Origin of the sequence: Atopomonas sediminilitoris, assembly GCF_022601735.1 — a bacterium.
Lineage (GTDB): Bacteria > Pseudomonadota > Gammaproteobacteria > Pseudomonadales > Pseudomonadaceae > Atopomonas > Atopomonas sediminilitoris.
Genome location: NZ_JAKUMM010000006.1, coordinates 23,340 through 138,682 on the forward strand (window position 1 = coordinate 23,340; position 115,343 = coordinate 138,682).

The 115,343-nt window shown below is 57.8% G+C and carries 105 protein-coding genes, 3 tRNA genes and 1 pseudogene (1 of these 109 only partly in view); 48 read left to right on the top strand and 61 right to left on the bottom strand.

Translation table 11 applies throughout. The features are described from left to right. From MKI83_RS10155 to MKI83_RS10190, 8 genes are all read left to right on the top strand, one after another. A tRNA-Gln gene (locus tag MKI83_RS10155) sits at window positions 1–74 on the top strand. A 22-nt stretch (window positions 75–96) separates the two neighbouring features. Continuing rightward, window positions 97–171 (top strand) — tRNA-Gln (locus tag MKI83_RS10160). Window positions 172–218: 47 nt separating this feature from the next. Further along, window positions 219–1,160: a ribose-phosphate pyrophosphokinase gene (locus tag MKI83_RS10165; RefSeq protein ID WP_241585424.1), complete on the top strand. Its 942-nt coding sequence runs from the start codon at window positions 219–221 to the stop codon at window positions 1,158–1,160. Window positions 1,161–1,252: 92 nt separating this feature from the next. Further along, window positions 1,253–1,909: a 50S ribosomal protein L25/general stress protein Ctc gene (locus MKI83_RS10170; protein WP_241585426.1), complete on the top strand. Its 657-nt coding sequence runs from the start codon at window positions 1,253–1,255 to the stop codon at window positions 1,907–1,909. Between the two features lie 32 nt (window positions 1,910–1,941). Continuing rightward, window positions 1,942–2,526, top strand: a complete 585-nt coding sequence (gene pth / locus MKI83_RS10175) for an aminoacyl-tRNA hydrolase (protein ID WP_241585428.1) — start codon at window positions 1,942–1,944, stop codon at window positions 2,524–2,526. A 42-nt stretch (window positions 2,527–2,568) separates the two neighbouring features. Continuing rightward, entirely contained in the window at window positions 2,569–3,669 is a 1,101-nt protein-coding gene (gene ychF, locus MKI83_RS10180; protein ID WP_241585431.1) for a redox-regulated ATPase YchF, read from the top strand. 80 nt (window positions 3,670–3,749) lie between these two features. Continuing rightward, window positions 3,750–3,826 (top strand) — tRNA-Met (locus MKI83_RS10185). Between the two features lie 81 nt (window positions 3,827–3,907). Continuing rightward, complete coding sequence (locus tag MKI83_RS10190) at window positions 3,908–4,288, top strand: DUF7079 family protein (RefSeq protein WP_241585433.1); 381 nt, start codon at window positions 3,908–3,910, stop codon at window positions 4,286–4,288. 137 nt (window positions 4,289–4,425) lie between these two features. Here the strand turns inward: MKI83_RS10190 and MKI83_RS10195 are convergent. The 3 genes and pseudogenes from MKI83_RS10195 to MKI83_RS10205 all read right to left on the bottom strand — a co-directional run. Then, window positions 4,426–4,808, bottom strand: a pseudogene (locus MKI83_RS10195) (transposase); the annotation flags it as partial. Window positions 4,809–5,003: 195 nt separating this feature from the next. Further along, window positions 5,004–6,098, bottom strand: coding sequence for a cell division protein ZapE (gene zapE / locus MKI83_RS10200; RefSeq protein WP_241585434.1), 1,095 nt, complete (start codon window positions 6,096–6,098; stop codon window positions 5,004–5,006). A 94-nt stretch (window positions 6,099–6,192) separates the two neighbouring features. After that, window positions 6,193–6,822, bottom strand: coding sequence for an alpha/beta hydrolase (locus MKI83_RS10205; RefSeq protein ID WP_241585436.1), 630 nt, complete (start codon window positions 6,820–6,822; stop codon window positions 6,193–6,195). Between the two features lie 117 nt (window positions 6,823–6,939). Between MKI83_RS10205 and MKI83_RS10210 the strand changes: the two genes are divergently transcribed. Continuing rightward, a complete protein-coding gene (locus MKI83_RS10210; protein ID WP_241585438.1) occupies window positions 6,940–7,371 on the top strand; it encodes a Z-ring associated ZapG family protein in 432 nt (143 codons plus the stop codon). A 59-nt stretch (window positions 7,372–7,430) separates the two neighbouring features. On the opposite strand, the gene MKI83_RS10215 is transcribed toward MKI83_RS10210, so the two are convergent. The 4 genes from MKI83_RS10215 to MKI83_RS10230 all read right to left on the bottom strand — a co-directional run bounded on the left by MKI83_RS10215 (window position 7,431) and on the right by MKI83_RS10230 (window position 11,590). Then, window positions 7,431–8,195, bottom strand: a complete 765-nt coding sequence (locus MKI83_RS10215; protein ID WP_241585440.1) for an amino acid ABC transporter ATP-binding protein — start codon at window positions 8,193–8,195, stop codon at window positions 7,431–7,433. Window positions 8,196–8,206: 11 nt separating this feature from the next. Next, window positions 8,207–9,301 (bottom strand): amino acid ABC transporter permease, encoded by a 1,095-nt coding sequence (locus MKI83_RS10220; protein WP_241585442.1) that lies wholly within the window; start codon window positions 9,299–9,301, stop codon window positions 8,207–8,209. A gap of 9 nt (window positions 9,302–9,310) precedes the next feature. Then, window positions 9,311–10,495 (bottom strand): amino acid ABC transporter permease, encoded by a 1,185-nt coding sequence (locus MKI83_RS10225; protein ID WP_241585444.1) that lies wholly within the window; start codon window positions 10,493–10,495, stop codon window positions 9,311–9,313. 66 nt (window positions 10,496–10,561) lie between these two features. Then, a complete protein-coding gene (locus tag MKI83_RS10230; RefSeq protein ID WP_241585446.1) occupies window positions 10,562–11,590 on the bottom strand; it encodes an amino acid ABC transporter substrate-binding protein in 1,029 nt (342 codons plus the stop codon). A gap of 560 nt (window positions 11,591–12,150) precedes the next feature. On the opposite strand from MKI83_RS10230, the gene MKI83_RS10235 reads away from it, so the two are divergent. The 5 genes from MKI83_RS10235 to MKI83_RS10255 all read left to right on the top strand — a co-directional run bounded on the left by MKI83_RS10235 (window position 12,151) and on the right by MKI83_RS10255 (window position 19,720). Continuing rightward, a complete protein-coding gene (locus MKI83_RS10235; RefSeq protein WP_241585448.1) occupies window positions 12,151–12,819 on the top strand; it encodes an alpha/beta hydrolase in 669 nt (222 codons plus the stop codon). A 118-nt stretch (window positions 12,820–12,937) separates the two neighbouring features. Further along, complete coding sequence (locus MKI83_RS10240) at window positions 12,938–13,879, top strand: GGDEF domain-containing protein (RefSeq protein WP_241585450.1); 942 nt, start codon at window positions 12,938–12,940, stop codon at window positions 13,877–13,879. 123 nt (window positions 13,880–14,002) lie between these two features. Continuing rightward, a complete protein-coding gene (gene rhlB, locus MKI83_RS10245) occupies window positions 14,003–15,418 on the top strand; it encodes an ATP-dependent RNA helicase RhlB (RefSeq protein WP_241585451.1) in 1,416 nt (471 codons plus the stop codon). Window positions 15,419–15,563: 145 nt separating this feature from the next. After that, on the top strand, window positions 15,564–16,655 hold the full coding sequence (locus MKI83_RS10250) for an efflux RND transporter periplasmic adaptor subunit (RefSeq protein WP_241585453.1): 1,092 nt from the start codon (window positions 15,564–15,566) through the stop codon (window positions 16,653–16,655). Then, on the top strand, window positions 16,655–19,720 hold the full coding sequence (locus tag MKI83_RS10255) for an efflux RND transporter permease subunit (protein WP_241585455.1): 3,066 nt from the start codon (window positions 16,655–16,657) through the stop codon (window positions 19,718–19,720). The genes MKI83_RS10250 and MKI83_RS10255 overlap by 1 nt, the downstream gene beginning before the upstream one ends. Window positions 19,721–19,789: 69 nt before the next feature. On the opposite strand, the gene moaD is transcribed toward MKI83_RS10255, so the two are convergent. The 3 genes from moaD to MKI83_RS10270 form a co-directional block, all read right to left on the bottom strand. Next, a complete protein-coding gene (gene moaD, locus MKI83_RS10260) occupies window positions 19,790–20,038 on the bottom strand; it encodes a molybdopterin converting factor subunit 1 (protein ID WP_241585457.1) in 249 nt (82 codons plus the stop codon). Further along, a complete protein-coding gene (gene moaC / locus MKI83_RS10265) occupies window positions 20,032–20,514 on the bottom strand; it encodes a cyclic pyranopterin monophosphate synthase MoaC (protein ID WP_241585459.1) in 483 nt (160 codons plus the stop codon). Before moaC ends, moaD begins: the two co-directional genes overlap by 7 nt. 80 nt (window positions 20,515–20,594) lie before the next feature. Continuing rightward, window positions 20,595–21,983, bottom strand: a complete 1,389-nt coding sequence (locus MKI83_RS10270) for a PhoH family protein (RefSeq protein WP_241585461.1) — start codon at window positions 21,981–21,983, stop codon at window positions 20,595–20,597. Between the two features lie 213 nt (window positions 21,984–22,196). On the opposite strand from MKI83_RS10270, the gene MKI83_RS10275 reads away from it, so the two are divergent. After that, window positions 22,197–22,535, top strand: coding sequence for a zinc ribbon domain-containing protein YjdM (locus MKI83_RS10275; RefSeq protein ID WP_241585463.1), 339 nt, complete (start codon window positions 22,197–22,199; stop codon window positions 22,533–22,535). A gap of 163 nt (window positions 22,536–22,698) precedes the next feature. Beyond that, complete coding sequence (locus MKI83_RS10280) at window positions 22,699–23,574, top strand: prohibitin family protein (protein ID WP_370867381.1); 876 nt, start codon at window positions 22,699–22,701, stop codon at window positions 23,572–23,574. Window positions 23,575–23,638: 64 nt separating this feature from the next. On the opposite strand, the gene MKI83_RS10285 is transcribed toward MKI83_RS10280, so the two are convergent. The 3 genes from MKI83_RS10285 to aptA form a co-directional block, all read right to left on the bottom strand. Then, a complete protein-coding gene (locus MKI83_RS10285; protein ID WP_241585465.1) occupies window positions 23,639–24,133 on the bottom strand; it encodes a GreA/GreB family elongation factor in 495 nt (164 codons plus the stop codon). Window positions 24,134–24,276: 143 nt separating this feature from the next. Beyond that, window positions 24,277–25,776, bottom strand: coding sequence for a CoA-acylating methylmalonate-semialdehyde dehydrogenase (locus tag MKI83_RS10290; protein WP_241585467.1), 1,500 nt, complete (start codon window positions 25,774–25,776; stop codon window positions 24,277–24,279). 24 nt (window positions 25,777–25,800) lie between these two features. Then, window positions 25,801–27,147 carry an omega-aminotransferase AptA gene (aptA, locus tag MKI83_RS10295; protein WP_241586259.1) on the bottom strand — a complete coding sequence of 449 codons (1,347 nt, stop codon included), beginning with the start codon at window positions 27,145–27,147 and terminating at the stop codon, window positions 25,801–25,803. Between the two features lie 112 nt (window positions 27,148–27,259). On the opposite strand from aptA, the gene MKI83_RS10300 reads away from it, so the two are divergent. After that, window positions 27,260–28,192, top strand: a complete 933-nt coding sequence (locus tag MKI83_RS10300) for a LysR family transcriptional regulator (RefSeq protein ID WP_241585468.1) — start codon at window positions 27,260–27,262, stop codon at window positions 28,190–28,192. 117 nt (window positions 28,193–28,309) lie between these two features. Next, a complete protein-coding gene (locus MKI83_RS10305) occupies window positions 28,310–29,686 on the top strand; it encodes an L-serine ammonia-lyase (protein WP_241585469.1) in 1,377 nt (458 codons plus the stop codon). A gap of 17 nt (window positions 29,687–29,703) precedes the next feature. On the opposite strand, the gene MKI83_RS10310 is transcribed toward MKI83_RS10305, so the two are convergent. The 8 genes from MKI83_RS10310 to MKI83_RS10345 form a co-directional block, all read right to left on the bottom strand. Beyond that, window positions 29,704–29,928: a cysteine-rich CWC family protein gene (locus MKI83_RS10310; protein ID WP_241585470.1), complete on the bottom strand. Its 225-nt coding sequence runs from the start codon at window positions 29,926–29,928 to the stop codon at window positions 29,704–29,706. An 11-nt stretch (window positions 29,929–29,939) separates the two neighbouring features. After that, entirely contained in the window at window positions 29,940–30,344 is a 405-nt protein-coding gene (locus MKI83_RS10315; protein ID WP_241585471.1) for a hypothetical protein, read from the bottom strand. Then, the gene (locus MKI83_RS10320) at window positions 30,344–33,490 is read right to left on the bottom strand and encodes an efflux RND transporter permease subunit (RefSeq protein WP_241585472.1); all 3,147 of its coding nucleotides are present in this window, start codon (window positions 33,488–33,490) and stop codon (window positions 30,344–30,346) included. The genes MKI83_RS10315 and MKI83_RS10320 overlap by 1 nt, the downstream gene beginning before the upstream one ends. 2 nt (window positions 33,491–33,492) lie before the next feature. Then, window positions 33,493–34,572: an efflux RND transporter periplasmic adaptor subunit gene (locus MKI83_RS10325; protein WP_241585473.1), complete on the bottom strand. Its 1,080-nt coding sequence runs from the start codon at window positions 34,570–34,572 to the stop codon at window positions 33,493–33,495. Next, entirely contained in the window at window positions 34,566–35,234 is a 669-nt protein-coding gene (locus MKI83_RS10330) for a TetR/AcrR family transcriptional regulator (protein WP_241585474.1), read from the bottom strand. The genes MKI83_RS10325 and MKI83_RS10330 overlap by 7 nt, the downstream gene beginning before the upstream one ends. Window positions 35,235–35,415: 181 nt before the next feature. Then, a complete protein-coding gene (locus tag MKI83_RS16925) occupies window positions 35,416–36,411 on the bottom strand; it encodes a methyl-accepting chemotaxis protein (RefSeq protein WP_272493045.1) in 996 nt (331 codons plus the stop codon). Between the two features lie 95 nt (window positions 36,412–36,506). After that, on the bottom strand, window positions 36,507–37,073 hold the full coding sequence (locus tag MKI83_RS10340) for a response regulator transcription factor (protein WP_241585475.1): 567 nt from the start codon (window positions 37,071–37,073) through the stop codon (window positions 36,507–36,509). Beyond that, complete coding sequence (locus MKI83_RS10345) at window positions 37,066–38,334, bottom strand: ATP-binding protein (protein ID WP_241586261.1); 1,269 nt, start codon at window positions 38,332–38,334, stop codon at window positions 37,066–37,068. The genes MKI83_RS10340 and MKI83_RS10345 overlap by 8 nt, the downstream gene beginning before the upstream one ends. A 307-nt stretch (window positions 38,335–38,641) precedes the next feature. On the opposite strand from MKI83_RS10345, the gene MKI83_RS10350 reads away from it, so the two are divergent. From MKI83_RS10350 to MKI83_RS10375, 6 genes are all read left to right on the top strand, one after another. Beyond that, on the top strand, window positions 38,642–40,237 hold the full coding sequence (locus MKI83_RS10350; RefSeq protein WP_370867382.1) for an ABC transporter substrate-binding protein: 1,596 nt from the start codon (window positions 38,642–38,644) through the stop codon (window positions 40,235–40,237). Window positions 40,238–40,305: 68 nt separating this feature from the next. Then, entirely contained in the window at window positions 40,306–41,316 is a 1,011-nt protein-coding gene (locus MKI83_RS10355) for an ABC transporter permease subunit (RefSeq protein WP_241585477.1), read from the top strand. 9 nt (window positions 41,317–41,325) lie between these two features. Continuing rightward, the gene (locus MKI83_RS10360; protein ID WP_241585479.1) at window positions 41,326–42,228 is read left to right on the top strand and encodes an ABC transporter permease subunit; all 903 of its coding nucleotides are present in this window, start codon (window positions 41,326–41,328) and stop codon (window positions 42,226–42,228) included. A 10-nt stretch (window positions 42,229–42,238) separates the two neighbouring features. After that, a complete protein-coding gene (locus MKI83_RS10365; RefSeq protein WP_241585480.1) occupies window positions 42,239–43,207 on the top strand; it encodes an ABC transporter ATP-binding protein in 969 nt (322 codons plus the stop codon). Then, a complete protein-coding gene (locus MKI83_RS10370; protein ID WP_241585481.1) occupies window positions 43,204–44,175 on the top strand; it encodes a peptide ABC transporter ATP-binding protein in 972 nt (323 codons plus the stop codon). The genes MKI83_RS10365 and MKI83_RS10370 overlap by 4 nt, the downstream gene beginning before the upstream one ends. A gap of 102 nt (window positions 44,176–44,277) precedes the next feature. Then, complete coding sequence (locus MKI83_RS10375; protein ID WP_241585482.1) at window positions 44,278–44,982, top strand: SIMPL domain-containing protein; 705 nt, start codon at window positions 44,278–44,280, stop codon at window positions 44,980–44,982. Window positions 44,983–45,044: 62 nt separating this feature from the next. Here MKI83_RS10375 and ettA read toward each other — a convergent pair whose 3' ends face one another. Then, window positions 45,045–46,709 carry an energy-dependent translational throttle protein EttA gene (gene ettA, locus MKI83_RS10380; RefSeq protein WP_241585483.1) on the bottom strand — a complete coding sequence of 555 codons (1,665 nt, stop codon included), beginning with the start codon at window positions 46,707–46,709 and terminating at the stop codon, window positions 45,045–45,047. A 103-nt stretch (window positions 46,710–46,812) separates the two neighbouring features. Between ettA and MKI83_RS10385 the strand changes: the two genes are divergently transcribed. Together MKI83_RS10385 and MKI83_RS10390 are read left to right on the top strand one after the other, a co-directional pair. After that, window positions 46,813–47,247, top strand: a complete 435-nt coding sequence (locus MKI83_RS10385) for a DUF3429 domain-containing protein (protein ID WP_241585484.1) — start codon at window positions 46,813–46,815, stop codon at window positions 47,245–47,247. A gap of 86 nt (window positions 47,248–47,333) precedes the next feature. Further along, complete coding sequence (locus tag MKI83_RS10390) at window positions 47,334–51,473, top strand: sensor domain-containing protein (RefSeq protein WP_241585485.1); 4,140 nt, start codon at window positions 47,334–47,336, stop codon at window positions 51,471–51,473. Window positions 51,474–51,533: 60 nt separating this feature from the next. Here the strand turns inward: MKI83_RS10390 and MKI83_RS10395 are convergent, their stop codons facing one another. After that, window positions 51,534–52,436: a haloalkane dehalogenase gene (locus MKI83_RS10395; RefSeq protein ID WP_241585487.1), complete on the bottom strand. Its 903-nt coding sequence runs from the start codon at window positions 52,434–52,436 to the stop codon at window positions 51,534–51,536. 137 nt (window positions 52,437–52,573) lie between these two features. Here MKI83_RS10395 and MKI83_RS10400 point away from each other — a divergent pair, with 137 nt between their 5' ends. Together MKI83_RS10400 and MKI83_RS10405 are read left to right on the top strand one after the other, a co-directional pair. Further along, a complete protein-coding gene (locus tag MKI83_RS10400; RefSeq protein WP_241585489.1) occupies window positions 52,574–55,117 on the top strand; it encodes a penicillin acylase family protein in 2,544 nt (847 codons plus the stop codon). A 217-nt stretch (window positions 55,118–55,334) separates the two neighbouring features. After that, window positions 55,335–56,984 carry a sensor domain-containing diguanylate cyclase gene (locus MKI83_RS10405; RefSeq protein ID WP_241585490.1) on the top strand — a complete coding sequence of 550 codons (1,650 nt, stop codon included), beginning with the start codon at window positions 55,335–55,337 and terminating at the stop codon, window positions 56,982–56,984. A 26-nt stretch (window positions 56,985–57,010) separates the two neighbouring features. Here the strand turns inward: MKI83_RS10405 and dcd are convergent, their stop codons facing one another. Together dcd and apbC are read right to left on the bottom strand one after the other, a co-directional pair. Further along, window positions 57,011–57,577 (bottom strand): dCTP deaminase, encoded by a 567-nt coding sequence (gene dcd, locus MKI83_RS10410; RefSeq protein WP_241585492.1) that lies wholly within the window; start codon window positions 57,575–57,577, stop codon window positions 57,011–57,013. An 88-nt stretch (window positions 57,578–57,665) separates the two neighbouring features. Further along, window positions 57,666–58,757 carry an iron-sulfur cluster carrier protein ApbC gene (apbC, locus tag MKI83_RS10415; RefSeq protein ID WP_241585494.1) on the bottom strand — a complete coding sequence of 364 codons (1,092 nt, stop codon included), beginning with the start codon at window positions 58,755–58,757 and terminating at the stop codon, window positions 57,666–57,668. A gap of 144 nt (window positions 58,758–58,901) precedes the next feature. On the opposite strand from apbC, the gene metG reads away from it, so the two are divergent. From metG to MKI83_RS10460, 9 genes are all read left to right on the top strand, one after another. Further along, on the top strand, window positions 58,902–60,950 hold the full coding sequence (metG, locus tag MKI83_RS10420; RefSeq protein ID WP_241585496.1) for a methionine--tRNA ligase: 2,049 nt from the start codon (window positions 58,902–58,904) through the stop codon (window positions 60,948–60,950). 215 nt (window positions 60,951–61,165) lie between these two features. Beyond that, a complete protein-coding gene (gene rsxA, locus MKI83_RS10425; protein WP_241585504.1) occupies window positions 61,166–61,750 on the top strand; it encodes an electron transport complex subunit RsxA in 585 nt (194 codons plus the stop codon). A gap of 10 nt (window positions 61,751–61,760) precedes the next feature. Continuing rightward, the gene (gene rsxB, locus MKI83_RS10430; protein WP_241585506.1) at window positions 61,761–62,342 is read left to right on the top strand and encodes an electron transport complex subunit RsxB; all 582 of its coding nucleotides are present in this window, start codon (window positions 61,761–61,763) and stop codon (window positions 62,340–62,342) included. Next, window positions 62,339–64,918 (top strand): electron transport complex subunit RsxC, encoded by a 2,580-nt coding sequence (gene rsxC, locus MKI83_RS10435; RefSeq protein WP_241585508.1) that lies wholly within the window; start codon window positions 62,339–62,341, stop codon window positions 64,916–64,918. The genes rsxB and rsxC overlap by 4 nt, the downstream gene beginning before the upstream one ends. 14 nt (window positions 64,919–64,932) lie before the next feature. Further along, the gene (locus MKI83_RS10440) at window positions 64,933–66,003 is read left to right on the top strand and encodes an RnfABCDGE type electron transport complex subunit D (RefSeq protein ID WP_241585516.1); all 1,071 of its coding nucleotides are present in this window, start codon (window positions 64,933–64,935) and stop codon (window positions 66,001–66,003) included. Between the two features lies 1 nt (window position 66,004). Beyond that, entirely contained in the window at window positions 66,005–66,643 is a 639-nt protein-coding gene (rsxG, locus tag MKI83_RS10445; protein WP_241585518.1) for an electron transport complex subunit RsxG, read from the top strand. Next, window positions 66,636–67,352, top strand: a complete 717-nt coding sequence (locus MKI83_RS10450; RefSeq protein WP_241585520.1) for an electron transport complex subunit E — start codon at window positions 66,636–66,638, stop codon at window positions 67,350–67,352. The genes rsxG and MKI83_RS10450 overlap by 8 nt, the downstream gene beginning before the upstream one ends. Window positions 67,353–67,397: 45 nt before the next feature. Further along, window positions 67,398–68,033, top strand: a complete 636-nt coding sequence (gene nth, locus MKI83_RS10455) for an endonuclease III (protein WP_241585521.1) — start codon at window positions 67,398–67,400, stop codon at window positions 68,031–68,033. Between the two features lie 106 nt (window positions 68,034–68,139). After that, window positions 68,140–68,319, top strand: coding sequence for a PA3496 family putative envelope integrity protein (locus tag MKI83_RS10460; protein WP_241585524.1), 180 nt, complete (start codon window positions 68,140–68,142; stop codon window positions 68,317–68,319). Between the two features lie 171 nt (window positions 68,320–68,490). On the opposite strand, the gene MKI83_RS10465 is transcribed toward MKI83_RS10460, so the two are convergent. Next, the gene (locus MKI83_RS10465; protein WP_241585525.1) at window positions 68,491–68,862 is read right to left on the bottom strand and encodes a winged helix-turn-helix transcriptional regulator; all 372 of its coding nucleotides are present in this window, start codon (window positions 68,860–68,862) and stop codon (window positions 68,491–68,493) included. 107 nt (window positions 68,863–68,969) lie between these two features. On the opposite strand from MKI83_RS10465, the gene MKI83_RS10470 reads away from it, so the two are divergent. From MKI83_RS10470 to MKI83_RS10490, 5 genes are read left to right on the top strand one after another with little or no spacing between them, the layout of a single operon-like run. Further along, window positions 68,970–69,560, top strand: a complete 591-nt coding sequence (locus tag MKI83_RS10470; protein ID WP_241585527.1) for an NAD(P)H-dependent oxidoreductase — start codon at window positions 68,970–68,972, stop codon at window positions 69,558–69,560. Window positions 69,561–69,570: 10 nt separating this feature from the next. Next, the gene (locus tag MKI83_RS10475) at window positions 69,571–69,960 is read left to right on the top strand and encodes a cupin domain-containing protein (RefSeq protein WP_241585529.1); all 390 of its coding nucleotides are present in this window, start codon (window positions 69,571–69,573) and stop codon (window positions 69,958–69,960) included. Continuing rightward, complete coding sequence (locus MKI83_RS10480; RefSeq protein WP_241585531.1) at window positions 69,957–70,520, top strand: carboxymuconolactone decarboxylase family protein; 564 nt, start codon at window positions 69,957–69,959, stop codon at window positions 70,518–70,520. Before MKI83_RS10475 ends, MKI83_RS10480 begins: the two co-directional genes overlap by 4 nt. A gap of 18 nt (window positions 70,521–70,538) precedes the next feature. Beyond that, window positions 70,539–71,675: a low temperature requirement protein A gene (locus MKI83_RS10485; protein ID WP_241585533.1), complete on the top strand. Its 1,137-nt coding sequence runs from the start codon at window positions 70,539–70,541 to the stop codon at window positions 71,673–71,675. 20 nt (window positions 71,676–71,695) lie between these two features. Continuing rightward, window positions 71,696–72,097: a GFA family protein gene (locus MKI83_RS10490; RefSeq protein WP_241585535.1), complete on the top strand. Its 402-nt coding sequence runs from the start codon at window positions 71,696–71,698 to the stop codon at window positions 72,095–72,097. Window positions 72,098–72,197: 100 nt separating this feature from the next. Here the strand turns inward: MKI83_RS10490 and gloA are convergent, their stop codons facing one another. The 3 genes from gloA to MKI83_RS10505 form a co-directional block, all read right to left on the bottom strand. After that, on the bottom strand, window positions 72,198–72,590 hold the full coding sequence (gloA, locus tag MKI83_RS10495) for a lactoylglutathione lyase (protein ID WP_241585543.1): 393 nt from the start codon (window positions 72,588–72,590) through the stop codon (window positions 72,198–72,200). A gap of 66 nt (window positions 72,591–72,656) precedes the next feature. Then, window positions 72,657–73,874 (bottom strand): argininosuccinate synthase, encoded by a 1,218-nt coding sequence (locus MKI83_RS10500; protein WP_241585545.1) that lies wholly within the window; start codon window positions 73,872–73,874, stop codon window positions 72,657–72,659. Between the two features lie 73 nt (window positions 73,875–73,947). Continuing rightward, window positions 73,948–74,862 carry a flagellar protein MotY gene (locus tag MKI83_RS10505; protein ID WP_241585547.1) on the bottom strand — a complete coding sequence of 305 codons (915 nt, stop codon included), beginning with the start codon at window positions 74,860–74,862 and terminating at the stop codon, window positions 73,948–73,950. A 139-nt stretch (window positions 74,863–75,001) separates the two neighbouring features. Here MKI83_RS10505 and pyrC point away from each other — a divergent pair, with 139 nt between their 5' ends. Both pyrC and rnt read left to right on the top strand, forming a co-directional pair. Continuing rightward, entirely contained in the window at window positions 75,002–76,045 is a 1,044-nt protein-coding gene (gene pyrC / locus MKI83_RS10510) for a dihydroorotase (RefSeq protein ID WP_241585549.1), read from the top strand. Next, entirely contained in the window at window positions 76,042–76,716 is a 675-nt protein-coding gene (gene rnt, locus MKI83_RS10515; RefSeq protein WP_241585551.1) for a ribonuclease T, read from the top strand. Before pyrC ends, rnt begins: the two co-directional genes overlap by 4 nt. 85 nt (window positions 76,717–76,801) lie before the next feature. On the opposite strand, the gene rpoS is transcribed toward rnt, so the two are convergent. The 9 genes from rpoS to MKI83_RS10560 form a co-directional block, all read right to left on the bottom strand. After that, the gene (rpoS, locus tag MKI83_RS10520) at window positions 76,802–77,791 is read right to left on the bottom strand and encodes an RNA polymerase sigma factor RpoS (protein ID WP_241585563.1); all 990 of its coding nucleotides are present in this window, start codon (window positions 77,789–77,791) and stop codon (window positions 76,802–76,804) included. A gap of 86 nt (window positions 77,792–77,877) precedes the next feature. Beyond that, entirely contained in the window at window positions 77,878–78,723 is an 846-nt protein-coding gene (locus MKI83_RS10525) for a peptidoglycan DD-metalloendopeptidase family protein (protein WP_370867384.1), read from the bottom strand. A 94-nt stretch (window positions 78,724–78,817) separates the two neighbouring features. Next, entirely contained in the window at window positions 78,818–79,759 is a 942-nt protein-coding gene (locus MKI83_RS10530; protein WP_241585579.1) for a polyprenyl-phosphate transporter, read from the bottom strand. 19 nt (window positions 79,760–79,778) lie between these two features. Continuing rightward, window positions 79,779–80,444: a protein-L-isoaspartate(D-aspartate) O-methyltransferase gene (locus tag MKI83_RS10535; protein ID WP_272493046.1), complete on the bottom strand. Its 666-nt coding sequence runs from the start codon at window positions 80,442–80,444 to the stop codon at window positions 79,779–79,781. A gap of 8 nt (window positions 80,445–80,452) precedes the next feature. Next, window positions 80,453–81,202: a 5'/3'-nucleotidase SurE gene (gene surE, locus MKI83_RS10540; RefSeq protein WP_241585581.1), complete on the bottom strand. Its 750-nt coding sequence runs from the start codon at window positions 81,200–81,202 to the stop codon at window positions 80,453–80,455. Beyond that, window positions 81,183–82,244 (bottom strand): tRNA pseudouridine(13) synthase TruD, encoded by a 1,062-nt coding sequence (gene truD, locus MKI83_RS10545; RefSeq protein WP_241585583.1) that lies wholly within the window; start codon window positions 82,242–82,244, stop codon window positions 81,183–81,185. Before truD ends, surE begins: the two co-directional genes overlap by 20 nt. After that, on the bottom strand, window positions 82,241–82,717 hold the full coding sequence (gene ispF / locus MKI83_RS10550; RefSeq protein WP_241585591.1) for a 2-C-methyl-D-erythritol 2,4-cyclodiphosphate synthase: 477 nt from the start codon (window positions 82,715–82,717) through the stop codon (window positions 82,241–82,243). Before ispF ends, truD begins: the two co-directional genes overlap by 4 nt. Before the next feature lie 63 nt (window positions 82,718–82,780). After that, entirely contained in the window at window positions 82,781–83,623 is an 843-nt protein-coding gene (gene fghA / locus MKI83_RS10555) for an S-formylglutathione hydrolase (protein ID WP_272493047.1), read from the bottom strand. A gap of 26 nt (window positions 83,624–83,649) precedes the next feature. Then, on the bottom strand, window positions 83,650–84,762 hold the full coding sequence (locus MKI83_RS10560) for an S-(hydroxymethyl)glutathione dehydrogenase/class III alcohol dehydrogenase (protein WP_241585595.1): 1,113 nt from the start codon (window positions 84,760–84,762) through the stop codon (window positions 83,650–83,652). Between the two features lie 132 nt (window positions 84,763–84,894). Between MKI83_RS10560 and MKI83_RS10565 the strand changes: the two genes are divergently transcribed. Then, window positions 84,895–85,791 (top strand): LysR substrate-binding domain-containing protein, encoded by an 897-nt coding sequence (locus MKI83_RS10565; protein ID WP_241585597.1) that lies wholly within the window; start codon window positions 84,895–84,897, stop codon window positions 85,789–85,791. A 4-nt stretch (window positions 85,792–85,795) separates the two neighbouring features. Here MKI83_RS10565 and ispD read toward each other — a convergent pair whose 3' ends face one another. The 23 genes from ispD to rpsB all read right to left on the bottom strand — a co-directional run bounded on the left by ispD (window position 85,796) and on the right by rpsB (window position 111,118). Next, window positions 85,796–86,500, bottom strand: coding sequence for a 2-C-methyl-D-erythritol 4-phosphate cytidylyltransferase (gene ispD / locus MKI83_RS10570; RefSeq protein WP_241585600.1), 705 nt, complete (start codon window positions 86,498–86,500; stop codon window positions 85,796–85,798). Further along, window positions 86,493–86,780, bottom strand: a complete 288-nt coding sequence (ftsB, locus tag MKI83_RS10575) for a cell division protein FtsB (RefSeq protein ID WP_241585602.1) — start codon at window positions 86,778–86,780, stop codon at window positions 86,493–86,495. The genes ispD and ftsB overlap by 8 nt, the downstream gene beginning before the upstream one ends. A gap of 56 nt (window positions 86,781–86,836) precedes the next feature. Further along, a complete protein-coding gene (eno, locus tag MKI83_RS10580) occupies window positions 86,837–88,126 on the bottom strand; it encodes a phosphopyruvate hydratase (protein ID WP_241585605.1) in 1,290 nt (429 codons plus the stop codon). Between the two features lie 74 nt (window positions 88,127–88,200). Then, window positions 88,201–89,046 (bottom strand): 3-deoxy-8-phosphooctulonate synthase, encoded by an 846-nt coding sequence (gene kdsA, locus MKI83_RS10585; RefSeq protein ID WP_241585607.1) that lies wholly within the window; start codon window positions 89,044–89,046, stop codon window positions 88,201–88,203. Window positions 89,047–89,048: 2 nt separating this feature from the next. Next, the gene (gene pyrG / locus MKI83_RS10590) at window positions 89,049–90,674 is read right to left on the bottom strand and encodes a CTP synthase (RefSeq protein WP_241585614.1); all 1,626 of its coding nucleotides are present in this window, start codon (window positions 90,672–90,674) and stop codon (window positions 89,049–89,051) included. Window positions 90,675–90,794: 120 nt separating this feature from the next. Continuing rightward, window positions 90,795–92,096: a tRNA lysidine(34) synthetase TilS gene (gene tilS, locus MKI83_RS10595; protein WP_241585616.1), complete on the bottom strand. Its 1,302-nt coding sequence runs from the start codon at window positions 92,094–92,096 to the stop codon at window positions 90,795–90,797. Beyond that, a complete protein-coding gene (gene accA / locus MKI83_RS10600) occupies window positions 92,096–93,046 on the bottom strand; it encodes an acetyl-CoA carboxylase carboxyl transferase subunit alpha (RefSeq protein WP_241585618.1) in 951 nt (316 codons plus the stop codon). Before accA ends, tilS begins: the two co-directional genes overlap by 1 nt. 105 nt (window positions 93,047–93,151) lie before the next feature. Then, complete coding sequence (gene dnaE / locus MKI83_RS10605; RefSeq protein WP_241585620.1) at window positions 93,152–96,670, bottom strand: DNA polymerase III subunit alpha; 3,519 nt, start codon at window positions 96,668–96,670, stop codon at window positions 93,152–93,154. A gap of 89 nt (window positions 96,671–96,759) precedes the next feature. Continuing rightward, complete coding sequence (gene rnhB / locus MKI83_RS10610; RefSeq protein ID WP_241585622.1) at window positions 96,760–97,368, bottom strand: ribonuclease HII; 609 nt, start codon at window positions 97,366–97,368, stop codon at window positions 96,760–96,762. Next, window positions 97,368–98,513, bottom strand: a complete 1,146-nt coding sequence (gene lpxB, locus MKI83_RS10615) for a lipid-A-disaccharide synthase (protein ID WP_241585624.1) — start codon at window positions 98,511–98,513, stop codon at window positions 97,368–97,370. The genes rnhB and lpxB overlap by 1 nt, the downstream gene beginning before the upstream one ends. A gap of 3 nt (window positions 98,514–98,516) precedes the next feature. Beyond that, window positions 98,517–99,293: an acyl-ACP--UDP-N-acetylglucosamine O-acyltransferase gene (lpxA, locus tag MKI83_RS10620; protein ID WP_241585633.1), complete on the bottom strand. Its 777-nt coding sequence runs from the start codon at window positions 99,291–99,293 to the stop codon at window positions 98,517–98,519. Then, window positions 99,290–99,730, bottom strand: coding sequence for a 3-hydroxyacyl-ACP dehydratase FabZ (fabZ, locus tag MKI83_RS10625; RefSeq protein ID WP_241585635.1), 441 nt, complete (start codon window positions 99,728–99,730; stop codon window positions 99,290–99,292). Before fabZ ends, lpxA begins: the two co-directional genes overlap by 4 nt. A gap of 83 nt (window positions 99,731–99,813) precedes the next feature. Further along, on the bottom strand, window positions 99,814–100,860 hold the full coding sequence (lpxD, locus tag MKI83_RS10630; RefSeq protein WP_241585637.1) for a UDP-3-O-(3-hydroxymyristoyl)glucosamine N-acyltransferase: 1,047 nt from the start codon (window positions 100,858–100,860) through the stop codon (window positions 99,814–99,816). Between the two features lie 4 nt (window positions 100,861–100,864). Beyond that, window positions 100,865–101,371, bottom strand: coding sequence for an OmpH/Skp family outer membrane protein (locus MKI83_RS10635; RefSeq protein ID WP_241585639.1), 507 nt, complete (start codon window positions 101,369–101,371; stop codon window positions 100,865–100,867). Between the two features lie 40 nt (window positions 101,372–101,411). Beyond that, a complete protein-coding gene (gene bamA, locus MKI83_RS10640) occupies window positions 101,412–103,823 on the bottom strand; it encodes an outer membrane protein assembly factor BamA (protein ID WP_241585641.1) in 2,412 nt (803 codons plus the stop codon). 74 nt (window positions 103,824–103,897) lie between these two features. Further along, window positions 103,898–105,250: a sigma E protease regulator RseP gene (gene rseP, locus MKI83_RS10645; RefSeq protein WP_241585643.1), complete on the bottom strand. Its 1,353-nt coding sequence runs from the start codon at window positions 105,248–105,250 to the stop codon at window positions 103,898–103,900. A gap of 13 nt (window positions 105,251–105,263) precedes the next feature. Then, window positions 105,264–106,457: a 1-deoxy-D-xylulose-5-phosphate reductoisomerase gene (gene ispC / locus MKI83_RS10650; protein ID WP_241585645.1), complete on the bottom strand. Its 1,194-nt coding sequence runs from the start codon at window positions 106,455–106,457 to the stop codon at window positions 105,264–105,266. After that, window positions 106,442–107,257 (bottom strand): phosphatidate cytidylyltransferase, encoded by an 816-nt coding sequence (locus MKI83_RS10655; protein ID WP_241585648.1) that lies wholly within the window; start codon window positions 107,255–107,257, stop codon window positions 106,442–106,444. Before MKI83_RS10655 ends, ispC begins: the two co-directional genes overlap by 16 nt. Next, the gene (uppS, locus tag MKI83_RS10660) at window positions 107,251–108,018 is read right to left on the bottom strand and encodes a polyprenyl diphosphate synthase (protein WP_241585650.1); all 768 of its coding nucleotides are present in this window, start codon (window positions 108,016–108,018) and stop codon (window positions 107,251–107,253) included. Before uppS ends, MKI83_RS10655 begins: the two co-directional genes overlap by 7 nt. A 9-nt stretch (window positions 108,019–108,027) precedes the next feature. Further along, window positions 108,028–108,585 (bottom strand): ribosome recycling factor, encoded by a 558-nt coding sequence (gene frr, locus MKI83_RS10665; RefSeq protein ID WP_241585652.1) that lies wholly within the window; start codon window positions 108,583–108,585, stop codon window positions 108,028–108,030. 2 nt (window positions 108,586–108,587) lie between these two features. Beyond that, window positions 108,588–109,316 carry a UMP kinase gene (pyrH, locus tag MKI83_RS10670; protein ID WP_241585654.1) on the bottom strand — a complete coding sequence of 243 codons (729 nt, stop codon included), beginning with the start codon at window positions 109,314–109,316 and terminating at the stop codon, window positions 108,588–108,590. A 79-nt stretch (window positions 109,317–109,395) separates the two neighbouring features. Then, window positions 109,396–110,265 (bottom strand): translation elongation factor Ts, encoded by an 870-nt coding sequence (tsf, locus tag MKI83_RS10675; RefSeq protein ID WP_241585656.1) that lies wholly within the window; start codon window positions 110,263–110,265, stop codon window positions 109,396–109,398. 115 nt (window positions 110,266–110,380) lie between these two features. Beyond that, window positions 110,381–111,118 carry a 30S ribosomal protein S2 gene (rpsB, locus tag MKI83_RS10680; protein ID WP_241585658.1) on the bottom strand — a complete coding sequence of 246 codons (738 nt, stop codon included), beginning with the start codon at window positions 111,116–111,118 and terminating at the stop codon, window positions 110,381–110,383. Window positions 111,119–111,401: 283 nt separating this feature from the next. Between rpsB and map the strand changes: the two genes are divergently transcribed. The 3 genes in view from map to dapC are tightly spaced (at most 11 nt apart) and all read left to right on the top strand, a layout consistent with a single transcriptional unit that may run on beyond the window. Continuing rightward, window positions 111,402–112,172: a type I methionyl aminopeptidase gene (map, locus tag MKI83_RS10685; RefSeq protein WP_241585660.1), complete on the top strand. Its 771-nt coding sequence runs from the start codon at window positions 111,402–111,404 to the stop codon at window positions 112,170–112,172. A 9-nt stretch (window positions 112,173–112,181) separates the two neighbouring features. Then, window positions 112,182–114,884, top strand: a complete 2,703-nt coding sequence (locus MKI83_RS10690; protein ID WP_241585662.1) for a [protein-PII] uridylyltransferase — start codon at window positions 112,182–112,184, stop codon at window positions 114,882–114,884. An 11-nt stretch (window positions 114,885–114,895) separates the two neighbouring features. Beyond that, a protein-coding gene (gene dapC / locus MKI83_RS10695) for a succinyldiaminopimelate transaminase (protein WP_241585671.1) crosses the window boundary here: on the top strand, window positions 114,896–115,343 show its beginning. Its footprint extends 755 nt past the window's final position; the window shows 448 of its 1,203 coding nt (coding positions 1–448); its start codon is at window positions 114,896–114,898; its stop codon lies off the right edge, out of view.

Consider the following 115,343-nt stretch of genomic DNA (forward strand, 5'->3'; position numbering starts at 1 on the left):
GGGGCGTCGCCAAGCGGTAAGGCAGCAGGTTTTGATCCTGCCATGCGTTGGTTCGAATCCAGCCGCCCCTGCCATATCACATAAACCACGAGATACAGGGGCGTCGCCAAGCGGTAAGGCAGCAGGTTTTGATCCTGCCATGCGTTGGTTCGAATCCAGCCGCCCCTGCCATATTCTCCCAGCATCCCCCTGACAGTCAGCCCAACAGGTACTGCAGCGTGTCCAAGATGATGGTCTTCACGGGGAACTCCAACCCCGACCTAGCCCGTAGAATTGTTCGTCAACTGCATATCCCCATGGGTGATATGTCGGTCGGCAAATTTTCCGATGGTGAAATCGCCGTAGAAATCAATGAAAACGTCCGCGGTAAAGACGTGTTCATCGTGCAACCTACGTGCGCGCCCACCAATGACAACCTGATGGAACTGATCGTGATGGCTGACGCCTTCCGTCGTTCGTCAGCCACGCGCATCACCGCGGTCGTGCCTTACTTCGGCTACGCCCGCCAAGATCGTCGTCCGCGCTCCGCCCGCGTACCGATCAGCGCCAAAGTCATTGCTGACATGTTCAATGTGGTTGGCGTTAACCGTGTACTCACGGTTGACCTGCACGCCGACCAGATCCAAGGCTTCTTCGACATCCCCGTGGACAACATTTACGGTTCGCCCACGCTGGTTGATGACATCCAAGCCCAACGCTTTGACAACCTGATGATCGTGTCGCCGGATATCGGCGGCGTCGTTCGCGCCCGCGCCGTAGCCAAGAGCCTTGGCGTAGACCTGGCGATCATCGACAAGCGCCGCCCCAAAGCCAACCAATCAGAAGTCATGCACATCATCGGTGACGTGCAAAATCGCACCTGTATCTTGGTCGATGACATGGTCGATACCGCCGGCACCCTGTGTCATGCGGCTAAGGCGCTGAAAGATTTTGGCGCGAATAAAGTCTGCGCTTACGCCACGCATCCGGTATTATCCGGCCGCGCTATCGAGAACCTGGACAATTCCGCTCTCGATGAGCTGGTGGTGACCAACACCATTCCGCTGTCTGCTGCCGCGCAAAACTGCACACGCATTCGCCAACTGGACATCGCGCCAGTGATTGCCGAAGCCATGCGCCGCATCAGCAACGAAGAATCCATCAGCGCGATGTTCCGATAACAACGCCTGATTAAACCCTGCCTCGGCAGTCCAAGCCGCCCGTCGCACTGGTCGCAAGTGTTACGGGCGCGTTTTACTTTAGGAGTCTTACCATGACTAGCTTTACCCTTAACGCACAAGCGCGTTCTGACATGGGGAAAGGTGCGAGCCGCCGCCTGCGTCGTAACGCCAACCTGGTTCCTGCGATTGTTTACGGCGGCGACAAAGCCCCACAATCCATCAGCCTGGTATTCAAAGACCTGACCAAGCTGCTGGAAAACGACGCAGCGTTCTCGCACGTACTGGAACTGTCAGTTGACGGCACCACCGAGAACGTACTGATCAAAGACCTGCAACGTCACCCAGCCAAGAACAGCGTGACTCACGTTGACTTCATCCGCGTGGTGAAGGGTCAGAAGCTGACTGTTACCGTACCGCTGCACTTCATCAACGAAGAAGAGTGCGTGGGCGTGAAGCAACAAGGCGGCGCGATCTCTCACACTGCCAACGACCTGGAAATCGAAGTACTGCCGCGCAACCTGCCGGAGTTCATCGAAGTCGACATGGCCAAGGTTGAGCTGGGCCAGGTTATCCACCTGTCCGACCTCAAGCTGCCGGAAGGCGTTGAAGCACTAGCACTGACTCACGGCAACGATCTGGCGATCGCTAACGTGCACCAGCCACGTGTTGTGGAAGAAGAAGCTGCCACTGAAGAAGCTCCGACTGAAGCAGAAGCAGAAGCAGAAGAAGATAAGAAAGACGAGGAGTAACAGGCTCGCCTGTTACCGACTAGGCTCCGCGCGTGACCGCTATTCAACTGATCGTTGGCTTGGGCAACCCAGGCGTCGAATACGAACAGACGCGGCATAACGCCGGAGCTTGGTTCGTCGAACGTGTGGCGGCAGCAGAGGGAATATCCCTCACTGCCGACCGCAAGTATTTTGGCCTGACCGGGCGATTCAACCACCAAGGTCAGGATGTTCGCCTACTGATCCCCACCACCTTCATGAACCGCAGCGGCCAATCTGTCGCCGCGCTAGCTGGCTTTTTCCGCATCCCTGTTGAGAGCATCCTTGTCGCCCACGACGAGTTAGACATGCCACCAGGTGTAGCCAAGCTCAAGCAAGGTGGCGGACACGGCGGGCACAACGGCCTGCGCGACATCATCGCGCAGATGGGCAACCAAAACAGCTTCCAACGCCTGCGAATTGGCATTGGCCATCCCGGTGATAGCAAGTTGGTTTCCAACTACGTGCTCGGCCGCGCACCACGCAACGAGCAAGAACGCATTGAGGCCAGCATCGACAACAGCTTGGCCATACTACCCCTACTGCTTAATGGCGACAGCAAAACGGCCATGAGCCGCCTGCACAGCCAAAAAGCTTGATTTCACCCTTGCCAGTTACGCCATCCGGCGGAGGAACACACCATGGGATTTAACTGCGGCATCGTCGGCCTACCCAACGTCGGCAAATCAACCCTGTTCAATGCCCTGACCAAAGCTGGCATCGGCGCAGAAAACTTCCCCTTCTGCACCATCGAGCCCAACAGCGGCATCGTCCCCATGCCCGATGCACGCCTGAATGCACTGGCAGCTATCGTTAAGCCTGAGCGCGTAATCCCCACCAGCATGGAGTTCGTCGACATTGCCGGCTTGGTTGAAGGCGCCAGCAAAGGCGAAGGCTTGGGCAACAAGTTTTTGGCCAACATCCGCGAAACCGACGCCATCGCCCACGTAGTACGCTGTTTCGAAGACGACAACGTCATCCATGTTTCTAACAGCGTAAACCCCAAGCGCGACATCGAAGTGATCGACCTAGAGCTGATCTTCGCCGACCTCGAAAGCTGCGAAAAGCAGCTGCAGCGTGTCACCCGCAACGCCAAAGGCGGCGACAAAGACGCCGTTGCACAAAAAGCGCTGCTAGAAAAACTGATCCCCCATTTTGAAGCTGGCAAACCTGCCCGCAGCCTGCTGAAAACCCTCGCTGACGACGAGCGCGCCCTCGCCCGCAGCTTTCACCTGCTGACCAGCAAACCCGTCATGTACATCGCCAACGTCAGCGAAGACGGCTTCGACAACAACCCACACCTGGACATCGTCACCGCCATCGCCGCCGAAGAAGGCGCCGTGGTCGTCCCGGTGTGCAACAAAATCGAATCCGAAATTGCCGAATTAGATGACGACGAAGAGAAGCAAATGTTTCTTGAGTCCATGGGCATGGAAGAACCGGGCCTAAACCGCGTAATTCGCGCCGGCTACGAACTACTCAACCTACAGACCTACTTCACCGCCGGCGTCAAAGAAGTGCGCGCATGGACCGTGCAAGTCGGCGCCACCGCCCCTAAAGCCGCCGCCGTCATCCACACCGACTTCGAAAAGGGCTTTATCCGCGCCGAAGTGGTCGGCTACAACGACTTCATCCAATACCAAGGCGAGTCAGGCGCTAAAGAAGCCGGCAAGTGGCGCTTAGAAGGCAAGGAATACATCGTCAAAGACGGCGACGTGATGCACTTCCGCTTCAACGTCTAAGCAATTGATCGAAAAAGCATTATTTGTAAAAACAAAGGGTTGACACACCCCACCAAGATACGAATAATGCGCGCCATTGCGGCAACGTAGCTCAGTTGGTTAGAGCACGGCATTCATAATGCTGGGGTCGGTGGTTCAAGTCCACTCGTTGCTACCATATAAAACAAAGGCTTACCTTCGGGTAGGCCTTTGTTCGTTATGGGGAAGTGACTACGAAGTGACTACGTAGGGTCGCAACATGGATGACGCCTTTAGCCCTGACGAACAAATACATATCTGGACTGCGTTCTCAGATGCCTTTGTCGACAATGAAGTGGACTTCCATTACATCGCCAAGCAGGTGAGTCAGTACCCCTTACCCGTTCTGGAGCAGATTTTTTTCACTGAAGTGGCTCCAGCGTGTGCTGGCAATGCTTTTTCAGTCATCCCTTCGATCTGGGCAGCTTTTGACCCAGAAAGCCTAGCCGCTGAAATCCGTCAAAACCGCAACCAAAAGCACACGGTACTTAGCCGCTTCACTAAGCAGATTAAGCTGAAATTTTTACGCAAGTACTTTGCAGAAGAGTGGCTAGAGATTGCCAACGCAATCAAAGCAGAGCGAATCAGAAAGAGTCCGTAGCGTTACGCTCCCCCTTATCAATCAGCGGCTTCTGACTTTGCACCTGCACTGGCGCCAAAGGCTTGGGCGAAGTGCCGGTCATCAACCTCTTGGCGTTTTTGCAGCCCCACCGAGGGCTTGCTAACGAGCCAGCCTTAATAACCGCTACGCGCCACGCCAAACACGCGGCACATAGCAAATACGTTGAATAGTGACCGGTTGCAGCGCAAAAAGGCGCACCTCACTTGTGGTGCTTGGCAAAGTACGCCGCGGCCTTTTTTACGATGGCCAGCGCCTCAGCTTGCTCTGCCAGTTGGCGCTTAAGACGGGCGTTCACTTCAGTCAGCGATAACTCACGCGCACTGCTATTGAGTTGGTGTTGCTGCTTGCTACGCCAGCCATAAAGCTGGGGGCATGCAGGCCTAACTGACTGGCTGTTTTGCTAACACCAATGCGCTCCGCCAGAGCCCGCGCCTCATCTTTGTGGGCCTGAGAGTGGCGGGCATGCGGTTTTTTTCATGTCGCTGGAGTGTCTGGCCATGGCTCACATCGCGGTAGTTTATCGCTTAACGAGACGCCCACTGCAGGTGGATAAGATTAGAGCTTTGGCGAGTCAAAGCGCAGTAGAGCGCAAAGCGCCTCAACGCTGAAAAGACAAGTGCAGCATGAGGACGCCCTCCCCGGCCATTAGTAATGACCGGCGAAGGCGTATCGCAGGATGTCAGCAGGTTCCGTCTTACGGCTTGTGCGGGCGTGCTAAGTACTCGTGCGACTGCATTTCCAACAAGCGGCTCAAGGTGCGCTGAAATTCAAACTCTAAACGCCCACCGGTGTAGAGGTCCTTCAGTGCTACCTCGCCAGAAATAATCAGCTTGACGTTGCGATCGTAAAATTCATCGACCAAGTTGATAAAGCGTCGAGCGATATCATCCGTCGCCACGCTCATTTGCTCCACATTCGACAACAGCACGGCGTGGAACTCTTTAGCCAGCTCGATGTAATCGTTTTGGCTGCGCGGGCCATCGCAGAGCGCGCGGAAGTCAAACCAAGCCACGTCATCTGCCACTTTGCGCGTATTAATGCCGCGATTTTCAATCATAAGCACTTCACCCTCGGTGATGTGCTCGGCATCGGGAATCAAGCTCATAAAACTTGCGTTAAGGCTATCGTCAGCCTCCTGACCAAGCGGCCAGTGGTAAATCTCCGCCTGCTCCAGCGCACGCAAGCGATAGTCGACGCCACTGTCGACATTCACGATTTCGGTATGTTCTTTAAGCAGTGCAATCGCTGGCAAAAACCGTGCACGCTGTAAGCCGTCTTTATACAGGCCGTCCGGCACAATATTGGAGGTCGCCACTAGGCTAACCCCCAGCGCAAACAACTCCTGCATCAAGGTGGCCAAAATCATCGCATCGGCGATATCAGAGACAAAAAACTCGTCAAAGCAAATGACCCGCGATTCACCCGCAAATTGCGCCGCAATGATTTTCAGTGGGTTCTTTTGATCTTTTAACTGTTTGAGTTCGTCATGCACGCGCTTCATAAAGCGATGGAAGTGCGTGCGCGTTTTTTGCTCAAAGGGCAACGCATCGAAGAAGGTATCGACTAAGTACGTTTTACCGCGGCCCACCCCGCCCCAAAAATACAGACCTTTAACCGGCTGTTTGGCTTTGCGCGCAAAAAGCTTATTGAGCAACGAGCTGCGTTGCTGCTCGGCAGCGACTAAGTCGTCGTACAAGCGCTGCAAGTGCTTTACTGCCTGTTCTTGGGCAGCGTCAAAAACGAAATCCGGGCGTTCGAGATCCGCGCGATAGCGCTCGATAGGCGTCATGAGCGAGCTCTGGTGATGACAAGGGGCGGACAATTTACTCGCCTAAGACGGCCTTGGCAAATCAGGCATTACCTACCCATCACCAGCTGGCCAATCAGCTCAATCGCGACAATAACAGGTCTTTTAGTTCGACCAACTTGCCATGAAAAAAGTGACTGCAGGCCGGCACGCGCAACAACTCATGCTCAATCGCTAACCTGGCAGACCAGTCGTAGACCCGTTGCGGCGTCACGACCTCATCGTCTTCGGGTTGAATCACGGTAAAGCGGCTACGACTGGGCAAGCGGCCATCCACGGAAAACCGCTCAACCGGTGGTGCCAGCATGATTAAACGCTCAATGGCGATGCCTGCGGACTCCATCCGCCCCGCCAAACAGGCAGCCACACATGAGCCGAAAGAGAATCCAGCCAAATAGATAGGCAGCGTCGGGTGCTGCTCACGCAGCCACGTCAACGCCGCAGCGGCGTCATCAATCTCGCCTTCGCCACCGGCATGCTCACCGGCACTTTGACCAACACCGCGAAAATTAAAACGCAGGGTAACCAAGGACAAATCACGCGCGGTGCGCTGCACCGTACTGACGACCTTATTCAGCATGCTACCGCCGAATAACGGATGCGGATGGCAAATCAACAGCACGGCGCGTGGGGCTTCGCAGGGTTGATACAGGGCCTGCAATGGACCTACTGCACCATCGATTAACAAGGCTTGTTCGCTTGCCAAGTGGAATTCTCCGTGACTTGATAGGCTAAAACCGGCGTCTAGCTGGCATAGAGCCCGCTATACTGCCATGTAGATCAGGGTTACCGTTAGGCTGTACGACAGATTGAGGAAAACATCGTGGAAGAGACTTTATCCACCTGGTTTATTCCCGGAGCCACCTTGGTGCTGGGCTTGGGCATAGGTTTTGTATTAGGCCGCTTCATCCCCGGCGGTGCTTCAGGCAAGGTTCAACAACGCCTGGAAGACCTGCAGGAACAATTCAGCGATTACCAACATGAGGTGGTCACTCACTTCAACACCACCGCTAGCTTGGTTAAAAAGCTGACCAAGAGTTATCAAGACGTGCAAGATCACCTTAACAGCAGTGCTAACCGCCTTGCGCTAGACGAGATAACCCGCCAGCGTTTGATTGCGGCACTAAAAAGCGAAGCCCCCAAAGGCAAACGCGACACCAGCGTAAGCACTGAGGCACCCAAAGACTACGCCCCCAAAGACCCACAAGCGCCGGGCGCACTGTCAGAGCACAGCACTGCCAAGCAAAACGCTTAGCCAATAACTGCAGACACTAAAAAGCCCCGCAATGCGGGGCTTTTTAGTGCTTTGATCACTCAGTGCAAAATCTGTCCAAGGAACAGTTTAGTGCGCTCATTCTGCGGATTATCAAAGAAGGTGTTGGGTGCAGCCTGCTCAATGACTTCACCGCGATCCATAAAGATCACCCGATCAGCCACTGTGCGGGCAAAGCCCATTTCGTGGGTGACGCACAGCATGGTCATACCGCTTTCAGCCAACTCAATCATGGTATCGAGCACTTCTTTAACCATTTCCGGGTCAAGGGCCGAGGTTGGCTCATCGAACAACATGATTTTTGGCTTCATGCACAGCGCACGGGCAATCGCCACACGCTGCTGCTGACCGCCCGACAACTGCCCCGGATACTTGTGAGCTTGCTCAGGGATGCGGACCCGCTCTAAGAAGTGCATCGCCACTTCTTCGGCTTTGCGCTTAGGCATCTTACGCACCCACATCGGCGCCAGCGTGCAGTTTTGCAGCACCGTCAGATGCGGAAACAAGTTGAAGTGCTGAAACACCATGCCCACTTCACGGCGAATGGCTTCGATCTGCTTAAGGTCAGACGTCAGCTCCACGCCGTCGACAACAATGCGGCCTTGCTGATGCTCTTCCAAACGATTCAAGCAACGAATCGTGGTTGACTTGCCCGAACCCGACGGGCCGCACAACACAATGCGCTCACCCGGTTGGACTTCTAGGTTGATGTCTTTAAGCACATGAAACTGGCCGTACCACTTGTTCACGCCCTGCATGATGATGGCGGGTTCTTGTACTTCTTTTTTATTTGCAGCGTCACTCATAACACCGACTCCTAACGCTTGTGCCCAGTATGCAGCTTGCGCTCAAGGTGCATGCTGTAACGGGACATACCAAAACAGAAAATCCAGAACACCAGAGCCGCAAACACGTAGCCCTCGGTGGCAAAGCCCAACCATTGTGGGTTCACCGTTGCCTGGTGGATGATGGTGAACAGGTCAAACAAGCCGATGATGATCACCAAGCTGGTGTCTTTAAACAGCGCAATAAAGGTGTTCACGATGCCGGGAATCACCAGCTTCAACGCCTGCGGCAAAATCACTAAGCCCATCATGCGCCAATAGCCCAAACCCACTGCAGCGGCTGCTTCATACTGCCCCTTAGGAATGGCTTGCAAACCACCGCGCACCACCTCCGCCATGTAGGCGGACTGGAACAAGATGATGCCGATCAAGGCGCGCAGCAGCTTATCGAAGCTCATGCCCTCAGGCAGGAAGAACGGCAGCATTACCGAAGACATAAACAGCACGGTAATCAGCGGCACACCGCGCCAGAACTCGATAAAGGTGACGCACAACACCTTGATTGCCGGCATATCTGAGCGACGGCCCAGCGCTAGCAAAATGCCTAGCGGCATAGCGCCGGCAATACCCACCACAGCAATCACCAAGGTCAGCATCAAGCCGCCCCACTGGCTGGTTTCGACGATGTCGAGACCAAAGCCACCGTAGAGCAGCCAGAACGCCAGCAGCGGATAAATCACCAAGTAGGCCAAACCGTACAAGGCTTTACGTGGCATCGCTGGGATAAACAGCGGCGCAGCACCGAGGATGGCTGCCCACGCGGTTAAATCCACCCGCCAACGTAACTGCTCCGGATAAAAGCCGTACATAAACTGGGAGATATGCTGCTGCACAAACACCCAACAGGCGCCCTCGGCGGTGCAATCGGTGCGGGTAGTACCGCTCCAGTTTGCATCGAAGATGCTCCATTGCAGGGCCGGCGGCACCATCAGGATCAATAGGTAAATAGCAAACAACGTTAGCAGGCTATTAAACCAATTAGAGAACAAATTATTTCGCAGCCAAGCGATGGGCCCCACCGACAAACTTGGTGGTGGCTGATCGGGCTTGAAGGTATGAGTTTGCATCGTCACTCCTTATCGCTCGACCAAGGCCATGCGCTTGTTATACGAGTTCATCAGCAGAGAAATAGCCAAGCTGATCGCCAAGTAAACACTCATGGTGATGGAAATCGTTTCAATCGCCTGACCGGTTTGGTTAAGCACCGTACCGGCAAACAGCGACACCAAGTCTGGGTAACCAATAGCCGCCGCCAACGATGAGTTCTTCGCCAAGTTCAAGTACTGGCTGGTTAGCGGTGGAATAATCACCCGCAGCGCTTGAGGAATAATCACCAAACGCAACGTGACACCACGGCGCAATCCTAGCGAATCGGCCGCCTCGGTTTGCCCGTGGCTCACCGACATAATGCCGGCACGCACAATCTCAGCAATGAAGGCTGCGGTGTAGATGGATAACGCTAACGTCAGCGCCACCAATTCCGGAATCACCACAAATCCGCCTTGGAAGTTAAAGCCTTTCAGCTCCGGCATCTCCCAAACAAACGGATTGCCAAACAGCAGGCCAACAATCGTCGGCAAACCAAACAGCAAGCCCAGTGTTGTGAGCAGAACGGGGAAACGCCGGCCTGTGGCCTCACGGCGCTGCTTCGCCTTAATACCAATATAAATACTGATAACAGCTGCCACGATGAAAGCGGCCAATGCCGCCCAGAACCCTTCCGTCGGCGTTGGCGACGGCAAGTAGAGGCCGCGAATATTGAGGAACACTGTTTCCCCAACATCCAAACTTTGCCGTGGCCCTGGCACATTTCGCAGCACTGCGAAGTACCAGAAGAAAATCTGCAACAACGGCGGAATGTTGCGGAAGATCTCAATATATAAAGTCGCCAACTTGCTAATCAGCCAGTTGTGCGACAAGCGCGCCACCCCCAGTAAAAAGCCCAAGAGCGTAGCGAAAACAATCCCCAAGACCGACACCAACAAGGTGTTCAGCAAGCCAATGACAAACACACGGGCGTAGCTGTCACTTTCGGTGTAATCGACCAGGGATTGCAAAATTCCGAAACCAGCACTTTGTTGCAAGAAGCCGAAACCCGAGGAGATGCCCCGCGAATTCAAATTGTGCTGAGTGTTATTGAACAAGTACCAACCGGCGGCAATCACCGCAATAACGGCCAGTATCTGAAAGATCCACGCGCGGAACTTTGGGTCAGTTAATAGTGACCCCGTCACACGCGGGCTATTGGCATTAGGTTGCATAACAGCCCTCGAAAACCAGAAAACAAAAACGCCACCGCCGCAAGGGCAACGGTGGCGTGCTTGGTCTTAGCGGACCGGCGGAGCGTATTGCAGGCCGCCTTTGTTCCACAGGTCGTTGAGGCCACGGGCGATCTTCAGATCAGAACCTGCGCCTACGTTACGGTCGAAAGTTTCACCGTAGTTACCGACTTGCTTAACGATCTGCACAGCCCAATCTTGCGGCAGCTTCAGATCTTTACCGAACTCACCCTCAGCGCCCAACAGGCGACGCACGTCAGGGTTAGTTGAGTTTTTCGCGAGGTCTTCAACGTTGGCAGAAGTTACGCCCATTTCTTCAGCGTTAACCATGGCAAACAGCGACCACTTCACGATATTGAACCAATCAGCATCACCTTGACGCACGGCGGGGCCCAGTGGCTCTTTAGAGATCACTTCTGGCAGCACGACATAATCGTCAGGCTTGGCCAGCTTGATGCGCTGTGCATACAGCTGCGATTGGTCAGAGGTCAGCACGTCACAACGGCCGGCTTCCAGCGCCTTGGCGCTTTCGTCAGACTTATCATAAGTGATTGGGGTGTACTTCATGTTGCCAGCGCGGAAGTAGTCCGCCAGGTTCAACTCAGTGGTGGTACCGGCCTGGATACAAACAGCCGCACCATCAAGCTCCTTGGCACTGGTAACGCCCAGCTTCTTATTAACCAAGAAGCCTTGACCGTCGTAGTAGTTCACGCCAGCGAAGTTCAAGCCCATGGCCGCATCACGCGAACTGGTCCACGTGGTGTTGCGCGAAAGCACATCAACTTCACCAGACTGCAGCGCAGTAAAGCGCTCTTTAGCGGTCAAGGGGGTGTACTTCACCTTAGTCGCGTCACCAAACAGGGCAGCGGCTACGGCGCGGCAAACATCAACGTCCAGACCAATGTACTGGCCTTTAGAGTCGGCGTAAGAGAAACCCGGCAGACCATCACTGATGCCGCACTGAACAAAGCCTTTGGCTTTGACCGCATCCAGCGTAGTACCTGCTTGAGCCTGAACGGATACACCCAGGGTTACAGCAGCAGCCAGTGCAGCCAAGGTCGTTTTGGCGAATTTCATTAGTACCTCCAATCCTTATTGTCATTTATGGAGTAAAGATTCCAAAGCGTGCCCTTGTGGGGCGAGCGGCGAAGGTGTGCTCCGCAATGGATATCCTGCATGGGAGTCTAGACTGGGGTAAGCAAACAGCAAGACGCCCAAGTGCGCAGAATCATGAAATATCCTGCTCACATGCTTTCAAGCCCAGTTATTGCCGCGACTCAATGCCACCAAGTCACTCAGACGTAACACCCCCAGTGTTACGCAACAACCACTGCACTTCGCTGAATCAGCAGCCAGTACGCATGTTAAGCATGGCCACCGCTTAGCCTGCATTGATCTAGGCAACTTGCCTGCCAACCGCGCCCAAGCAGTCAAACTAAGGCACTGATCCACAAGCAAAAAAACCTCAAGAGCAGCTAAACTCTTATACGTTACGCCGCAATCGTAATTAGAAAAAAGGGCTAATTTGGTCGTTATTTAGGCCAGCGCGACATTTTGTTACAGATTTAACGTGTTTATTTAAAAGCATGCCCTAGCGCAGGCCAAACTTGACCCACAACATTGTGAAAATAAAATTTATGCAGCCTTTCATAACACCGCCTCTACTCATTGAACCTTCAACCAGCGCTAATGCTTGCTTGATTTGGCTGCACGGCCTTGGCGCAGACCGCTTTGACTTTGAGCCATTACTGCGCAACCTCGTCTTACCCAAGCACATTGCCTTGCGCTGCGTGCTGCCACAGGCCCCAAATCGCCCTGTGACCATGAACGGCGGCTGGGTGATGCCGGCGTGGTACGACATTCTTGCCTTAATGCCAGCGCGCCAAGTTAATCCAACCCATCTGGCGGAATGCAGCGACTATCTCGAGGCGCTGATCGGTGAACAGGAACAAGCCGGCATCGCCAGAGAGCGCATTCTCTTGGCGGGCTTTTCACAGGGCGGCGCGGTGGTGCTGCACACTGCCTTGCGCACGCTCAAGCGACCGGTGACGGGCGTCATCGGCCTTTCAACTTATCTGCCCGATGTTCCGGATGCAGTCTGCCAAGCCCACCTTTGCCAAACACCCGTACTGTACTTTCATGGCCAGCAAGACGACGTAGTGCCTCATGCCTTGGGCCAGCAAGCCTGTCAGACAATGGCCGCAGCAGGCGTCAACGTGCAGGCTTATCAGCACAATGGCGCACATGAAGTACCCACCCCCTGCATCGCCCCTCTACAAGACTGGCTTTCGCAACGGCTGAGCTAAAGCAAACCGCTCGTCGGGCGGTCATTTGCCAGAATCAACTTGCTGAACCAAGCTTTCCTGATGGCTTTTAGCCAACCAACCCTTCTTCAAAAATCTAAAAATCGTGAGCGAGGCCGACATGTCCTGCGCTAATTGGGAAACACTGCTTGCGCAACTGCAGCAGACGGAAGTTTTTCAAGGCCTGTCCATGGGTGCCTTACGCACCCTGAGCGCTCACACCGAAGCGATTACCATCGCCGGTAACACCTCTTTGCTGTCGCCGAGCAAGGCCAATCACTACTTATATATTCTGCTGCAAGGGGAAATGCGCGTTGTGCACGGCCCCAGCGAAAGCGTGCCGATCGCCATCCTCAAGCCCGGCAGTTGCTGTGGTGAACTGAGCTGGCTTGAAGAACAAAACCCGTGCGCTTACGTAATCAGCAATGGCACTTGCGAGCTGTTGCGCCTCGACCAAGGCGCCCTGAACGACCTCATACAAGCCTCCCCTCAGCTGTGCCTTAACCTGCTAAGGCTACTCAGCGCGCGCCTACGGCTAAGTAATCAGAGCCTGCAAAATAGCGAGCGTCACGCCAATATCGACAGCCTAACCGGGCTATTTAATCGCCGTCGGCTGGAAGATATTTATGAGCGAGAAAGCGGCCGCTGTGGCTATGACAACTTACCGCTCAACTTGCTGATTTTAGATGTCGACTTTTTTAAGGATTACAACGATCAACACGGCCATATTGCCGGTGACTTTGCCTTGATGCTGGTCGCCGACATTTTACGCCGCGAGTTACGCCCCACCGACAGCATCGCGCGCTTTGGCGGCGAAGAATTTGTCATTCTTCTGCCGGAGCTTAGCGCTCGCGAATCCACCTCGGTGGGCAAACGCCTGCGCAAACGCCTCGCCAGCACCACGGAGTTCCACTGCCCAATGGGCACCCTACCCGGCGTCACCGCCTCGATTGGCATCGCCCAGATGCGCACTGGTGACTCATTGATCAGCCTGATCAGTCGCGCCGATCGTGCGCTATACCGCGCCAAAGAAGGCGGGCGTAACCGCCTTTGCCGCGCCTAATCAGCACATAATTAACAACGCTAACCACGCCACGAAAACACCGCGCAAACGCCCAACTACTGCGCGCTGGCCCGTAAATGCCTTACACTGCGCCAGTCATAAACCAATTACATAGAGAAGCCCGTGCTCAAAGCACTGAAAAAGATCATCGGCAAGCCTGCTGCCGACGCTGACACCAGCGCCAACCCGCAGAGCCCTAAGGCAGACACCCAGTCCAACAGCGCCCCAGAACAAGCCTCGCGCACGGACAACGCTGCCAGCAAACCCAAGAAACGCCGCAGCCGTTCGCGCAACAGCAGCGCCGCCACCAAGGATCAAACGCCGTGGACCTTGGATCAGTTCCCCGTTGAACCGGCCGAAGGCAAAACCCGTTTTCACGACTTCAATCTGCCGCTGCCACTGATGCAAGCCATCCATAACGAAGGCTTTCAGTACTGCACGCCGATTCAAGCGCAAGTTTTAGGCTTCACCCTAAAAGGTCGCGACGCTATTGGCCGTGCGCAAACCGGCACCGGCAAGACCGCCGCGTTTTTGGTTTCCACCATCACCCAATTGCTGCAATTGCCGCCACCGGCCGAGCGCTATATGGGCGAGCCCCGCGCGCTGATCATTGCCCCGACCCGCGAACTGGTGATGCAGATTGCCAAAGACGCCGAGGGCCTGACTCAGTTTTGCGGCCTAAACGTGGTCGCCATGGTGGGCGGCATGGACTTCGAGCGCCAGCGTAAGCAACTGGAAGCACGTTATTGTGACGTCCTGGTTGCCACCCCTGGTCGCTTGCTGGACTTCAATCAGCGCGGCGACGTACACCTCGACATGGTGGAAGTGTTGGTGCTGGACGAAGCCGACCGCATGCTCGACATGGGCTTTATCCCCGACGTGCGTAAGATCATTCGGCAGACCCCGCACAAAGCCGAACGGCAAACCTTGTTCTTCTCCGCCACCTTCACCGATGACGTCATGAACTTGGCCGATCAATGGACCACTAAGCCTGCCGTGGTCGAAATTGAGCCAGAAAACGTCGCCAGCGACACCGTCGAGCAACACGTCTACATGGTGTCGCGCGATGAAAAATACACCCTGCTGTATAACCTGATCAGCCAGAACAGCTGGGAGCGGGTGATGGTGTTTGCCAACCGCAAAATTGAAGTCAGCCGCATTGAAGAGCGCCTGAGCAAAGACGGCATCAGCGCCGCACAAATGTCAGGCGATGTACCGCAGCAAAAACGCGTACGCGTACTGGAAGGCTTTCGCGAAGGTAAAATTCGCGTACTGGTCGCCACCGATGTCGCCGGCCGCGGCATTCACGTCGACGGCGTCAGTCACGTGATCAACTATACCTTGCCCGAGGTGCCCGACGATTACGTGCATCGCATTGGCCGTACAGGGCGCGCCGGCACCAATGGCACCTCGATCAGCTTTGCCGATGAAGACTCCAGCTTCGCCCTCGAGCCTATCTGGGAAAAGTTAGGTCGCACGCTACCCTGCGAGATGCCGCCACCGGAGCTGTTAGCCCCCGTTCCACGTCAGAAAAGATAACCACAATAGCCCGGCGATGCCGGGCTATTGCATTGCCTGCTGCGTTAATTAGCACACCTCGCTATGCTAAGACCTAAGCCGCACGGCACCATGAACCAGAAGAAGTTCGTGTGCGGCGCAGTCCTTTACTTGTCTAGGAGACACCATGCGTCCGCTGAAGCCATTAACCCTGCTGTTACTGCCTCTACTCATCACCGCCTGTGACCAAGAACAAGTCCCGCCGGCCAAAGAAGTAGTGCGCCCAGTCAAGCTGATCGCAGTAGCGGACTTAAGCACCAGCTTGGTTCGAGAGTTTCCAGCACGCATTCAAGCCACACAGGAAGCTGAGCTGTCCTTCCGCGTCAGTGGCGAGCTTAAAGAGTTTCCGGTGCTGCAAGGTCAGCGCGTCAAAAAAGGCGACCTGATCGCTAAGCTCGACCCTGCCGACTACAACCTGCAAGTCAAAGATCGCCAAGCCACTTATGATCTAGCGCGCGCTCAGTTTGGCCGCATGGCTAAGCTGGTTGAACGCGAAATGGTCTCTCGCTCAGAGTACGACCAGAAAAAAGCGCAAATGGACTCAGCCGAAGCCTCGCTTCGCATGGCCAAACAAGAACTGGACTACACCAACCTACGCGCCCCCTACGACAGCATTATCGCGGCAACTTACTTAGACAACTTCCAAGTCGTACAAGCCAAGCAGCCTGTGGTCAAAATCCAAGCGGGCAACTTATTGGATGCCACCTTCCAAGTGCCGGAAAACATGCTGACCGGGATTAATACCGAGCAGCGTGGCTATCATCCGCAAGTCCGCCTCGACAGCGCCGACGGCGCCATCATTGACTCGGTCGTCAAAGAGTTCTCCACCATCCCTGACCCCAAGACGCTGTCATATCAAGTCACCGTCAGCTTCGAAAAACCCACCAACTTCACCGCCCTGCCTGGCATGAGCGCCACCGTTATTGTCGACTTCTCCAAGCTCTACGGTGACACCTTTATCCCGCAAGTGGTGCCGGTCGAAGCGGTGTTTAGCCCAGATCAAGACAACGCCAAAAAACAAGTGGTGTGGATTGCTCAAGCTGATGAGCAAGGCACCCTGCGCGTCACCCAACGCGAAGTCAAAGTCGGCCAAATCACCGGCAAAGGCTTGCAGATTCTCGAAGGTCTGCAAGCTGGCGACCAAGTCGTCACTGCCGGCGGCCGCGAACTGCGTGATAACGCGGCAGTTAAGCCTTGGGTACGTGAGCGGGGTCTGTAATGAACAACCTAGCGGGCTATTTTATTCAGCATAAGGTCACTAGCTGGCTAGTGACCTTATTGTTAGGCATCGGCGGTTCGATCGCCTTTTTAGAATTGGGTCGCCTTGAAGACCCCATGTTCACCATCAAAACCGCGGTGGTTACCGCCCAATACCCAGGCGCATCACCGCAGCAGGTTGAAGAAGAAGTCACCTACCCGCTGGAAAACGCCATCCAGCAGTTGCCGTATATCGACAAAATCCGTTCGATTTCCAGCAACGGCATGACGCAAATCACCGTCGACATTCAAAACAACTACGGCCCCGATGATCTGCCGCAGATTTGGGATGAACTGCGTCGTAAGGTGAACGATCTTGCGCCCAGCCTGCCGCCCGGCGTGAAAGCGCCGGTGGTGAACGACGACTTTGGTGATGTGTTTGGTATCTGGCTAAACATTTCCGGCACCGGCTATAGCTATCAAGAACTGCGCGACTTTGCGGATCTGCTGCGCCGCGAACTGGTGCTGGTGCCCGGCGTCGGCAAAGTTAACCTCAACGGCACGCTACAAGAGCAAGTGCAGATCGAAATGTCGCGCACCAAGATGACCGCTTTGGGCATATCGCCCGAACAAGTCTTTAGCATCTTGCAAAGCCAAAACGTGGTGTCTAATGCTGGCAGCATTCGTGTCGGCTCCGAGTACATCCGCCTGCACCCAACCGGCGAATTCCAGCATGTGTCTGAGCTAGAGCGCTTGCTGATTAGCCAACCCGGTGCCACCAAGCTGATCTACCTCAGCGACATTGCCAACATTAAGCGCGGCTTCTCCGAAGTACCCACCAACCTTTACCGCTCCAACGGGCAAAGCGCGTTGGCGCTGGGCGTATCGTTTGCGCCAAAAGTTAACGTGGTTGATGCCGGCCAAGCCGTGTTAGCCCGCCTCGCCGAACTCGATGAGGCGCGCCCTGCCGGCATGACCATCGACACCTTCTACAACCAATCGCTGGAAGTCGACGCCTCGGTACAGAGCTTCGTACTCAACTTCATCGCCTCGGTGGTGATTGTGGTCGGTATCCTGCTGATCTTTATGGGCCTGCGCAGCGGTCTATTAATCGGCTTAATTCTCGCCCTTACCGTACTTGGCAGCTTTATTTTCATGAAGCTGTGGGGCATTGAGCTACAGCGTATTTCTTTGGGGGCACTGGTTATTGCCCTCGGGATGTTGGTGGATAACGCCATCGTGGTGGTCGAAGGCGTTCTGGTGGGCTTACAGCGCGGCCAGAGTAAGCTGGAAGCGGCCAACGGCATCGTCAAGCAAACCGCCATGCCGCTGCTCGGCGCTACCGTGATTGCGGTTCTGGCGTTCGCCCCGATTGGCCTGTCCAGTGACTCCACTGGCGAATATTGCTACTCGTTATTCCAGGTTTTGCTGATCTCGTTGATGCTGAGCTGGGTGACAGCCATCACCATTACGCCGTTCTTTTGCTCGCTGATGTTTAAAGAGCAAATCGCCAACGGTGAAAGCACCGACAGCGATCCGTACAAAGGCATCATCTTTGCGCTGTATCGGCGTTTGCTCGATTTCTGCATGCACTTTCGCGTGGTCACGCTAGTGGTCTTGGGCGCCATGCTGGTGGTGGCGATTGGCGGATTTGGCCAAGTGCGGCAAAGCTTCTTCCCACCGTCCAACACCCCCATGTTCTTTATTGACGTGTGGCTACCGCAAGGGACCGACATTCGCGACACCGAAGCGGCCGTCATCGCGGCAGAAAAACTGATCCACGAAGACGAACGTGTCGAGCGCACGGTGAGCACTATTGGTCGAGGCGCGATGCGCTTCATCCTCACCTACGACCCGGAAAAGAGTTACGCCAACTACGCGCAAATTTTGGTCCGCGCGAACACCGCAGAGGACATTATTCCGCTGATCAACCAGCTGGATAAGGCGCTGCCGGAGACGCTGCCCAATATCAACATCAAGTTCCGCCAATTGATGCTTGGCCCCGGCGGCGGGGCAAAAATTGAGGCGCGCTTCAACGGCCCCGACCCCGATGTGCTGCGCAAACTGGGTCAACAGGCCGAACACATTTTGCTTGCTGACCTCGTATCTACCGGCGTGATGCATGACTGGCGCAACCGCAGCAAGGTGATTCGTCCGCAGTTGGATGAAGCCCAGTCACGCGCAACAGGGGTTAATAAATCGGATCTCGACAGCGCCTTGCTGACGAACTTCTCCGGCATGCAAGTCGGTCTCTACCGCGATGGCACGCGGATGCTGCCGATCATCGCGCGCCCACCGTCTGATGAGCGTCTCGACGCCAGTCAGATGAACAACCTGCAAGTCTGGAGCCAAGCACTGAGTGCCTATATTCCTGTCAGTCAGGTAGTGAGCAGCTTTGAAACCGAGTGGGAAAACGCGCTCATCATGCGCCGCAACCGCCACCGCACCCTCACCGTGATGGCCGATCCCAGCATCATCAGCGGGGAAACCGCGCCGCAAATGATGGCTCGCGTTCAACATCAGATCGAGGACATTCAGCTACCCACGGGCTACACCTTGGAATGGGGTGGTGAGCTGGAGAACTCACAAAAAGCGCAAACGGCGGTCTTTGGTGCCTTACCGCTAGGCTTCTTGGTGATGTTCATCATTACCGTGCTGCTGTTTGACTCGTTCAAACAAGCCTCGGTGATCTGGATCACCGTGCCACTGGCAATGATCGGGGTGACCGCAGGCTTTTTGATGACTGGCATCCCCTTCGGCTTCATGGCCTTGCTGGGCATATTGAGCTTATCGGGCATGCTGATTAAAAACGGCATTGTGCTGGTGGATGAGATCAACCTGCAGCTGGCCAGCGGCAAAGATGCTTACGAGTGCGTGGTCGATGCGGCGGTGAGTCGTGTCCGCCCGGTGTCGATGGCGGCGTTAACCACCATTTTGGGCATGGCTCCGCTGTTGGGTGATGCATTCTTCCAAAGCATGGCTGTGGTGATCATGTTTGGTCTGGCCGCCGCGACCTTGCTGACCTTGGTCGTCGTGCCGGTGCTGTTCACCTTGTTCTTCGGCATTAAGCCGCAGTTAAAAGCGTAAACCTGCACCAGAAACAACAAGGGGAGCCATTGGCTCCCCTTGTTGTTTCTGGCAGCGCCAATTCGCGTTTTAACCGCCGGTCACCGTGGGGAAAAACGCCACCTCGTCACCGTCAGCGCACGGGGTATCGAGCGACACCAGCTCTTGATTCACCGCACACATCAAGGTGCTCTCAGCCAAGACTTGCCACGCTGCGCCACGCACTAATAGCGCATCGCGCACGTCCGCCAAGGTGCGCCAATCATCTTGCCACGCCAGTTGCTCGCCCTCAGTGCCGAGCGCTTCACGGTAACGAGCAAAGAATTTAACCGTCAGCATGGGCTGCTCTCCTCGGCCTGATACAAGCCACTCTTGCCGCCGCTTTTTTCTAGCAGACGCACCTGTTCAATCACCATGCCTTTGTCCACCGCCTTGCACATGTCGTACAGGGTCAGTGCGGCGACGCTAGCGGCGGTCAAGGCTTCCATCTCGACACCGGTTTGCCCAGCCAGTTTACAAGTCGCCAGAATATGCACGCGGTCGTCGCCTTGCGGTGTCAACTCGACCTTGACCCCGGTGAGCATCAGCGGATGACACAGCGGGATCAAATCCGGCGTGCGTTTAGCCGCCTGAATGCCGGCAATCCGCGCCACTGCCAGCACATCCCCCTTGGGGTGCCCGCCTTCTTGGATCAACTGCAAGGTGGCGGGCAACATGCGTACCCACGCCTCGGCGGTGGCGCTGCGTTGGGTAACGGCTTTTTCGGTGACATCCACCATGCGCGCCTGACCTTGCGCATCAATATGACTTAGCACTGCACTTCCTCCAAAAACGCCAATGCCGGCATTGTAACCCTGCCGGCATTGGCCACACCCTGACACAAAGCAAGTACGCGTTATAAGTTGGCTTCGGCAAACTCCGCCAGCGGTGAGCGCGGCACGCCTTGCAGGTGCACATGCACACCAAAGGGGAACTCTTTAAAGCGCTCTGTCAGATAGGTAAGACCGGAACTGGGCGCCGACAAATACGGCGTATCAATCTGCGCCAAGTTGCCCAAGCACACTACCTTAGTGCCACTGCCGGCCCGGGTGATGATGGTTTTGATTTGGTGCGGGGTGAGGTTTTGGCACTCGTCGATCAGCATAAAGCTCTGCTGAAAGCTGCGGCCACGGATGTAATTAAGCGACTTAAACTGCAACGGCACCTTATCGAGGATGTACTCCACGCTGCCGTGCGTGCTCTCGTCATCCATGTGCAGCGCTTCAAGGTTATCGGTGATCGCGCCGAGCCAAGGCTCCATCTTCTCGGCCTCCGTGCCGGGCAAGAAACCGATATCGGCATCCAGCCCTTGCGTGCTGCGGGTGGCAATAATGCGCCGATAGCGTTTATCCACCATGGTCTGCTCGATGGCTGCCGCCAAGGCCAAAATGGTTTTACCCGAACCGGCTGCCCCGGTCAGATTGACCAAATGAATATCCGGATCAAGCAAGCTGTACAGCGCCAGCGCTTGATAAATATCCCGTGGCTTTAAGCCCCATGCCTCTTGGTGCAGCAACGGCTCTTTGTGCAAGTCGAGCAAGGTCAGCTCTTTACCTTCAATACCTTTCACCCAACCGACAAATCCTTGCTGATCAACAATAAACTCGTTGATGTTGAGTGACGGCAAATTATCGATCAGTTGCACTCGATGCCACGTGCGCCCCGCGCCTTGCTGCGTTTCAACCTTATGCACACGATCCCAGAACGAACCCTCGACAGTTTGGTAACCACTGGGCAGCAGGTCGATATCATCCACCAGCTGGTCGGTGTGGTAATCCTCTGCATCCACCCCACAGGCGCGCGCCTTCAAGCGCATATTGATGTCTTTACTGACCAACACCACCCGGCCACCGGGACGACGGCTTTTTAGCTCGACCAGCTGGTTGATGATTTTGTTGTCGTTAAGGTTTTCCGGCAGATAGGTGATCGGCACCGCGCGCTTGTTCATCAAAATCGATAGCACGCCACACGGCCCAGACTTATCCCGCACGATGGGCACGCCGTCTTCCACTTGCTGCGGTGTGGCTGCGCCGAGCACTTTGTCGATCAGGCGAATCGCTTGCCGGCACTCGGCCGCCACACTGTGTTTACCGCTTTTGAGTTGATCCAACTCCTCCAGAACCGTCATCGGCAGCACCACTTGGTGCTCCTGAAAATTGAGTAACGCGTTGGGATCGTGAATCAGAACGTTGGTGTCGAGCACGTAGCAGGTGGGTTGAGTCGGCGTGCGTCCGCGTGCGGCCATAGTGCATTCCCCTTTGCCTGATGATGGGCGGCTAACACGAAGCGTTTCACCCCCGAAACGCTCCGCGCTTGTTTAACCTTTAGCGCAAAAAACGTTACAGCACTAAGACAAAAAGGTTATTTCACCCACAGAAACATGCATTTAGCGCACTTTACCCACAAGCGCCGCTTAACCTCTTACAATGAAGGGCTTTCCACCTGCAAAAGTACGCCAATGAGCACTCTACCTGCCTGCCCCAAATGTGAATCCCCCTACACCTACGAAGACGGCCTAATGCTGATCTGCCCCGAGTGCGCACACGAGTGGAGCGCCGATGGCAGCGATGCCGTCAGCGATGAGCGCGTGATCAAAGACTCTGTCGGCAACGTGCTGGCCGATGGCGACACCGTCAGCGTGATCAAAGACCTCAAGGTCAAAGGCAGCTCGCTGGTGGTCAAAGTCGGCACCAAGGTCAAAAACATCCGCCTGTGCGATGGTGACCATGATATCGACTGCAAAATCGACGGCATTGGCGCCATGAAACTCAAAAGCGAGTTTGTGAAGAAGGCCTAAGCCCTTCTCTGCTGCGCCAACAAGCCTGCCCCACCGATAAAAGATCCAATCGCTACGCTTTAACCTCACGCCTTGCTCCTGCAAGGCGTGTTGGTTAGGGTTGGCCATGGGTTTTTAAGCCGTGCGTCGCGCGGTGCCTTTTTCTGGTCAAAAGGATCTTGTGATGTCCGAGCAGTTCACCCCTCCGCGCCTTAACAGCAAGCTCATGGGTTTAGCCGCCGCTGGCTTATTCGGTGCATTTTGCCTAGCTAACTCGTGGTACACCGTCGATGAAACCGAGCGCGGCGTGCTGCTGCGTAACGGTGCGCTGGTTGGCGTGATTGAGCCTGGCCTGTCGTTCAAAGTACCGTTCTTTGAAACGGTTAAGCGCATTTCTGTGCAAAGCCAAGTCTCGCTCTACGACCGCTTGCAGGCCTACAGTAAAGATCAACAAGCCGCCACTCTGCGGGTGTCGGTCTCTTGGCACGTAGCGCCGACTGAAGTGGCCAAGGTCTACACCGCCTACCAGACTAGCGACGCCATGCGTGATCGCCTGATCAGCCGCCAAGTACCGACCCAAGTGGAGAACGTCTTTGGGCGCTACAATGCGGTGGCTGCGGTACAAAACCGTGGGCAGTTGGTGAGTGATATTTCCAATGCCATCAAGGAAAGCATCCAAGGCCCGGTGGTGATCGACAGCGTACAGATTGAGAACATCGACTTCTCCGACGCTTATGAAAAGGCCGTTGAAGCACGCATGACCGCCGAAGTGCAGGTCAAAACCCGCGAGCAACAGCTAGCCACCGAGCAAGTTCAAGCGCAGATTCGCGTCACCCAAGCCCAAGCTGAGGCCGACTCAAAACTCGCGCAAGCCAAAGCCGATGCTGAAGCAACCCGCCTACGCGGCCAAGCCGAAGCCGAAGCCATCCGCGCGCGCGCCGATGCCTTAGCCAGCAATAAAAACCTCGTTGAACTCACCAAAGCCGAGCGCTGGAACGGTGTGCTGCCCACCACGGTACTGCCGGGCGACACGGTGCCGTTTATCGACACCATGCGTTAAGCACGACGCAGCCTGTTAATCGGCAAAGCCGTCAGCCTCTGGGGTTGGCGGCTTGTTCTTTGCCTCAATACGCTTGCCGTAGCTGCAAGCGCTGTAACGGTGCAGCCGTCGCGAGCGCCACTTCGTCACCGATCAAGCGCCCACGCAATGCCTGCCCCATGGGTGACTGTGGGCTGACCAGCATGATCTGGCGCTCGGCAAAGGTGATTTTTAGTCCCGCCGCATCCGGCAGCAACAACAACCAGCGTGATGGGTTTTGCCCCTGCTGCAGGGCACCTTGCAACTGCACCACCACGCCCAGATCAACCCCGAGCTCTGGGTCATAATCGCGCCACGTCAGCTGCTGTAAGCGCTGCAGCGCTTGGGTAATTTCCTGCACACGGCGAGACTGCCCGGCTGCCAAGTACGCGGCCTCAAGGCCTAGGGTGTCGTACTTGTTCTCGGCAATATTCTCTTCGGCGGTGGCCGTCTCATGCGCAGTTTTTGCCGCCTGCACAGCCACCGCAAGATCGGCTTCGAGCTGTGCGAGGACGCACTCGCGTAACAATGGTTTGTCCATAGCTGACTTCTCAACATCCAGCGCGAAGCTTGCGTTAAAGCCAGCGAAAGACCAAGTCTTTCACGTTAGCCCTGCAGCATGAAGCCGGCGCAAGGCCGGCTTCATCGGGGGCTCAAACAGGCACCCAAGCGCTGTGCGCAGAGTTAGCCATTACTGGGAAACGCAAACTGCGCGGCCTCGTGGCTGGCACGCTCGGGCCAGCGTTGGGTGATGGTTTTGCGCTTGGTGTAAAAGCGCACGCCATCGGGGCCGTAGGCGTGCAGATCGCCAAACAGCGAACGCTTCCAGCCGCCAAAGCTGTGATAGCTGACCGGCACCGGCAGCGGCACGTTAACGCCGACCATGCCGACTTCGATCTCGTCGCAGAACAGGCGGGCTGATTCGCCATCACGGGTGAAGATGCAGGTGCCGTTACCGTATTCGTGTTCGTTAATCAGCTGCATGGCCTCTTCCAGACTGCCAACGCGCACGATGCATAACACGGGGCCAAAGATTTCATCGCGGTAGATGGTCATCTCAGGCTTAACCTGATCGAACAGGCAGCCACCCAAGAAGTAACCCTCTTCAAGACCCGATACGCTCAGGCCGCGACCATCCACCACCAGCTGCGCGCCCTCTTGCACGCCTTGATCGACGTAGCCGCGGACTTTGTCGCAATGCTGACGCGTGACCAGCGGGCCCATGTCCAGCCCACAAGAGGTGCCCGCACCGACCTTGAGCGCCTGAATTTTCGGCGTCAGCTTAGCCACCAGCGCGTCAGCCACCGGGTCGCCTACCGCTACCGCCACCGAGATCGCCATGCAGCGCTCGCCGCACGAGCCATACGCCGCGCCCATCAGGGCATTAACGGCGTTATCCAGATCGGCATCGGGCATCACCACCGCATGGTTTTTCGCCCCACCCAACGCTTGCACACGCTTACCGCGCTTGTTGGCTTCGCTGTAAATGTATTCAGCAATCGGGGTAGAGCCGACAAAACTAATGGCCTTCACCGTGGGCGACTCAATCAGCGTATCGACCGCTAACTTATCGCCCTGCACCACGTTCATCACGCCATCGGGCAAACCGGCTTCTTGCAGCAGCTGGGCGATCATCAAGGTCGAACTCGGGTCGCGCTCAGAGGGTTTTAAGACAAAGGTATTGCCGCAGACGATGGCCAGTGGATACATCCACAGCGGCACCATGGCGGGAAAGTTAAACGGCGTGATGCCGGCTACCACGCCCAGCGGCTGGAAATCGCTCCAGCAGTCGATATTAGGGCCGGCATTGCGGTTGTACTCGCCTTTGAGCAGTTGCGGCGCGCCGCAAGCAAACTCAACGTTCTCGATGCCGCGCTTGAGTTCGCCAATGGCGTCTTCCAGCGTTTTGCCGTGCTCTTGGCTGATCAACTCGGCGATCTTGCTTTCGTTTTCTTCCAGCAGCTGCTTAAAGCGGAACATCACCTGCGCCCGCTTGGCCGGCGGCGTGTTACGCCACGCCGGGTAAGCGGCCTTGGCGGCCGCAATGGCCTGCTCGACGGTGGCTTTATCGGCTAATTCAACCTGACGGATTACCTTGCCCTGCGAAGGATTGAACACATCGGCGGTGCGCGCCGCGCCAGACACCAACTGGCCGTTGATCAGGTGCATGATCGGGGTAGTCATTAATAACGCTCCAAGAAATTCACATCAGTCCAATTGGTTCAGCACATCGCCCACGGCGTTAAACACACGGTCTAACTCATCGGCGGTGGTGTTAAAGGTGGGGCCAAATTGCAGGGTGTCGCCACCAAAGCGCACATAGAAGCCGGCTTGCCATAGCTTGAGCCCAGCCTCAAAGGGGCGAATCACGCCGTCACCATCGCGCGGGGCAATTTGCAACGCACCGGCCAAACCACAGTTGCGGATATCCACCACGTGGCGGCTACCTTTGAGGCCATGCAGCTTGTCTTCAAAGACCGGCGCCAACGCTGCGGATTGCTCCAGCAAGTGCTCACGCTCGAGCAGGTCCAGCGTCGCCAAACCGGCAGCACAGGCCACCGGATGGGCGGAATAGGTGTAACCGTGGGAGAACTCAATCATGTGCTCCGGCGATGCCTGCGCCATGAAGGTTTGATAAATCTCACGGCTAGCCACCACCGCGCCCATGGGGATGGCACCGTTGGTAATTTGCTTAGCGCAATTGAGCAAATCGGGCGTCACGCCAAAAAACTCAGCGCCGGTGCGCGTGCCCATGCGGCCGAAGGCGGTGATCACCTCATCAAAAATCAGCAGAATATTGTGCTGCGTACAGATTTCACGCAGCCGCTCTAAATAACCCTTAGGCGGCACGATCACGCCGGCTGAGCCGGACATTGGCTCGACAATCACCGCCGCAATGTTGGAGGCATCGTGCAACTCAATCAGCTTGAGTAGCTCGTTGGCTAACTCCACACCGCCGGTGTCGGCCATGCCACGGGTATAAGCCAGTTGCGGCTGCAGGGTATGCGGCAGGTGGTCGGCGTCCATAAAGCTGCCGAACATTTTGCGGTTACCGCCAATGCCGCCCAAGCTGGTGCCGGCGATATTGACGCCGTGATAGCCGCGCGCACGGCCAATCAATTTGGTTTTGCTGGCTTGGCCTTTTAAGCGCCAGTAGGCGCGCGCCATTTTCACCGCTGTGTCGGCGCATTCGCTGCCGGAGTTGGTGAAAAACACGTGGCCTAACTCGCTGGGCATCCACTGGGCGACTTTTTCCGCCAACTGAAACGCCAACGGCTGGCCAAATTGAAAGCCCGGCGAATAGTCCAACGTGCCCAACTGCTGCGCCACCGCCTGCTGAATCTCGCTGCGGCAATGCCCCGCACCGCAGGTCCATAGGCCTGACAAGCTGTCGAAAACGCGGCGGCCTTGGTCATCAATCAGGTGCTTACCCTCAGCCCCAACAATCATGCGCGGGTCGCGCTGAAAGTTGCGGTTGGCCGTGGTCGGCATCCAAAAACTATCCAGTTTGAGTTCAGCGGTTGGGCGAACGCTAAAGGCTTGCGGCATGTTCATGGTCACGCTCCAGCGAGACAAGGTGTGCATTAAACGTTGAGCCTAGACTGCCACGGGGTTAGATTCACAAAAATACAACTCTTAAGACCTTAAGTTGCAGGATCAATAAACAATGAGCCAACGCCGCGCCGACCCACTGGCCCAAGTCAGCGATTTTGAGATTCGCCTACTGCGGGTGTTTCGCGCGGTGGTCGAGTGCGGTGGCTTTTCTGCCGCAGAAAGCGCGCTGGGTATCGGGCGCTCGGCCATCAGCCAACAAATGAGCGATCTGGAGCAGCGCCTAGGCCTGCGTTTATGTCAGCGTGGCCGCGCCGGCTTCGCCCTCACCGAAGAGGGCCAAGAGGTCTACCAAGCCAGCCTGCAATTGCTGGCGGCGCTGGAGGGCTTTCGTAGCGAGGTCAACAGCCTGCACCGCCACCTGCGCGGCGAACTCAATATCGGCTTGACCGATAACCTGGTGACCATCCCCTACATGCGCATCAGCAATGCGTTGTCGCGCCTGAAAGAACAAGGCCCAGATGTGCAGATCAATATCCGCATGAGCCCACCGGGCGAGGTCGAGCAAGGCGTACTCGACGGTCGCCTGCAAGTGGGCGTGGTGCCACAAACCACCCCGCTCTCGGGGCTGGACTATCAAACCTTGTACGGTGAACGCTCGCTGCTGTACTGCGCGGTTGGCCATCCGCTGTTTTATGTCGACGATAACAAGCTCAGCGACGCGCGACTGGATGAGCAAGAAGCCATTGCCCCGACCTTTCGCCTGCCCGCCGATGTGCAAGCCCATTATCAGCGGCTGAACTGCACCGCCAGCGCCAGCGACCGCGAAGGCATGGCGTTTTTAATTTTGACCGGCCGCTACATTGGCTACCTGCCCGACCACTACGCGCAAAGTTGGCTGCAACAAGGCCGCTTGCGCGCGCTAAAAGCGGATAGCCGTTTTTATGAGCTGCAACTGGCCTCGGTTACCCGCAAGGGGCGGCGGCCGAATCTGGTGCTGGAGTGCTTTCTCGATGCGCTTGCTGCCACCGCCGACAGCCCCTTTTAAGCCAAGCCGCCACTGACCGCTCTAAGTCGCCAGAGCTACCAAGGCTGTCGCATCCGCGCCTGCTATATCGACCTCGGCTGACTAAGCTAATAACAGCCCCTTGTTTGCGAGTCTGTTATGGCCCTGAGTGTGTTTGACCTGTTCAAGATTGGCATTGGCCCATCGAGCTCCCACACGGTAGGGCCAATGCTGGCTGCGGTGCGCTTTGTCGAAGGCTTACAGCGCGATGGCCTACTGACGCAGGTTGACGGCGTCAAAGCTGAGCTGTACGGCTCGCTCGGCGCCACTGGCAAAGGCCACGGCAGCGACACCGCCGTCATGCTGGGCTTGCAGGGGCACTACCCTGACCGCGTCGACACCCGCCAAGTAGCGGCCTACTTAGCCCAAATCCGCGACAGCGGGCAGATCCACCTACTCGGCCAACACGCGGTTGGCTTTGTCGAAAAACAACACCTGCAACTGATCAGAAAGCCCTTGCCCTACCACCCCAACGGCATGATTTTTCGCGCTTTTGATCAAGCCGGCGTGCAAGTGCGTGAGCGTGAGTACTACTCGGTTGGCGGCGGTTTTGTGGTGGACGACAACGCCGCCGGCGCTGACCGTATTGTCGCCGACACCACGGCGCTGCCGCTGCCCTTCACCACCGCCAAACAACTGTTAGCGCACTGCGCCGAGCAGCAGTTGTCGATCAGCCAAGTGATGCTGCGCAACGAAGCCGTCTGGCGCAGTGAGGCCGAAACCCGCAGCCAACTGTTGGGCATTTGGCAGGTAATGCAAGACTGCGTCGACGCCGGCTGCCGTACCGAAGGCATCATGCCCGGCGGCCTCAAAGTTAAACGCCGCGCACCGGCACTCAAACGCCAGCTCAGCGAGCACCCCGAAGCCAATCTGCGCGACCACCTTAACGTGCTCGACTGGGTCAATCTGTACGCTCTCGCGGTTAACGAAGAAAACGCCAGCGGCGGCCGCGTGGTGACCGCGCCCACCAACGGGGCAGCCGGTATCGTGCCGGCGGTGCTGCACTACTACAGCCGCTTTTGTCACGGCGCAGCGGATGACGGGGTGGTGCGCTTTTTACTCAGCGCCGCGGCGATCGGCATTCTGTACAAAGAGCAGGCCTCGATCTCAGGCGCTGAGGTCGGCTGCCAAGGCGAAGTCGGCGTGGCTTGCTCGATGGCCGCCGGCGCGTTGTGCGAAGTCTTAGGCGGCAGCCCAGCACAAGTTGAAAACGCCGCCGAAATTGGCATGGAGCACAACCTTGGCCTCACCTGCGATCCGGTCGGCGGCTTAGTGCAAGTGCCCTGTATTGAGCGCAACGCCATGGGCGCGGTGAAAGCCATCAACGCCGCCCGCATGGCCCTGCGCGGTGACGGTCAGCACTTTGTCTCGCTGGATAAAGTCATCCGCACCATGCGCCAAACCGGCGCGGACATGAAGAGCAAATACAAAGAAACCGCCCGTGGCGGCTTGGCGGTCAACATTATTGAGTGCTGAGCCGATTAAAGGCTGATTCAGTCGCGCGGACTTTGCGCTGCGCACGCCTTGCAGATACAGGCCTTATTCCGCTCGGCCTCTGGTACTTGGCGCAGCAAGCTATCGCTAAAACTGACCGAGGCATCGGCGCACCAACACGGCTCTGTCGAGTCGTTTAAATTACCGCAGTGATTGTTCTGCCCACACAACGGGCAACGTGCCGGTGAGTTGCTTGCCGGCGGCTCCACATCCACAGAACTCATCGACGACTCCTTTAGCCCAGCACACGGCGTAGGCCACGGTTAAACAGCACCCCGCAAGCCCAGCCTGCGCCACCGCAAGCCAGCAAGATCACCACAACCTTATGCAGCAGGTCATCGCCCTCGGCACTGGGGCCGATAAACACGCAAGCGGCTAACAAGCCGGCCACCAGCCCCAGCCACAAGGGGGCTGGGTTACGCGTGCGAAAGCTGATCACTAACACCGCGTTAAGCAGCCCCGCCAACGCCGCCGGCAGCACGCCGAACAGGTAGGCGTAGTGCAGCCACACCGGCAAGGCGGCTAACTCACGCACGCCCAGCAGTGGCAGGCTGAGCAGACCGCCGAGTAGCGGGCCTAAGGCGGCAAAACCCAGCACGCTTAACAGCATCAAGGCGCTGACCCGTAGCAATGGCTTCATCAGCGCGCTTCCTCAACATGAATGGTCGCCAGCGCAGGCTTGCGCAGCGCCTCGGGCAAGTCCAGCAGGTCGTCATCGAAGCTTTCCACCGGCGGTTGACGCTTCTCGAAGCGGCTGCCCAGCACCAGCATGCACGGGGTAAACAACAAGGTCAGGACGGTGGCAAAGGTCAAACCACCGGCAATCGCACTAGAAAGCTGCGTCCACCATTGGGTTGAGGGTGAGCCAATCGACAGCTCCGCGCCCACCAAGTCCACGTTCATGCCCAGCACCATGGGGATCAGCCCCAGCACGGTGGTCACCGCCGTCAGCAACACCGGACGCAAGCGCAGGCAGCCGGTTTCCAGCGCGGCGTCATACGCGGTTAAGCCCTGACGCCGCAGTTGGTTATAGGTGTCGATCAGGATGATGTTGTTGTTGACCACAATACCGGCCAAGGCAATCAGCCCCATGCCGACCATCACCACGCCAAACGACTGGCTGTTCAACAGCAGCCCCAGCAACACCCCCGCGGTGGACAGCACAATCGCCGACAACACCAACAAGGCTTGGTAGATGCTGTTGAACTGAGTCACCAAAATCAGCGCCATCAGAAAGATCGCCACCAAGAAAGCGGTCATCAAGAAGGTGCCGGCTTCTTTTTGATCCTCATCCTCGCCACCGAGGCGCACATTCACCCCCTCCGGCGGCTCACCGACGGCGGCCAGCAAGGCCGGCAGGCGCTCATCCAGCCGATAGCCTTCTTCAAAGTCCGCCTGCACGGTGATGGTGCGCTTGCCATCCACGCGGCGCAGTGTGCCGACCTTGGGCGCGGGCGTTAAGGTGACAAAGTTACCCATCGGCACTTGGCCTTTGGCGGTGTTCAGGGTCAGACGATTGAACTGATCCAACGAGCGCCAGTTGTCGGGCATGCGCACGCGAATATCCACCTCATCGGTGGCGTCTTCAGGGCGATAGGTCGCCACCTTCAAACCATTGGTGACCATTTGCACTGCATTGCCCACGCTCAGCACGTCGGCACCAAAGCGCGCGGCGGCTTCACGGTCGACAGTCAGGCGCCACTCAATGCCGGGCAGCGCGCGATTGTCTTCGATGTCTTTAAAACCGCCCAAGCTGTGCATGGCCTGCAACAGCTGATCGACATACGCCGAGCTGGCATCGGGGTCGAGGCCATTGATCTTGATATTCAGCGGTTTGCCATCGCTGGGGCCGTTTTCTTGCTTGCGAAACTCCAACAGCACACCGGGCACATCGGCCGAGCGTCGGTTCATTTCTGCGAGGATGTCATTGGCGGGACGACGCTCGCGCCAGTCAATAAACTGGAACTGCAACACGCCGATCACATCGGCCGCCAAGCGGTTATCACCCTGCGCGAAGGAACGCGCATACAGCGCCTTCACTTCGCTCATACCCAGCACGCGCTGCTCTACTTGGCGCAGCACGGCGTCTTTTTCCTGAATCGACAAATCACCTCGCGTGCGCACCATAATTTGCGCGCTTTCGGGCTCCACATCAGGGAAGAACTCAAAGCCGTGGTTGAACTTGCCATACGCCACGTAAATCAGCACCACAGCGGCCAACATGCCAAACAAGGTGGTCGCCGGACGACTTAACAGCGCCGCCAACAAACGCCGATAGCCCTGCCCCGCGCCGCTGGCTTGTGCATGCGAGGGATCCACCGTGCCGCCGGTCACTGCGCCGAGCACCGGCATAAAGATCAGCGCCATGGCCAACGAAGCCGCCAGACACAAGATCACCGTGGCCGGCAGGTATTTCATAAACTGCCCGACCACGCCGGGCCAAAACAGCAGCGGGATAAACACCACCACCGTGGTCGCCGTGGAGGCAATCACCGGCCACGCCATGCGGGTAGCGGCATTGACCCACGCTTGGCGCGGGTTTTGCCCTTGCGCCAAATAGCGGTCAGCCAGCTCGGACACCACAATCGCGCCGTCCACCAGCATGCCCGCCACCAGAATCAGGCTGAACAGCACCACAATATTGAGCGTGTAACCCAGCAACCAGATCAGCAAGATGCCGGTAAAGAATGCCCCGGGAATGGTCACCCCCACCAACAGCGCCGGGCGCACGCCCATGGTCGCCATAATCAAAATCAGCACCAGCACGATGGCCACCAACACGTTGTTCAGCAGATCGCTGAGCATGTCGGAGACTTCTTTGGACTGATCCATGATGTAGCTGACTTCAAGCCCCGCCGGCAGCAGCGGCTTGGCCTGCGCCATCAAGGCTTTGACTTGCTCGATGGTTTCGATGATGTTGGCGCCACTGCGCTTAGACACCTCCAGCACCACCGCCGGCTGGCCATTGATGCGGGCGAAACCTTCCGGGTCTTTAAAGGTGCGTCTTATCGTGGCGACGTCCGCGAAGGTCACCACCGTGTCACCGTCAACCTTGATCGGCAGGCTGAGCACGTCTTCGAGATCTTCGATCACGCCCGGCACTTTCATCGCCAAGCGACCGGCCCCAGTATCGAGGCTACCGGCGGCGACCAGCTTGTTGTTGCGGGTGACAAAACCGGCCAGCTCGGCGTAGTCGATGCCGTAGCTATCCAGCACTTGCGGATCGACGAGAATTTCTAGCAAATCTTCGCGGTCGCCGCCGATCTCGACCTCCAGCACTTGGCCGATGCCTTCGATGTTGTCTTTTAAACGGCGGGCGATATAGACCAGCTCTTGCTCAGAAATCGGGCCGGACAAACCAATCGACAACACCGGAAACAACGCCACGTTGATTTCGTGCACTTCCGGCTCGTCGGCTTCTTCGGGCAGCTTGCTGCGGGCGTTGTCGACCTTCTCGCGCACATCCGCCAACGCCTGCTTGGCATTAAAGCCGGCGTCAAATTCGAGGGTGACCGAAGCATGGCCTTCGCTGGCCACCGAGCTCATTTCTTTAATGCCTTCAAGGCTGCGCAGCTCTTGCTCCATGGGCCGCACTAACAAACGCTCCGAGTCTTCTGGGGCGATGCCCTCAAGGCTCATGGAGATATAGATCACCGGAATACTGACGTCCGGATTGGACTCCTTAGGGATGGCCAAATAGGCCAAGAAGCCCCCGACCACCAAAAACAGCAGCGCCAGTAAGCTGGTGCGGCTGCGATCCAGCGCCGCGGCAATTAAGGCATGCATGTTCAGTTCACTCCGCCGCTTTGCGGCTGCACCTGCTGACCGGCTTCCACAAAGCCTTGGCCTTGGGTGATCAGCGCGACCTTGCTCGGTAAGCCGCTGACCCAGGCTTCTTTATTGCTCACGGTGATCAAGTCCACGGGGGTGAACTGCACCACATCGCCCTCGTCCAGCCACTTAATGCCGGGGCGACCGTCTTTATCCAAGCTCAGCAGCGCAGGCGAAACACCGTGGGCCAAGGCATCGCCGGTGGCCACACGCAACGTGGCACTGGCACCGGCAATACGCTGGCGGTCAGGGTTAGCCACGGCCACTTCAATGCGGAAGCTGCGCGTACCGGCATCCGCCGCCGCGGCAATAAAATGCACTTGGCCGCTTAAGCGACGCCCATCAAGCAACTCGACCTGTACGGCTTGCCCCAGCTGCAAGTGCAACACCTCTTGCTGCGGCACTTGGGCGGCGACTTTTAGCTGACTCACATCAACCAAGGTCAGCAAGCTCTGGCCCGGCTCAACATAGTCGCCCGGCTCAACCATGCGCTGGTCATACACGCCTGCAAACGGGGCGTCGATTTGCGTGCGCGCCAGCGCCAGCTCGGCCATCGCCAACTCTGCTTGGGCGCGGGCTTGTTCTGCTTTCACCTTGAGCAAATCGTTGGAGGAAATCAGACGGTTTTTCAACAGACGCTGCGCGGCTTCCATTTCTGCCTGCTGCTGCGCGGCGGCCGCGCGGGCGCGGGTGACTTCCGCCGGGCGCGCATCGCCACTTAAGGTCAACAGGCGCTCGCCGGCTTGCACGCGACTGCCTTTGTCTTTATCCAAGCGCTCGACCACACCTGCCACTTGCGCGCGTAATTCAACGCGCCGCCACGGCTCTAGCTGGCCCTGTACCACCAAAGCACGCGGCACTTTTTGCGCCTCTAGCCATTGAATTTGCACTTGCGCCAGCTGCGCTTCGGCCACGAGCTGAGCCTCGGGTGCGCTGTCTTGCATGGTGGATAACTTGCCGAGCGCCATCCACAGCAACAATGCCACGGCAATCACGGCGGCCAACAGCCAAGGTTTGGTTTTCAACGCAGTTAGCATGATTTACAGGCTCCTTCGGCCTTGGCTTGCAGCATCATGTCGGCCATGCCATGCAGGCCCGCCATGATGAAATCAGTCACTTGATCGAGATACGCATCCATCTCGGTACGGCCGCATAAGTGGCCAATGCCACCGGCGGCGACACGGGCCATGGCGCCGGTAAAACAGGCGTCGGCAGACCACAGTAAACGCTCGTAGTCCTCTACCGACAGCGCAGGGCCGCCAAGGGCATCACTGAGCATGTCGGTAAAGAACGCCAGATAGTGGTGTTCTAATTGGTCAAATTGGCTGCGGTATTCAGGGGCGAGACGCTCCTGAAAATCCGGGCGGTCGCAGTGCATAAACAGCTGCGCCATCACCGGATCATCCAGCAACTTGGCAAAGGCGTGGCGGGTCACCGTACGCATGGCTTCACGCTTGGGCAAGCTGGCGTGCAGGGCGCGAAACTCAGCGATATTGGCTAGCGAATCATCAATCACCAGCTGCGCGTACAAAGCTTCTTTACTGGGAAAGTGCTTGTACACCGTGCCCTTGCCAATACCGGCCTCGACCGCCACTTCGGCGATGGTGACGCGGTCCCACGACTTGGTGCGAAACAACGCGAGTGCCGCCCGCAAGATAGCCTGCTGGCGTTGTTCAAATTGTTGATCGTGAAAGCTCATGACTTTAATTCACGGCGTGACCAGCGGTCACAGGTGGCGTGATATTCGCACGCAAGAACTGCCTGGGCAAGCGGATTGTTCAACACGCGACCGCCGGTCACGCGCTCTAGCTCAAGGAAAGAAGGCGAACTACCTGCCGTGCAGCGCCGTCATCGCCAACACGTAGGGCGTTGCTTGCCCATCACAACCGTTCGACACCGTTGTGCAGCGCTTCGGGCACATTGGCTAAGCAGGCGCTGAGGTTTTCTGTTCCGGGGATCAAACACTCCAGCTGCTGGTGCAATTGGTTTAAGCCTTGGCCAAGGCTTTGGTTGTGCTGATTGAGCGCCGTCAGCATGACGCTGCACTCGCCCAAGTGCTGCATGCCCTGTTGGCCACGCGCATTTTGCGCTTCGATTTGCGCCAGCACGCCCTGCGCTTGCTCCCGAATGGCTTCCACCATGCCGCCCACTTCACTGGTCGCAGCTGAAGTGCGCCCAGCAAGGTTACGCACCTCATCGGCAACCACGGCAAAGCCACGGCCGGTATCACCGGCGCGGGCCGCTTCAATAGCGGCATTCAGTGCCAACAAATTGGTTTGGTTAGCGATGCTGTCGATGGTTTGCGCAACGCCTTGAATTTGCTCGCTGGTTTGGTTGAGCTGGGCGATCAGCTTGAGGCTTTGTTCGCTTTGCTCGGTCATGCCGCCAAGCTGCTCATCGGCTTGTTGTAACGCTTGAGTCGCGCGAGCACTGGCTTGCTGCCAGTTATCTAACTGTGCGAGCAACGCCTGCGCTTGCGGCAGGCTTTCGGCCAAGAGGCCACGCAGTTGTTCGCCAATATCTTGCGCGGCTTGTACTTGCTCGATCTGCGCGTGCAAGGTGCCGCGCAGTAAGTCGCGCTCTTGGCTATCGCGTTGTTGTTGCTCAGCCTGTGCCGCTTGTTGTTGCTCAACCTGCTCACGCAAGGCGGCATGCTCTTCAATCACTTGCGCATCCAACGGGTGCGGTGGCAGGCGCATTTCGACCGGCGCGAGTTTCCATAGCCAAGGCAACCAAGCCAGCACCCACAGCGTGAGTACGCTCCAGATCGACTGCAAGCTGTGCTGTTGATACAGCACGCCCAGCAACACGGCCAAAGCGACGCCGTGCGCCAAAGCCCACAAGCGTTGCGCGCGGGTTGAAGAGGTATAAAGCATACGAATGTCCTGTCGCCAACTACTGCATCAGGGAGAGATATCCGCAGAGTAGCGGAAAAGTTAAGGCTTTGCGGCGCCGCGCCAGCCGAGTCGGCTTAGCGGCGCACCGGGCGTTTTTGTAATTTGCGCTGCAGCGTGCGGCGGTGCATGCCGAGCGCGCGGGCCGTTGCGGAGATATTGCCTTCGTTTTCGCCCAGCACCCGCTGGATATGCTCCCACTGCAAGCGATCCACCGAGATTGGGTTATCCGGCACCAAGGCGTCAGGGTCGGCGTCATCACTGAGCAGCGCCGTGAGCACATCGTCGGCATCGGCCGGCTTACACAGGTAGTTGCAGGCACCGCGCTTGATCGCCTCTACGGCGGTGGTAATGCTGGAATAGCCGGTCAAAATCACCACGCGCACATCCGGCACCGCTTCGATCAGCTGTGGCAACAACACCAAACCCGAATCACCGGGCATTTTCAGGTCAAGCACGGCGAAGTCCGGCGCATCGTTGTGCGCTTTCTCCAGCGCTTGCTCAGCATTCGCCGCCGTGCTGACGCGCAAGCCACGCCGACTCAGCGCACGGCCCAAAACGCGCGAAAAGGTCTCGTCGTCGTCAACCAGCAAGATGTGCGGCGGGGTGTCCGTGTCGGCCAGCAAGGCCTCCCACTCAGCCATGGTTTACTCCTTGTCGCGGCAGCACCAGCTCACTCACGGTGCCGCCTTGTTCGTGGTTGTACAGGGTCACGCGGCCACCGGCACGATTGACGCTGGCCTGACTCAAAAACAAGCCCAAGCCCAAACCGCCGCCCTTGGTGGTTAGAAACGGTGTGCCCCACTGCTCGGCCATGCCCATCGGCAAGCCCGCGCCTTGATCGCGGATCTGCACGCACACTTCGCGAGCATTCCACGTAATCGCAATGCGCAAACCGTCGGCGCAGGCATCGGCAGCATTATTGAGCAAGTTAAGCAGCGCTTGGGATAAGTCCGCCGGCACCATCAACCGTGGCACATCGCCGGTTTGCACCTCAACCCGCCAACTGGCCTCCGGACGCATCAAGCTAAAGCGCTCTAGCACTTGGGTTAACCAGGTATGGGCATCCAGTTCCGGCGTTTGTTGCGCGCGTTCGCGCTCGGCACTGCGGACCAGCGTTTGCAAACTGGTTTTGCACTGACTGACTTGCGCTTGCAGCAAGGCCAAGTCTTCTTGCAGGGCACTGTCGGCGGGATAATCGCTGCGCAACTCTTTGAGCAGCACACTCATGGTTGATAGCGGCGTGCCTAGCTCATGCGCGGCACCGGCGGCTTGGGTGGCTACGGCCAGCAGTTGCTCGTCGCGCAAGCTCAGTTCGCGGCGCTCTGCTTGCTCACGCAGCTGGCGTCGTAACGTGGCCGCCATCGGTGCCACAAACAAGGTGAGCAAACCGGCGGCCATGGCCAAACTCAGCCACATGCCAAATAAATGTGTGCTGACCAACAACTCGCGCGCGGCGACGGTTTGCGCATGGATGGGGTGATAAAACAACAACAGCAGCGAGTAACCACTGAGCGCCAGCCCCGACAGCAGCAAGCTATGCCGCCACGGCACGGTGGTCGCTGCAATCGCCAGCGGCACCAAGTAATACGAGACAAAAGGATTGGTTGCCCCGCCGGAGAAATACAGCAGCGCCGTGAACAGCACGATATCCAAGGTTAAGTGCACGCTGTATTCAAAGTCGGTGACCGGCAAATTCACCCGCAGGCGCAGCAAGGTCATGAACACCAAGGCCCCCGCCGCACACAGGCACACGGCGATCCCCACGTAGGGCAGCGCCAGCTCGCCTTGCCACCAAATAAAACCCACCGAGCCGACCTGCGCCAACCACACCAACAGGCGCAGCCACACCAAGCGCAGCAAGTTTTGCCGGCTAGCCGAGAGCATCAAGATGGGGGAACGCAAAGCGGATTTGGTCATGCGCGCAGTATAACCGCCTGCCCTGCATCACCGGCGCGACAATCGGTCGCACACCCTTGACGCACATCAAGATTAATCCGCCACTGCCTAGCGCAGCTTGATGACAGCCAATGGCCAGCTTGCGCATGCAAACGTGCAAAAACGCGACATGCCCCGTAAGACGAGCGACACCATGAACGATAAATGACTCGGGCACTTGCCAGAGGTACGCGCTTTGCTGTGATTTATGTCCACGCGCGATACATGGCTTTACGCGCTCAACATTCCCGACACGAAAACAAGAGGAATACCCATGCGTAGGAATGCACTCTCTCCACTGTTGCTGGCCATCACCTTGGCTGGCGCTAGCAGTGCTGCCACGGCCGGCAATATGATTTTCTGCTCTGAAGGCAGCCCCGCAGGCTTTGATCCGGGCCAGTACACCACCGGCACCGACTTTGACGCCGCCGCCGAAACCGTGTTCAACCGCCTGACCCAGTTCGAGCGTGGCGGTACCACCGTAGAACCTGGCCTGGCTGAGAAGTGGACCATCAGCGACGACGCACGGGTGTACACCTTCCATCTACGTGCCGGCGTAAAATTTCATAGCACCGACTACTTTAAGCCCAGCCGCGACTTTAATGCCGACGACGTGATGTTCACCTTCGAGCGCATGCTCAAGGCTGATCACCCGTTCCGCACGGCGTACCCCAGTGAATTTCCGTACTTCACCGACATGGGGATGGACGCCAACATCGCCAAGCTGGAAAAAGTCGACGCCATGACCGTGCGCTTCACCCTCAACACGGTGGACGCCGCGTTTATCCAGAACTTGGCCATGAGCTTTGCCTCGATCCACAGCGCCGAGTACGCCGATCAACTACTCAAGGCCGGCAAAGCCAGCGACATCAACACCAAGCCCATCGGCACCGGCCCCTTTGTCTTCGGTCGCTATCAAAAAGATGCGCAAATCCGCTTCAAGGGCAACAAGGATTACTGGAAAGCCGGCGACGTGAAGCTGGACAACCTGATCTTCGCCATCAACACCGATGCCTCGGTGCGCTACCAAAAGCTCAAGACCGGCGAATGTCAGGCCACGCTCAACCCTCGTCCGGCCGATTTGGCGGCGATGAAGGCTGACCCTAATCTCAAGGTGATCGAACAGCCGGGCTTTAACTTGGGCTACATCGCCTACAACGTCACCCACGCGCCGCTGGATAAGCTTGAAGTGCGCCAGGCGTTAGACATGGCGGTGAACAAAGACGCCATCATCGAAGCCGTGTACCAAGGCGCAGGGCAAAAAGCGGTGAACAGCCTGCCACCCACGCAATGGTCGTATGACCCCAACGTGCAAGACGCCGGCTACAATCCCGCCAAAGCCATGGAGTTATTGAAGGCCGCCGGCATCGCCGAAGGCACCGAGATCACCCTGTGGGCCATGCCCGTGCAACGCCCCTACAACCCCAACGCCAAACTGATGGCGGAAATGCTGCAGGCCGACTGGGCCAAGGTCGGCATCAAGGCCAAGATCGTGACCTACGAATGGGGCGAGTACATCAAGCGCGCCAAGGCGGGTGAGCACGACGCCATGTTGATCGGCTGGACCGGCGACAATGGTGACCCGGACAACTGGCTGGGCGTGTTGTATAGCTGCGATGCCGTGGACGGCAACAACTTCGCCAAGTGGTGTAACGCCGAGTTTGATCAGCTGATCAAAGACGGCAAGCGCCTGACCGACAAAGAGCAGCGTAGCGCCCTGTACATGAAGGCGCAGCACGTACTGAAGAGCCAAGTACCGATCACCCCGATCGCTCACTCGACCGTCAATCAGCCGGTGCGCCTGAGCGTTGACGACTTCAAGGTCAGCCCATTTGGCCTGAACTCGTTCTACGGCGTCGACAACAAGTAAGCGCAACTCCCCGCCCGCCTGCGGCCATCACCGCAGGCGGGCACCTCTTTTAGCGAAGGAACTGCCGCGTGCTGAGTTTTATCCTAAAACGCCTCGGGCTACTGGTGCCCACCTTCTTTGGCGTCACCTTGCTGACCTTCAGCCTGATCCGCATGATTCCCGGCGATCCGGTCGAAGTCATGATGGGCGAGCGCAAGGTCGACCCCGAACTGCACGCGCAAGCCATGCAGCGCTTAGGGCTGGATCAGCCGCTGTATAAGCAGTACTTCGATTACATCGGCCAGTTGCTGCAAGGCGATTTAGGCCAATCCCTGGTCAGTCGCGAAAGCGTGTGGCATGAGTTCACCGCCTTGTTCCCTGCCACCTTGGAGTTATCCATTGCCGCCATCTTGATCGCCAGTCTCCTCGGTTTAATCGCTGGGGTAGTCGCCGCGCTCAAACGCGGCAGCATGCTCGATCACGGCATCATGGGGCTGGCGCTGACCGGCTACAGCATGCCGATTTTCTGGTGGGGCCTGATCCTGATTATGTTTTTCTCGGTGCAGCTGGGCTGGACGCCGGTCTCAGGCCGCATCGATTTGTTTTTTGATGTGCCGCCAGTGACCGGCTTCATGCTGATCGACACCTTATACCTGGACGACGAAGGCGTGTGGCTCGACGCCCTGCACCATCTGATTCTGCCGGCGGTGGTGCTGGCCACCATTCCACTGGCGGTGATAGCCCGCATGACCCGCTCCTCCATGCTGGAGGTGTTAGGCGAAGATTACGTGCGCACCGCACGCGCCAAGGGGTTATCGCCGGCGCGGGTGGTGTTTGTGCACGCCCTGCGCAATGCGCTCATTCCGGTGCTCACAGTGATTGGCCTGCAAGTGGGCACATTGATGGCCGGCGCAGTGCTGACCGAAACCATTTTCTCGTGGCCCGGCATTGGCAAATGGCTGATCGACGCCATCAGCCGGCGCGACTACCCCGTGGTGCAAAACGGTATTTTGCTGATCGCCACCTTGGTGATTTTGGTCAACTTCGTGGTGGATGTGCTGTACGGCATCGCCAACCCGCGCATTCGCCACGCCGGCTAAGGACAGCACATGAGCACACAAACCTACGACGATCTCGTGCAAGCCCCACCCAGTCGCCTGCGTGAGTTTTGGCAGGCATTTGCCCACAACAAAGGCGCGGTAGCCGGCCTTGCCTTCATGCTGATGTTGATTGTCTGCGCACTGTTTGCGCCGTGGCTGGCCCCACACAGCCCCATCGAGCAATACCGCGACTTTCTCCTCACCCCGCCCCTGTGGCAAGACGGCGGGCAAGCGCAGTTTCTCCTCGGCACCGACGAGCTCGGTCGCGACTTGCTGTCGCGCCTGATTCACGGCGCACGCTTATCCCTGTTGATTGGTTTGGCCTCGGTCGTGTGCTCGCTGCTGCCAGGCATCGTGCTCGGGCTACTGGCGGCGTTTTTCCCCAACCGCCTGGGCCCGCTGATCATGCGCATGATGGACGTCATGATGGCCCTGCCTTCGCTGCTGCTGGCGGTGGCCATTGTCGCCGTACTTGGCCCAGGCTTGCTCAATACCGTGATCGCCATCGCCATTGTCAGCCTGCCGTCGTACGTCCGTTTAACCCGTGCGGCAGCCATGGGCGAACGACAAAAAGACTACGTCACCGCCTCGCGCTTAGCCGGCGCCAGTTTGCCGCGCCTGATGTTTGTCTGCGTGCTGCCCAACTGCATGGCGCCGCTGATTGTGCAGGCCACGCTGAGCTTTTCCGCTGCGATTCTAGACGCTGCTGCACTGGGCTTTTTAGGCCTAGGTGTACAGCCGCCCACGCCCGAGTGGGGCACTATGCTGGCCTCGGCCCGTGACTACATTCAGCGTGCGTGGTGGGTGGTTTCTCTGCCGGGGCTAACCATTTTGTTCAGCGTGCTGGCCATTAACTTGGTGGGCGATGGGCTGCGTGATGCCCTCGACCCCAAACTAAAGAACGCCGACTGAGGAGCAGCGCATGGCTTTATTAGAAATCCGCAACCTCAGCGTACGCTTTGGCAGCAAAACCGCCACACCCGTGGTAGAGGGCATGGACCTTCGCCTTGAGGCCGGGGAAATTCTGGGGATTGTCGGCGAATCCGGTTCGGGCAAATCCGTCACCATGATGGCCCTGATGGGGCTGATTGCCGCCCCGGGAATCGTCACCGCTGACGCTTTAACCTTTGCCGGGCAAGACCTGCTCCAGTTATCTGCGCGCGCCAAACGACAGATCATTGGCAAAGACATCAGCATGATCTTTCAAGACCCGATGACCAGTCTCAACCCCAGCTATACCGTGGGCTATCAGCTGGGCGAAGTTCTCAAACAGCACTTAGGACTGAAAGGCAGCGCCGCCCGCCAGCGGGCGATAGAGCTGCTGGAGTTAGTCGAAATCCCCGGTGCCACCGCACGCTTAGACGCCTACCCACATCAATTGTCTGGCGGCATGAGCCAACGCGTGGCGATCGCCATGGCCATCGCCTGCCAGCCCAAACTGCTGATTGCCGACGAGCCCACCACCGCGCTGGATGTGACCATTCAAGCGCAAATCATGGAACTGCTGCTGCGCCTGCAACGCGAGCACAACATGGCGCTGATCATGATCACCCACGACTTAGCCGTGGTCGCCGAAATGGCTCAACGCGTGTGTGTGATGTACGCCGGCCAAGCGGTTGAGCTAGGACGCGTGCCCGCGCTATTCCAGCATCCCGCTCACCCTTACACCGAAGCCTTGCTCAAGGCGATCCCTGAACACAGTGTCGGCGCAGCGCGTTTAAGCACCCTGCCCGGCATCGTCCCCGGCCGCTACGATCGCCCCCGTGGTTGCCTGCTCGCCCCGCGCTGCCCGTATCGACAAGAGCACTGCCAAGACAGTCGCCCTCACCTTGAGCCCCACGGCGGCGGTGCCGTGCGCTGCCACTTTCCGTTGACGGAGGCCACCGCATGAGCGTGCCTGTTTTAATCGCTGACGAGCTGAGCAAGCACTACCGTGTCTCACGCGGCTTATTCAAACCGCCGGCCACAGTACAAGCTCTCAACGGCGTGAGCTTTAGCGTCAGCGCGGGACAAACCTTGGCCGTGGTGGGTGAGTCCGGCTGCGGCAAATCCACCTTAGCTCGCGCCCTCACCTTGATCGAAACGCCCAGCGGCGGCGATCTGATGATCGACGGCATCGACGTCGCCCGCGCCAGCCGTGCGGAACAAAAACGCCTGCGCCAAGATGTGCAAATGGTGTTTCAAAACCCCTATGCCTCGCTCAATCCACGACAAAAAATCGCTAGCCAACTGGCCGAACCCTTAGTGATCAACACCGCACTGAGCGCCGCCGAGCGCCGCGAAAAAGTGCACGCGATGATGGCGCAGGTAGGCCTGCGCACCGAGCATGATCAGCGCTACCCGCACATGTTTTCTGGCGGTCAGCGCCAGCGCATCGCCATTGCCCGCGCCATGATGCTGCAGCCCAAAGTCTTGATTGCCGATGAGCCCACCTCAGCGCTGGATGTATCGATTCAGGCTCAAGTGCTTAACCTGTTCATGGACCTGCAAGAACAACTGGGCACCGCCTACGTGTTTATCTCGCACAATCTCTCGGTGGTCAGGCACATCGCCGATCAGGTCATGGTGATGTACTTAGGGCGCGCGGTTGAAGTCGGCCCGAGCGAGCAGCTGTACCAGCGACCGCTGCACCCCTACACCCGTGCGCTGCTATCGGCGACGCCGCAAATCCACCCCGACCCCAGCCGGTTAAAAATCCGCATCGAGGGTGAACTGCCCAATCCGCTCAATCCGCCGACAGGTTGCGCCTTCCACCTGCGCTGCCCGCACGCCAGCGAACAATGCCGCGAACAAACGCCCAGGCTGCGCGCCTTAGAGGGTCGCGAGGTTGCTTGTCACCACGCAGAAACGCTGCTGTAACCCCAGACCGATTCCTCAAGGCCGATAAATCATTGCCGGCCTTGGGGAATTTTTTGCGCCCAAACTCGTCCTAACGTTTTCATCCACGGACAAGGAGCCCACATGCGCGCCCTCCCCCCTCTGGCGAGCGCCCTCGCCATTAGCTTGATTGCCACCAGCGTGGTCGCCGATGAGCTGCACTACAACCAGATCAGTCTGCGCGCCGAGGCCAGTCGCGATATTCCCGCTGACTTAATGCAAGTCACCCTGTACACCGAGCAGCAAGACAAAGACCCGGCCAAGCTGGCGCAGCAGATTACTGAGGCGCTAAACGCCGCGATCAAAACGGCCCGCGCCGTTGATGGCGTTGAGATCACCTTAGGCAGCCGCAGCAGCTATCCGGTGTACGACCACAAAAACAACAGCCGCACCTTGCAAGCCTGGCGCGAACGCGCCGAGGTGCAGTTGGAAAGCCAAAACTTCGCCGCCCTCTCGCAACTGACCGGCAAGCTGCTGGGGCAACTGCAAATGGGCTCGATGAGCTTCTCGATCAGCGAAGCCAGCCGCCAAACCAACGAACAAGAGCTGCTTGATGAGGCGATCAAAGCCTTCCAGCAACGCGCGCAGCAGGTTGCCAAAAGCCTAGGCGGCCAAGATTACAAGCTGGTGCACCTCAACCTAGGCGGCAGCGGCTATCCACCGCCGATGCCTATGCACCGCGGCAAAATGGCCATGATGGCCATGGACAGCGCCGAAGCCACGCCCGAGATCGAAGCGGGCAAACAGCGCGTGTCGGTATCGGCCGAGGGCACGATTCAAGTGCAATAAGCGCTAAGTCATGGATACAACAACGGCGCCCGTGGGCGCCGTTGTTGTTGTGCTAGCCAGTGTTAGGCGAGCTTTTTGTAGCGCACACGGTGCGGCTGTGCAGCGGCATCGCCAAGACGCTTCTTACGATCGGCTTCGAACTCGGTGTAGTTGCCTTCGAAGAAGTTGACCTTGCCGTCGTCCTCGTAAGAGAGGATGTGCGTGGCAATGCGGTCAAGGAACCAACGGTCGTGCGAGATCACCATCGCCGCACCGGGGAAGTCCAACAGGGCTTCTTCCAAGGCGCGCAAGGTTTCCACGTCGAGGTCGTTGGACGGTTCGTCCAGCAGCAACACGTTGGCGCCTTGCTTGAGCGTCAGGGCCAAGTGCAGACGACCACGCTCACCGCCGGACAGGTCTTTGACAAACTTCTGTTGATCGCCGCCCTTAAAGTTAAAGCGCCCCACGTAACCGCGCGAAGGCACTTCATAACCGCCGACCTTAATCATGTCGTAACCGTCGGAGACTTGCTCCCACACGGTTTTGGTGCCGTCTAAGTCATCACGGCTCTGATCAACGCTGGCAATTTGTACGCTTTCGCCGATCTCGATACTGCCCGAGTCTGGCTGCTCTTTACCGGTGATCATGCGGAACAAGGTGGACTTACCGGCACCGTTACCGCCGATCACACCCACGATGGCGCCTTGCGGAATGCTGAACGACAAATCATCGATCAACTGGCGGTCGCCAAAGCCCTTACAGACGTTTTTGAACTCAATGACTTTGTCGCCCAAACGCGGCCCCACGGGGATGTAAATCTCGTTGGTTTCGCTGCGCTTTTGGAACTCTTGGCTTTGCATTTCTTCAAAACGCGCCAAGCGGGCCTTGGACTTGCTCTGACGCGCCTTAGCGCCCTGACGCACCCACTCCAATTCGGCTTTCATCGCCTTGGCATGGGTAGCCTCGGATTTGGCTTCTTGCGCCAAACGATTGGCCTTGGATTCCAGCCAGCCGGAGTAGTTACCTTCAAAGGGAAGACCGTGGCCACGGTCGAGTTCCAGAATCCAGCCGGCAACGTTATCGAGGAAGTAACGGTCGTGGGTAATCGCCACCACAGTACCGGGGAAATCGTGCAGGAAGCGCTCAAGCCAAGCCACCGAGTCGGCGTCCAAGTGGTTGGTCGGTTCGTCCAGCAGCAGCATGTCTGGGGCTGACAGCAACAAACGGCACAGCGCCACGCGACGCTTTTCACCACCGGAAAGATTGCCAATGGTGGCATCCCACGCCGGCAGGCGCAGGGCATCGGCGGCGACTTCCAGTTGGCGCTCTAAGTTATGACCGTCAGCGGCCTGCAGGATGGCTTCGAGCTTGGCTTGCTCAGCGGCCAGCGCATCGAAGTCGGCATCGGGCTCGGCGTAAGCGGCATACACTTCATCCAAACGCGCCTGCGCTTGTTTGATCTCGCCGACCGCCTCTTCAACGATATCGCGTACCGTTTTATTGGCGTCGAGCTGCGGCTCTTGCGGCAGGTAGCCCACTTTAATGCCGGGCATCGGACGTGCTTCGCCGTCGATCTCAGTATCGACGCCCGCCATGATGCGCAGCAGGGTCGACTTACCGGCCCCGTTCAAACCAAGCACACCGATCTTGGCGCCGGGGAAGAATGACAGGGAAATATTCTTAAGAATTTCACGCTTCGGGGGCACGACTTTGCTGACCCGATTCATGCTGTAAACGTATTGCGCCATGACCTTGCTAACCTGAATAAATAAGCAGAGAAGACGAGGGTTCTCGCCAGTGCGGCAAAACTACCGCATGGCTTGGCTTAGGGCAAACAACAGGAGGTTTGACATGACAGCGTCAGCAACACTGTGGGCCAAACTCGGTTACGCCGGCGTGCTGCCATTACTCATCAGCTGGCTGGCCAGCGCGCTGTTGCCCAGTCATGCGCTATGGCCGCAGGTCTTTGTGGCTTACAGCGCCATCATTCTGGCTTTTATGGCCGGCAGCGTCTGGACCCAAGCACTCAATAGCCCGCAAGGTGCGCCGCTGTTATTGCTCAGCAACGCGTTAGCGTTATTAGCCTGGCTGACCTTGCTGCTCGATCAGCCGACCGCCGGCACCGCCTTGTTGGCGCTCGGCTTTGCCGTACTGTGGTGGGCCGAGCGCCGTGGCAAAGGCTTCAGCCAGCTACCGGCAGGCTACGCCCGCCTGCGCAGCCAACTGAGCAGCGCCGTTATCGCGCTCCATCTGTTGCAATTTCCTACACTTTTATTGCTGCACTAACAGCGCAGGCCGGCGTGATCTGTGCCAGCATTACGCCAGCCACGTGGTATTGGATGTGTGGCCGTTTCTTAGGTAGGTACTGACTTTTGTCCAACAAGCCCGCGCTCACTGCGCTGACGTCGACCCGCGATAGTCGCTTTGCGCGACCCTCGCGCCTTTACATCGCCACCCTCTTACTGACGGTGCTTGCGCTGCTAATCGGCCACTTTATTAGCCAGTACCGCGATATCCGCGAAGAGTTTCGCAGCAACATCAGCCAACAAGCCGAGCTGACCGCGCAAACCCTAAGCCAACGGCTGCGCTTACGCGCGCAGTTAGCCGAGCAAATCCTCATCGACAGCTCCGCCGCGCAACGCAAAGAACGCCTGCGCAATATTCTGCCGTCTTTTCGCGAATTGGCCGACCCAATGGCGGTCAGCTTTCGACAAAACCTGCCGCCATTGGAGCCAGGCCAAACGTACCTGTACCGCCAAAGTAACGACCAACAACACACTTGGCTGCAGCTTAACCACCCCGCCAGCAACCAACAGTGGCTGTTATTGCTTGATAGCCGCACGCTGTTGGAGCACATCCCACACCCTGACGCCGGCGCCGACTGGCTGCTGGCCGATGCTGAAGGCGACGACGCCCTGCTGCGCCCGGGCTTACCCGCCGCCGTACCACCCCAGCCGCTTAATGCCCAAGAAAGCCAGCTACGTTTAAGCGCCCACACCATCCAAGGCAGCGATTGGCTCGTGCTGAGCCAGCTGGATGAGCCCAACCTCAAGCAACGGCTGGTGCGCAGCCTGCTCGGTCAAGGCCTGCTGATTGGCACACTCTCCGCGATTTGTTTGTGGCTGCTGTGGACGCTGTTTCGCGAACAACATTCGCTACAAAACCTTAACCGTGAGGCGCGCCGCAGCCTGCGCCAAGCCGGTGATTTACTCGACAAGCTGGACGAACGCGTACTGGCCACCGACCGTGACGGCAACGTGCTGTACCTCAACTTGCCCGCACAACGTTTGCTGCGCCAAGACAGCCAGCAGACCGCGTTAAACCTAGCGCAGTGCCTGCCAGAGCTAATGCCGCTGCTGCAAGGTAGCCACATGGCCTTTGAGCTGGGCGCCGAACAAGTCCGCCTGCTCGAACAAGGCGAAAGCCGTCTGTTTAGCGTGACCCGTAATCCGCTGGATAACGACCAGCAAGGCTATGTCTGGCTGCTGCGCGACATCACCGACGAGCAGCAAGCGCTGCGCGGCCTACAAGAAACGCGGCGCCGCTATCAAGAAATCTTCGAAGGCGTAGGGCAAGCGCTAGCCGTGCTGGACCTCAGCAAAGCGCGACAGTTTTTGCTTGAGCAGGACGTGCGCGAGCATGCCGCACTGCTGCAATGGCTCGACAACAACCCCAACCAGCATGACAAGTTACTCAAGCTCATCCGCGTGACCGAAGTGAATCACCTCACCACACGGTTACTGGGCGTTCGCTCGCCCCATGAAGCGTGGAAGCTGCTGATCGATCACGGCCCGATGACACACGACAGCGTGCGCACCCAAGTGCTCGCCGCCAGCATTGGTTTGTTGCCGCAACTAGAGACCGAAGTCACCCTGCGCAACCATCGCGGTCATCCACGCCATTTGTGGCTCACCATGCGCACCCCTGACATGGTGCAAGACCTCACCGCCGTCACCGTCAGCCTCAGTGATATCACCGCCCGCAAACGGGTAGAAACCTCGCTGATTGAGCGCGAAAAGTTTTGGTCTGATGTGGTCAAAGCGGTGCCAGAAACCCTGTACATCCATGACTTCAATGAGCACCGCGTGATTTACACCAATCACGGCTTGGGTTACGCGTTGGGTTATAGCCAAGCGGAACTCAAAGCCATGGGACATTTTTATTGGGAAAAAATCCTTCACCCCGATGACATCGAGTACTACAACAAAATCCGCAGCATGCAACGTGTACTCGGCGACAATCAGATGATTACCGGCCTTCTACGCTGGCGACGGCATGATGGTAAGTACCTGTGGTATCAAATTCGCGAAAAGGCGTTTTCACGTAAACGCGACGGCACCGTGCATCGTCTGATCGGCACCTTGAAAGACGTCACCGATTTGGTGGAAGCCAACGAGCAAATGCGCGCCGACGAGTCACGCTACCGCGCCCTCACGGAGTCGCTGCGCGAAGTGATCTGGACCACCGATGCCGAATTTAAGGTCGATTACGTCAGCCCCATGGCGGAGCCCTTGCTCGGCGTACTACCTAACCAGCTGACCGGCCGCGGCTACCTCAACTTTGTCGCCGATCCGCGCCAACTGATGCCCGCCAACGCAGAATTGCAAAACCTGCGCGAAGCCTTAACCAGCATGAGCCGGCTATCGGTGCTGCGCGAAAATCATGCCTCGTATCAAATCACCTTGGATTTCCTCCACAGCGCCGGACACAAGGTGCCGCTCGACATCACCGTTAGCCTGCAGTGGGACGCCAACGGCCGCTTTAAAGGCCTGCTTGGCCTCGCCCGTGATGTGACCGAGCAACGCCGTGCCGAGCGCGAGCTGCGCATGGCCGCCACCGTGTTTGATCACTCCACGGCAGCGGTGATGGTCACCGACCCCGCCGGCTTTATCGTCAAGGTCAACAACACCTTCACCCAAATCATGGGCTATCACAACGACGATCTGGTGGATCAGCGCCCCAACCATCTCACCGCCGATCGGCAAGAAGAAGCCAGCTTAGCCAGCATCCAACAAGAGCTAATGAACCGCGGTCGCTGGGAAGGCGAACTGTGGCTTAAACGCAACAACGGCGAGGCATTCCCAGCGTGGGTGGGCGTCACCGGGGTGGATGATGCCGAAGGCGACTTGGTCAGCTTTGTCTGCTTCTTTGTCGATATCAGCGAACGCAAAGCCAGCGAACAGCGCATTCACCGTTTAGCCTATTACGACCCCCTCACCAGCCTGCCCAACCGCAGCCTGTTCCAAGACCGCCTGCACGCGGCCCTGCAGCACGCGGGGCGGCACAACGAGTGGGTGGCGTTGATGTTCCTCGATCTGGACCGCTTTAAGCCAATCAATGACTCACTCGGGCATGCGGCCGGCGACCGCCTGCTTAAAGAAGTGGCCGAGCGTTTGAGCCACTGCGCCGATGTGGAATACACCGTGGCGCGCATGGGCGGCGATGAGTTCACCATCTTGCTCAGCGGCCCGACCCAGCGCGACGAAGCGCTCAATCAAACCATGCACTTGGCAGAAAGCGTGCTGGCACAGCTGACGCAGCCATTCCGCCTTGAGCGGCGCGACTTTTTTGTCACCGGCAGCATCGGTATTGCCCTGTTCCCGCAAGACGGCGCTGAGGCCAATCAGCTGATGAAAAACGCTGACACGGCGATGTACCACGCCAAGGAAATGGGCCGTAACAACTTCCAGTTTTACCAAGCGGACATGAACGCCCGCGCCCTTGAGCGCCTTGAGCTAGAAAGCGACTTGCGGCATGCCGTTGAGCAGCACGAATTTGAGCTGTTCTATCAACCGCAGTTCGCCCGTGATGGCCAAAGCTTGGTCGGTGCCGAAGCGCTGATCCGCTGGCGCCACCCCACGCGCGGGCTGATCTCGCCGGCGATGTTTATTCCCGTACTGGAAGAGTTGGGCCTGATCATTCAGGTCGGTGAGTGGTCACTGCAACAGGCGTGCAACCAAGTGCTGGCGTGGGACGCCGCCGGTTTGGTACTGCCCAAGGTCTCGGTCAACTTATCCGCGCGCCAGTTTGAAGACCACAGCCTCGGCAGCCGCGTGGCCAACGCCCTAGCCGCTAGCGGCCTGCCCGCCAAGCGTTTGGAGCTGGAGCTGACCGAGTCGATCTTGATGCACAACGTTGAAGACACCCTGCCGCTGATCGACAGCTTTAAGCGCTTAGGCCTAACACTGGCGATTGACGACTTTGGTACCGGCTATTCGTCGTTGAGTTACCTCAAGCAGCTGCCGATTGACCTGCTGAAAATTGACCGCAGCTTTGTCGATGGCTTGCCCGACGGCCAGCAAGACACGCAAATCGCCCGCGCCATCATCGCCATGGCGCATAGCCTGAACATGCAAGTGATCGCCGAAGGGGTCGAGACAGCAGAGCAGCTGCAGTTCCTACAGGAACACGGCTGCGATGAGTTCCAAGGCTATTTGTTGGGCAAACCCATGCCGGCGGAAGAGTTTTTGATGCGCTGCAAAAGCCGCAGCATCCACCAGCACAGCCAATAACTCGTCACCGTAGAAGACCAGCCTGTGCCGCAAAAGCGCGGGCTGGTCTCTCTTTCAGCCTTAAGCCTGCATCCACGCCAGCATGCGCTCGGCCAACGCTTCGCCAACATCTTCTTGCAGAAAATGCCCGCCGCCGACCATTTCATGGTGTGGCTGATTGGCCGTGCCCGGCACCAGTTTATGGAACACCTTATCGGCCCCTTTGGTGATCGGATCTTGATCGCTAAATAAGGTCAGCCACGGCTTTTGCCACTGACTAAGCACTTCCCAAGCTGCACGATTGGCCGGTGCTTCTGGATTATCCGGCGACACCGGCACCAACGCGGGGAAAATTCGCGCCCCCGCTTTGAACGACTCATCCGGATACGGCGCATCGTAGGCGGCCACTTCTTCGGGGCTGAGTTTGCGCACCGTGGCGCGCTGGATGATTTGCCCTGTGGGGAACACCGGCACCGTTTGTGAGAACTGCTTCCACGCATCAAACGCAGGGCCGCCGGGGCGATCGCCGGTTGGCAAGAAGGTATTGGCGGTGACCACCCGCGCAAAGCGCTCCGGGAATGCCGCCACTAAGCGCAAGCCAATCAAGCCGCCCCAGTCCTGACAAAACAGGGTGATGTCGTTTAGATCCGCCGCGTTAAACCACAAGCTCATCCATTCCACGTGCTTGGCATAGGTGTAATCGCTGGTGGCGGCAGGCTTATCAGAGCGGCCAAAACCGACTAAGTCCGGCGCTACCACGCGGCAACCGTCGGCGAGCAGGCGGGCGATCATAAAGCGGTATAAAAACGACCACGACGGCTCGCCGTGCATCAGCAATACGCAAGGGCCATCCTCAGGCCCCGCCTCAATGCTGGCGATGCGCAAGGTGTCACCGTGACTGTCGGTCACTTCTCGGTAGGTCGGCTGCCAGGGGAAGTCCGGCAGGTTGGCAAAACAGTCATCAGGGGTGCGTAAAATCTGCATCAGCGGCCTCGTCGGTGTTGTTGTTGGGCGCAAAGCGAACAGGCAGTATAGGCACCCCAAAAGTCAGGCCAGCTAAGATTGATCCTCGTGATAGCGTAGGCAACGGCTTATCAATCCCAACCTTAGAGAGGTCGCGCATGCGTCGCTTGCTCCCCCGCCTTCGTGTCTTACTGCTCAGCAGTGTTGCCGCTAGCACCTTGCTGCTGGCCGGCTGCCAGAGCTGGCTGGCGGATGGCTCCAGCGTGCACCCCACGCGCGGCAACGTAAAACTCAAAGGCTTGGCCGATAACGTCTGGGTGCGGCGCAATGCCCTCGGCATGCCGCTGATTGAGTCACGCAACTTCCATGATGCGCTGTTCACCTTGGGTTATATCCACGCCGCCGACCGTTTGAGTCAGATGATCGGCATGCGCTTAGTTGCCGAAGGCCGCTTGGCGGAGATGGTCGGGCCGGCCGCGCTAGAGCTGGATCAGTTCATGCGCGCCTTGCAGCTGCGCGAACAGGCGCGCGCACTGTACAAACATGCCTCGCCGCGCATCCAGCAGTTTTTTGAGGTCTACGCCCGCGGTGTCAATGCGTACATCTACCGCTATCAAGACCGCTTACCGGCGGACTTGAAACTCGCCGGCCACCACCCCGCGTACTGGCAACCTGAAGACTCTGCCCTGTTGTTCGCCTTGGTCAATCAAGCCCTTGCCGCCAACCTGCCGGAAGAAATCGCCAGCCTCGCCTTGGCGCAAAAAGTCGGGGCCGACAAACTGGCCTGGCTGACCCCCATCTACCCCGATGAAGACCTGCCTTTCGCCGAGGCCGACAAGCTTAAAGGGCTCGACTTAAGCGCCAGCGCTGACGACATCCAGCGGCTGACCAGCAGCCTCAAACCACTGCAACAACTGGCTAACATGGGCGTCGCTGCATCAAACAACTGGGCCGTGATGCCCAGCCACAGCCAAGGCGGCAAGGCCATGCTGGCCAATGACACGCACCTGCCGCTGGCCATGCCATCGCTGTGGAACTACGTGCACATTCGCTCGCCCAAATACCAAGCCGCTGGGGTGAGCTTGGCCGGCATTCCCGCGATTGTTGCTGGTTTCAACGGCAAGCTGGCGTGGGGGATGACCATGGTCATGGGCGATAACCAAGACCTGTTCCTTGAGCAGCTCAAAACCGTCAATGGTCGCCTGCACTATCGCCGCGGCGAGCGCTGGTTACCCGCACGCGAACGGCGCGAAACCTTCTTTATCAAAGGTGAGCGGCCGCAGCGTTTAACCTTTCACCACACCGACCACGGCCCGCTGCTAAACCCCGCCCTCGGCGAGCATAAGCACATGCTGCAGCCTAACGCGCTAAGCACACGCTACGGTTTAGCCCTCAAAAGCGCGGCGGCAGACGCCAGCGCACAAACCGAAGACCGCACCTTGGATGCGTTCTTTGAGCTCAGCCGCGCTCAATCAGTCGATCAGGCCGCCGAGCATGTGCGTGACATCCGTGGCATGGCGCTGAACCTCTTGTATGCCGATGCCGACAACATCGCTTGGCAAGTCACCGGCCGCTATCCGTATCGCAAAGCCGGTCGCGGCTTGATTCCCTCGCCCGCGTGGCAAGGCGACTACGACTGGGAAGGCTACGCCGACAGCATGCTGCACCCCTACGAGCAAAACCCCAGCCAAGGCTGGCTGGGCACCGCCAACCACCGCAGCGTACCGCCCGGTTATGGCGTGCAGCTGTCGGCCTCGTGGTACTACCCTGAGCGCGCCGAACGCATCGCCGAGCTGTTAAACGCCAAGCGCAGCCACAACAGCGCAAGCTTTAAGGCCATGCACTACGACCAAAAAAGCTTGTTTGTCGCCAAGCTGCAAAGCCAATGGGCAGACTCGTTGTTTGCCCCGCGCTTGCAACAAGCGATTCAAGCCCTGCCCGCCGCGCAACGTGCCGCCGCCGAACAGAGTCTGGCTCGGCTGTCGCGTTTTGATGGCCAGCTCCGCGCAGAATCTGCCGATGCCGCGCTATGGGGGGCGTTCTTACAGCAAGCCGCCGAGGCTATTTTCCTCGATGAACTAGGCCCTAAAGACAGCAGCAGCTGGCAGGCCTTTGTCACCAGCAATGATGTGTCGTACTCCGCCGTGGCCGATCACTTACTAGGCCGTGAAGACTCGCCATTCTGGAACGACACGCGCAGCGCCACGACTGAAGACAAGCCCGCCATCCTCGCGCGCAGCTTGGCGCAGGCTTGGCAATGGATGCAGCAGACCCAAGGCCAGCAGCCAAGTCGCTGGCAATGGGGGCAGCTGCACACGTATCACTGGCAAACCGATGCCAGCTTGCTCGCACCGCACATGTCCGCGCTGGAACAAACCGGCATTAAGGCCCTGCAAGGCTTGTTTGATCGTGGCCCCTACCCTGCAGGCGGCGACCACACCACGCTCAACGTGTCGGCATGGCACTGGGGTGACAACTTCAATACGTGGCTGATACCGGCCATGCGCTTGATTGTCGACTTCAACCAAGAGGAACCCATGCAAGCGCTTAACAGCAGCGGTCAATCGGGTGACCCCGCCAGCCCGCACTACGACGACGGCATCAAGGCTTGGCAGCAAGGCCAGTATCAAAGCTTCCCGTTCCAGAGTCGTAATCTGGACAAAACCTACGGCACCGAACGCTTGCTGTTATTGCCGGAATGAGGATTGAGCCAAACAACAACATGACCGTTCGTCGGGCGTGAACAAGTTTTCTTCCACTGCGCTGAACTATTGCCAACCCAGCGCAGTCATACCCTACGACTACTCCATTTGATCTGGGCGCCCTTCGCAAAGGCGCCTTTCTTTTGTCTGCAATTTGAGCACAGCAGCTTTAGCCCCAGCAGCTAAACTGAGTAAAAGAGCCCGCCGCGAGTAGTACATGGCCTACACCCCGTCTTGGTTTAATCGCGCCGTCAGTGCTGCCCACCGCTTCAGCCAATGGCTGACCGAGGCACCGCGCTTGGCGGCGTTTTGCCTGATGTGGCTACCCTTTGTGCTGGTGTTTGCCCTAGCCCGCCAAGGCATTAATTACTACCACGACAGCGAAGCCAAGCGCCTGATTCAAATAGAACATGCTGCCATCCAGCATGATGCCGAAACCACCGCACTCGGGCTGGCCCGCACCTATCACCTGCTCAACGACCTACCCGAAGCCTTGGCCTACAGCCAAGACGTGCGCGAGCTTTTGCTTAACCCCGCGCAAGCGCAACACACCAGCCAATGGTTAAAACTTCTCGCCAAGCGCAGCGAGCCAGACCTCATTTGGGTGCTCAACCGGCAGGGCGTGGCGGTGGCCAGCAGCAATTATGACAAGCCCACCAGCTTGGTGGGCACCGATTACAGCGACCGCAACTATTTCAAAGAGGCCATCGCCAACGAACAAGGCCGCCAGTTTGCAGTTGGCCGACGCACCAACACCCCTGGTTTATATTTCTCTTCGTTGGTCTTTGGCCCCGACCAACAGCCGCTTGGCGTGGTCGCCACACGCTTAAGCAGCCAGCAACTGCAGCGCCTAATGAATGGCGTCAATGGCTTTATTACTGATGAATTAGGTGTGGTCATCATCGCCAGCGACCCCAGCCTGATGTACTTGAGCCTGCCCAACGCCAGCGCCAACAACACGCCCGATAGCCAATTATTAGGGCGCTACAAGCGCAGCCGTTTTAACCCACTGCCCTTTCGCCCACTGCACGCCATGGGCTTTGATTTATGGCAACGCAGCGATCGCCCGGGCGAACTGCTGCTGTGGGTACAGCAAACAGATCCTTATACCGGCATGACCGTTCACGTGCTCTCTACGACGCCCACCGTCGAACGCCTCCACGAAGGGCTCGAGCGCCTGCACTGGTGGAACATTCCGCTATCGCTGTTACTGGCTTGGGCCTTGGCCACGTCCTTGGTGTATCGCTTAAAAACCCTACATCAAGCGGAAAACCTAAAAATCTCCAACCAAGCACTGGAGCGCCTTAACCAAGAGCTGCTGGATCAAGCCAGCCGTGATTACCTCACTGGCATTCCCAATCGTCGCCGCTTTAGCCTGACCTTGCCGCGCGAAATCGAACGTAGCCGGCGCTACTCACGGCCGCTGTGCTTGGCCATCATGGACCTTGACCACTTCAAGCAACTCAATGACACCTACGGCCACGCCGCTGGAGATGCAGCGCTGCGCCATAGCACAGCCCTGATCAACGACGCCTTACGCCAAAGTGATTTACTCGCCCGTTTAGGCGGTGAAGAGTTTGGCCTGATTCTGCCGGAAACCTCGCTCACCGGCGCCGAGCAGTTTGTTGAGCGCCTGCGCATCAAGCTCGATCACAGCAAGCTGAGCTTTGAAGGCAAAACCATCCACATCAGCATGAGCATCGGCTTGGCGCAGCTGGATGAGCGTGACCAGCACGCCGACAGCCTATTCAGCCGCGCCGATCAAGCCCTGTACCGCGCCAAACAGCAAGGCCGCAACCGCACGGCTTTGGCCAACACCCAGGATCACAACGCAGAAAATCCCGCGCAAAAAAAACCGGCGCCCTAAGCGCCGGTTGGTTAACCCCTGATCGGTTAAGCCTTGGGCAAGGTTACGCCCGTTTGGCCTTGGTATTTGCCACCCCGATCGCGGTACGACACTTCGCACACTTCGTCTGATTCGAAGAACAGCATCTGCGCCACACCTTCGTGGGCGTAAATTTTTGCCGGCAGATTGGTCGTGTTGGAGAACTCCAGCGTCACGTGGCCTTCCCACTCCGGCTCAAGCGGGGTGACGTTAACGATAATGCCGCAACGCGCATAAGTGCTTTTGCCCAAGCAGATGGTCAGCACGTTACGCGGAATGCGGAAGTACTCCACGGTGCGCGCCAACGCAAAGGAGTTCGGCGGGATGATGCACACATCGCTTTGGATATCGACAAAGCTGCGCTCGTCGAAGTTTTTCGGGTCAACGATCGCCGAGTGAATATTGGTGAACACCTTGAATTCATTGGCACAGCGCACATCGTAGCCGTAGCTCGAGACACCGTAAGAAATCACGCGCTGGTCGCCGGCATCGCGCACTTGGCGCTCAACGAAGGGTTCAATCATGCCGTGCTCTTGCGACATGCGGCGAATCCACTGGTCCGACTTGATGCTCATACTGGTGTCCTGCGCGCTGAATTAAAAAGTGGCTGCATCTTAGCGGCTGGTTCGCGCGCGGCCAAGCGGCGAACCCGCCCTGACAAAGTCAATCGTCGCTGACTTCAATGCTCGGCATAGCGGGTGCTTGGCTGTTCAAACTGGCCAAACGCGCCGCGGTGTGCCGTGCTAAATCTTGGTAGACCATGCTGATTTGGCATTCAGGCTCGGCCAACACCGTCGGCTTGCCGCTGTCGGATTGCTCGCGAATCAAGATCGATAGCGGCAGCGAAGCCAATAACTCCACACCGTATTGCTCAGCCAAGCGCGCCCCGCCGCCTTCACCAAACAGGTGCTCGCTGTGCCCGCAGTTAGAGCAAATATGCACCGCCATGTTCTCCACCACGCCCAGCACGGGGATATGCACCTTGCTGAACATTTCGATGCCTTTCTTGGCATCCAACAGGGCCAGATCCTGCGGCGTGGTCACAATCACCGAGCCTGCCACCGGCACTTTTTGCGCCAACGTCAGTTGGATATCGCCGGTACCCGGCGGCATATCCACCACCAGATAATCCAAGTCGCTCCAGGCCGTTTGCGTGATCAACTGCAACAGCGCGCCGGACACCATCGGCCCGCGCCAGACCATCGGCGTGTTGTCGTCAACCAAAAAGGCCATCGACATCAATTCAATGCCGTGCGCCTTAAGCGGTACAAAGTGCTTTTGATCTTGCACCGCAGGCTTAGTGCCCGCCGGCACGCCAAACAAAATACCTTGGCTGGGGCCGTAAATATCGGCGTCCAACACGCCCACCTTGGCCCCGTCGCGCGCTAACGCCAGCGCCAAGTTGGCCGCCGTGGTGCTTTTACCAACGCCGCCTTTGCCTGAGGCCACGGCGATGATGTTCTTCACCCCCTGCATGCCCGGCACCTGCACTTGCGTGCGGCCAGCGCTGACCTGCCAATCGATGCTGATCTGCGCTGATACCTCCAACTGACTGGCGAGCATCATCTCGAGCATTTGCGCCACGCCGGTGGTCTGCAAACCCGCCGGGTACGGCAGGGTGAAGTGCGCGCGCACTCCCGATTCGTCCACGTTCAACTCACGCAGACAATCGGCGGCAAACAGGTTGGCATTCAAATAAGGGTCTTGATACTGACTGAGAACAGCCAGCACCGCATCGCGGCTAACAGCGGCCATAGCGCAACTCCAAGCGAAGCAGAAAAACAGGCGCGTATGCTAACAGACTGCTGCCGCGCACGGGTTTGACCTGACGCGCTGTGGTAGCACTGGCAGCTCTGGTATAGTTCCGCTCTTGTTTTAAGCGACTAGCGATGCGTACCCATGTCCGATACTTCCCGCCAAATTCTTGTTACCAGTGCCCTCCCCTACGCCAATGGCTCGATTCATTTGGGGCACATGCTGGAATATATCCAGACGGATATCTGGGTGCGCTTTCAAAAACTGCGCGGGCACAACGCCACCTATGTTTGCGCTGACGATGCCCACGGCTCGGCCATCATGCTGCGCGCCGAACGCGAAGGCATCACCGCCGAACAGCTGATCGACGGCGTGCGCGCCGAGCACATGGCTGACTTCGCCGCGTTCCAGGTCGACTTCGACAACTACCACTCCACCCACAGCGACGAAAACCGCGAACTGGCGAGCATGGTTTACACCCGCCTGCGCGACGCGGGGCACATCGCGACGCGTCCGGTCACCCAGTATTTCGATCCGGACAAAGGCATGTTCTTGGCCGACCGCTTCATCAAGGGCACCTGCCCTAAGTGTGCGGCCGAAGATCAGTACGGCGACAACTGCGAATCCTGCGGTGCCACCTACGCGCCCACCGAGCTGAAGAACCCGCGCTCGGCCATCTCCGGCGCTACGCCGGTGCTGAAAGAGTCGCAGCACTTCTTCTTTAAGCTGCCGGACTTCGACGCAATGCTCAAAAGCTGGACGCGCTCCGGCACCTTGCAAGAATCCGTCGCCAACAAGATCGCCGAATGGCTGGATGCCGGCCTGCAAGAGTGGGATATCAGCCGCGACGCGCCGTATTTCGGCTTTGAGATTCCGGGCGAGCCCGGCAAGTATTTCTACGTCTGGCTGGACGCCCCCATTGGCTACATGGCCAGCTTCAAAAACCTGTGCGCCAAACGCCCAGAGCTCGACTTTGATGCCTACTGGGGCAAGGACTCCAGCGCCGAGCTGTATCACTTCATCGGCAAAGACATCGTCAACTTCCACGCCCTGTTTTGGCCGGCGATGCTTGAAGGCGCAGGCTTTCGCAAGCCCACCGCCGTTAACGTGCACGGCTACTTGACGGTTAACGGACAGAAGATGTCCAAGTCGCGCGGCACCTTTATCAAGGCGCGCACCTACCTCGACCACCTCAACCCCGAATACCTGCGTTACTACTACGCCAGCAAGTTGGGCAAGAGCGTCGACGATCTGGACCTGAACCTTGAAGACTTCGTACAGAAGGTCAACGCGGATCTGGTCGGCAAAGTGGTCAACATTGCCAGCCGCTGCGCGGGCTTTATCCACAAAGGCAACAACGGTGTGCTAAGCATGCCGGCCTCTGAACCCAAGATCTGGCTTGCATTCCAAGACGCTGCACCCAGCATTGCCGAGGCCTATGAAGCGCGTGACTTCGCCCGTGCGATGCGCGAAACAATGGCACTTGCCGACATTGCCAATGCCTACATTGCCGACAAAGCTCCGTGGGCGCTAAACAAGCAAGAAGGCAAGCAAGATGAAGTGCAGGCCATTTGCTCTTTAGGGATTAATCTCTTCCGCAAGTTAGTCATCCTTCTCAAGCCAGTTCTGCCCAAACTTGCTGCCGATGCCGAAGCCTTTTTGAATGAAGCCCCACTTACTTGGGGTGATTATGACGTTCAACTTGCTAACCACACCCTCAACCCTTTCAGCGCCCTACTCACGCGCATTGAACCTGCCAAGATTGACGCCATGATCGAAGCCAGCAAAGAAGACCTTGCCGCCGAAGCCCCAAAAGCAGCTGCATCAAGCGGCAATGGTGAGTTGGTGAAAGCACCACTGGCCGCAGAGATCAACTTCGACGCCTTTGCAGCGGTCGATCTGCGCGTAGCCTTGATTGAAAAGTGCGAGTTCGTCGAAGGTGCCGACAAGCTACTGCGCCTAACGCTGAATATCGGCGACGCTCAACGCAACGTGTTTAGCGGCATCAAGAGCGCCTACCCTAACCCTGCCGAGCTTGAAGGTCGCCTGACCCTGTACGTTGCCAACTTGGCACCGCGCAAAATGAAATTCGGCATCAGCGAAGGCATGGTGTTGGCCGCCGGCCCCGGTGGCCAAGAGATCTTCCTGTTTAGCCCCGACAACGGCGCTAAACCCGGTCAGCGCGTGATGTAAACCACTCGGCTGCGCGGGCCGGCCATCACGGCACCCGCGCTAGGCTGTAGCAAGACAACCAGCAATAGCGGCTAAGCTTATGCTTATAAGCTATTAAAAATACAGGCAATCTGGGTTGTATGGCATAAATTGCTTCCCAGATAATAACGGGCTTTGTCCGCCGGCCTTCTTGGCTCGCGACAACGCTTAATAGCCAACATGGGATAGCACATACCGTGACTGAATTTGCCCTGATCTTGGTCAGCTCGATCCTGGTCAACAACTTTGTCTTGGTGCAGTTTCTCGGTCTATGCCCGTTCATGGGTGTGTCCAAGAAGCTGGAGACCGCCATTGGCATGTCGTTGGCGACCACCTTTGTGCTGACCCTCGCGGCAATTTGCAGCTATCTGGTGCAAGCCTATGTGCTTAAACCGCTGGATTTAGAGTTTTTACGCACCATCGCCTTTATTTTGGTGATCGCCGTGGTGGTGCAATTCACTGAGATGGTGGTGCACAAAACCAGCCCCCTGCTGTACCGCGTGCTGGGTGTCTTCTTGCCCTTAATCACCACCAACTGCGCCGTGCTGGGCGTGGCGCTGCTCAATGCCAACAAGCTGGAACAAACCTTCGCCAAGGCCGCGATCTTTGGCTTTGGCGCCGCCATCGGCTTTGCGCTGGTACTGGTGCTATTTGCCGCCATGCGCGAGCGCATTGCCATTGCCGATGTCCCCAAGCCGTTCCAAGGTGCCGCCATCGGTCTGATTACCGCCGGCTTGATGTCACTGGCCTTTATGGGCTTCAGCGGTCTGGTCAAGTTGTGAGGACGCACGCATGAGTTTGTTAGTTTCTGCGGTACTCGCCCTGCTGGTCATCTGCCTGATTTGCGGTGGCATTCTCGGCTACGCCGCGATTCGTTTCCGCGTCGAAGGCAACCCCATCGTCGACCAAATCAACACCCTACTGCCGCAAACACAGTGCGGGCAGTGTGGCTATCCCGGTTGTAAGCCCTACGCCGAAGCCATCGCTGGCGGCGACAAAATCAACAAATGCCCACCCGGCGGACAAGCCACGGTGCAAGCCTTAGCCGACTTGCTCGATGTCGAGCCCGAACCGCTGGACGCCGAAGGCGGCGAAAAACCACCGATGGTGGCCGTCATCCGCGAAGCCGAATGCATTGGCTGCACCAAGTGCATCCAAGCCTGCCCAATCGACGCCATTCTCGGCGCCGCCAAGCAGATGCACACCGTCATCGCCAGTGAATGCACCGGCTGCGATCTCTGCGTTGAGCCCTGTCCCGTGGACTGCATCGACATGGTGCCCTTAGCCACCACCACGCGTAACTGGAAGTGGCAGCTGCCCAACCAAGCCCCGCAATTGATTGCCACCGACGCCGGACGAGGAGAAGCCGCATGAGTCACAGTGCGAGCGCCCAGCGTATTTGGGACATTCCCGGCGGCATCCACCCGCCTGAGCACAAGCACGAATCCACCGGCTGTGCGATCGCCCAAGCACCACTGCCTAAGCAACTGATTCTGCCGCTGGCCCAGCACATTGGTGCGCCCGGCATGCCCTTGGTCAGGGTCGGCGAACGCGTCCTCAAAGGCCAGCCGATTGCCGCCGCCGAAGGTTTTGTCAGCGTGCCGCTGCATGCGCCCACCTCGGGCACCGTGCGTTTTATCGGCCCTGTGCCCTACCCCCACGTATCCGGTTTGCTTGAGCAAGGCATCGTGATTGATTGCGATGGCCTCGATGAGGCGGTCGAGTGTGACCCTTGGCCAGATTTTCGCGAGCGTGAACCGCAGGCCTTGTTGGAAAAGATCCGCCAAAGCGGCATCAGCGGCATGGGCGGCGCGGGCTTCCCCACGGCGGTCAAACTCAGCGCGCGGCGACAAGATAAGCTGCACACGCTGGTGATCAACGGCACCGAATGCGAGCCCTACATCACCGCCGACGACATGCTGATGCGCGAGCGCGCCAACGCCATCGTCAGCGGCATCGAAATCCTCATGCACATTCTGCAACCGCAGGAAGTTCTGCTCGGCATCGAAGACAACAAGCCACAAGCCATTGCCGCACTGCGCATGGCCACCAGCGGCACACCGATTAAGGTGGTGGTGTTCCCGACCAAATACCCATCTGGCGGCGAGAAACAGCTCATCCAAATCCTCACTGGCCGTGAAGTGCCGGTGGGTGGTTTGCCGGCCGATATCGGCATCGTGTGCCAAAACGTCGGCACCTGCGAAGCCATTGCCCGCGCAGTGATCGAAGGCCGCCCGCTGATTAGCCGCATCACCACATTGACCGGCGCGGCGCTCGCGCGACCACAAAACGTCGAATGCTTACTCGGCACCCCGGTGCGTGAACTGCTTGAATTTTCCGGCTTTCAAGCTGAGCACCTAGAGCGCTTGGTGATGGGCGGTCCGATGATGGGCTTCACCCTGCCCAGCCTAGACGTGCCAGTGGTCAAAACCAGCAACTGCTTACTGGCCGCCAGCCGCAAAGAGCTGCCGCCACCACCGCCGGCGCAGCCATGCATCCGCTGTGGCGACTGTGCCCAAGCGTGCCCCGCCAGCCTTCTGCCGCAACAGCTGCACTTTTTTGCCCAAGGCAAAGAGTACGAACAACTCAAAGCCCAGCACCTGTTCGACTGTATCGAATGCGGCGCCTGCGCTTACGTCTGCCCCTCCAGCATTCCCTTGGTGCAGTACTACCGCGCCGCCAAGGCTGAGATTCGCGAACTGGAGCAAAAGCACCATAAGGCCGAGCACTCCAAGGTTCGCTTCGAGCAACGTCAAGATCGCCTGCAACGCGAAACCGAACGCAAAGAAGCCGAGCGCAAAGCCCGCCTAGAGCGCGCAGCCGCACTCAAAGCCGAACAAGCGCAAGCCGCCGACACGCCACAGGCCGACATCGCCCGCGTGCAAGCACAAAGCGCCAGCGCAGGCTTAAGCGAGCAGCACAAAAAGGCCAAGATCGAAGTATCGATGGCCCGCGCGCAATTGAAGAAGGCCGAAAAACAACTCGCTGCCAACGCCAGCGCCGAGCTTGAGCAGCAAGTCAGCCAGCTGCGCGAAGTATTGAGCCAGGCAGAACAAAGCCTCGCCACGCTTGATCAGCAAGTTGCGAGCAGCCCTACCGCGCCGGCACCGGCGGCCAGCAGCAGCGACAACGCCGAAGCGCTGAAAAAAGCCAAGATCCAAACCGCCATGGCCCGTGCGCAACTGAAAAAAGCGCAAAAAGCCGCCGGCGATGCCCCCAGCGCGGAGCAAGCGGCCGAACTCGCCCAGCTACAACAAGCGGCCAACGCCGCCGAGGCGGCGCAGCAAGCGCTAGAAGCCACCGACAGCCAATCTGCCACCCCATCCGCAAGCCACCCCACGGCAAGCAACGCAGACGCCGAGGCACTGAAAAAGGCCAAGATCCAAACCGCCATGGCCCGCGCGCAGCTGAAAAAAGCGCAAAAAGCCGCAGGCGATGCCCCCACTGCGGAGCAAAGCGCCGAGATTGCGCAGCTGGAGCGAGCCCTCAGCAGCGCTGAAGCCGCCCAAACCGCGCTGGAAGGCTCAAGCCCTGCCGCACAGCCAGCGACTCAACCGGCAACAGCAGCACCCGACGCCAGCGTCGAGGCGCTAAAAAAGGCCAAAATCCAGCTGGCTATGGCGCGTGCGCAGTTAAAGAAAGCGGAAAAAGCCCAAGCAGACGCCAGCGAGATAGCCACGCTGCAAGCGGCGCTCAGCGCGGCCGAAACCGCGTTGCACCAAGCCGAAGACAACAGCGGCAAACCGGCCCCCGAACATGTACTGACCGACAAGAGCGGGGTTGACGAGCTGACTCGGCAACGCAAAACCGAACTTGCTCTTGCCCGCGCCGCCTTGCGCAAAGCCGAACGTGCGGCCGAAGACGCCAACGATGACGCCACGCAAGCCGCCCTAAGCCAAGCCCAACAGCGCCTGCAAGCCGCTGCCGAGGCCTTGGCCGAACACCGCTAATCACTGGGATTCTTATGGCGCTGTTACGCATTACCTCGCCCCACGCCCACGGCCGCAACCGCACCCAAACGGTGATGCTGCATGTGCTGATCGCCACCCTGCCAGCGGTCTGTGTCCTGACTTGGCTATTTGGCTGGGGCACTGTGATCAACCTCATTTGGGCCAGTGCCTTAGCGCTTGGCTTTGAGGCCGCCATTCTGGCCCTGCGGGGCCGTTCGTTGGCGTTCTTTCTGCAGGACGGCAGCGCCTTAGTCACTGCCGTCTTGCTGGCCCTCGCCTTACCGCCCTTTGCCCCTTGGTGGCTCACCCTGATCGCAGTTGGCTTTGCCATCGTGTTTGGCAAGCAGCTCTATGGTGGTCTTGGGCAGAATCCTTTTAATCCGGCCATGTTGGGCTACGTGGTCGCGCTGATCTCCTTCCCCGCGGCCATGACGAGCTGGCCCGCCGTTCGCGAAATGGCCGCCATGACCCAAGGCGCCGTGCAGCCAACCCTCGGTCTGGTCGACGCCTTCATCCGTATTTTCGCCGCGGGCCAAGGCTTGCCCGATGCATGGGCCCATGCCACCGCGCTGGACACCCTCAAGATCAACAACAGCCTCACCATCAGCGAGCTATGGGCCACTCATCCCGAATTTGGCTGGCTGGGCGGTCGTGGTGTGGAAGCGGTCAACTTGGCCTTTTTAGCGGGCGGTTTATACCTGTGGGCCCGTCATATCATCAGCTGGCACGCGCCGGGCGGCATGTTGCTAGGCCTCGCCCTGATGAGCTTGCTGTTCTGGAACGGTGGCGGTTCTGACTCCAATGGCTCGCCGCTGTTTCATCTGCTCACCGGCGCCACCATGTTGGGTGCGTTCTTTATCGTCACCGACCCTGTCTCCGGTGCTACCAGCATCAAAGGCCGCTTTATTTTTGGCCTAGGCGTGGGCGTACTGGTGTACACCATTCGTACGTGGGGCGGTTATCCCGACGGTGTGGCGTTTGCCGTCTTACTGATGAACCTTGCCGCGCCAACCATCGACTATTACACCCGTCCGCGCACTTACGGCCACAGCTCGCCCAGCCGCGGCCCGAATTTGGGGAACTGAGATGAACACCAGCGCCTCCATCGTGCGTAACAGCGTCATCCTCGGGCTGTTTGCCATCGCTACCGTGGGCAGCGTCAGTGCGATCAAGCTGGGCACCGCTGAACGGATTGCCGCCGCCGAGCGCCACGCGCAGCATCAAGCGCTGAATGAGCTAATCCCCAGCGCGCAACACGATAACGACATGCTCGCCGACACCTTGCCGCTCGGCATTGATCCCCTGCTGGGCAATACCCGCGCCAGCCAAGGACACCGCGCTCGGCAAAAACAAGCCGTCACCGCAGTCATCCTGCCGGTCACAGCACCTGACGGTTACAGCGGTTCGATTCAATTACTGGTCGCGATCAACGCTGACGGCAGCTTGGCCGGTGTACGCGTGGTCAACCACAAAGAAACACCCGGTTTGGGCGACAAAATCGAGATCGCCAAATCCCCATGGATCTTGAGCTTTAACGGCAAAAGCCTGAGCGCCCCTGCCGAGTCGGGCTGGGCGGTGCGTAAAGACGGCGGCGAATTCGATGCCTTTGCCGGTGCCACCATCACCCCTCGCGCCGTGGTCGCCGCGGTACACCGCGCTCTGCAGTACTTCCAGCGTGAGCGCAGCACCTTGCTGGCCCTAACCAAGGAGGCCGACCGTGGCTAACACCCGCTTTGGCGACATTACCCGCAACGGCTTATGGGATAACAACCCAGGACTGGTCCAGTTATTGGGCTTATGCCCGCTGCTGGGCGTGACCAACTCCACCGTCAACGCGCTCGGCCTTGCCTTGGCCACCGCACTGGTGCTGACCTGCTCCAACCTTGCGGTATCACTGATCCGCAACGCCGTGACCGACGCCGTGCGCCTGCCGGCCTTTGTCATGATCATCGCCGCGCTGACCACCTGTACTGAGCTACTGATGCAGGCCTTCACCTACGAGCTGTACCAAATCCTCGGCATCTTCATTCCACTGATCACCACCAACTGCATCATCCTTGGCCGCGCCGACGCCTTTGCCGCCAAGAACTCGCCCGCCCACGCCGGGCTCGACGGTTTGATGATGGGCATCGGTTTTGGCGCGGTACTGGTGGTCATTGGCATGCTGCGCGAGCTGATCGGTAGCGGCACCTTATTCAGCAACATGCAGTTGCTGCTGGGCCCCATGGCCAGTTCATGGACGCTGCATCCCTTTGGTAGCGACTACCAAGGCTTTTTACTGGCCATTTTGCCGCCCGGTGCGTTCCTGGTGCTGGGCCTGCTGATTGCGGTCAAAAACCTCATCGATGCGCGCCTTGCCGCCCGCGCGCAAGCCTTAGCGGCCGATACGCCCAAGGTCAGCCGTCGTGTCCGCGTGACCGGCGTTATCGAATAACTGGCACACAGCCTCGCCACGCGGCGAGGCTGAATAGGTCTGTTTATGAACGCGGCTAAACGCTTAGAAATCTTTCAGCGCCTGCATGCTGACAACCCAGAGCCAACCACCGAGCTGGCCTACAGCAGCACCTTTGAGCTGTTGATTGCGGTGATCTTATCGGCGCAAGCCACCGATGTGGGCGTGAATAAAGCCACGGCCAAGCTGTACCCCGTCGCCAACACACCCGCCGCGATTTACGCCTTGGGCTACGACGGCCTGTGTGAATACATCAAAACCATCGGCCTTTACCCCAGCAAAGCCAAAAACGTCATCGAAACTTGCCGCCTATTGGTCGAGCAGCACAACAGCCAAGTGCCCGACACCCGCGAAGCCCTTGAAGCGCTGCCCGGCGTTGGCCGCAAAACCGCTAACGTGGTGCTCAATACCGCGTTTCGCCAACCGGCCATGGCGGTCGACACGCACATCTTCCGTGTGAGCAATCGCACCGGCATTGCCCCAGGCAAAACAGTACTTGAGGTGGAAAAAAAGCTGCTGAAATTTGTACCCAAAGACTTCCTGCTCGGCGCCCATCACTGGCTCATCCTGCACGGCCGTTACGTGTGCAAAGCACGCCAGCCGCAGTGCGGTAGCTGTCGCATTGAAGACCTGTGCGAGTTCAAACAAAAAACCATCGATTGATGAAAGCTTAAAAAGCGCTTTTTTTGATTGAAAAAAACTTTTTGTCGCCGAAAAATTTTGTCGTTATAAGGACGCCGAAAGCCATTGATTTGTCAGGAGTCCTTGTATGGCCGATAGCGATACAGATTTCGACGACGACGATTTTGTTGCCGAAGACGACAGCGAAAAAGCCGAAGTCAGCCCCACCACCACCAAAGCGAGCAACCTGACCAAGCGCCGTCAAATCGACAGCATGCTGGCCGAACGCCGCTTAAAGAAGTTGATCTCTGACTACGATTTCGACTGATCACACGCCCCAAAAAAACCGCGACAAACGCGGTTTTTTTCAATCCCAAGCGCAGTGAGCTTACCCAAAGCCATCAGGCCAACTCACTTACCCGCATCTATTTATCCGCCCTTTTCTCTTGTTTTCTTTCGCGCAACTTACAGTCGGCTGTATCAACTTAATGCCCCAGCCCTACTGCACGTTGTACCGCTCAGACCAAATACGCAGATCATCCAGCACCTTGAGCGCGCTACGGCCAAACTCGGTGAGTTCGTAGGTAACCGCCACCGGGCGGTCGCTGATCACTGTGCGTAGCACCATGCCCCGACTTTCCAGCTCCTTTAGGCGTTGATCGATGATTTTCTTGCTGGCGCCGCCCAGCATGCGAGTCAAATCATTGAAGCGCACTGGGCCGTCTTTCAGGTGAAAGATGATTGAGCCCGTCCATTTACCGCCAATCACCCGCATGCCTTTTTCAATCGAGCAAGGCTCATCACAGGCGTTAATCACTTTTTTCCTGCCTTGAGCATCTGTCTCTACGCGGGTTTGCCCCTTCTCACTCATCTTTTCACCAGGTTACCAAAAGTAAACTAATTGAACTTATCTATTAGGTATAAATAGTATACCAGCACACCAACATTGACCACCGAGCCGGTCACTAGGAGAACGCCATGAGCCATGTGCTGATTATCAATGCTCACCATCAATACCCCTTTTCCGAGGGTCGCCTGAATGCGGCACTGACCGCAAAAGCCGACGAGTTGCTGCGCGCAGGCGGCCACGACACCCGCATCGTCAATATCGACAACGGGTGGGATGTTGAACAAGAGCTGGCCAATCATCAGTGGGCCGACACGATGATTCTGCAAACCCCTGTGAACTGGATGGGTGTGCCATGGACGTTCAAGAAGTACATGGACGAGGTCTACACCGCCGGCATGGGCGGCGCGCTGTGCCACGGTGACGGCCGTCATCACGATGCCCCGAAGAAAAACTACGGCGCCGGCGGCACCCTAGAAGGCAAGCACTACATGCTGTCGCTAACCTTCAACGCCCCCGCCGAAGCTTTTAACGACCCTAGCGAGTATCTCTTCCAAGGCAAGAGCGTCGACGACCTGTGGCTACCGATGCACATGAACTTTCGCTTCTTCGGCATGCAGGCGCTGCCTACCTTCGCCTGCTTCGACGTGATGAAAAACGGCGACTTCGATGGTGATCTTGAGCGCTTTAAAACCCATTTGACCACGCTGTTTGCGGTGTAAGGAGGCGGGCATGCGCGCACAACTGCTCGTTTCTTTGGGCCTCAGCCTGCTGCCTTCGCTAGGGGCTGCGAATGAACCACTGCCGCCAGCGCACATCGCTTCGCCCGAGCACTACCAAGTGCTGCTGGAGAACGAGCGCGTGCTGGTACTGAAGATGGTGCTGAAGCCCGGCGACGCCGACCAACCCCATCGTCACGGCAACGAAACCGTGTACTTCCAACAGGGCGGGCAACTGACCATTCAGGAATACGGCGGCCAAACCATTGTCGCCGATGTGCCCGATGGCCATGTGATGTGGCACGGCGCTTGGCAACACCAAGTGAGCAACAGCGGCGACCGCGAGGTGGTTGCCATCATCGTTGAAGAAAAAGCCCTATGCGACATAAAGAGGTTCCCATGAGTTTGTTTACCTATCACGATCAAGACAGCGCACCTGACGAGTCCAAGGCACTGCTGGCCCAGTCGCAAAAAAGCTTCGGCATGCTGCCGAACCTGCACAAAGTGCTCGCCGAGGCGCCGGCCACTTACGAGGCCTATAACACCACCTTCGGGCTGTTTATGAAGAACACCACGCTTAGCCCGCTGGAGCAGCAAGTGGTGTTTATGACGGCCAACTACGAGAACAACTGCCACTACTGCGTGCCGGGCCACACGTGGATGATGCACGCGGCGAAAATGCCTGAAGCCGTGATCACCGCCTTGCGCGAGGGCACGCCGCTACCGAACGCCAAGCTGCAAGCGCTGCACGACTTCAGCAAGGCACTGCTGGATAACCGCGGGCACATCGGTGATGAAGGCCTGCAGGCGTTTTTAGAGGCCGGCTTTAACAAGCGCCAAGCGCTGGAAGTGCTCACTGGGCTGGCGGCCAAACTGATCTCTAACTTCACCAATGCCCTAGCGCATACCGAGCCAGATGCGGCGTTTAAAGCCTACGCCTGGACGCACCCCAGCCAACGTTAACGCCGCCGCGGAGCCACTATGCTTAGCACCCTCTACCACGCCAAAGAGCGCCATGCGACATGGCTCGAGCTGTTCTTAGACTTGGTGTTTGTTGCGGTGATCGGCGTCATTGCCCATGACCTCGCCCACACCCACGATGGTCACTTAAGCGTCGCGCAGTTGCTGCGCTTTCCTTTGGTGTTTGTCCCTGTGTGGTGGATCTGGATGACCCACACGGTATACGCCAACCGCTTTGACCAAGACAGTCGCGAGCATCGCCTGCTCAGCTTGGTCATCATGGCGCTGCTGGTAATGCTCTCTACCGTGGTTGAGGACAGTCTAGGCAACGGTTTTGCCCTGCTGGCCTTGCTGTACGGCACGATTCGCCTGTTGCTGGCCTTGCTCTATGGCCTCGCCTACCTGCGCCATACGGCACAGCGCGAGCGACTGAAATCCATCACGCTGGCCATCGCCTTAGGCGGCGTGATCAGCGCCAGCGCAGCACTTATCGAAGGGCCTCTGCGTTATGCGGTGTTCTATTTGGGCTTGGCCATCGACGTGCTGTGGCAATTCTGCCAGCGCCGTCAGCTCGACCAACTGCCAATCGATCGCCGTCACTTGGTCGAACGCATCGGTCTGCTGGCAATCATCATCCTTGGTGAATCGATGATTTCCATGGTCGCCGCATTGAATCACGAGCAGTGGGATGGCTTCGATGCGGGCTCTGCCGTCGCGGGCTTCCTGCTGATTGGCGCGATCTGGTGGATTTACTTCGACAGCTTCCCGCTGTTGGAACGCGCCAAGCGACTGACCAATGGCTACGTGCTGATTTTCTCCCACTTATTCCTATGCATGGGGCTGCTGTTGCTCGCCAACATGATTCGCCACGCCATTTTAGGCGACCTTGATCAGGCCACCTTTAGCCTACTCGGCGTCTCCGGCCTGTGCCTGTTTTATCTGGGTAAACAGGTGCCGTACTGGTATGCCTTTGCCCCGTGGCGCCGCGCGATTGTCGGCAACACCTTAGTCTGCGTGACGATCACCGTGGCCAGCAGTTTTTTGCCGCGGGTTGAGTATTCACTCTTCGGCATGATGCTCGGCATGTTGGTGTACGTCGCCCTAACCTTTAAACGCATCTTGTCAGTGGATGTGAGTGACGACCTCAGCGCGCACTAAGCTGAACTTTGGAGATAACCATGAGCAATCAATATCACGTGCACTGCGACTGCCAAGCCGTCACCGTGACCGTACAAGGGCCACCGCGCGTCCACGCCTACTGCCATTGCGAAGACTGCCGCGAGCTGCTGCAAGTACCGTATCACTCGGTGCTGGCTTGGGAGGCAGCACAGCTGACAATCAGCCAAGGCGCCGATCAGGTGGTGAGCTTTCAACACCTGCACAAACGCATGCAGCGGATCTTCTGCAAACACTGCGGCGAGGTGCTGTACAACACCAACGCCATGGGCTGGAAACTGATCTCACAGCATTTATTCAAAAAGTGCCATCACGACAACCTGCCGGACGGCTTTGAAGCCAACGCGCACTTTTTCTATGACCGCCGCGTGATCGATATCGCCGACACACTGCCTAAGCGATAAGTAAACGTATGGCCACGACCCGCCTCGTGGCCACACAGCCTCAAGCGCGCCGACCTTTGGCACTGCTAAAAGATCGAGGCGTTAAAGGCTGACCGACGTATTAATCCGCTCGTTTAGCCGACAGCAGTTCAATTTTGTAGCCATCTGGATCTTCTACAAAAGCCAGCACACTGGCGCCGTGCTGCATGGGGCCGGGTTCGCGGGTTATCTTGCCGCCACGCTGGCGGATGTCGTCACAGGCTTTGTAGACATCGTCTACTTCAATGGCGATGTGACCGTAGCCGTTGCCCAGCTCGTAGGCTGTGGTGTCCCAGTTATGGGTCAGCTCGATGACCGTGCTGTCCGCTTCGTTACCGTAGCCGATAAAGGCGAGGGTGAACTTGCCTTCTGGGTAGTCTTTGCGACGCAGCAGGGTCATGCCCAGTACTTCGCTATAAAACGCAATCGAGCGATCTAAGTCGCCCACGCGCAGCATGGTGTGTAGTAAACGCATCGTGTTCTCCTGAAACGACAAAGCCTCGGCGTACCGAGGCTTTGTCTTATTAACGCAGACTTTAGCTTAAAGCAGTTCGCGACCCTTGCCAGCGGCAATACGCAAACGCAGCGCGTTGAGTTTAATGAAGCCTGCCGCATCGGCTTGATCGTAAGCACCGCCATCTTCTTCAAAGGTGGCAATGTTAGCGTCAAACAGCGAGTCATCGGACTTGCGACCAACGACCATGACGTTGCCCTTGTACAGCTTCAAGCGCACGACACCGTTCACGTTCACCTGCGAGGCATCAATCAACTGCTGCAGCATGGCGCGCTCTGGGCTCCACCAGTAGCCGTTGTAGATCAGGCTGGCGTACTTGGGCATCAGCTCGTCTTTAAGGTGCGCGGCTTCGCGGTCCAAGGTAATGGACTCAATAGCACGGTGCGCCTTGAGCATGATGGTGCCGCCGGGGGTCTCGTAGCAGCCACGGGACTTCATGCCCACGTAGCGGTTTTCTACGATGTCCAAACGACCGATGCCGTTCTCACCGCCAATGCGGTTTAGCTCAGCCAGCACGGTGGCCGGCGACATATCTTGGCCGTCGATGGCCACGATATCGCCTTTGCGGTAGGTCAGCTCGATGTAGGTCGGCACGTCAGGAGCCGCTTCTGGCGACTTGGTCCAACGCCACATGTCTTCTTCGTGTTCAGCCCAAGTATCTTCCAGCACGCCGCCTTCATAGGAGATGTGCAGCAAGTTGGCGTCCATCGAATAGGGCGACTTCTTCTTGCCGTGACGCTCGATCGGAATACCGTGCTTCTCGGCATAATCCATCAGCTTTTCACGCGACAGCAAATCCCACTCGCGCCACGGGGCAATCACTTTAACGCCGGGCTTCAGGGCATAGCCGCCCAACTCGAAACGCACTTGGTCGTTACCTTTGCCGGTAGCGCCGTGGGAAATGGCGTCAGCGCCGGTTTCATTGGCAATTTCGATCAGGCGCTTAGCAATCAGCGGACGCGCAATCGAGGTGCCCAGCAGGTACTCGCCTTCGTAAACGGTGTTGGCACGGAACATCGGGAAGACGAAATCGCGCACGAACTCTTCGCGCAGATCGTCGATGTAGATTTCCTTAACGCCCATCGCTTGTGCCTTGGCACGCGCGGGCTCGACTTCTTCGCCCTGCCCCAGATCGGCGGTAAAGGTCACCACCTCACAGTTGTAGGTATCTTGCAGCCACTTAAGAATCACCGACGTATCGAGGCCGCCGGAATAGGCCAATACTACTTTCTTGATTTCTGACATGCCGCGTGAACTCCAAGCACAAACACAAAGGCGTGCATTTTACACACGTGCGACAGATTTCTCAGCCATTACGTCAATCCGACAGCGTCGCGGGTTCACCATCAGCAGCACTGGGCGTCAGCAGAGTGGACTCCAGCACCGGCTCACGACTGAGCAACAGGCCCACGCGACGGTTCTTGGCGCGATTGAGCGATGAGTTGTTAGGCACCAAGGGCTCGCGCTCGCCTAAGAAGCGGATCAGCATGCGCTCTTCTGGGATGCCAAGGGCTTTCAGGTATTCCCCCACAGCCAGAGCGCGCCGCCGCGACAAGTCACGGTTCAGCAAGCGGTTACCGCTGTTGTCGGAGTGACCTTCGAGGGTGACACGGTTAACCGTTGCGTCGGCTTTTAAGTAATCCGCGATGATTTCCAATTTCGCCCGGCTGACCTCATCCAAGTCATAACCACCGCCGGGGAAGCCAATAATGCTGTTTTTGATTTGATCAAAATTCACCGGCAGCAAACCGCCAACGCACTGCAGGTAGTCGTTATAAGCCGGCATAAAGTTGATGGCCAACATGTGTACCTCAACTGACATGCCACCGCGCCACGTCAACTGCTTGACCTTACCGGTGCGCCCTTCCATAAAGCCGGTGAGCAAACGGCCAGCCTGCGTGGCGTCGGAGTTGAACTGCGCCTCGCCATCTTTCAGCTGCACGGTACCAAGCACGACATCACGCCAGTTCGGCCGCCAATACGGCGCCGCGGCTAACAGCAAGGCACGACCCGGCTCTAGGCTTGGCTCGCGCGGCACAATGCGAAATAGCGTTGACTCACCGGCACGGCGCACAAACTCGCCCACCCCGAAGTCAGGCACTTGTTGTGAGAGCCGGCACTCAAACTGATCACCGGCCGACTCCCACGAGGCATTTTCCAAACGAGTTTGGAAGGTCAGCGCTATGCTCGGCATGGAGCAGCACAGCAGCAAACCCGTGAGTACGTATTTCACAACGAACTCCACTAGTTCTGGCTATATCCCGCTATCGGCCAAGCCCTAGCAAACTTTACCGCAGCCCTTGCGCGCGTGGTCGGGGCGGCGCTTTTCCGGTAGCATTCACGGCTGTTTATAAGCTTATGCAGAGAAGCCCATGACTGAGCGTCTGAGCCTGATTCGTCCCGACGACTGGCACATCCACCTGCGCGACGGCGCAGCCCTGAGCAGCACAGTGCCAGATGTTGCGCGCACGTTTGGCCGCGCCATCATCATGCCCAACCTAGTGCCACCGGTTAAAAACGCCGCGCAAGCTGCAGAATACCGCGAGCGTATTTTGGCCCAACGCCCAGCAGGCAGCACCTTTGAGCCGCTGATGGTGCTGTATCTCACCGACCAAACCCAAGCGGATGATATTCGCGCCGCCAAAGCCTCGGGCTTTGTGCATGCCGCCAAACTGTACCCTGCCGGAGCCACCACCAATTCAGACTCCGGCGTCACCAGCATCGATAAGATTTTCCCAGTGCTGGAGACCATGGCCGAGGTCGGCTTGCCGCTATTAGTCCACGGCGAAGTCACCCACGCCGACATCGATGTGTTTGATCGCGAAAAAGTATTTATCGATCAACACATGCGCCGCGTGGTTGAGCGCTTCCCCACCCTCAAAGTGGTGTTTGAGCACATCACCACAGCGGACGCGGTCGACTTTGTCAGCGCCGCGCCAAGTCACGTGGCCGCCACCATCACCGCGCATCACTTGCTGTACAACCGCAACCACATGCTGGTGGGCGGCATTCGCCCGCACTTCTTCTGCCTGCCTATTTTGAAGCGCAACGTCCACCAGCAAGCGTTGCTGACCGCTGCCACCAGCGGCAATCCGAAGTTTTTCCTCGGCACCGACTCAGCACCGCACGCACAGCACGCCAAAGAAGCCGCATGCGGCTGCGCCGGCTGCTACACCGCTTACGCCGCTCTTGAGCTGTACGCTGAAGCGTTTGAGCAAGCCGGTGCGCTCGACAAGCTCGAAGGCTTTGCCAGTTTGTTCGGCCCAGATTTTTACAGCCTGCCGCGCAACACAGACACCGTCACTTTGGTGCGCCAAGACTGGCAAGCGCCGACCAGCCTGCCCTTTGCTGACAGCCAAGTCATCCCATTGCGTGCCGGCGAAACGCTGCGCTGGAAAGTGGAGGGCAACGCATGAGCGAAGAAAGCTTTGAAGACGCACTAGAAAGCGCGGGCGAATTTGATGACTTGGACAAGCCGCCAATGGCACGCCGCTTCCGCGGCTTCTTGCCGGTTGTGGTCGATGTTGAGACAGGTGGCTTCAACGCATCTACCGACGCCCTGCTAGAAATAGCCGCCGTCCCAATTGCGATGGATGACAACGGCCAACTGTATCCAGAGGAAGCTCAGTTCTTCCGCATTGAGCCGTTTGAAGGCGCCAATATCGAGCAAGCTGCGTTGGATTTTACCGGCATCAAACTCGATCACCCGTTGCGCATGGCCGTCCAGGAAGATCACGCCCTAGGCGAAATCTTCCGCTCGGTGCGCAAAGCCCTAAAGCGTAACGGCTGCAAGCGTGCGGTACTGGTAGGCCACAACAGTAGCTTCGACCAAGGCTTTCTTAACGCGGCCGTGAATCGCTGCGGCATCAAGCGCAACCCTTTCCATCCGTTTTCTAGCTTTGATACAGCCACCTTGTCGGGCTTGGCCTACGGGCAAACGGTGTTGGCCAAGTCATGCCAAAGCGCCGGCATTGCCTTTGATAATCGCGAAGCCCACTCGGCACGCTACGACACCGAAAAGACCGCCGAGCTGTTCTGCGCCATTGTGAATCGCTGGAAAGACTTAGGCGGCTGGCTGCACGAGTAATTGCGCGCCTCGATCATTCCGCCAGAAACACAAAACGCCCCAATAGGGGCGTTTTGTTGTGCGGCTGGTTATCCGCGACAGCGAATTAGCTAAAAATCGATTCGCTGGACAAACCATTACTTTCAAAAATCTCACGCATACGGCGCAGCGCTTCGACTTGAATCTGCCGTACCCGCTCGCGGGTTAAACCAATCTCTTGGCCAACTTCTTCTAGCGTGCTGCATTCATGGCCACGCAGACCGAAACGGCGAATCACTACCTCACGCTGCTTTTCAGTCAGATCCGACAACCACGCATCAATGCTGTTAGACAAATCGTCGTCTTGCAGCAAGTCGCAGGGATCATTCGGGTGGTCATCACTCAGCGTATCGAGCAGGGTTTTGTCTGAGTCGCCACCCAGCGTGACATCCACTGAGGTAACACGCTCATTCAGGCCCAACATACGCTGGACGTCTTCCACTGGCTTATCCAGTAAGTGGGCAATTTCTTCCGCGGTGGGCTCATGATCGAGCTTTTGCGTTAACTCACGTGCGGCACGCAGGTAAACGTTGAGTTCTTTGACCACATGAATCGGCAAACGAATGGTGCGCGTTTGGTTCATGATGGCGCGCTCAATGGTTTGGCGAATCCACCACGTCGCGTAGGTTGAAAAACGGAAACCACGCTCGGGATCGAACTTCTCAACCGCGCGAATCAAGCCGAGATTGCCCTCTTCAATCAAATCAAGCAGCGACAAGCCACGGTTGACGTAACGCCGCGCAATCTTCACCACCAAGCGCAAGTTACTTTCAATCATGCGCTTACGGCCGGCAGGATCACCCCGTTGCGCCATGCGTGCAAAGTGAACTTCTTCTTCAGGCGTTAACAGCGGGGAGAAGCCAATCTCATTGAGATACAGCTGGGTGGCATCCAATGCTCGGGTGAAGTCGACATGCTTGTGCTGTCGTGTACGGCGGCTAGTCGTTGAACCCGTTTTTTTGCCGGCAGTGGCTGATGTTTTGGCGGCTTTTGGCGCATCCAAAATCATCACTTCGTCACTGCTGTCAAACTCGGGGGCCTTCTTTTTAAGTGCCATTTTCTTATTATCCTGTGCTGAGTTCGACACAGCGGATACCGCAACCTTATTCCATGGTGGCGTGCATCCAGCCCTACACAGGTGACTTAACGGCGTGGCAGATATTTCAGAGGGTCGACGGGTTTACCGTTCTGGCGAATCTCAAAATGGAGTTTCACCTGATCAGTGCCTGTAGAACCCATTTCAGCTATCTGTTGGCCGGACTTTACGCGCTGACCTTCTTTAACCAGCAACCTACGATTGTGCCCGTAAGCGCTGACGAAAGTGTCACTGTGCTTGATGATTATGAGCTCACCATAGCCACGTAAACCGCTACCTGCGTAGACCACAGCACCATCGGCTGCGGCAATAACAGGCTGGCCTAATTGCCCATTGATATCAATTCCTTTATTCAAACTGCCGTTTGAGCCAAAGCGACTGACCACAGTGCCACTTGTTGGCCATTGCCAGCCGGAGGACATGCTTGGCATTGCTGGCGGCGTACCCGCAGGCCGTGGCGCTGGGACGGGGGCAGGTTTAGCCACTGGTGACGGCGTGGTTTGCACTGGTTTTGTCGCCACCGGAGCCGGCCGACTAACGGTCGATGAAGGCGTACGAGCGGTCACTGGCGCACGGGTCGCCAGCGGAGCTGGCTGCCCATCAAAACGAATCACTTGACCGGGATAAATCGTGTACGGCGGCGGCAAGGCATTGCGCTGTGCTAACTGTTTCCAGTCCCAACCATAACGAAAAGCGATTGAGTACAAGGTATCGCCACGCTGCACTTGATAGGCGCCATGCGTCAGCGGAGCGCGTTGCGCCACACTGCTATTGCGGTCGACCACAGGAACGGGTTTAGAAGGCGGCGCAGAGCAAGCCGCCAGCGTGCTAAAGAGCACAGCCAACAGCAATGCGTGTGATCGTTGGCCTTGTCTTATTGCGCCGTGGTGCACGCCGCATCCCCCTGCACTGTCTTATGGTTATTGTGCCAGCTTAGTGGCGTTGCGCAAAAACGCAGCCCAACAAAGCTGGCGTATTGTGCAGAAATCAGTCGCTAACGCCAGCCCTATGACGAAGCTGTTTCGCGCTTAACTCCAACGCCACAACCAAAACCACCCCAGCAACGGCCATCAGTATCGCCACAAGCAGCTGAGGGTCATGCCCCTGTTCGGCAAACTGCCAAGGCCACAGGTTGCTCTCCAAGAGCGGGCGCTGTTCGCCGTGGCGATCAGTAATCCACTGCAGAACTTCTTTCCACGGCCACACCTTGTTCAGCGAGCCGAGCATAAGCCCTGTGAGGAACGCCAAGGCAACGCCACGGTAGTGCAGCAACAACCAATGCAGTACGCGCGAAAACGCCAACAAACCAAACACGCAGCCACCGGCAAACACCAACAAAAACGCCAGATCAAAACTTTGTACGGCGGCAATGACCACAGGGTACAAACCCATCAATAGCAGCAAGAAACTGCCCGAAATACCGGGCAGAATCATCGCGCAGATGGCAATGGCGCCCGCCATAAACAAACTCAGCGGATCCGTGCCCCAACTCAGCGGTTCGGCCACGGTGATCCAATACGCCGCCGCCACGCCAACCCCGAAGAACGCAGCAGTCGCGATATTCCAGCGCGATATCTCACGCGCCACCAACACGCTGGAGATCACGATCAAACCAAAAAAGAATGACCACAGCGCCACCGGCTGCGTCGCCAGCAACCAGGTAATCAACTTAGCCAGCGAAAAAACGCTGGTCAGAATGCCAGCGAATAACAACAGCAAAAAGGTCGCATTAACCTGCTGCCACGCAGCCAGCACTTTACCGCGCAGCAATAACAACAAGGCTTGCGGCGCTTGGCTTAAAGCTCCGAGCAAGGTGTCATAAATACCGGTAATAAATGCAATGGTGCCCCCTGATACGCCCGGCACTACGTCGGCGGCGCCCATAGCCATACCGCGCACATAAATCAGCGCTGCTTGTGTCTTGTTCATAGACATCCTGTCGATACTGTTAAGCCAATGCGCCGGGCAGTAGCGGCACAAACCGCACAGCCTCAAGCACATGATGTTGAAATTGATCGCCGTCGCGAATGATCAAGCGCAGCTCTTGCTGCTCGCCTTCACCCACGGGGATTAACATGCGGCCGCCGTCGGCCAGCTGGTCGAGCAGCGCTTGCGGCACTTCACGCGCGGCCGCAGTAACCAAGATACCGTTGTAGGGGGCCAACGCATTCCAGCCCTCCCAACCATCGCCATAGCGGAACACAATATTGCGCAGATTGAGCTCGGCAAGACGCTCTTTGGCGCGGTCTTGCAGTGCCTGAATGCGCTCAACAGAGAACACTCGCTCAGCCACTTGGGCCAAGATTGCGGTTTGATAGCCACAGCCGGTACCGATCTCCAGCACCTTATCCAGCGGGCCGCCCTTGAGCAGCCACTCGGTCATACGCGCCACAATGTAAGGCTGCGAAATGGTCTGGTTATGGCCGATGGGTAAGGCGGTGTCTTCGTAAGCACGGTGTGACAGCGCTTCATCAATAAACAAGTGGCGGGGGGTACGGCGAATGGCCTCCAGCACACGCGCATTCGACAAGCCTTCTTCATACAGCCGCTCAATTAAGCGCTCGCGGGTGCGCTGCGAAGTCATGCCAATGCCATGGATGTCGAACTTGTCCATCGTTCTCCTCAAGACAGGCCGTTAAGCCAGTCCTCGACTACTGCGAACACGGAATAATGCGTTTTATCAATTTGCAGCGGCGTCACCGAGACATAGCCCTGCATCACCGCATGAAAATCAGTACCGGGGCCGGCATCTTCACCGTCACCGGCGACCGAAATCCAATAACCTTCTTTGCCACGCGGATTAACCACTTTAACTGGCGCCGCAGCGCGCGCGCGGTGGCCGTGACGCGTCAGTTGAATCCCCTTGATCCGCTCAAGCGGCAGATTAGGAATATTGACGTTGAGCACGGTGCGCGGCGGCAGGTCAAGACGCTCATGCGCCGCTACCAGCTGCCTAGCGATTGCCGCCGCTGCCGGCAAATTATCGGGCTGACGCGACAACAGAGAAAAGGCCATCGCCGGGCGCTGTAAAAAACGTCCTTCCAGCGCCGCTGCTACGGTGCCGGAATACAGCACATCGTCGCCCAAATTAGCCCCCAAGTTGATGCCAGACACCACCATATCGGGGACCTGCTCCAGCAAGCCATTCAGCCCCAAGTGCACGCAATCTGTGGGCGTACCATTAAGGCTGATAAAGCCATTATCGAGCGTGTGCGGATGCAGCGGACGGTCGAGCGTGAGCGAACTACTGGCACCGCTCTTGTCTTGCTCGGGGGCAATCACCACGCGCTCGGCGTAGCCTTCTAGCGCGCCGTAAAGCGCAGCCAGCCCCGGAGCATTCACCCCATCATCATTAGAAATCAGTATGCGCATGTTCACCGCTTGCTTGCACTGCGTTGACCTCCAACAGCTCGCGAACTACGGCTGTGGCAAAGCAGCCTGCAGGCAAAACAAAATTCAATTGCAGTTGCTCCGGAGCCGGATAATGCCACGTCAACGCCGCGATGGGGAGGCGCGTGATCCGACGTTCGTGGCTCATGCCCGCATTTGCCAACCAGTTCTGCAAGATCTCTTCGCCGGCCAGCGCGGCCATCTCAAGCGCCAACGGCTCGCCAGATAAGGCTTGCTCGCCGGTACCGCAAAGGCGTGCGGTGGGGTGCAGGTCAAGAATCGCCAAACGCGGGTCATTCAGATCATTCACGGTCGCGGGGAAAAAACTGCGACTGGTGGTAAACGCTAACAAGTCGCCCTCGAGGGCCACATTCCAAGTCCCCGCAGCAACGCGCGCCGCCAGCACTTGGTTGAACAGATAACTGCGCGCGCTGGAGAGCAATCTTGACCGCACATTACGCGCCTCCGGCAGCTCACCACGGCCGGCAAACTCACGCGCTTGCGCCAGATTGCCACCGTTGTGGCCAAAGCGCTGTAGGCCGTAATAGTTGGGCACGCCTTGCGTGCGCATCTTCTCTAAGCGCGACTCTAGCTGCGCAGGCTCGGCCTTGACGTCACGCAGCGTGAGGATGAAGCGATTGGCGCTGTGGGTGCCGCGCTGCAACTTACGCGAGTGCCGTTGATGCTTGAGAATGCTCAAGCTGGCACTTTGCGCTGCGCTTAAATCGGGCTCGCTTTTGCCCGGCAGATGCACACTGAACCACTGTCGCGTCAACGCTTGGCGATCTTTAATGCCGGCATAGCTCACCGCCCGCAACGGCACATTGGCCGCTTTGGCGATACGCCGCGCGGCATCCTCGGTGTTCAGGCCGCGTTTTTCTACCCACAGCCACACGTGCTCGCCTTGGCCCGACAGTTCGAGCGCCAGCACTTCATCCACTTGGAAGTCTTCGGGCGTCACCTTCAGCCGCGCGGTGCCACACGCACCACCCCAAGCGTACGGCCCTAACAGTTCAGTGCTCATACGCGTGCCACCAACAAAGCCACAGCATGCACGGCAATACCCTCTTCTCGTCCGGCAAAGCCGAGTTTCTCGGTGGTGGTCGCTTTCACATTGACCGCATCCAGCGCTACGTTTAAGTCGGCAGCGATGTTGGCACGCATGGCGTCGATATGCGGGGCCATCTTCGGCGCTTGGGCAACGATGGTGCTGTCGATATTGCCCACGGCCCAGCCCTGGTCGGCCAACAGGCTAACCACATGACGCAGCAGCTCGCGGCTGTCGATGCCTTTGAAGCGCGGATCGGTATCGGGAAAGTGCTTGCCAATATCGCCCAACGCCGCCGCACCGAGCAGTGCATCGCACAGCGCGTGCAGCAGCACGTCGCCGTCGGAGTGTGCCAGCAAGCCAAAGCGGTGAGGAATTTGCACGCCGCCCAAGGTAACGAATGTCCCCTCGGCAAAGCGGTGTACATCGTAGCCGTGCCCAATACGCATAAAAAATCACGCCCTGAAAAGTCAGGGCGTAATTCTACAGGACTCAGCGGGCCAAGGCTGGCCTCATCGGCATAAGGCGGCGTGATGGCGCAAGTGATCGTCGATGAAGCTGGCAATAAAGTAGTAGCTGTGGTCGTAGCCTGGCTGCATGCGCAAGGTCAACGGATGACCCGCCGCGTCAGCCGCTGCTTGCAGCGCAGCAGGCATTAATTGCCGGGCGAGAAAGTCATCGCAGTCGCCTTGATCGACCAGCATCGGCAGCTTTTCTTGTGCCTCAGCCAACAAGGCGCAGGCATCCCACGCTTGCCAAGCTGCGCGATCGGCGCCGAGATAGCGCGAGAAGGCCTTTTCACCCCACGGGCATTGACTCGGATGACTGATCGGCGCAAAAGCCGACAGCGACTGATAACGCCCCGGATTGCGCAACGCGCAAACCAAGGCACCGTGCCCGCCCATCGAGTGCCCGCTAATGCCGCGCTTGGCCGAGGCGGGAAAGTGCGCCTCAATCAGCGCCGGCAACTCATGCACCACGTAGTCGTGCATACGGTAGTGCTGCGCCCACGGCGCTTGACTGGCATTGAGGTAAAACCCTGCGCCGTGCCCGAAGTCCCAAGCGCCGTCTGGGTCGCCAGGCACATCCGCGCCGCGTGGGCTGGTATCCGGCGCCACGATGATCAAGCCCAGCTCAGCCGCTAGGCGCTGCGCGCCGGCCTTGTGCATAAAGTTTTCATCGCTGCAGGTCAGCCCGCTCAGCCAATACAGCACCGGCAGCCTAGCGCCCTGCGCCGCCTGCGGTGGCAGATAAATACCGAACGTCATCTCGCAGTGCAAGGTCGTGGAGCGATGCCGGTAGCGCTTATTCCAACCCGCAAAGCTCTGATTGCTGGAAACGATTTCAAGACTCATAAGCAACCTCAGCCGTGCCGCGCGGTTTAAAAGTGAATAACAGTGCGGATGCTCTTGCCTTCATGCATCAAGTCAAAGGCTTGGTTGATGTCATCTAGGCCCATGGTGTGGGTGATAAAGGTATCCAACGGAATTTCGCCACGCTGGGCCTTTTCAACGTAGCTAGGCAGCTCGGTGCGGCCTTTCACGCCACCGAAGGCACTGCCGCGCCACACTCGACCAGTCACCAGTTGGAACGGCCGGGTGCTGATCTCTTGCCCTGCGCCGGCCACACCAATGATGGTCGACTCGCCCCAGCCCTTGTGACAACACTCCAGCGCGGCGCGCATCAGCTGCACATTGCCGATGCACTCGAAGCTGTAATCCACGCCACCGTCAGTCATCTCAACGATCACTTCTTGGATCGGCTTAGCGTAGTCACGCGGATTAATGAACTCCGTTGCGCCCAACTCTTCAGCAATGGCGAACTTCGCCGGATTGATATCGATAGCGATAATGCGTCCAGCCTTGGCCATCTTGGCGCCGATCACCGCGGCCAAACCGATGCCGCCAAGGCCAAAAATCGCCACACTGGCGCCCTCGGTCACCTTGGCGGTGTTAAGCACTGCACCGATGCCGGTGGTGACGCCACAGCCCAGCAGGCAGACTTTTTCTAGCGGCGCTTCTTGGGGGATTTTCGCCAGCGATATTTCCGGCAGTACGGTGTATTCCGAGAAGGTCGAGCAGCCCATGTAGTGATAAATCGGCTCGCCTTGATAACTGAAGCGTGTGGTGCCATCGGGCATCAGGCCCTTGCCTTGAGTCGCGCGCACCGCCTGACACAGATTGGTCTTGCCAGAGGTACAGAACTTACAGGTGCGACATTCGGCGGTGTACAGCGGAATCACGTGATCGCCGACCGCCAGCGAAGTCACGCCCTCACCCACGGCCTCGACAATGCCGCCACCTTCATGGCCCAAAATACACGGGAACACGCCTTCGCTGTCCTCGCCGGACAGCGTGTAGGCATCGGTGTGGCACACGCCGCTGGCGACAATCCGCACCAGCACTTCACCGGCCTTAGGCGGCGCAACGTCCACCTCGACAATTTGCAGCGGCTGGTTGGGGGCAAACGCAACGGCGGCGCGGGACTTGATCATGACAATGCTCCAAAGGCATCAAAGACAATGCTCGGCAGTCTAGTGCAGAAGAAAACAGAAATAATCCTCCAATCTGCAAAACATTATTGCTATTGAGGGACAATAGCCGCTCACCACAAAGAAGAAGCCGCCATGAACCGTTGGGAAGGTTTGGATGAATTTGTCGCCGTCGCCGAATGCGGCCAGTTCAGCGCCGCCGCCGAACGCTTGGGGCTATCCACATCGCAGGTCAGCCGCCAGGTGGCACGCTTGGAAGATCGCCTGCAGAGCCGCCTGTTCTACCGCAGCACTCGCCGCGTGGCGTTGACTGAAGTCGGTCAGACTTTTTTGCAGCATTGCCGACGCCTACAAGATGCTCGGGAAGAAGCACTCCGCGCGGTCAGCGACCTCAGCGACGAGCCCAAAGGCCTGCTGCGCATGACCTGCGCAGTAGCCTACGGCGAGCGTTTTATCGTGCCGTTAGTGACCGAGTTTATGACGCGACACCCACAATTAAAGGTCGAGATCGAACTGAGCAATCGCACCTTGGATATCGTCCATGAGGGCTTAGACCTCGCCGTGCGCCTGGGTCGCCTGCAAGACTCCCAGCTGGTCGCAACGCGCCTAGCACCGCGACAACTGTACCTCTGTGCGGCACCGGCGTACCTACAACGCCATGGCCAACCGCACAGCCTGGCCGAGCTTAGCCAGCACAATTGCCTGATCGGCAGTTCTGATCTGTGGAGCTTTCAGTTAGAGGGACGCAGCACCAGCCTGCGCGTGCAAGGCAATTGGCGCTGCAACAGCGGCCAAGCGGTGCTCGATGCGGCGCTGCGCGGTCTAGGCCTATGCCAATTGCCGGATTATTACGTTAGCGAGCACCTGCGTAGCGGCGCGCTGGTTGCCCTGCTTACTCCTTGGCAACCCCCGAGCACGGCGGTGTGGGCGCTCTATCCGCAGCAGCGGCACTTGTCGCCGAAAGTCCGTCAGTTGGTGGATTTTCTCAAGACTGAGCTGGCGCAACGCGCGGAATATCAACCCAGCCGCTAAAGGCTCAGGCGCCTTTATGGCTCAGATAGAAAGCCGCCAGCGCGAGATCTTCGGGTCGGGTAATTTTCAGATTATCGCTGCGCCCTTCGACTAAGCGCGGCGCCAAGCCTAGCCATTCAATGGCCGACGCTTCGTCGGTCACTGTGGTGCCGGCAGCCAGCGCGCGACTGAGGGCGTCGTACAAGGTGCCCAAGCGAAACATTTGCGGGGTGAACGCTTGCCAAATGCGACTGCGCTCTAAGGTCCGTGCGACGCGGCCTTGCTCCGCCTGCTTTAACGTGTCGCGTGCCGGCACCGCCAGCAAGCCGCCGACGGCATCGTCGGCCAGCGTATCCAGTAACAGGGTTAAGTCATCGGCATGCAGCAGCGGGCGCGCGGCGTCATGTACCAACACCCAATGCTCATCCGGTAGCTCCAGCGCGCGTAAGCGCTCCAAGCCATTGAGCACCGAGTCGGCACGCTCAAGCCCACCCGGGGCGCGCAACACACGGCTGTCTGCAGCAATCGGCAATCGCGGCCAGAAGGGATCATCCACCGCCAAGCTAACCACCAGATGCTGCAAGCTTGGGTGCCCCAGAAAACAGTCGAGGGTATGTTCCAGTACGGTCTTGCCGTGCAGCGGCAAGTACTGTTTCGGGCGATCCGCACGCATCCGCGCACCGACACCCGCCGCAGGGATCACCACAGAGAATTCCACGCGCTTACTCATCGCCGGTCAGCTGATAGAGGGTTTCGCCTTCCTTGACCATGCCCAGCTCTTGGCGGGCACGCTCTTCGACGATTTCGAGACCACTTTTAAGCTCGCGCACTTCGGCCTCCAGCACACGATTACGCTCTAGCAAGCGCTCGTTTTCGCCGACTTGCGCGGCAATTTGCTGCTTCAGATGATTAACCTGCGCCAAGCTGCCTTCGCCCAGCCACAAGCGATACTGCAAGCCGGCCAGCAGCAGCGCCATCAACAGAAATAACCAAATCGGTACGCGCGGCATGTCGTTATCCTGCACAGCCAACAAGGGCGCCGTGATAGGCGCCCTTGTTGTATACCTTAACCGCGGAACTCGGCACGGCCTTTATAAGGCGCCTTGCCGGCCAACTGCTCTTCAATACGCAGCAGTTGGTTGTACTTGGACACGCGATCCGAGCGGCACAACGAGCCAGTTTTGATTTGGCCGGCGGCGGTGCCCACCGCCAAGTCAGCGATGGTGCTGTCTTCGGTTTCGCCTGAGCGGTGTGAAATCACTGCGGTAAAACCAGCAGCCTTGGCCATCTGGATGGCTTCCAAGGTTTCGGTCAGCGAGCCGATTTGGTTGAACTTGATCAGAATCGAGTTACCGATTTTCTCGTCGATGCCGCGCTTCAAGATCTTGGTGTTGGTCACGAACAAGTCGTCACCAACCAGCTGGACTTTGTCGCCGATCTTGTCGGTCAGCACCTTCCAGCCAGCCCAGTCAGACTCGTCCATACCGTCTTCGATCGAGATGATCGGATAGCGCTGGCTCAAACCAGCCAAGTAGTCGGCAAAGCCGGCGGCGTCGAAGACTTTGCCTTCGCCAGCCAAATCGTAGTTGCCGTTCTTGTAGAACTCGCTCGAGGCGCAGTCCAACGCCAAGGTGACGTCATCACCCAAGGTGTAGCCGGCGTTGGCCACGGCTTCGGCGATGGCGGCCAAAGCATCTTCGTTGGAGGCCAAGTTAGGCGCAAAACCACCCTCATCACCAACGGCAGTGTTCAAGCCACGCGCTTTCAGCACGGCTTTCAGGTGATGGAAGATTTCCGCGCCCATGCGCAGGGCATCGGCAAAGTTCTTTGCGCCAACGGGCTGCACCATGAACTCTTGGATGTCCACGTTGTTATCGGCGTGCTCGCCGCCGTTGATGATGTTCATCATCGGTACCGGCATGGAGTACACACCCGGCGTGCCATTCAGCTCGGCGATGTGCGCGTACAGCGGCATGCCTTTGGCTTGCGCGGCGGCTTTGGCAGCGGCCAGCGACACGGCCAGAATGGCGTTGGCGCCCAAAGTGGCTTTGTTCTCGGTGCCGTCCAGCTCGATCATCGCGCGGTCGAGTGCTTGTTGATCGCGGGCATCTTTACCCAGCAGCAGGTCGCGAATTGGGCCATTAATGTTGGCCACAGCCTTCAGTACGCCCTTGCCCATATAGCGGCTCTTGTCGCCATCGCGCAGCTCCAGCGCTTCGCGCGAGCCGGTTGAGGCACCCGACGGCGCACAGGCGCGCCCTTCAATGCCGCCCTCAAGAATAACGTCAGCTTCTACCGTGGGGTTGCCACGGCTATCCATCACTTCGCGACCCTTGATGTCGATAATCTTTGCCATGTTGCCTTGCACTCCAAAAAATTAACCTTGTTCGAGCTCCGACTGCAGAGGCGCGCCTCTGGACCGTGGAAAACTCAGTGGGTATCGATCGGTTGGAAACTCTTTACCAGCTCATCCAGCGCCTTGAGCTGCGCCAAAAATGGCTCAAGCTTCGACAAACGCAGGGCACACGGGCCATCGCACTTGGCTTGTTCGGGTTCGGGGTGCGCTTCCAAGAACAAACCTGCCAAGCCCTGACTCATACCGGCTTTAGCCAGATCGGTCACTTGGGCACGGCGGCCACCTGCAGAATCGGCACGGCCACCGGGCATCTGCAAGGCATGAGTCACGTCAAAAAAGACCGGATAGCCCATCTGCTTCATGATGCCGAAGCCGAGCATATCCACGACCAGGTTGTTGTAGCCAAAACTGGAGCCACGCTCACACAGAATCAGCTGATCATTACCGGCCTCTTGGCACTTGCTTAAGATGTGCTTCATCTCTTGCGGCGCTAAGAATTGTGCCTTTTTGATATTGATCACCGCGCCAGTTTGCGCCATCGCCACCACTAGGTCGGTTTGGCGCGACAAAAAGGCCGGCAGTTGAATGATGTCGCACACCTCAGCCACTGGCGCGGCCTGATGCGGTTCGTGCACGTCGGTGATGATCGGTACGTTGAAGGTTTTCTTCACTTCTTCGAAGATTTTCAGCCCTTCATCCAAGCCCGGGCCACGGAACGACGTCACCGACGAACGATTGGCCTTATCGAAGCTGGCTTTAAAGACGTAAGGGATGCCGAGCTTCTCGGTCACCTTGACGTACTCTTCGCAGATGGTCAGCGCCAGATCACGCGATTCCAGCACATTCATGCCGCCGAACAGCACAAACGGCAGATCGTTGCCGATCTGGATGTCGCCGACTTTGATTACTTTCTGCGTCATGCTTATTCGCCCTTGTAGGCCAGCGCGGCTTTAACAAAGCCGGTGAACAGTGGATGACCGTCACGCGGGGTGGAGGTGAATTCCGGATGGAACTGGCACGCCACAAACCACGGATGATCCGGCGCTTCCACCACTTCAACCAATGCACCATCGGCTGAACGACCGCTGATCTTCAGGCCGGCAGCTTCCAGCTCAGGCAGCAGCACGTTGTTCACTTCATAGCGATGACGGTGGCGCTCGGTGATCACGTCTTTGCCGTAGCAGGCATGTACGTTGGAGCCCGCTTGCAGCTGGCAATCTTGGGCGCCCAAGCGCATGGTGCCGCCGAGGTCAGAGGCATCGGTACGCATCTCGGTGCTACCGGCAGCGTCTTGCCATTCGGTAATCAAACCAATCACCGGATGACCGCTATTGCGTTCAAATTCGGTGGAGTTGGCATCAGCCCAGCCAGCCACGTGGCGGGCGTATTCGATAACAGCAACCTGCATACCCAAACAGATTCCCAAGTACGGAATCTTGTTTTCGCGGGCGTGTTGCACCGCTTTGATTTTGCCTTCGACACCGCGCAGACCAAAGCCACCAGGCACCAAAATGGCGTCAACGCCATCCAGCAGGCCCACGCCTTCGTCTTCAATGCGCTCGGAATCGATGTAGCGCATATTGACCTTGGTACGGGTTTGGATGCCCGCATGGCTCATGGCTTCGATCAACGATTTGTAGGCATCGAGCAGTTCCATGTACTTACCGACCATGGCGATGGTGACTTCGCGCTCGGGGTTGAGCTTGGCGTCCACCACTCGGTCCCACTCGGACAAGTCCGCAGGGCCGCATTCCAAACCAAAGCGCTCGACAACCAAGTCATCCAAGCCTTGTGCGTGCAGCACAGAAGGAATCTTGTAGATGGTATCGACGTCTTCCAAGCTGATCACCGCACGCTCTTCAACGTTGGTGAACAGCGCAATTTTGCGCCGCGACGACACATCAATCGCGTGATCGCTGCGGCAAATCAACACGTCCGGCTGCAAACCAATAGAGCGCAACTCTTTCACCGAGTGCTGCGTCGGCTTGGTTTTAGTTTCGCCGGCGGTGGCAATGTAAGGCACCAGTGTCAGGTGCATGAGCATGGCGCGCTTTGCGCCAATTTCAACGCGCAGCTGGCGGATCGCCTCAAGGAAGGGTTGCGACTCGATGTCACCCACCGTGCCGCCGACTTCAACCAGCGCCACATCGGCGTCACCGGCACCCTTGATCACTCGACGCTTAATTTCGTCAGTGATGTGCGGAATCACCTGAATGGTCGCACCCAAGTAATCACCACGACGCTCTTTACGCAGCACGTCGGAGTAAACGCGACCCGTGGTGAAGTTGTTGTTCTGGCTCAGCGTGGTGCGGATAAAGCGCTCGTAATGGCCCAAATCCAAGTCGGTTTCGGCGCCATCGTGAGTGACGAACACTTCACCGTGCTGAAACGGACTCATAGTGCCCGGATCGACGTTGATGTACGGATCCAGCTTGAGCATGGTCACTTTAAGACCACGAGCTTCAAGAATGGCTGCCAGGGAGGCGGAAGCAATGCCCTTCCCCAATGATGAAACAACACCACCCGTTACGAAGATGTAGCGTGTCATGAAAAACCCTGAATATCGTGCTGGGCGGAACTGCAGCCGCCGGGGAAAGATGAAGGTTGCGCCGTGCGCGCAGATGCCCTCAAGGACGGGTGCATAGTCTAATCGAAAGCCTCGGGCGGCTCAAACCGAAGTGACTGTTGGCGGCTGCCAAATTAACTGCGGCCCATGCTCGTACAGCGCTGGAAAATTGGCCAAGCCCAAAAACTGCTCGCCGGCGTACAACAGCGGCCAACGTGCACGCAAAAAGGCGGGAATGCGCTGCTCCCGCAAATAGCGTTTCAAATCGCGCGAACCACGCCCTGGCAGATTGATCTGCGCACCGTCTTGGCGATAGCGCACCTCCAGCGGCACAGCTGGATCCATCGACCCGAGCAACGTGGCGACACCATTATTAGGCAGCGTCACGCGATCTGCGATCGACACAGCAGCGACCGGCGCTTGCCACTGCGCTGGCAGCCACCACAGCAGCCCCTCAGCGCGCTGCACCGAGCCCGCTTGCAAGCGCCAAACCGGCGTGGCCGACGCGCCCGCAGCCAGCAAGTCCAACCACCCCTGCCAATGACGGGTATCCGGCAAAGCCGTCAACGGTGCCAGCCAATGCCGCAGCGCATTGCGCTGACGCGCCTCGCTTAAGTCACGCAGCGCTGCCAGCGACAAACACGGCAAGCCCAGCGCCTGCAGGTGCGCGGGCAAATCGACCGCCGCTGCCTGCAAGTCTAACTGGGCTAATTCGCCCAGTAAGCTATCAGCCTCGCCGGCGTGCTGCGCTGCACGCTGCAAACTGCTCAGCGCTGCCGGCCAGCGCGCTTGTAGAGCAGGCACGATGTGTTGGCGTAAATAATTGCGATCCAAGCGCACGTCTTGATTGCTCGGGTCTTCGATCCACTCAAGGCCATAGTGCTGGGCATACGCCAACAACTGCGCGCGCGGCACTGCCAATAACGGCCGGCACAAATGCCCCGGCGGCAAAGCACGACTTTCCGGCATAGCCGCCAGCCCATGTACGCCCGCGCCGCGCAGCAGGCGATAGAGCACCGTTTCCGCTTGATCATCCGCATGCTGGGCCAACAGGAGCAGCTCATCAGCCTGCAAAACCTGCGCAAACGCTGCGTAACGCGCCTCGCGCGCTTGCGCTTCAACGCTGGCCGCCGTCGCAACGTGAACAAACTGGATCTGACAAGGAACCGACAAAGCGGCGCATTGCGCTTGGCAGTGCGTCACCCAGTCATCGGCCAGCGTCTGTAAACCGTGGTGTACGTGCAGCGCCGACAGTGGCGGCAGATCATGCTGCAGGCGACATTGCGCCAACGTATGCAAGAGGACGGTGGAATCTAAGCCACCCGAGAAAGCCACGCGCCAAGCCGGTGCTTGGCGCCAGGGGGCCAGACGGGCGAGCAGCGCCTCGCCGGCCCACGCAAACATCACGCCAGACCGTAACTCATCAAGCGCTGGTAACGCGCCTTGAGTAGCTCTTCTGCGCTGAGCTTGCCCAATTCAGCAAGCTGCGCTTCCAGTTGCAGTTTGATATTGCCGGCAATTTCAGCAGGATTACGGTGTGCGCCACCGAGCGGCTCAGGAATAATCTGATCGACCAGCTTGAGCTCATGCAGACGCTGTGCGGTCATCCCCATGGCCTCAGCGGCCTCGGGCGCCTTCTCGGCGGTTTTCCACAAAATTGAGGCACAGCCTTCCGGCGAGATCACCGAGTAGGTGGAGTACTGCAGCATGTTCAGACGATCACACACCCCAATCGCCAACGCGCCGCCGGAGCCGCCCTCGCCGATCACTGTGGCGATGATCGGGGTCTTTAAGCGCGACATCACGCGCAAGTTCCACGCAATCGCCTCACTCTGCCCGCGCTCTTCGGCGTCAATGCCTGGGTAGGCACCGGGCGTATCAATAAAGGTCAGGATTGGCAGCTTAAAGCGCTCGGCCATTTCCATCAGACGGCACGCCTTGCGGTAGCCTTCTGGGCGCGGCATGCCGAAGTTGCGGCGCACTTTCTCGCGCACATCGCGGCCTTTCTGATGACCGATCACCATCACCGGCTTATTACCCAAGCGCGCCATGCCGCCGACAATCGCGCAGTCGTCAGAGAAGTGACGATCACCGTGCAATTCATCAAAGTCGGTGAAAATCGCGGCGAGATAGTCTTCGGTGTAAGGGCGGCGCGGGTGCCGCGCCAAGCGCGCCACTTGCCAGCTGGTCAAGTTGGCGAAGATCTTCTGCGTTTCGCTGCGGCTTTTGTCTTCCAGCCGTGCGATTTCATCGCTGATATCCATGGCATTGACACTGCCAACATGACGCAGCTCATCGATCTTCGCCTGCAATTCGGCGATGGGCTGTTCAAAGTCCAGGTAGTTGGGATTCATAAGCGTCCATCTATGCGGGGCCGGGGGGTCACAGCAACGTGCTGCCTTGCTCTGGCGCCTTACCTTAAGCGATCGGTTCAGCGCCGTCGAGCCACCCTAGGCCGACTAACGGTAGTTCAAAAAGACGCTGTCGCGACCGAACTGGTCACGCAACGTTTGAATCAAACCATCACCGGGCTGCACCAGCCATTGACTGCCGAGGCGCAACATCGCCTTAGCGCCTACGCCTTGGTAATCCACACTCACTGGGCACTGGCCCTGATGGCGCGCCAGTAACTCACTGAGCTGACGCAAACTGTCGGGCTTTAATTGATCGTGCCGCAGCTGAATACGCAAGCTTTCAGCCAACCCAGTGCGCGCCTCCTCCAGCCCTAACACGCGCTTGGCGCGCAAACGCAGGCCACCGGAGAAGTCATCCATACTGACCTCGCCCTCCACCACGACCAAGGTGTCCGCCTTCAGTAGCGGTTGCGCGGCAGCGAATGCCTCGGAAAACAGCGACGCTTCGATGCGGCCTGAGCGGTCATCCAAGGTAACAAAGCCCATTTTGTCGCCGCGCTTATTTTTCATCACCCGCTGACTGACGATCAGGCCGGCAATGGTTTGCGTGCCGCGCGCGGGCTTTAAATCAACAATGCGTTGACGAGCAAAGCGCCTAACTTCGGCCTCGTACTCATCAATCGGGTGACCGGTGAGGTACAGGCCCAAGGTGTCTTTTTCGCCCCCCAAGCGCTCTTTCAAGCTCATCTCGCGGGCTTGGCGGTGATTGGCATAAACGTCTGATTCGGCTTCGCTAAACAAACCGCCAAACAAATCCATGTGGCCGCTGGCCGCGCTGGCCGCGCTTTGCTCCGCCGCTTGAATGGCCTCAGCCATTGACGCTAACAACACTGCGCGATTGCGATCGATATTGGCTTGGTAGGCTTTGATTTCATCGAAATAGAACGGGCCTTGACGATCCAAAGCGCCGCTGCGAATCAAGGCTTCCAAGGTGCGCTTATTGATTCGCTTAAGGTCAACGCGGGCACAGAAGTCGAACAGGTCAACAAACGGGCCGCCCGCGCGCGCCTCGACAATCGCCTCAACCGGCCCTTCGCCGACGCCCTTAATGGCGCCCAAGCCATACACGATGCGGCCATCGTCATTGACGGTGAACTTGAATTCGGAGGTATTCACATCCGGCGCATCGATGCGCAGCTTCATGCTGCGGCACTCTTCGATCAGGGTCACAACCTTGTCGGTGTTATGCATATCGGCGGACAGCACCGCGGCCATAAACGGCGCGGGGTAATGCGCCTTCAGCCACGCGGTTTGGTACGACACCAAGCCATAAGCTGCCGAGTGCGACTTGTTAAAGCCGTAGCCGGCGAACTTTTCCACCAGATCAAAAATGTTACCGGCCAGATCAGCGCTAATGCCGTTATTGGCGCAACCCTCAATAAAGCCGCCACGCTGCTTGGCCATTTCTTCGGGTTTTTTCTTACCCATGGCGCGGCGCAGCATGTCGGCGCCACCTAAGGTGTAGCCGGCCATCACCTGCGCAATTTGCATCACCTGCTCTTGGTACAGAATGATGCCGTAGGTGGGCTTGAGCACCGGTTCAAGACCAGCGTACTGATAATCTGGGTGTGGGTAGGAAATGCTTTCGCGACCATGCTTACGGTTAATGAAGTCATCCACCATGCCGGACTGCAACGGGCCCGGGCGGAACAAGGCCACCAGTGCGATCATGTCTTCCAAGCAGTCAGGCTTGAGCTTTTTGATCAGCTCTTTCATGCCGCGCGATTCAAGCTGGAACACCGCGGTGGTCTCAGCCTTTTGCAGCATGTCGTAAGTGGGCTTGTCGTCTAGCGGGATGAAGTCGATGTTCAGCGGCTCGAGCCCTTGCTTGGCTTGCTCGCGATTGATCGTTTCCATCGCCCATTTGATGATGGTCAGGGTGCGCAGACCGAGGAAGTCGAACTTGACCAAGCCTGCGGCTTCAACGTCGTCTTTATCGAACTGCGTCACCAAACCGCCGCCTTCGGCATCGCAGGCGATCGGCGAGAAGTCGGTCAACTTGGTCGGCGCAATCACCACGCCCCCGGCGTGCTTGCCGGTGCCACGCGTGATGCCCTCAAGCTTGAGGGCCATGTCCCAAATTTCTTGCGCTTCTTCATCGACCTTGAGGAAGTCACGCAAAGGCTCTTCCATCTCAAAGGCTTTTTCCAAGGTCATGCCGACCTCGAACGGAATCATCTTCGACAGCCGGTCGGCCAAGCCGTAGGACTTACCCTGCACCCGCGCCACGTCGCGCACCACCGCCTTAGCCGCCATGGAGCCGAAGGTGATGATCTGGCTCACCGCATTGCGGCCGTATTTATCGGCCACGTAGTCGATCACGCGGTCGCGCCCGTCCATGCAAAAGTCGACGTCGAAGTCGGGCATCGACACCCGCTCGGGATTCAAGAAGCGCTCGAACAGCAAGTCATACGCCAGTGGGTCGAGGTCGGTAATTTTCAACACATACGCGACCAGCGAGCCGGCACCCGAACCCCGCCCAGGGCCGACCGGCACGTCGTTGCTCTTAGCCCACTGGATAAAGTCCATCACGATCAAGAAGTAACCGGGAAAGCCCATCTGAATAATGATGTCGAGCTCAAAATTCAGTCGATCAATGTAGACCTGCTTTTTCGCGGCGTAATCGGGTGTCTCCGGCGGCAGCAGCACAGCCAAGCGCTCGTCCAAGCCTTCAAATGACGCCAGCCGCAAATAGTCGTCGATCGGCATGCCGTTGGGCGTGGGAAAGTCCGGCAAGAAGTGCGTACCCAGCTGCACATCAATATTGCAGCGCTTGGCGATTTCCACCGAGTTGATCAGCGCCTCGGGGATATCGCTAAACAGCTCGGCCATCTCCGCCGGCGACTTTAAATACTGCTGATCGGAGAAAGTGCGCGGCCGGCGCGGATCATCCAGTACGCGACTTTCACCAATGCACACGCGGGTTTCGTGGGCTTCAAAATCATCTTGCTTGATGAAGCGCACATCATTGGTCGCCACCACCGCGACCGGGCAGCGCGTTGCCAGCGCCACCGCCGCATGCACGTGCTCTTCATCACCGGGGCGCGAGGTGCGTTGTAGCTCAAGGTAAAAACGATCCGCAAACACCGCTTGCCATTCCTGCAGCAGCGCTTCGGCGCGCGCCGCATCGTTGGCCAACAGCGCAAGACCAATATCGCCCTCTTTAGCGCCGGATAACGCAATCAAGCCTTCGGCCTGCGCTTTGACCCAGTCACGCTGGATAATCACCAGATCGTTGCTTTGCCCTTCGCTCCAGCCACGCGAGATAATTTCGGTGAGGTTGCGATAGCCCTGAGCATTCATGGCCAATAAGGTCATGCGCGTCAGCGGGCCATCTTCTTCGCTGCTGGCGAGCCAAATGTCCGCGCCGCAAATCGGCTTGATGCCGGCCCCCATGGCGTTTTTGTAAAACTTGACCAACGAGCACATGTTGCTTTGGTCTGTCACGGCCACCGCCGGCATGCCCGCTGCGGCCACCGCTTTGGTCAGGGCTTTAACGCGCACTAAGCCATCAACCAATGAATATTCGGTGTGTAGACGCAGATGAACAAAAGAGACAGACATGCACAGCCCTTGGCAAAGTAAGCAGTGGGGGAATTGTAGCGGCAGGGCAGGCTCACGGTAACCTGCGAATGCGTTTGTGCCGTCGCGCTTTAGCGGTTTTCCAGCTGCCGGCGCACAGGCCCAAAGGAGCGGCGATGAATCGGTGTAACGCCTAAACGCTCCAGCGCGGCTAAATGCTCGGCGGTGGGATAGCCTTTGTGACCCGCAATGCCGTAACCCGGATATTGCGCATCCAAGGCCACCATCTCACGATCGCGACTGACTTTAGCCAAGATCGACGCCGCGGCGATCGCCGGCACGCGACTATCGCCCTTCACCACTGCCATGGCGGGCATCGGCAACTGAGGGCAGCGGTTGCCATCAATTAACACACGCTTGGGAGCTAGCGTGAGCCCCGTGACGGCACGCTGCATGGCCAGCATCGTGGCATGAAGGATATTGAGCTGATCGATTTCCGCGACTTCCGCGCGCGCTACGCACCACGCCAACGCCTTGTCGCGTATTTCGTCATACAGGGTATCACGGCGTTTTTCTGAGAGTTTTTTGGAGTCGCGCAGACCTTCAATCGGCTTGGCCGGATCAAGAATAACCGCCGCAGTGACTACCGCACCGCACAGAGGACCGCGGCCTACTTCGTCGACGCCAGCGAGGAGCAACTCACCGGCATAGTCAGGCGGCAGAAAACTCAAGTCAGCCATCACGCGCGACCGATCAGGCGCAGCACCGCATCGGCTGCGCGCTCAGCCGCACCGCGGCGCAATTGCAGGTGAATCTCTGCAAAACGCGCGAGCAAGGTATCCCGCTGAGTGCACGGCTGCAGTAACGGCTTCACTTCCGCCGCCAAGCGCTCGGCGGTGGCTTCTTCTTGCAGGATTTCCGGCACCAAGCCTTCGCCCGCTAGCAGGTTAGGCAGCGATATGTACGGGCTTTTAACCAGCTTACGCAGCAGCCAATAGGTGAGTCCGGCCATGCGATACGCCACCACCATTGGCCGGCGATAGAGCAGAGCCTCAAGGGTCGCAGTGCCCGAGGCAATCAGCACGGCGTCACACGCCGTCAGTGCTTTTGCGGTATCACCATCGAGCAATTGCACCGGCAAATCACGCCCCGCCAGTTGCGCTTCAAGCTGAGAACGGCGTTCGGCCGTGGCGCAGGGCAAGACCAGTTGCAAAGCCGGCATCTCGCCGCGCAAACGCTCGGCGGTATCAAAAAACAAGCTGCCTAAGCGCTCCACTTCACCACCGCGACTGCCGGGCATCAACGCCAATACCGGCTGCGCCGGATCAAGCCCCAGCTCAGCCCGCACAGCAGTTTGATCAACACTCAGCGGCACTTGGTCGGCCAGCGAGTGCCCAACAAACTCCACCGGCACCTGATGCTCTTCATAGAAGCGCGCTTCAAAGGGGAACAAGGTCAGCATCAGATCGCACGCTTGGCGAATCTTCAGTACGCGCTTTTGCCGCCACGCCCACACCGACGGGCTGACGTAATGCACGGTTTTAATACCGGCCTGACGCACGGCCAACTCCAACCCTAGGTTAAAGTCCGGCGCATCAATACCGATGACGACATCGGGCTTAGCGGCGATCAAATCCGCCACTAACTGCTTGCGCCGCTTGACCAGCTCGCGCAAACGACCCAGCACTTCCACCAAGCCCATTACCGCTAAGCGCTCTTGTGGGAAGTAACAATGCATGCCTTCGGCCAGCATGCGTGGGCCGCCAATGCCAATAAACTCAATCTGCGGATGACGCGTTTTGAGCGCCTGCATCAAGGCTGCACCCAAAATATCGCCCGAGGCCTCGCCCACCACAATGGCGATACGTAGAGATGAGGTACTCATAAATTAACGCGTAATGCCGCGCGTCGAAGACTGTATCGAGTCGCGGAAGACCGCCACTTCTGGAAACTCATCCGCTAAGGGCGCCAACTCAGCGATCGCCGCCTCTACCGTAAGGCTCTGCCGATAAACCACCTTGTAGGCTTTGCGCAGCGCCGACAGGGCGGCATCCGAGAAGCCACGACGGCGCAGCCCTTCGTAGTTCATGCTGCGCGCCTCAGCCGGATTACCTGTCACCGTGACATACGCCGGCACATCTTTGCCGATGGCGGTGCCCATACCGGAAAAACTGTGCGCGCCGATTCGGCAAAATTGATGCACCAGCGTGAAGCCAGACAAGATCGCCCAATCATCCACCCACACATGTCCGGCCAAAGCGGTGTTATTCACCAGAATGCAGTGGTTGGCAATCACGCTGTCATGCCCAACATGCACGTAGGCCATGAGCAAGTTGTGATCACCGATGGTGGTTTCGCTACGATCCTGCACGGTTCCGCGATGGATAGTCACCCCCTCGCGAATAGTGTTGTGATCGCCAATCACCAAACGGGTAGGCTCACCCTTGTACTTAAGATCAGGGGTGTCTTCGCCCACCGAGGAGAACTGATAAATACGGTTGTGCTGACCGATCACAGTCGGTCCTTTGATGACCACATGCGGACCAATCACGGTACCAGCCCCGATGCTGACGTCAGGGCCAATAATGCTCCAAGGGCCAACTTCAACATCATCAGCCAAAGTAGCGCGAGGATCGATGATCGCGCGAGGGTCAATCAAACTCATACTTGTCGTTCCGCACAGATGATTTCAGCCGAGCAAACCGGCTTGCCATCCACCAGTGCCTCACAGGCAAACTTCCATATCCCACGTTTATTGCTCAGGTAACGCGCATTCAGTTGCAGCTTGTCACCGGGCACCACGGGCTGGCGGAAACGCAGCTTATCCGAGCCTACAAAATAGTAAAGCGTACCGTCTTCAGGTGTGAGGCCCATCATACTAAAACCTAAGATACCGGCCGCCTGCGCCATCGCTTCAATAATCAGCACGCCGGGCATGATGGGATGCTGCGGAAAATGGCCATTAAAAAAAGGCTCGTTAACCGAAACATTCTTGTAGGCGCTAATCTGCTTGGTCTCGAGATCCATCGACTCGACGCGATCGACCAACAAAAAAGGGTAGCGATGCGGCAGCAGTTGGCGAATTTGGTTGATATCCATCATGAAGAAACAGCCTGTAAAACGAGGAAAAAAGGCTGCGCCCAAGGTGGCGGATATCCTCTATCCGACGGCTTGGGCGTAACCGCTTAAGCTTTCGATGGCCCAGAGGAGGCTGCAGTCACTGCCGCCAGCTGTTTTTCCAACTGCTGTAAGCGCTTAGCCATGTCGTCTAATTGACGGAAACGCGCGGCACTCTTCTTCCAGTCACCCGCGCTCTGCATGGCCGTACCCGAAGAATAAGCACCAGGCTCAGTGATCGAGCGCGTGACCATAGTCATGCCGGTAATAAAGGTGTTGTCACACACTTCGATATGGCCAACCAAGCCCGCACCACCGGCAATAGTGCAATGCTTGCCCACTTTGGTGCTGCCCGAAATGCCCGAGCAGCCAGCCATCGCCGAGTGTTCACCAATGTGCACGTTGTGCGCGATCTGCACGAGGTTATCCAGCTTGACCCCGTTATCGAGGCGAGTATCGGCCAGCGCACCGCGATCAACGGTGGTATTGGCGCCAATTTCGACATCATCGCCAATAGTCACACCACCAATCTGGGCAATCTTGATCCACACGCCTTTATCGTTAGCGAAGCCGAAACCCTCGCCACCAACGACCGCGCCGGACTGAATCATCACCCGCTCGCCAATACGTACATCGTGATACAGCACAACCCGCGGTGCCAACCAGCCATCGGCACCGATGACGCTACGCGCACCGACCACACAATGGGCACTTAGGGTGACGCGCGGACCAATCACTGCATCGGCCTCGATCACGACATAAGGGCCGACACAAGCACTGGCATCAACGCAGGCACTGGGATCGACAACCGCAGTAGGATGAACACCGACAGGCTGCTTAGGCTTTGGATCAAACAGGTGAGAAATCTGCGCGTAGGCCAAATATGGATTAGCCAAAACCAAGGCATTACCGGTGAAGGTTGCCGCATCTGCCTCCGTCAGCAGAACCGCGCCGGCCTGTGATTGCGCGAGGTATTTACGGTACTGCGCATTGGCAAGAAAACTTAACTCACTGGCTTTAGCCTCCTGCAAGGTGGCTAGGCCAGTGATGACCAAGTCTGGCTGGCCACGCAGCTCTGCGCCGAGCTGTGCAGCCAATTGCGCCAAAGTAAACACGAAATTAACGCGCCAGCTGGTTCATGCGCTCGATGACATTGCGGGTAATGTCATGCTGCGGCTTCACATCAACAACAGCGCCACGCTCCAACACGATGTCGTAGCCGCCTTTTTTCAAGACTTCTTCAACTGCTTGATCCAGCTTAGGCTTTAACTTGCTGAGCATTTCGCGATCCGAAATGGCTTTCGCTTCGTTCAATTCCTTGGACTGGAACTGGAAATCACGCGCTTTTTGCTTGAACTCGTGCTCCAGCTTCTGTTGATCAGCCGCAGACAGTTTGCCTTCGCCTTTGATCAGTTTGTCTTGAATGCTCTTGGCTGAGCTTTCCAGGCCCTTGAGCTTAGACAGCTCAGGACCAAACTTCTTTTCGGCCTCAACGGCGTACTTCTTAGCAGCATCCGACTCAAGCAGAGCCATCTGGTAGTTCAACACCGCGATTTTCATTTCTGCGAAGGCCGGTGCAGCCAACAACGCGGTTGCCATCATGGCGATTTGAGTCAACTTACGCACGATCCACTCCCCAATAGAGGTTTGTTACTTGTTATAAAAATTAGAAGGTTTGACCCAGCGAGAACTGGAAGATCTGGGTTTCCGCATCATCCGGCTTCTTGATCGGCGCAGCAAGCGAGAAGCTCAGCGGGCCGAGGCCGGTAATCCAAGTCACGCCTAAACCCACCGAGCTGGCTAGGTTGCCGATATCCAGATCACAGGCCGCATCTTTACGGACGTCCTGACTCTTACTGCAGTTGGTATCGAACACATTACCCACATCCCAGAACACCGCAGTACGCAACGAACGCTGGTCTTTGATGAATGGCACTGGGAACAACACCTCAATACCGCCGGTCATCAGCACGTTACCACCGAAGGGCAGCGGATCTTGATCGGTATCAGTACAAATGCCAGTGACAGGATTGCACTTATTTGCATTAGCTGGGTTATCCGCTGGAAGGCTTGGATAAGCTCTGCTAGGCGTGCTGCGTGGGCCCAACGTATTGTCTTTAAAGCCACGTACCGAGTTAAAACCGCCGGCATAGTAATGCTCATAGAACGGCAGGTCCGAAGTAGAGCCGTAAGAATCGCCGTAGCCCAATTCGGCGTGGTAACGCATGGTCAGGTTTTCTGTCAGCGAGGCAAAACGCTGGCCACGGTAGTCAATCTTGTAGAATGACAAATCACTGCCGGGCAAGGTGGTTTCAAACACTAAGCTCTGCGAATAACCGCGAGTAGCTAGCACACCACGGTTCAGTGTCGACTCCGACCAACCAATCGAGCCCTTAAAGTTCAGGTAGCTATCCCCTTCATTCCTTAAGAAGTCATAGATTTCATCAACGGTATAAATACCGGTACTGATGTCATCTTGCTGCACGTTCAAACCGTAAGTCAGGCGCGAGATTTCACTGATCGGGTAGCCAAAGCTAATGCCACCACCGTAGCTGTCTACCGCATAGCTAGAAATGTCGGTGTCCAACTCGTCATAGTCGGTGGTGCGATAGAAGGCGTTGTAGCCAAAGCTGACGCCATCAACTGTCCAATACGGATCGACAAAACCAAAGCTATAAACTTCTTGGTACTCAGAACGAGTCAGGTTAACGCTGACGCGATTACCTGTGCCCAAGAAGTTATTCTGCACGATTGAGCCGCCGAGGATTAAACCAGCGTTCTGGGCAAAACCCACACTGGCGGTGATCGAGCCGGATGGCTGTTCTTCAACGGTGTAGTTCACGTCAACTTGATCTTCGCGGCCTGGCACGGCAGGCGTTTCAACGTTGACTTCTTTGAAGAAGCCCAAACGCTCCAAGCGCGCTTTGGATTGGTCGATCAGGTAGGTTGACGCCCAGCCGCCTTCCATTTGGCGCATTTCGCGGCGCAGCACTTCGTCTTCTGTTTTGGTGTTGCCACGGAAGTTAATCCGATTAACGTAAGCGCGGTTACCCGGCTCGACCACAAAGGTCACGCTGACCGTTTTGTCTTCATCGTGCGCTTGAGGCACGCCGTTAACGTTGGCGAAGGTATAGCCTTCGTTACCCAGTCGACGCGTCACCAGCTCACTGGTGGTGGTCATGACTTTACGCGAGAAGACTTGGCCTTCTTTCACCAGCAATAAGGCCTGAACTTCTTCTTCCGGCACTTTCAAGTCACCGGTCAGCTTGACCTCGCGCACCGTGTACTTGTCGCCCTCGTTCACGTTAACCGTGATATAGACGTGCTTTTTATCCGGTGTGATAGATACCTGAGTTGAGGCCACATCCATGTTGATGTAACCGCGATCTAGGTAATACGAGCGCAGACGCTCAAGGTCACCCGAGAGTTTTTCGCGAGCGTACTTGTCATCGTTTTTGAAGAAAGAGAAGAGGCCTGTGGTCTTCAACTCGAAAAGATCAATCAAATCCTCTTCGGGGAAGACCGTGTTACCCACCACGTTGATGTGCTGAATGCTGGCGACAGGCCCTTCACTGATAGTGATTTTCAGCGAAACGCGGTTACGCGGCTGCGGCACTACTTCCGCTTCAACTTCTGCGGCATAGCGGCCTTGCGCGATGTACTGACGCTGCAACTCGTTACGCACACCTTCAAGCGTGGCACGCTGGAAGATTTCACCCTCAGCCAGACCCGATTGATCTAAGCCTTTAAGCAAGTCTTCCGTAGAGATCGCTTTGTTACCCTCAATCTCAATGGTCGAGATCGAAGGACGTTCAACGACTTCGATCACCAGCACGCTGCCATCGCGGCCTAAGCGAATATCTTGGAAGAAACCGGTTTTGAACAAGGCGCGGGTCGCTTCTACCAGCGTACGATCATCCGCCTCATCGCCAACGTTCAGCGGCAGCGCCGAGAACAAGCTACCAGCGGAAACACGCTGCAAGCCGTTAACGCGGATATCGGCGATGCGAAAAGCCTCGGCGTAGACCTCGGTGGAGAGCAGCGCCCCGATGAGCGCGCAAAGCAGGTAACGTTTCATGAAATCCTTGTTCTTCCGACAGTCTTGAAAGCCACGTTTAGTAGACGCAGCCAAAAAATCTTCTAACCGCGCCGTTACCAGCGAGCCAGATCGTTATACAGCGCCAGCAACATCACGCTGAACACTAATCCCATGCCTATCTGCAGCCCAATCATCTGCATACGCTCAGACAAGGGCTTGCCGCGAATCCACTCAACCAAGTGAAAAACCAGATGTCCGCCATCCAATACCGGCACTGGCAGCAGGTTTAAAACCCCCAAGCTGATGCTTAGATAAGCAAGAAACTTCAGGAAGTCTTCAACCCCCGACTCCGCCGAAGCGCCCGCCACTTTAGCAATGGTTATGGGGCCACTCAAGTTTTTTGCCGACAGCTCGCCCATCAGCATCTTGCGCAGGGAGTCGAGCGTAAGCACGCTCATCCGCCAAGTCTGCGCGGCCGCCTCAGGGATTGCCTCCAGCGGCCCAAAGCTAACCTGACGCAACATGCTGGGCGCAATCACGGGCATTTGCACGCCAGCCCCTAGGTAGCCAAATCGCTGCTCGCCTTCTTCACGCACAGCCAGCACCACGGAGACCTCGGCCGTTTGCCCTGCCCGCGAGTATTCAACGCTAACACTCTGACCCGGACGCTGACGAATCAGTTCCACCAAGGCTTCCCAGCGATCGACTTGAATACCATCGAGACTCAGGATGCGATCGCCTGCCTGCAAACCCGCCAACACCCCAGGCGCCTCAGGTTCTAAGCGATCCAAAATCGGTGGCAGCTCAGGCACCCAAGGCTGCAAGCCCAGCGAACGCAGCGGCGATGGACTATCCACCCCACGCTGCCAATCAGCCAGTTGCAGTACGCGCTCCTGCTCTAACGAACTGTCTTGCGGCAACACACGCAGGCGCAGCGCACCACTTTCACCAAGACGCGCCACTAACTGCAGCGTTACGGCATCCCAGCTTGGCGTTTTAACACCGTCGATCGCCACAATCTCATCGCCGACATGTAGACCGGCCTGCTCAGCGAGGCTATCCGGCGTAATTGCACCAATCACCGGGCGCATCTGCTCGCTACCGAGCATCGCCACGATCCAAAAGAACAGCAGTGCCAACAAGAAATTAGCCACCGGCCCTGCGGCGACAATCGCCATGCGCTGGCCGACGGGTTTATGGTTAAAGCTCTGCGCTAATTCTTGCTCAGCCACGTCACCTTCACGTGAATCGAGCATTTTGACGTAGCCGCCCAATGGCAACACGGCGATCACGAACTCAGTGCCGCGCTTGTCATGCCAGCGCAGTAAAGGCGCACCAAAACCCACGGAAAAACGCAGCACTTTTACCCCGCAGCGCCGCGCCACCCAGAAATGACCAAACTCATGAAAAGTCACCAGCACGCCTAAGGCGATTAAGGTGCCGACCAACATGTACAGAGAACTCATCAAAAACCTCGGGTTAAGCGCTGGCCAAATGGCGCTGCGCTGCTTCGCGGGCCTGGCGATCCGCCTCGAGAACGCACTCCAATGAAGTGACAGGCCGCGTCGCCACTTGTTCTAGCACGCGCTCAACTAACTGTGGAATGTGCATAAAGGCTAAACGCTCGGCAAGAAAAGCCTCAACCGCCACCTCATTCGCCGCATTGATCAAGGCAGGAGCGGTGCCGCCGGCTTGTGCCGCCTCGCGCGCCAAGCGTAAACACGGGAAACGCTGCATGTCAGGCGCGGCAAAGTCCAGATGCGCCACCTGCAGCAAATCCAATGGCGCAACACCCGAGTCAATTCGCGCCGGCCAAGCCAAAGCATGGGCGATTGGGGTACGCATGTCTGGATTCCCCATCTGCGCTAATACCGAGCCATCCACATAGTCGACCAGCGAATGAATCACGCTCTGCGGGTGCACCACCACTTCGACCTGCTCAGGGCACGCATCGAACAACCAGCACGCCTCAATTAACTCAAGTCCTTTGTTCATCAAGCTGGCCGAGTCGACAGAGATTTTGCGCCCCATTGACCAATTTGGGTGTGCGCAAGCTTGTGCCGGTGTCACACGGGCGAGCTGCTCAGGTGTCCACTCCCGAAACGGCCCACCGGATGCAGTCAGCAAAATGCGCCGCACCCCCGTAGCCGATAAGCCGCGCGCATAGTCCGCAGGTAAGCACTGGAAAATGGCGTTGTGCTCGCTATCAATGGGCAACAACTGCGCACCATGCTCACGGACGGCCCGCATAAACAACGCACCGGACATGACCAAGGCTTCTTTATTGGCCAGCAGCACTTTTTTGCCAGCCCGCACGGCCGCCAACGTCGGCAGAAGTCCGGCAGCCCCGACAATGGCCGCCATCACGCAATCAACTTCTGCATGCTCGGCCACGGCACACAAACCGGCCTCGCCGACTAATACATCAACACTAACGCCCGCCGCCTGTAAGCCACCGCGCAGGTGCTTGGCGGCCGCCTCGGTGGGCACCACGGCAAACTGCGGGCGATGCTGCAGACAGAGCTGCTCTAGCTCCGCAAGACGACTGTGCGCGGTTAAGGCAAAAACACGATATTGCTCGGGATGACGCGCTAGCACGTCCAGCGTGCTTAAGCCGATGGAGCCTGTGGCCCCCAACACCGTCACCCGTTGCATGGTTACAGCGGACCCCATTCACTCACCCACAACAGCAAGGTGAACACGGGTATGGCGGCGGTTAAGCTATCGATGCGATCCATCACGCCGCCATGCCCCGGCAGTAGATTACTGCTGTCTTTGATGCCGGTGTGGCGCTTAAACATGCTCTCATTCAGATCGCCCACCACCGAAAACAGCACCACCACAGCCGTACCACAAAGCATCAACAGCAGGCTTTCACTGTCCACCTCGCGGTAAAAGCCGACGCCGGCGGCGATAAGCAGGGTTAGCGCCAAACCACCAAACAAACCTTCCCAGCTTTTACCGGGGCTTACCGCAGGTGCCAACTTGCGCTTACCGAAGGCCTTACCGGCGAAGTAAGCACCTACATCGGCACCCCAGACCAAAATCATCACCGCCAAAATCAGCGCATTGCCTTGTGGCCAGCCCTTCAATATCTGTAGACCTTGCCAAGCAGGTAGCAACACAAAAAAGCCAATCAGCAAGCCCTGTGGCCGCCCCTGCCAAACACGCCCCATGCGCGGGAAGAACGCCACCAAGAACACTGCCAGCGCCCACCATGCAGCGCTCCACAGCAAGACTTGTTGCGCCCACTGCGGATGCCACCACAACTCATAAATGGCGCCCCCGATCAGCGCCGCGTAGAGCACGCGTTGCCATTGCGCCACACAGCCGGCAAGCCGCGCCCACTCCCAAGCCGCAATCATCACCACCGCGGTGATGAACAAGGCGAACTTGACGCCGTACAACATAAAAAAACCGGCCAATGCCAGCGGCGCCAGAATCAGCGCAGTGATGATGCGTTGCTTTAGCATGAGGTGCGCTGCTCCGCGTCTATTTGTTCACTGGTCTTGCCGAAGCGGCGCTGACGCATGGCGAAATCCACCAAGGCTGCGCGCATGGCATCGTGACGAAAGTCTGGCCAGTACAAATCAGTGAAATACAGCTCGCTATACGCCAGCTGCCATAAAAGGAAATTACTGATGCGATGCTCACCACTGGTGCGAATGCACAAGTCTGGCAACGGCACGCCAGCGGTCGACAGCTCCGCCTCTAGCAACTGCGCAGTGATTTGATCACTGCGTAGCGCGCCCTGCTCGACTTGTAGCGCCAGCTTCTGCGCCGCTTGCACGATGTCCCACTGCCCACCGTAATTAGCGGCAATTTGCAGAGTAAAACGCGTGTGGTGCGCGGTTTGCGCCTCGGCCTCTTGCATGGCTTGCTGAAGCTGCGGATGAAAGCGCGAGCGATCACCGATGATACGCAGGCGAATATTGTTTTCATCCAGCTTCAGCGTTTCGCGATGCAGCGCATTGAGGAATAGCTCCATCAAGGCGCTCACCTCGTCCGCCGGCCGCTGCCAATTCTCGCTTGAGAAAGCAAACAAGGTCAGCACTTCAACGCCTTGTTCGGCACACACTTCAATCACCGCGCGCACCGCATCAACGCCCGCTTTGTGCCCCGCCACGCCCGGCAACAAGCGTTTTTTCGCCCAGCGATTATTACCATCCATGATGATGGCAACGTGCCGCGGCACAACGGCCAGCGGCACCGCTTTCGACTTTTTCTTCAACATGCAGGCGTCTTACACAGCCAACAGATCGGCTTCTTTAGCTTCCAACGCCTTTTCGATATCCGCGATGAACTTGTCGGTCAGCTTCTGCACGTCGTCAGCGCCACGGCGCTCGTCGTCTTCAGAGATTTCTTTCTCTTTTTGCAGGTCTTTGAGCTGCGCCAGCGCATCGCGACGGATATTGCGCACCGCCACGCGGCCTTGCTCAGCCTCTTGGCGTGCTTGACGGGTGTAACCCTTGCGCGTTTCTTCAGTCAGCATCGGCATCGGCACACGAATGGTGGTACCGGCGCTGGAAGGGTTAAGCCCCAAATCAGCCGTCATGATGGCCTTTTCGACAGCCTGAATCATGCTCTTGTCAAACACAGTCAGCGCCAGTGTGCGCGCATCTTCGGCGACTACGTTGGCAACTTGGCGCAGCGGCGTGTCAGAACCGTAGTAAGACACCATCACGCTATCAAGAATGCTCGGGTGCGCGCGGCCAGTACGGATTTTGGCGAAAGCATGCTCCAGCGATTCAACTGACTTTTGCATGCGCGTCTGCGCTTCTTTTTTGATTTCGTTGATCATGATTATCCCTCGACCAAAGTGCCTTCGGCGCCGCCCACGACGATATTCAGCAGGGCGCCAGACTTATTCATATTGAAGACCCGAAGCGGCATATTGTGATCGCGGCACAAGCAAATCGCCGTCAAATCCATCACCCCCAGCTTACGATCAAGCACTTCGTCGTAGCTTAGGCGTTCGAACTTTTCAGCATTCGGATCTTTAAAAGGATCGGCAGTATATACCCCATCGACCTTGGTGGCTTTAAGTACGATGTCCGCATCGACTTCGATACCGCGCAAACACGCCGCCGAGTCCGTGGTAAAGAAGGGGTTACCGGTGCCCGCCGAGAAGATCACTACCTCGCCGGTTTTCAAGTGACGCATGGCTTTGCGACGATCGTAATGGTCGGTTACGCCCACCATCGAAATCGCCGACATCACCAGCGCCGGAATATTGGAGCGCTCTAGCGCATCACGCATGGCCAGTGCGTTCATCACGGTCGCCAGCATGCCCATGTGATCACCGGTCACACGATCCATCCCTGCCGCGGACAACGCCGAGCCACGGAACAGATTACCGCCACCGATCACCAAGCCAACTTGCACGCCGATGCCGACCAACTGGCCGATTTCCAATGCCATTCGATCCAGTACTTTGGGATCGATACCAAATTCTTCGCTACCCATCAGGGCTTCGCCGCTGAGCTTGAGCAGGATGCGCTTGTAGCGCGGCTGACGTGGATTGGCGGCCATGGAAATCTCCTCTTATTCAATGGACAAAGAGGCCGAACGCAATGCGGTCAGCCTCTTTGCATAACATCAAGCGGTTAACTTACTGCTTACTGGCAGCAACCTGAGCGGCCACTTCAGCAGCGAAGTCAACTTCGCCCTTATCGATACCTTCACCCACTTCGTAACGAACGAAAGCAACGATTTCAGCACCGCCTTTCTTGGCCAGATCACCGACCTTGGTTTCGCCGTCTTTGATGAAGATCTGCTCAACCAGGCTGGCTTCAGCCAAGAACTTGTTGATACGGCCGTTGATCATGTTCTCAACGATGTTGGCTGGTTTGCCCGCGATCTTGTCTGCGTTCAGTGCCATGAAAATTTCTTTCTCTTTGGCAACCAACTCGTCAGACACGTCAGACGGATTCAGTACAGCCGGGTTGCTTGCAGCAACGTGCATGGCGATGTCTTTGGCCAGCTCGGCGTTACCGCCTTTGAGCACAACCAGAACACCGATGCGGTGACCGTGCAGGTAAGAACCAACAACATCACCTTCAACACGCGTCAAGCGGCGGATGTTAACGTTTTCACCGCACTTAGAAACCAGCGCCAAACGCGCTTCTTCTTGAGCAGCGATCAACGGGGCGGCGTCGGTCAGGCTGTCAGCAAATGCCTTGTCCAAGCTAGCGGCCACGAAGCCTTTGAAATCGTCTTGCAGAGCCAGGAAGTCAGTCTGCGAGTTCACTTCGATGATCACACCCGCTTTGCCGTCGGCAGCCAGTTTGATACCGATAGCACCTTCAGCAGCGATGTTGCCAGACTTCTTGGCTGCCTTGATGGCGCCAGCAGCGCGCATGTCGTCAATGGCTTTCTCGATGTCGCCTTCGGCGGCAACCAGGGCCTTCTTACATTCCATCATGCCCAGGCCAGTACGCTCGCGCAGTTCTTTAACCAGGGCCGCAGTAATCTCTGCCATCACTCATTCCTCTTAACTAGATAAATCACAACGCCCGGCGGGCCGGGCGGGATCAAACTCAGGTGGCAAAAAGGGGGCCTGGCCCCCTTTTTGCTCGCTCACCAGAGGCTGAGGATTAACCCTCAGAAGCCTCGGCAGCTACTTGCTCTACGAACTCATCACCAGCACCGCCGTTCTGCTTGCCGCGCAGTACTGCGTCAGCCATAGCAGTCAGGTACAGCTGTACGGCGCGAATGGCGTCGTCGTTACCGGGGATGATGAAGTCAACGCCGTCCGGGCAGCTGTTGGTATCAACGATGCCGATCACTGGGATGCCCAGCTTGTTGGCTTCGGTGATAGCAATGCGCTCGTGGTCAACGTCAACAACGAACAGTGCGTCAGGCAGACCGCCCATGTCCTTGATACCACCCAGGCTGCGCTCCAGCTTTTCCAGATCGCGCGAACGCATCAGCGCTTCTTTCTTGGTCAGCTTAGCGAAGGTGCCGTCAGCTTCTTGAGCTTCCAGGTCACGCAGACGCTTGATGCTCTGACGGATGGTTTTGTAGTTGGTCAGCATGCCGCCCAACCAGCGATGATCAACGAAAGGCTGACCGCAACGGGCCGCTTCTTCACGTACGATCTTGCCAGCAGAACGCTTGGTGCCAACGAACAGAATCTTGTTTTTACCGCCAGCCAACTTCTCAACAAACGACAGCGCGTTGTTGAACATCGGCAGGGTTTTTTCCAAGTTAATGATGTGAATCTTGTTGCGCGCGCCAAAGATGTACTTGCCCATCTTCGGGTTCCAGTAACGGGTCTGGTGGCCGAAGTGCACACCGGCCTTCAGCATGTCGCGCATAGTGACTTGAGTCATTTAAATCTTCCTCGAGATTTGGGTTGGGCCTCCACGCATCCCCGCGACCAACCCGAAGGCACCCAGGTCGTGGTGTCGATACGTGTGCGGTTTTTAATAGCCTTCACGGCACCACGCCGCAAAAGCGCGCGCTTTATACCATATCCAGCCAAGGCAAGCTACCCGCCAATCACAATCCAGCGCTCGGCGCGAGCGGCTCGACCAGCAAACTTCAAGGCAGGCGGCACAAGCTGGTAATATAGCCGCCCTTCTATAAAGACACCCCGAGCCCCCGAGAGCCATCATGACCGTTACCATCAAAACCGCCGCTGAAATTGACAAGATGCGCATTGCTGGCCGCCTCGCCGCCGAAGTGCTGGACATGATTGGCGCGCACGTTAAACCTGGGGTAACGACCAACGAGCTCGACCGCCTGTGCCACGACTACATCGTCAATCAGCAGCAGGCCATCCCTGCACCGCTCAATTACAAAGGTTTCCCCAAGTCGATCTGCACCTCGATCAACGACGTGGTCTGTCACGGCATTCCCAACGACAAGCCGCTCAAAAATGGCGACATCATCAACATCGACGTCACCGTGATCAAAGACGGCTACCACGGTGACACCAGCAAGATGTTTTATGTCGGCGACACGCCCGAGTGGGCCAAGCGCCTGTGCGAAGTCACCCAAGAGTGCCTCTATAAAGGCATCGCGCTGGTTAAGCCCGGCGCTTATTTGGGCGACATCGGCGCGGTGATTCAGCAATACGCGGAAAGCCACAACTATTCTGTGGTGCGCGAGTTCTGCGGCCACGGCATTGGCGCGGTCTTCCATGAAGAGCCGCAAGTACTGCACTACGGCAAAGCCGGCACCGGCATGCAGCTTAAAGAAGGCATGACCTTCACCATTGAGCCGATGATCAACCAAGGCGTGGCCGGCACTCGCGTCATGGGCGATGGCTGGACGGCAAAAACCAAAGATCGCAAGCTCTCAGCGCAGTGGGAACACACCATCTTGGTTACCGCCGATGGTTACGAGGTGCTCACGCGCCGCAGCGAAGAAACCTTCCAATAAGGACGCGGCATGTCCCAGCTCGATAACGCTTTGTTTGACGCCGGCCAGTTCCAAGCGGAACTGGCCCTCAAGACCAGCCCCCTTGCAGCCTTCAAAAAAGCCCTGCGCCAAGGCGGTGAAGAGCTAGACCGGCGCTTTGTCGCGGGCGTGGACATTCGCGAGCTGATCAAAGCCCGCGCTTGGTTAATCGATCAAGTCTTGGGGCATGCCTGGCAGCGCTTTGACTGGAGCGCCGGCAGCGGCATCAGCCTGGTCGCCGTCGGCGGCTATGGGCGTGGCGAGCTGCACCCGCACTCGGATATTGATCTATTGATTCTGCTGGCCGCTGACGAGCACGAAGCGCACCGCGAATCCATCGAGCAATTTTTGATGCTGCTGTGGGACATTGGCCTAGAAGTCGGGCAAAGCGTGCGCAGCATCGCCGAGTGTGCCGATGAAGCCCGCGGCGACCTGACCATCATCACCAACCTGATGGAAAGCCGCACCATCACTGGCCCCGATGCGCTGCGCCAACGCATGCAAGAGGCCACCAGCACGGAGCACATGTGGAGCAGCCGCCAGTTTTTCCGCGCTAAGCGTGAAGAACTGCAAGGGCGCTACAGCAAATACGGTGACACCGAGTACAACCTTGAGCCCAACGTCAAAGGCTCGCCCGGTGGCCTGCGTGATATTCAAACCATTTTATGGATTGCCCGCCGCCAATTCGGCACCAGCGACCTGCACGAGCTGGTCCAGCGCGAATTACTCACCGAGGGCGAATTCAGCCTGCTCAGTAGTGGGCAAGAGTTTCTCTGGCGCGTGCGCTACGCCCTGCACATGCAAGCCAAGCGCGCCGAAGACCGCCTACTGTTTGACCAACAACGCAAAATTGCCACCCTGTTTGGCTTTAACGACGACGACGCCAAGTTGGCGGTCGAAGCGTTTATGCAACAGTACTACCGTCGCGTGATGTCGATCTCCGAGCTGGCCGACTTGTTCATGCAGTACTTCACCGAACTGACCAGCAATCGCGAGCAGCCCGACAGCATCAAGCCGCTCAACAGCCGCTTCCAAGTGCGCAATAACTACATTGAGGCGGTGCACCCTAAGGTGTTTAAACGCACCCCGTTTGCCCTGCTGGAAATTTTTGTCCTGCTGGCACAGAACCCTGAGATCAAGGGCGTGCGTTCCGAAACCATCCGCCTGATCCGCGACAGCCGCCACTTGATCGATGACACCTTCCGCGGTGACCTGCGCAACACCTCGTTGTTTATCGAGCTGTTCCGCTGCGCCCAAGGCATTCATCAAAACCTGCGCCGTATGAACCGCTACGGCATTCTCGGGCGCTACCTGCCCGAATTCGGCCGCATCGTCGGCCAGATGCAGCACGACCTATTCCACATTTACACCGTGGATGCGCACACGCTGAATGTGATCAAGCACATTCGCAAACTCAAAGTGCCCATGTTTCAAGAGAAGTTCCCGCTGGCCTATGAGGTGTTCGAACGCCTGCCCAAGCGCGAGCTGCTGTACTTGGCAGGCCTGTACCACGACATCGGCAAAGGCCGTGGCGGCGACCACTCGGAACTGGGCGCCGTGGATGCCGAAATCTTCTGCCGGCGTCATCACCTGCCGGCGTGGGATACCCGTCTGATCAGCTGGCTGGTGAAAAGCCATCTCGTGATGTCGACCACCGCGCAGCGCAAAGACATCACCGACCCCGACGTGATTCACGAGTTCGCCCAGTATGTCGGCGATCAAACGCGCCTTGACTACCTCTACGTACTCACCGTCTCAGACATCAACGCCACCAACCCGACGCTGTGGAACTCGTGGCGTGCCTCGCTGTTACGCCAGCTGTTCACCGCCACCAAGCGCGCGCTGCAACGTGGCCTAGAAAACCCAGAAGACCGCGAAGAGTCGATCCGCGAAACCCAGTTAGCCGCGATTGATCTGCTGCACCGCGCAGGCATCGACGCCGATGACGCCGAACAACTGTGGACAGCCCTCGGCGATGACTACTTCCTGCGGCACGACAGCGCCGACGTGGCTTGGCACACCGAAGCCATCTTGGCGCACGGCGATAATCCCGAGCCACTGGTGCTGACGCGTGAAACCACGCAGCGACAGTTTGAAGGCGCCACCCAAATCTTTATCTACGCGCCGGACCAGCACGACTTCTTCGCCGTTAGCGTGGCCGCGATGGATCAGCTCAACCTGAGCATTCAGGATGCGCGCATCATCACCTCCACCAGCCAGTTCACCCTCGACACCTACATCGTGTTGAACGCCGACGGCGAGCCACTGGATAACGACGCCACGCGCCTGCGCCAGATTCGTGAAGGCTTGGTCGCCGCGCTGAAAAATCCGGACGACTACCCAGAAATCATCCAGCGCCGCACCCCGCGCCAACTCAAGCAGTTTGCCTTTAAGCCGCAGGTCACCATCCACAACGACGCCGCTCGCCACGTCAGCGTGTTGGAGCTACTGGCGCCGGATCGACCAGGCCTGCTGGCACGCATTGGCGGCATCTTCCTGGACTTTGACCTGTCGCTGCAGAACGCCAAAATCGTCACCTTGGGCGAGCGCGTGGAAGACGTGTTCTTTGTCACTGACGCCAACAATCAGCCGCTGGCCGACCCCGACCTATGCCAGCGCTTGAGCGATGCCATCGTCACCCAGCTTTCCGATGCACAAGGCGATAACACAGTGCCTGCGCCCATCGTTTTTTAATCAGGACGGTTATGAACCCAGCTCTCGAACACCTGCACCCCTACCCGTTTGAAAAACTGCGCGCGCTGTTTGCTGGCGTCACGCCGGCGGCGGATAAGAGCCCGATTGCGTTGTCGATTGGCGAGCCCAAGCACGCCTCGCCGGCCTTTGTCGCCCAAGCCTTGGCCGACAACCTCGCGCAGCTGGCGGTGTACCCCACCACCGCTGGTTTGCCCGCCCTGCGCCAGCAGATTGCCCGCTGGGCCGAACGACGCTTTGCCTTGGGCGACAACGGCTTGAATGCGGACACCCAAGTGCTGCCGGTCAACGGCACCCGTGAGGCGCTGTTTGCCTTCACCCAAACCATCATCGACAACCGCCCAAGCGATGCCTTGGTGGTCAGCCCCAACCCCTTCTATCAAATCTACGAAGGCGCGGCGCTGCTGGCCGGCGTGCAGCCACACTACTTGGCATGCCACG

Coding starts and splice junctions, on each gene's coding strand:
- frr (WP_241585652.1), bottom strand. CDS start 108,585: ATGATCAACGAAATCAAAAAAGAAGCGCAGACGCGCATGCAAAAGTCA.
- rsxC (WP_241585508.1), top strand. CDS start 62,339: ATGAGTCACAGTGCGAGCGCCCAGCGTATTTGGGACATTCCCGGCGGC.
- uppS (WP_241585650.1), bottom strand. CDS start 108,018: ATGTTGAAGAAAAAGTCGAAAGCGGTGCCGCTGGCCGTTGTGCCGCGG.
- bamA (WP_241585641.1), bottom strand. CDS start 103,823: ATGAAACGTTACCTGCTTTGCGCGCTCATCGGGGCGCTGCTCTCCACC.
- MKI83_RS10535 (WP_272493046.1), bottom strand. CDS start 80,444: ATGGACAAGTTCGACATCCATGGCATTGGCATGACTTCGCAGCGCACC.
- zapE (WP_241585434.1), bottom strand. CDS start 6,098: ATGACGCCTATCGAGCGCTATCGCGCGGATCTCGAACGCCCGGATTTC.
- MKI83_RS10530 (WP_241585579.1), bottom strand. CDS start 79,759: ATGAACAAGACACAAGCAGCGCTGATTTATGTGCGCGGTATGGCTATG.
- MKI83_RS10285 (WP_241585465.1), bottom strand. CDS start 24,133: ATGGACAAACCATTGTTACGCGAGTGCGTCCTCGCACAGCTCGAAGCC.
- MKI83_RS10560 (WP_241585595.1), bottom strand. CDS start 84,762: ATGATCAAGTCCCGCGCCGCCGTTGCGTTTGCCCCCAACCAGCCGCTG.
- ychF (WP_241585431.1), top strand. CDS start 2,569: ATGGGATTTAACTGCGGCATCGTCGGCCTACCCAACGTCGGCAAATCA.
- ettA (WP_241585483.1), bottom strand. CDS start 46,709: ATGGCGCAATACGTTTACAGCATGAATCGGGTCAGCAAAGTCGTGCCC.
- MKI83_RS10340 (WP_241585475.1), bottom strand. CDS start 37,073: ATGGCTGAGTGGGAGGCCTTGCTGGCCGACACGGACACCCCGCCGCAC.
- fghA (WP_272493047.1), bottom strand. CDS start 83,623: ATGAGTCTTGAAATCGTTTCCAGCAATCAGAGCTTTGCGGGTTGGAAT.
- pyrC (WP_241585549.1), top strand. CDS start 75,002: ATGACTGAGCGTCTGAGCCTGATTCGTCCCGACGACTGGCACATCCAC.
- MKI83_RS10500 (WP_241585545.1), bottom strand. CDS start 73,874: ATGTCAGAAATCAAGAAAGTAGTATTGGCCTATTCCGGCGGCCTCGAT.
- rpsB (WP_241585658.1), bottom strand. CDS start 111,118: ATGACTCAAGTCACTATGCGCGACATGCTGAAGGCCGGTGTGCACTTC.
- MKI83_RS10250 (WP_241585453.1), top strand. CDS start 15,564: ATGCGTCCGCTGAAGCCATTAACCCTGCTGTTACTGCCTCTACTCATC.
- MKI83_RS10565 (WP_241585597.1), top strand. CDS start 84,895: ATGAACCGTTGGGAAGGTTTGGATGAATTTGTCGCCGTCGCCGAATGC.
- MKI83_RS10440 (WP_241585516.1), top strand. CDS start 64,933: ATGGCGCTGTTACGCATTACCTCGCCCCACGCCCACGGCCGCAACCGC.
- MKI83_RS10375 (WP_241585482.1), top strand. CDS start 44,278: ATGCGCGCCCTCCCCCCTCTGGCGAGCGCCCTCGCCATTAGCTTGATT.
- tsf (WP_241585656.1), bottom strand. CDS start 110,265: ATGGCAGAGATTACTGCGGCCCTGGTTAAAGAACTGCGCGAGCGTACT.
- moaD (WP_241585457.1), bottom strand. CDS start 20,038: ATGCTGACGGTTAAATTCTTTGCTCGTTACCGTGAAGCGCTCGGCACT.
- MKI83_RS10460 (WP_241585524.1), top strand. CDS start 68,140: ATGGCCGATAGCGATACAGATTTCGACGACGACGATTTTGTTGCCGAA.
- MKI83_RS10190 (WP_241585433.1), top strand. CDS start 3,908: ATGGATGACGCCTTTAGCCCTGACGAACAAATACATATCTGGACTGCG.
- MKI83_RS10655 (WP_241585648.1), bottom strand. CDS start 107,257: ATGCTAAAGCAACGCATCATCACTGCGCTGATTCTGGCGCCGCTGGCA.
- rnt (WP_241585551.1), top strand. CDS start 76,042: ATGAGCGAAGAAAGCTTTGAAGACGCACTAGAAAGCGCGGGCGAATTT.
- nth (WP_241585521.1), top strand. CDS start 67,398: ATGAACGCGGCTAAACGCTTAGAAATCTTTCAGCGCCTGCATGCTGAC.
- MKI83_RS10320 (WP_241585472.1), bottom strand. CDS start 33,490: ATGCATGCCTTAATTGCCGCGGCGCTGGATCGCAGCCGCACCAGCTTA.
- ispF (WP_241585591.1), bottom strand. CDS start 82,717: ATGCGTATTGGGCACGGCTACGATGTACACCGCTTTGCCGAGGGGACA.
- MKI83_RS10395 (WP_241585487.1), bottom strand. CDS start 52,436: ATGCAGATTTTACGCACCCCTGATGACTGTTTTGCCAACCTGCCGGAC.
- MKI83_RS10330 (WP_241585474.1), bottom strand. CDS start 35,234: ATGAGCTTTCACGATCAACAATTTGAACAACGCCAGCAGGCTATCTTG.
- eno (WP_241585605.1), bottom strand. CDS start 88,126: ATGGCAAAGATTATCGACATCAAGGGTCGCGAAGTGATGGATAGCCGT.
- tilS (WP_241585616.1), bottom strand. CDS start 92,096: ATGTTTGCGTGGGCCGGCGAGGCGCTGCTCGCCCGTCTGGCCCCCTGG.
- surE (WP_241585581.1), bottom strand. CDS start 81,202: ATGCGCATACTGATTTCTAATGATGATGGGGTGAATGCTCCGGGGCTG.
- aptA (WP_241586259.1), bottom strand. CDS start 27,147: ATGAACATGCCGCAAGCCTTTAGCGTTCGCCCAACCGCTGAACTCAAA.
- rpoS (WP_241585563.1), bottom strand. CDS start 77,791: ATGGCACTTAAAAAGAAGGCCCCCGAGTTTGACAGCAGTGACGAAGTG.
- kdsA (WP_241585607.1), bottom strand. CDS start 89,046: ATGACGCAGAAAGTAATCAAAGTCGGCGACATCCAGATCGGCAACGAT.
- MKI83_RS10305 (WP_241585469.1), top strand. CDS start 28,310: ATGGCCCTGAGTGTGTTTGACCTGTTCAAGATTGGCATTGGCCCATCG.
- MKI83_RS10300 (WP_241585468.1), top strand. CDS start 27,260: ATGAGCCAACGCCGCGCCGACCCACTGGCCCAAGTCAGCGATTTTGAG.
- MKI83_RS10275 (WP_241585463.1), top strand. CDS start 22,197: ATGAGCACTCTACCTGCCTGCCCCAAATGTGAATCCCCCTACACCTAC.
- MKI83_RS10400 (WP_241585489.1), top strand. CDS start 52,574: ATGCGTCGCTTGCTCCCCCGCCTTCGTGTCTTACTGCTCAGCAGTGTT.
- MKI83_RS10220 (WP_241585442.1), bottom strand. CDS start 9,301: ATGCAAACTCATACCTTCAAGCCCGATCAGCCACCACCAAGTTTGTCG.
- MKI83_RS10310 (WP_241585470.1), bottom strand. CDS start 29,928: ATGAGTTCTGTGGATGTGGAGCCGCCGGCAAGCAACTCACCGGCACGT.
- rseP (WP_241585643.1), bottom strand. CDS start 105,250: ATGAGTTCTCTGTACATGTTGGTCGGCACCTTAATCGCCTTAGGCGTG.
- MKI83_RS10290 (WP_241585467.1), bottom strand. CDS start 25,776: ATGACTACCCCGATCATGCACCTGATCAACGGCCAGTTGGTGTCTGGC.
- pyrG (WP_241585614.1), bottom strand. CDS start 90,674: ATGACACGCTACATCTTCGTAACGGGTGGTGTTGTTTCATCATTGGGG.
- ispD (WP_241585600.1), bottom strand. CDS start 86,500: ATGAGTAAGCGCGTGGAATTCTCTGTGGTGATCCCTGCGGCGGGTGTC.
- MKI83_RS10490 (WP_241585535.1), top strand. CDS start 71,696: ATGAGCAATCAATATCACGTGCACTGCGACTGCCAAGCCGTCACCGTG.
- MKI83_RS10485 (WP_241585533.1), top strand. CDS start 70,539: ATGCTTAGCACCCTCTACCACGCCAAAGAGCGCCATGCGACATGGCTC.
- MKI83_RS10325 (WP_241585473.1), bottom strand. CDS start 34,572: ATGCTAACTGCGTTGAAAACCAAACCTTGGCTGTTGGCCGCCGTGATT.
- MKI83_RS10365 (WP_241585480.1), top strand. CDS start 42,239: ATGGCTTTATTAGAAATCCGCAACCTCAGCGTACGCTTTGGCAGCAAA.
- metG (WP_241585496.1), top strand. CDS start 58,902: ATGTCCGATACTTCCCGCCAAATTCTTGTTACCAGTGCCCTCCCCTAC.
- pyrH (WP_241585654.1), bottom strand. CDS start 109,316: ATGGCCGCCAATCCACGTCAGCCGCGCTACAAGCGCATCCTGCTCAAG.
- MKI83_RS10215 (WP_241585440.1), bottom strand. CDS start 8,195: ATGAGTGACGCTGCAAATAAAAAAGAAGTACAAGAACCCGCCATCATC.
- MKI83_RS10280 (WP_370867381.1), top strand. CDS start 22,699: ATGTCCGAGCAGTTCACCCCTCCGCGCCTTAACAGCAAGCTCATGGGT.
- MKI83_RS10370 (WP_241585481.1), top strand. CDS start 43,204: ATGAGCGTGCCTGTTTTAATCGCTGACGAGCTGAGCAAGCACTACCGT.
- gloA (WP_241585543.1), bottom strand. CDS start 72,590: ATGCGTTTACTACACACCATGCTGCGCGTGGGCGACTTAGATCGCTCG.
- MKI83_RS10480 (WP_241585531.1), top strand. CDS start 69,957: ATGAGTTTGTTTACCTATCACGATCAAGACAGCGCACCTGACGAGTCC.
- dcd (WP_241585492.1), bottom strand. CDS start 57,577: ATGAGCATCAAGTCGGACCAGTGGATTCGCCGCATGTCGCAAGAGCAC.
- ftsB (WP_241585602.1), bottom strand. CDS start 86,780: ATGCCGCGCGTACCGATTTGGTTATTTCTGTTGATGGCGCTGCTGCTG.
- MKI83_RS10470 (WP_241585527.1), top strand. CDS start 68,970: ATGAGCCATGTGCTGATTATCAATGCTCACCATCAATACCCCTTTTCC.
- MKI83_RS10170 (WP_241585426.1), top strand. CDS start 1,253: ATGACTAGCTTTACCCTTAACGCACAAGCGCGTTCTGACATGGGGAAA.
- truD (WP_241585583.1), bottom strand. CDS start 82,244: ATGAGCACTGAACTGTTAGGGCCGTACGCTTGGGGTGGTGCGTGTGGC.
- apbC (WP_241585494.1), bottom strand. CDS start 58,757: ATGGCCGCTGTTAGCCGCGATGCGGTGCTGGCTGTTCTCAGTCAGTAT.
- lpxB (WP_241585624.1), bottom strand. CDS start 98,513: ATGAGTACCTCATCTCTACGTATCGCCATTGTGGTGGGCGAGGCCTCG.
- MKI83_RS10360 (WP_241585479.1), top strand. CDS start 41,326: ATGAGCACACAAACCTACGACGATCTCGTGCAAGCCCCACCCAGTCGC.
- ispC (WP_241585645.1), bottom strand. CDS start 106,457: ATGGGGTCCGCTGTAACCATGCAACGGGTGACGGTGTTGGGGGCCACA.
- MKI83_RS10315 (WP_241585471.1), bottom strand. CDS start 30,344: ATGAAGCCATTGCTACGGGTCAGCGCCTTGATGCTGTTAAGCGTGCTG.
- MKI83_RS10690 (WP_241585662.1), top strand. CDS start 112,182: ATGTCCCAGCTCGATAACGCTTTGTTTGACGCCGGCCAGTTCCAAGCG.
- MKI83_RS10350 (WP_370867382.1), top strand. CDS start 38,642: ATGCGTAGGAATGCACTCTCTCCACTGTTGCTGGCCATCACCTTGGCT.
- lpxA (WP_241585633.1), bottom strand. CDS start 99,293: ATGAGTTTGATTGACCCTCGCGCGATCATCGATCCTCGCGCTACTTTG.
- MKI83_RS10255 (WP_241585455.1), top strand. CDS start 16,655: ATGAACAACCTAGCGGGCTATTTTATTCAGCATAAGGTCACTAGCTGG.
- MKI83_RS10405 (WP_241585490.1), top strand. CDS start 55,335: ATGGCCTACACCCCGTCTTGGTTTAATCGCGCCGTCAGTGCTGCCCAC.
- MKI83_RS10270 (WP_241585461.1), bottom strand. CDS start 21,983: ATGGCCGCACGCGGACGCACGCCGACTCAACCCACCTGCTACGTGCTC.
- rsxG (WP_241585518.1), top strand. CDS start 66,005: ATGAACACCAGCGCCTCCATCGTGCGTAACAGCGTCATCCTCGGGCTG.
- dnaE (WP_241585620.1), bottom strand. CDS start 96,670: ATGTCTGTCTCTTTTGTTCATCTGCGTCTACACACCGAATATTCATTG.
- map (WP_241585660.1), top strand. CDS start 111,402: ATGACCGTTACCATCAAAACCGCCGCTGAAATTGACAAGATGCGCATT.
- rnhB (WP_241585622.1), bottom strand. CDS start 97,368: ATGGCTGACTTGAGTTTTCTGCCGCCTGACTATGCCGGTGAGTTGCTC.
- MKI83_RS10475 (WP_241585529.1), top strand. CDS start 69,571: ATGCGCGCACAACTGCTCGTTTCTTTGGGCCTCAGCCTGCTGCCTTCG.
- MKI83_RS10385 (WP_241585484.1), top strand. CDS start 46,813: ATGACAGCGTCAGCAACACTGTGGGCCAAACTCGGTTACGCCGGCGTG.
- fabZ (WP_241585635.1), bottom strand. CDS start 99,730: ATGATGGATATCAACCAAATTCGCCAACTGCTGCCGCATCGCTACCCT.
- MKI83_RS10465 (WP_241585525.1), bottom strand. CDS start 68,862: ATGAGTGAGAAGGGGCAAACCCGCGTAGAGACAGATGCTCAAGGCAGG.
- rsxB (WP_241585506.1), top strand. CDS start 61,761: ATGAGTTTGTTAGTTTCTGCGGTACTCGCCCTGCTGGTCATCTGCCTG.
- MKI83_RS16925 (WP_272493045.1), bottom strand. CDS start 36,411: ATGCTTTATACCTCTTCAACCCGCGCGCAACGCTTGTGGGCTTTGGCG.
- accA (WP_241585618.1), bottom strand. CDS start 93,046: ATGAATCCCAACTACCTGGACTTTGAACAGCCCATCGCCGAATTGCAG.
- MKI83_RS10240 (WP_241585450.1), top strand. CDS start 12,938: ATGTCCTGCGCTAATTGGGAAACACTGCTTGCGCAACTGCAGCAGACG.
- MKI83_RS10230 (WP_241585446.1), bottom strand. CDS start 11,590: ATGAAATTCGCCAAAACGACCTTGGCTGCACTGGCTGCTGCTGTAACC.
- MKI83_RS10225 (WP_241585444.1), bottom strand. CDS start 10,495: ATGCAACCTAATGCCAATAGCCCGCGTGTGACGGGGTCACTATTAACT.
- MKI83_RS10235 (WP_241585448.1), top strand. CDS start 12,151: ATGCAGCCTTTCATAACACCGCCTCTACTCATTGAACCTTCAACCAGC.